Genomic DNA, 115,343 nt, shown 5'->3' on the forward strand with positions numbered 1-115,343 from the left:
TGAAATTATTCGTTAACACTTGGCAAATTAATACATTTATAGGTTTATTCAGATAAGCAAATTTACTTAATGCGGCACATTCACGAATAATTCCTTGTGCTTGTGACAAATCTTCATCTATACCAATATGAAATACGATAGCCACTTGCATATCTAATTCACCGTAGTTACCACAGCTAGTTAGTTGATTTAAAAATGTGTTGTTTGGAATGGTTACCACGTTATCATCAAGTGTATTCATTTTTACAGAGCGTAATCCAATAGCAACAATATCACCGTACTCACCGCCAAATAAAACCCTGTCACCTACTTGAAAGGGTCTATCGAACATAATGATTATGCCTGCAACTACAGATGCAGCTAGATCTTTCATTGCAAAACCAACGGCAACAGCTAACGTACCACCAAGAATAGCTAATAGTTCTTTACTAAATTCAAAGCTCATTAATACGGCTGTTGAAATGGCGAAAAAATAAATTAGGAATTGAAAAAACACCAACGCTTTTTGCAGTAGTAAACGACGCTCTGCAAACACTTCACTTAAATCATTTACTATGGTTTTTACTACTTTTAATATTGCCCAAACAACAATAAATAAAATAACCGACATAAACAGACCGCCAGGTTTAACTACCTCAGCTAATGTGGTGATCACCTGAAGCTCTTTTGAATCAGGAATTGCCATTTGTGCACTAGCAGTAAAACTGACTAAAGCCGTGAATACCATTAATCCGCTAGTTTTTAAAAGTTGTACTATTTTACCAAGCATATTTTGTCCTCTAGCGTGTTAATAAGTTTTGACGGGCTAAGTATTTAGATGCAGTTCTAAACCAAAACCAAGTGATTTGGTATCGGCCATTAACTTGTTCAACGATACCTTGAGCAACACAGGCAGCAAGGGCGCTATTAACAACTAAGCCGTGTAGACGTAAGTTTTTAACAATATCATTGACGCTACAACGACCAAATTGACACAGTACTCGCAACACTAGTAGTGAATTAATATCGAAGTTTTCAATTATTTTACCATTTGGCGATATAGGTAACTTAGCGACAAGTTTACCTTCATTGTAAATAATGGAGTCAGCAAAGGCTCGACAGGCAACTGCGGGGTTGCCATCGGCATATCCCCATATAATTCGGTAAATCCCTGATTTATTCCTGCTTTCAATTGAGTCATCTTCTATATCAGCGAGTTGCCGTGGAATGATGAGTTGGCCAAAATCAATTTTTATTTCCGCTTCTTTACAGCGTTGCTCAAATAACTCGCTGATTTGATCTTCAGACCAGTTTTTTAGTTGAATATTGCTTGAAAAGAAACCGGTTGCTATACCAAGGGCATTTAAAAGACTCCAAGAGCTACTATCGAAGGTAAGTACCCAAAGTGCTAAGCCTTTCAATTCATTTATCCAACCGTATAAGCGGCGAATTTCACGCTGTCCACTGGCTTCTGCAGTTAATAAACGATGGCAGTTATCGAGTAAAATCAAATCAATTTCTTGTTCTTTAATTGCTTTAACAATTTCAGATGTTTTAATGTTGTCGCCATCTAAACCAAGTTGATCTTTGGTGGACTTTAAAATATCACTAAAATCTTCTGTACAATTTAAAATGATCGCTTTGCCATGTTGTTTAGCTAAATCCTGTAAAAACTGTGTTTTTCCAATGCCTCTTTCACCGGTGATTGCGATATGACTGCGTTCTTTATTTTCTAGCATCTTCATCACTTTATCTACAGGGCCTTTAAATACCGAGGTAACATTGGAGTTATTACTATCGATAAGTATTTTGTAGATATCTGGGTACAAACTTGCTGCGGATTTAGTTTTTTCTAACAGTTCAGTATTATCGTTCAATAACTTTTTACGATAAATTTCAGCGGTGATCCTACGGCCAGATTCAACTTTGGAAATTAAGCTTAGAAAAACTTTTGATGCGACGAAATAAACAACAAACACTAGAGCAACATTAGCAAAAATAAAACCTTTAACCCCTTTGCGTTCAGTGATCAATTTTTTAATTAACTCTGGTGCATCTCGCTCTTCGTCGATGTAGTTGAAACAATCGCTACGCCACTGCAATATAAAGAATATATAAACAGGTAATAGTAATAATAAGAAAACCGTTTCTAACCAGGAGTAGATGGTACCGTTAGCAATAAAAATGTCAGTCAATTCGAATGACAATTTATACCAACCCACCCACCATACAGCGACCTTTAGTGATGCTGATTGTTTTTTAGTAATGTTTTTTAATACATTTTGCTTACCACGTTCTATCATTTTGCTGAGGAAACTAAATGCAAAATAAGTTAAGCAAATCCATAGGGTAAGAGTACTTATTACTTCAATAAGGATTGGTATTTGAACAATATCAATGCTTTTTAAAATGAAATTAATAAATATTAGCCATTCAATAGGAGTGCGTGTATTTTCGAAGTACCAAATTGCTCTCGCAGCTTTCATTCTTCCTGAGGTTCTAGGACGCACCGCTAATATCTTTTGACGCCATTGTGGCAATCCTACTTTTGCCCATACTCGCCATTTTTTTAGCACAACAATGGCAATAAAGATCATCACTAAATTAATAAAAATATCTACAGGTGCCAATTGGAACCTTTCAGGGATCTCAATAACACGTTGGAAGCTAGCTTTTAATATAACCAAAACCTGTAAACGAACATATTCAAATTCAAGTTTTGCTTCATTAATACCGTTAAGTTTTGTACTGGTTAGTAACTCTCTAAATTCATCAGTGGCTTCAGCGAAAATTTTATTGCGTAATAAATAAAAGTTTTTAATTTCCCGTGCCCTGCTAAACAATTCAATAAATTCTTCGTCATTTCTAACTTGGGTAAGTAATCTTAAATCGACATTTTTGTGCTTTACTTTTTCATATAATTGCGCTGTTTTATCGGCTATAACAGGCCTAATACGACTATATAATTCTTCGTAGTCATCAGCACTTCGGCTTAAACTGGCAACTTTATCTTGTAGTATGTAAAATTCTTGCTCAAACTTTTCTAAACTATCGTCGGTAAGATATTCTGAGTTTATCGGTTGAGGTTCATATTGAATATCTTCGTCATTTTGTTCAGCTATTTCTTGCTGTTCAATATCGCCTTCTCCAGTTTCATCGATACTTGAATCAAGTTCACTGTCATCGGTATTTGATTCACTTTCATCAACACTTGGCTCTGCTTTATCGTCTACGATCTCATCAGTATTCGCTTGTGAGGTGTTTTCGTCTTTCTTCTTTTCTGGCTGAGTTTTATCTTTGACTTCAGATTCAGTATTTTGCGGTTCTGGTTTAGCCGTTACTGTTTTAGGAGTCTCATCTGTTTTTGTTACTTCACTAGAAGCTAACGATTGGTTACTAAAACAAAGTAACAAAACGATAAATAAAGCCTGAAGGAGCTCGCCTAATTTACTAGACGATAAGCTGTATTTAGGGGGAAAACTCATAAACAATCTCAACTAAAATTTATTCTTATAAATATATATTAGTTATTAGTATGTATTAGATTGCTGATTTTGCTAGTAAATGGCTGTAATAAAAGGTTATTTTAAATCTGTTTTATAAAGGATATAAAAAATCCAGCTCTAGGCTGGATTCTTTAAATAAATTAACTCTTTTAAAACCAAGTAATTATTTATAGTAACTTAAACACTTTTCTACTTCGTTTTTAGCACCCAAGATAACTTCAACTCGCTGATGGATATCTGTTGGTTGAATTTCCATAATGCGGCCTTCACTCGTTACACTTAAACCACCAGCTTGTTCAACTAAAAAGCTCATTGGGTTTGCTTCATACATTAAGCGCAATTTGTTTGGTTTGTTCGGGTTTCTGTTGTCGGCAGGATAAGTAAAAATACCACCACGAACTAAAACACGGTGTACATCACCAACCATGGCTGCAATCCAACGCATATTAAAGTTACGTTCACGAGGGCCATCGCTGCCTGCAACTAAATCATTGATATAGTTTTGCATTGGTGCTTGCCAGAAGCGTTGGTTTGACATGTTAATAGCAAACTCAGACGTTTCAGGAGAAATTTGAACATTACGCTCAGTAAGCATGTAGCTACCATGAGTTTTATCTAATGTATAAAAGTGTGTGCCAGCACCGGTTGTTAGCGCAAGCATTGTTGAAGGACCGTACAATACATAACCTGCACAAACCTGGGCAGTACCTGGTTGTTTGAACAAATCTGGGTTATCAGCGCTCATGCCTTCAGGCGCTTCCATAATCGAAAAGATAGTACCAATTAGTGAGTTTATTTCAATGTTTGAACTACCATCAAGTGGGTCGAAAGAAACAATGTATTTGCCATTTTCGTTACCGGCAACAGAAGTATCTTCTTCTTCAGATGAGATCGCTTTTACAAAGCCTGATTCCAGCGTAATGTCTTTAAATAATTGGTTGGCAACAACATCTAATTGTTTTTGCACTTCACCTTGGATGTTTTCATCTAAAGTAGAGCCTAATACATCGCTTAATTGACCCTGGCCAACTCGAAACGAAATTTCTTTAGTGGCGGCAAGGATGGTTTTTATTAATGAAATCAGATCTAAAGGAACTTTATCTTCGCGCAATGCGGGAGCAATTCGTTGCATGGGATACCTAGGGTTATGTAATAATTAAATGAAGTTAACACAATAAATAATCCCTCTATTGTACTAAACAATACTGTAAATCTCTAAATAAAAGTCTATTTATTCGCAGGAATTCATTTATTTTATGAAAAATAAATGAATTTTGGCAATAAATTCGAAAGCATCTGAGTATTCAAACTCTTGCCTATAAGGTATATTGCTAGCAAATTAAAAAATAATAAGATCCAAAAGGCTTACCATGAAAACAGTTTTTGTCGCTTTATTCTGCATTCTCACCACCTTTAGCTTCAATAGTTTTGCATTTGCAGAAGAAAACTTCAGCAAAAATAAAGATTATCAACAAGGTTTTATTCCGTTTTATATTGATAAAGAAAGCGGAAAAGTGTTTGTTGAAATCAGTAGTTTTGAACAGCAGTTTTTGTTTCAAAGTAGCATGCCGCACGGCGTTGGCTCTAACGATATTGGTTTAGATCGTGGTCAGCTAGGTCAAACACGGTTAGTGCAATTTGAGAAAGTTGGCAATAAAGTTTTTCTACGTCAGCTAAATACCTATTATCGAGCCGACAGTGATAATAGCCTCGAACGACAAGCGATAGATGAAGCATTCGCTTCTTCTATCCTCTGGGGGTTTAAAGTAGAGAAAGTCATTAATGACAAAGTTATTATTGATTACACGCCTTTCTTATTATCAGATATTCACAATCTTGGAGCGTCTTTAAAATCTAGCAAACAGGGCAATTACGCAATTGATGCGACTCGTAGTGGTTTATATGAAAAACGCACAAAGGCATTTGTTGATAATACAGAGCTAGAAGCAATAATAACGTTTAAAGGCACAGGTGCTGGGAAACATTTACGTTCTGTCACGCCTGATTCTAATGTTGTTACTGTTAACTTTCATCATTCGTTAATTCGCTTGCCTGATGAGCAGTATCAACCACGAAAATTTCATACATACTCTGGCATGTGGTCTGTGGAATATGCAGATTATGCCAGCGACATTGATCAGCCGTTATTACAACGAGTGATCCCAAGACATCGGTTAGTTAAAAAAGATCCTAATGCAGCAGTAAGTGAAGCGGTAGAACCTATCGTTTACTATCTTGATCCTGGCGTACCAGAGCCAGTTCGTTCGGCATTAATTGATGGTGCTTTATGGTGGGATCAGGCTTTTGCAGCAATTGGTTATAAAAATGCCTTTCAGGTAAAAATGTTGCCAGAAGATGCTGACCCAATGGACGTTCGTTATAACGTTATTCAATGGGTTCATCGTGCTACTCGTGGTTGGTCTTATGGTGCATCAGTTGTAGACCCTCGCAGTGGTGAAATTTTAAAAGGTCATGTAACCTTAGGATCGTTACGAGTACGCCAAGATTATTTAATTGCTCTGGGTTTAACCTCTCCATTTAAAAGTAATGATGTTAATACAACTGAGCAAAAAGAAATGGCGTTAGCTCGAATTCGTCAATTATCTGCTCATGAAGTAGGGCATACCTTGGGTATCGCGCACAACTTTTCGGCCAGTGTGAACAATCGCGCATCGGTAATGGATTACCCACATCCGTTAATTTCTTTAGATGCTCAAGGTGATATCGATTTATCTAATGCATATGCAACCGATATTGGTGTGTGGGATAAACATGTAATTAATTATGCCTACGCTGATTTTGATAATGAGCAGCAAGGGTTAGCTCAGGTGATCAAAGCAGCTAAACAACAAGGTCTGCAATATATGTCTGACCCTGATGCTCGTCCAAAGTCGGGCGCAGAGGCAGCAGGTCATTTATGGGATAATGGTGCTGACCCGGTAACAGAGTTAACTCGTGTTATGGCTGTACGCGCTAAAGCATTAAGTAACTTTGGCATAAACAGTATTGCCCAAGGTACACCATTTTCTGAACTTGAAAACACATTGGTACCTGTTTATAACTTTCATCGTTACCAAGTTGAAGCAGCAGCAAAAATAATTGCTGGCGTTAACTATTCTTATGCAATAAAAGGCGAAGACGATATCGCTCAGTCAGTGGTTTCAGCCGAAAAACAACAAGCAGCAATCAAGGCGCTATTAACGACCATAGAACCTGAATTTTTAACCTTATCTAATGACATTATCAGTCTTATTCCGCCAAAGGCATATGGCTATTACCGCACGCGAGAAAGCTTTAGTTCAAATACCTCATTAGCATTTGATCCAGTAACGGCAGCTCAAGCGAGTGCTAAACATACTTTATCGTTAATGCTTAAACCAGAAAGGCTTGCGCGCTTAAATCAGCAGCATATGCTAGATGACAGTATTCCATCGGTTCATGATCTAATTACTGAAATTGTTACTGCAACAATTAAACAAGATAGCAAAACCGGATTACACAGTGCCGTGCAGCAACGTATTAATCAACAAGTACTCGATAGCATATTAGCCCTATTTCATAATGATAAATTAGTTGCCGAGGTTCGAACTCAGGTTTATGCAAACTTGCTCGATTTACAACAGTGGTTAAAAGGCAAAACCTCGTATCATTTCAAGGGTAATGTTTTGTATGCTCAGTACCATTTATTACAACAACAGATTGCTTTTAGCTTACAACAAGGTAAAACTATCATTAAAGAAGTACCGGTAAGTATGCCTCCTGGCTCTCCTATTGGGGCATCTTCGCACTAGGCAATAACATAAGTAGATTTTAATGAGCAAACACGTACATATCTTAGGAATTTGCGGCACATTTATGGGTGGCATAGCTGCTATTGCCAAACAACTTGGCTTTCGAGTATCAGGTTGCGATGTAAATGTTTATCCGCCAATGAGTACTCAGCTACAAGAGCTGGGCATCGAATTGATGCAAGGATATAAAACTGAGCATCTAACAGATGAGCCAGATATGGTTATCGTTGGCAACGCCATGTCGCGCGGCAACCCCATGGTTGAATATGTAATGGAACGCAATATTCCTTACACGTCTGGGCCGCAATGGTTATTAGAAAACGTATTAAAAGACCGTTGGGTTTTAGCTGTTGCGGGTACTCATGGAAAAACTACTACAAGCTCGATGCTTGCTTGGATCCTAGAGTATGCACATTTAACACCAGGTTATTTAATTGGTGGTGTTCCGCAAAATTTTGACACATCGGCTCGACTTGGTAATTCACCATTTTTTGTGATTGAAGCTGATGAATATGACACCGCTTTCTTTGATAAGCGCTCCAAGTTTGTTCATTATCGTCCACGTACTTTAGTTATGAATAATTTGGAGTTTGACCATGCTGACATCTTTAATTCAATTGAAGATATTCAACGTCAATTCCACCATGTTGTAAGAATGGTGCCTGGGAACGGTTTACTGCTTGCACCTAAAGATGATCAGGCATTAACTGAAACCTTGGCTATGGGAAGTTGGACCCCTGTTGAATTTTCGGGTGATGATTCAGGTTGGCGTGCTGAAAAAACGAATACTGACGGGAGTGAGTTTAAGGTTTATTTTAATCAACAATTGCAAGGCACTGTACAATGGAACCTAATTGGTGACTTTAATATAGACAATGCATTAATGGCAATAGCCGCCAGTCGTCATGCCGGAGTACCTAGTCATGTAGCAATTGATGCCCTTGCAGAATTTGTTAACACCAAGCGCAGGCAAGAGTTGGTTGGAGATGTAAACAGTATCAAAGTATATGATGACTTTGCCCATCACCCAACGGCAATAAGTAAGAATTTAGCTGGCTTTAGAGCTAAAGTTGGTGATGAGCGCATACTCGCTGTATTAGAGCCTAGATCAAATACGATGAAATCCGGTGTTCATAAAGACACGTTGGCAGCATCTTTAGATAATGCTGATATGGTTTATTTATATCAGGATGAAAATGTTAAATGGTCGGTCAGTGACCTCATTAACGATTGTAAAGCGCCAACTCAGTGTAACGATAATATTGACGATTTAGCCGCCTTGGTTGCTAAGGAAGCAAAAGCAGGCGATCATATTGTGGTGATGAGTAATGGCGGCTTTGGCGGTTTCCATACTAAACTGATAGAGAAACTAGAAACTAGAAACTAGAAACTAGAAGCTCATTTTTACCATCATCCTCGCGACGTTGGGGAACCATCAATCAAAAAACGAGAAATAACATTGGCAGACTTTAACGGAAAAATAACCTTAGCAATTACTGGTGCATCTGGCTCTTTATATGCATTGCGTTTATTAGAATGCTTAGTTGCGGCTAATTACCAAGTGTATGTACTTATATCAAGCGCTGCGCGAGTAGTTCTTGATACAGAAGTAAACGTTAAATTACCTGCTAATCCAGAAGCAGCGACAAAATTTTTATCCGAAAAATACCAAGCCAAAGCGGAACAAATTACCGTATTTGGCAAAGAACAATGGTTCTCTCCTGTAGCTTCCGGCTCTGCTGCGCCAAAACAAATGATAGTGTGCCCGTGTTCAACAGGTACTCTGGCAGCAATAAGCCAAGGCATGAGTGATAATTTAATTGAACGTGCAGCCGATGTGGTTATAAAAGAGCGTGGTCAATTAATTATGGTGCCAAGAGAAACCCCGTTTTCAACCATTCATTTAGCAAACATGCATAGTCTGTCTCAAATGGGCGTAACGATTATGCCGGCAGCTCCTGGTTTTTATCACAACCCAGAATCAATTAACGATTTAATTGATTTTATGGTGGGCCGAATGCTTGATCATATTGGCATTGAGCAAACAATTATGCCGCGCTGGGGCTATTCGAATTAATTGACTTATACTTTTGTTAAATTAATTTTGTTGATTTTTTAACCAAACTTTGTTGTATTAGACTAAGCTTTATTTATTAAATAAAATCTAAAATAACAAAGGGATACCGTGACCGTTTTTAAGGAATTAAAACGACGTAACGTATTTAAAGTTGCTACAGCATATCTAATTACTGCCTGGTTAATTATCCAGATAGTGACTGTACTCGAACCACACCTAAAACTACCTGAATGGGTAACCCCGGTTATTATTGTTTTTCTCGTTGTTGGCTTCCCAATAGCCTGTTTATTTGCCTGGGCATTTGAGCTCACTCCAGAGGGTATAAAACGCAGTAAAGATGTAATCGTTGATGATTCAATTAGTACTATTACTGGCCGAAAGCTCGATTTTGGCATAATTGCTGCGATGGCCATCGCGGTTGTATTTTTAACCTATGAAGCTTATTTTTCTGAAGATATCCAGGCTGATAAAGTAGCAGAAAGCAGTTCTACCCAAACAAACCCGAATACACAACAATCAACAACCGCTCTTTCTGAGCAAGTAACCTCTATTGCTGTTCTCCCTTTTGTAAACATGAGCAATGACCCTGAGCAAGAATATTTCTCCGATGGCTTATCAGAAGAGTTACTCAATGTTTTAGCACGTATTAAACAATTAAAAGTGGCTGCTCGCACATCCTCATTTTTCTTTAAAAACAAAAATATGGATATTAAAGAAATTGCCAGCAAACTTGATGTTGAACACGTACTTGAAGGCAGCGTTAGAAAGTCAGGTACAAAACTAAGAGTAACAGCGCAACTTATTCAGGCTGACAGCGGTTATCACTTATGGTCAGAAACATACGACTATGAAATTGATGATGTGTTTAAAATTCAAGATGAGATCTCTGCTGAAGTGGTAAAACAGTTAAAAGTAACACTTCTTAATGAGCAGCTTACTGTGTTAACTGAGCATGGTACTAAGAATCCTGATGCTCAAGATGCATACCTTCTCGGACGTTATCACATGCAAGCCAGAACGCCAGAATCTCTTGAAAAAGCAGCCAATGCATTTAAAAAATCTCTTGCTATAGATTCGAATAATCAATTATCAATATCAGGTCTAGTAGATACCTATGCATTACAAGTATCTTATTCTGAGTTATCTCTTAAGGATTTTGAAAGTAAAGCTGAGCTATTATTAACCCCTTACTTTGATAACAAAAGTAACAGTGCTGAAATGCTCACCTCTATAGGAGAGTATTATTACAGGTTAAATAAAATTGACCAAGCCCAAGTTATGTATAAACAAGCTATAGTAAAAAATACAAATTATGCGCAAGCATATCATTGGCTAGGAGTTAGCCAAACTTGGGATTTTATTCAAGGTATTGAGGATAAAGATAACCTAGCTTTATCAAATTTCGAAAAAGCGCTTTCGTTAGATCCCTATTCTAGTGTAATACTTTCTAATTTATACAAATTTGAATTAATGAGTGGCAGAATTTTAGATGCCGAAAATTATTTAAATAGGATGCTGGAAGTTGCCCCCAATTCAGCAAGGAGTAATTCCATTGCGGTTTATCACTTTTGGAATACCGGTAGAAATTGGAAAAAGGCCTGGGAAATTGCAAATAGTGATAATGTGGAAAAAGCACCATTTTTTCTTAGAGAAAGTTTTTATTTCTTTCTAGCGTTAGATCAATATGAAGAAGCTCTCAATATATACCAAAATTTGAAGAATACTTCCTTTAATCCTAGTGAGTTAGCAAATATGTATTATTCTCTTGGCTGCTATCAAATAAACAGTGGCAAAATAACTAAACAAGGATTCATCGATCAATTAAAAGACTTTATGCAAGGTCAAGAAAAAGAAGAGGTCCAATGGCTTTTAGCTGAAGCCTATATGTTGGATAAAAAATATGAACATGCAGTTAATGTTATATTAGATGTTTACCCACAGTTACTAGACGAATCAACAAAGTTAGATTTTTATTTAATTGATGCGACCTATTTATTGTTGGCTTTAAGAAAGCTTGAAGATCCTAGGAGTGAAGGCCTTAAAGTTAAAATAGCTAAGATAATTAAAAATCTTGATAATAATAATTTAAACGATCTACAAGTTAACTTTATGGTATCTGCCTTAAAGTCAGCTTTTGGCGATAATGATGGTGCTGTTGATAGGTTAGAAAGTCTTTATATAGAGCATAATAGTTTTGCAAATATCGAAATATTAAGGCACTTTGCTATTTTCGAAGAGCTTCAACATACAGAAAAATTCAATAACATTACACTTATCGCAGAACAAAAACTTGCAAGAAAAGTAGCTGAATTTAAACAACAACTTCTGTTAGCTGACGCGGATGAAAATCAAGCCATTTACAATACTCAGTAACTCACCGCTGAAACCCTGTTACTCATCTTAAAAATGATCAGCGCTTTGTAACCTTTCTTTACACCTTGTCTTCAATGTGTTCTATTTTGTACAACTAAAAAAACGAGCCAATGTAGGCGAGTTAATTAAGCACGAAATAGGGCAGATACATGTCATTTTTGAAAATGAAAACAAAACCTTCAATTATTGCTGCAACACTAAGTGTATTGCTGGCATCTACATCGTCTTTTGCTGCAGAAAAAGCAGAAGCTAGTAACAAAGAAGATAAAAAAGCTGAGTGGAAAGTAGACGAACCACAAGGTGAGTTTATTACTGCAAAAGTAAACGTTGACCAAGGTACTTGGATGAACGTTGATATTAGCCCTGATGGCAAAAATATTGTCTTTGATTTACTTGGTGATATTTACATTATGCCGGTAAGCGGTGGTGAAGCTAAAGTGCTTACCTCTGATATCGCTTGGCAAATGCAGCCGACGTTCTCTCCTGACGGTAAGCATATTGCCTTTACGTCTGACCAAGGCGGTGGTGACAATATTTGGGTAATGGAAGTTGATGGTTCTAATCAAACTGCCGTTACTAATGAAACGTTTCGTTTAATAAACTCTCCGGCATGGTCCCCTGACGGTAACTACATTGTTGCTCGTAAACACTTTACCGGTAGCCGTTCGTTAGGTGCTGGTGAAGTGTGGATGTACCACAAAACCGGTGGTGACGGCATGATGCTAACCAAACGTCCAAACCAACAAAAAGATTTAGGTGAACCTGCATTTTCACCGGATGGTCGTTATGTTTACTTTTCACAAGATGCTACCCCGGGTAAAACCTTTCATTATTCAAAGGATAGTGAAAAAGGCATATATAAAATTAAACGACTTGATCGCGAAACTGGCGAAATTGAAGTAATTCTTTCTGGTCGCGGTGGCGCCATTCGTCCAACACCATCTCCGGATGGTACAAAAATCGCTTACATCTCGCGTGTAGACTTTCAAAGTACATTATTTATTTATGATCTAAAAACTGGTGAGAAAAAACCTGTTTACAACAAACTAGATCGTGACATGCAAGAAACTTGGGCAATTCATGGTGTTTACCCAACTATGGCTTGGACACCAGACAATGAAGAAATTATCTTTTGGGCCGGTGGTAAAATTAACAAGCTAAACCTTGAAGATAAAGAAACTGAAGTTATTGAATTTAACGTTACGGCAGAAAAGCAGATGCAAAAAGCATTGCGCTTTAGCCAAAACATTGATGTTGATAACTTTGATGTGAAAATGCTTCGTGATGTTGAAATATCTCCAAACGGTAAAAAAGTATTATTTGAAGCGTTAGGTCACATTTATACCCGTTCTTTGCCTGACGGTAAGCCGAAGCGTTTAACCAAACAAACGGATCATTTTGAACTTAACCCAAGCTTTTCTCGTGACGGCAAGAAAATTGTATTTTCAACTTGGGATGATAATAAACAAGGTAACATCCGCGTAGTATCGGCTAAATCAGGTAAAGGTAAAAACCTATTATCAGAGCCAGGTAAGTATGTAGAAGCTACATTTTCTCCTGACGGTAAAACCGTGGTTTATTCGAAAGTTAAAGGTGGCTATATTACCAGTCCTAAGTGGGGCTTAAACCCTGGTATTTACCAGGTACCTGCTAAAGGTGGTGAAGCTAAGCTAATTACTGAAAATGGTAGTGCGCCACAATTTGCTGATAGAAACGATCGTATTTATGTACAACGTTATGGTGAAATGCCTGAGTTAGCCCGTATCGATTTAGACGGTCAAAACGAGAAAACACTTTACACTGGCAAGTACGCAACTGAATTTAAAGTTGCTCCTAATGGTAAATACTTAGCCTTTGCAGAACGATTTAAAGTATTTGTTACACCGTTAACCGAACGCGGTGATGTTATTAATATTGGTCCAAAAGCAAAGAATGTTCCTGTTCGTAAACTGTCAGTTCGCGCAGGCGAAAGCATAAGTTTTAATTCTAACAGTGATGAAATTTATTGGAGTTTAGGACCTGATTTATATCAAGCAAGCTTAAACGGTATGTTTGATATTGGGTATGAAGCTGATGAAGAGTTAGAACCGAAAATTACTTCTTTAGGCTTTAGTAAAAAAGCCGATGCACCGAAAGGCCTAGTTGCCTTAGTGGGTGGCCAAGTTATTACTATGGAAGGTGAGCAAGTTATTACCGACGGTGTGGTACTTATTGAAGGCAAGCACATTAAAGCGGTTGGTAAAAAAGGTGAAGTAAACATACCATCTGATGCAGAGGTTATCGATGTTACTGGTAAGACGGTAATGCCAGGTTTGGTTGATGCTCACGCGCATGGTCCGCAAGGTTCTAGTGAAATCATTCCACAGCAAAACTGGAAAAACTACGCATCACTTTCATTAGGTGTAACAACCATTCATGATCCGTCTAATGACACGACTGAAATTTTTGCAGCAAGTGAATTGCAAAAAGCCGGTGATATAGTTGGTCCTCGTATTTTCTCTACTGGTAGTATTTTATACGGTGCATCAGCTGCGGGTTATACCTCACATGTTGATAGCCTAGACGATGCTAAGTTCCAATTAGAGCGTTTACAAAAGGTTGGTGCTTTCTCAGTAAAATCATACAACCAACCTCGTCGTAACCAACGTCAGCAAATTATTCAAGCTGGTCGTGAAATGGGCATGATGGTTGTACCTGAAGGTGGTTCATTACTACAACATAATTTATCTATGGTTGCAGATGGACACACGTCTTTAGAGCACTCTATATCTACCGCTAAAATCTATGACGATATTCGTCAGTTTTGGCAACAATCTGAAACAGCATATGTACCGACATTAGTTGTATCTTATGGTGGTATTTCAGGTGAGCATTACTGGTATGATAAAACAGAAGTGTGGAAACATCCTCGTTTAAGCAAGTATGTTCCGGCAGATGTTTTAGCACCGCGTTCAATGCGCAGAACTACCGCGCCTCATCATCACTATAATCATTTCAGCGTGGCAAGTATTGCCAAAGAAATGCAAGATATGGGTGTGTTAGTAGGTATTGGTGCACATGGACAACGAGAGGGCTTAGCTGCTCATTGGGAAATGTGGATGATGGCACAAGGTGGTATGACACCACTGCAAGCATTACGAACAGCAACCATTGACCCTGCGAAGCACTTAGGTTTAGATGCAAGCATTGGTTCATTAAAAGCAGGCAAGCTTGCCGATATCATAGTTGTAGATGGTGATGTGGCAAAAGACATTCGTGTTAGTGATAAAGTCAGCCATGTAATGATCAATGGTCGTATTTATGATGCCGACTCAATGAATGAAATTGGTAACTACGACAACAAACGTGAAGCTTTCTACTTTCAGTAAACGCTAACTTTTGACTTGTATCAACGCCGCCTAATTATTTTAGGCGGCGTTTTAATTTTTACTTTTCAAGTCTTTCTTAGCCTGTTAACTTATTTTTAACAAACCCTTACTGCTTTGTTTAACAATAAGAAAACAGCCATGAAATCATTTAAAATATCTCAATCTGCGCTATTCGTTTTATCCTTATTTGCTTCAACTAGTTTTTCCTCTCTGGCAAACCCTCACCAACACCATAATATGTCCGATGCAAGCGGTAGCATGACAATGCCTGTTTCAAAAACTCCGATTGCCATTATGGGAAACCATTTGCACCATAAAGGTGGCTGGATGGCAACTTATCGTTATATGACGATGGAAATGGAAGGCTTACAAACAGGAACATCCAGCACAAATTCGACTGATGCACTGCAAAATTATTCTATGGTGCCAGATGAAATGACGATGAATATGCATATGCTCGGTTTAATGTATGCACCGAGTGATGATGTTACCTTGATGCTTATGGCAAACTTTGTTGTTCAAGAAATGACCTCATTAATGCCATCAATGCCGGCTCCAATGGAAGGTGGAATGAATAGTATGGGAATGAATTCAGGCATGGAAGAAATGTCTATGATGACCCATTCAATGGAGATGGAAAGCGACGGTTTGGCAGATATTTCGGTTAGTGCACTAATTAATGGCTTTAATGGTGACAATTATCGTAGCCACTTTACTTTAGGGATACGTTTACCTACTGGAGATATTGATCAAACTCGCACCAATATGATGGGTGAACAAACTCTTATGGGTTACCCGATGCAAGTAGGCACTGACACTACAAATATCCTTGCGGGCTATACCTACGTTTATGATTTAGATAAATGGCAATTAGGCACACAAATAAATTATGAAACAGCTATCGAAGAAAATGATGCTGATTACAAACCTGGTGATAAAACTCAATGGCACAACTGGGTAGGTTATGGGGTAAATGAATCATTTAGTTTATCCATGCGTTTAAGTTATTTGGATAAGGGAAATTATTCAGGCCATGATCAACGCTTAAACCCTATGATGATGCCAACGGCTGATCCTAAACAACGCGGCGTAAGCCAAATTGATTGGGCAATAGTGACAGTTTATGGATTTACTGATGGTATGCTTAAAAATCAGCAAATTTCATTGGAATATTCGCAACCGATAGAGCAAGACTTTGAAGGTACACAACTAAAAACTGATTGGCAAGCAACGTTAGGTTGGCAGTTGAGCTTTTAATTTTTTATAAAATTTCTGTATATCGATAAGCCTTAATTGTTGATTATATTAAGGCTTTTTTTTACTTCAAAGATAAGGGAGCCTAAATCAGTAAGGATGGCATTAGGTTTGTACTCAAATACCTTTTCATAAATACAAATTAACTCTATTTTATAGCTTTTTTAAATCAAATTTCAGTGATACACTGATCGACTAATTCGGAACATATTTAATAAATATTCCGAATAATAAAAAACAAAACTGCGTAGCTCGTACACACTCCTTATCGGCGAGTTATTATTATAAATTAAAAAGTAAAACAGGATTTTTCATGGCCAGTCGTGGTGTAAATAAAGTAATTATTGTAGGTAACTTAGGACAAGATCCTGAAGTTAAATTTTTCCCTAGTGGTGGTTCAATTTGTAACATAACAGTTGCAACATCTGAAAGCTGGAAAGACAAGCAAACAGGTGAGCCAAAAGAAATCACAGAATGGCATCGAGTTGTATTTAACAACCGTTTAGCTGAAATTGCTGGTGAGTACCTGAAAAAAGGTTCAAAAGTATATGTTGAAGGTCGTTTACAAACTCGTAAATGGCAAAATGCTCAAGGTGTTGATCAATACACAACTGAAATTCGTGCTAACGAAATGCAAATGTTAGATTCACGTGGTGCAGGTCAAGGTGCTCAAGCTGGCGGTTTCCAACAACAAGCTCCTCAAGGTGGTTTTAATAAACCAGCGGCACAACAAAACAACTACAGCAAGCCGGCAGCACAACAAGCTTCAGGTATGCAACAAGGTGGTTATCAGCAACAAGCGCCTCAACAGGGCGGTGGTTTCCAACAGCAAGCTCCTCAACAGGGCGGTTATCAGCAACAAGGGCAACAACAAGGTGGCTTCCAAAAGCAACAAGCACCTAAAGTAAACCCACAAGAACCTGTAATGGATTTTGATGACGATATTCCGTTCTAAATAGAACTAATATTTAAAAATAAAGGCCTGATCTATCAGGCCTTTTTTGTATCTGCTACATTATTCCAATATAGACCGTTCAAACTATTGGCGCTTTCTAAATTGTATTTTTTGTGTACACTAACTTCAGGTTAATAAAAAAAACAGATGGTGTTTATGGCAAATGCAAGAGGTGAATTCAGTTCTCGTATTGGTTTTATTCTAGCTGCAGCAGGTTCTGCCGTTGGCTTAGGCAATATTTGGGGCTTTCCCACACAAACCGCGAGTAATGGTGGCGCAGCATTTGTCTTTGTTTATCTGATTTTAGCGTTTACTTTAGCATACCCCGCATTCATGGCTGAGTTATTAATTGGTCGCTACGGTCAGGCAAATGCCGTGACTTCTCTACAAAAAATGTCCAAAACATTATTGCAAAAACGCTTTGCATTCATCGTTGGTTTTGGCGGCATTATATTTGCGTCTTTAATTTTAAGCTTTTACGGTATTCTTGCTGGGCAAATGATGTCTTTTGCCGTTGAACCTGTTATTAGAACAATTGGCTTTGAAAGTATTGCTGATTGGGTTGTTGTCGGGTCACTATCTCGAAACCTGTTGTTTACTGCGTTCTTTATGTGTTTAACACTGTACATAATCAAAAAAGGGGTGCAAGAAGGTATAGAGAAATGGTCAAAACGGTTAATGCCGTTATTAATAATGCTGCTCATTTGTTTGATCATTTATGTGTTTACTTTAGATGGGGCAAGCTTAGGTCTGAAAGCTTATTTAAATCCGGATTTTAGTCGAGTTTTAGAGCCGAACTTGCTAATTAGCGCATTGGGTCAGGCTTTTTTCTCGTTATCTATTGGCACCAGTACTATGGTTATTTATGGTTCCTATATTTCAAAGAAAGAGAATTTAATTAGCTTGGGTGCACAAGTTACACTCATTGACGTTTCAATCGCATTTCTAGCAGGTTTATTAATTATACCGGCAATGTATGTCGCGCAGCATCAAGGGGTTGCTATTTTCGCCGCTGATGGCTCCTTAATTGCAGGACCAAGTATGGTGCTCACCGTTTTACCTGCACTTTTTGATGGTATGGGAGTTGTTGGCTCTGTAGTCGCATTTACATTTTTTGTATTGATGACCGTTGCCGCTTTAACATCTTCAATTTCAATGCTTGAAACTCCAGTTTCATACGCAGTTGAACGCCATAATTTCGAGCGTAAAAAAGCAAGTATGATTATTGGCGCAGTAATTTTTATGATAAGCGTGATTATTATCAGTAATATTGAAGAGTTACTTGGGCTGGCTATCGTTATTGCAACCGAATATGGACAACCGATTGTTGCCATGCTTGCCTGTATTTTTGTTGGTTGGATTTGGCATAGAAGTGAAATATTAAAAGAATTACAACAAGGCAATGCAGGTGTTGAACATAGCTTGTTTTGGAAAATTTGGCCTTGGTACGTGAAATTTGTTTGCCCTACGGCGATAGCAATTGTATTTATTCACTTTCTGAATAGATCTATTTAACCATCGATATTATGACTTTATAAAGGTAGGAAATATGTTCAAATTAGTTATCTCTACTAGTGACATAGATGAAGTTGTTACTGTAGCTCGAAAAATTTGGACAGAACATTACACGCGAATTATAGGTATTGAGCAAGTAGAGTACATGCTTGAAAAGTTTAATTCGAAACAGGTTATAACCGCGCAAATTGCTAATGATAATTATCAATATTATTTGATTACAAATGACAGTGTTACCGTAGGCTATATAGGTTTTCAGTTACAGGCTAACGAATTGTTTTTAAGTAAAATTTACCTTCTTTCAACAGAGCGAGGTCTTGGGCTTGGTAAGCGTTCTATGGCATTTATTAAAAGAGTGGCAGCAGAAAACAACCTTAGCAAAATTACCTTAACGGTGAATAAAAATAACCTAGATACCATTACCGCATATTATAAATTGGGCTTTGTTAAAACGGGGGAGGTTTGTGCTGATATAGGGGAAGGGTTTGTTATGGACGACTTACTCATGGAGCTGCAATTGTCAGAATAAAAAATAACAGTTGTGCCCACTTAATAGGGCACAACCTAATGGTAATTTAATAGCCTATCGCCATACCATCTTTACGCATTTCACTCGCACCGTGATAAACACCGGTTTTTGGGTCTAACCATATTGCTTGATAGCCACCAAAAGGACCACTGGTAATGTTCACTTTATGGCCTCGCTTTTGCAACTCTCGTACTACATCAGCTTTAATACCACTTTCTAATTCTAGCACGCCACCATCTTTCATTCGCTCTTGCCAAGTAGGCTCTGTAGAGCCGTTATGGTGATAACGTGCCGCGTCACCTGCTTGTTGAACGCCCATACCAAAGTCGATGATATTCGCCACCATTTGTACATGACCTTGCGGCTGCATAGCGCCACCCATTAAGCCAAAGCTCATTAATGGTTTACCATCTTTGGTCATAAACGCTGGAATAATGGTATGAAATGGACGCTTGTTTGGTGCATAAACATTTGGATGATCTTCAGATAAAGAATATTGAGCACCGCGGTTTTGAAAAATAAACCCAAGACCATCGGCAACAAGACCTGTGCCCATGCCTCGATAGTTACTTTGGATAAGTGACACCATCATCCCGTCTTTATCGGCAACTGTCATGTATATGGTATCGCCTTTAAGGAGTTTAGGATCGCCATGATCAACTTCTTGAGCGGCTTTATCCATGTTTATTAATGCACGTCGGCTTTTACCATATTCTTTTGATAACAAGCCATCTAAGGGCACATTGTAATAATCAGGGTCGGCATAAAATCGAGCTCTATCTTCAAACGCCAGCTTTTTCGCTTCAGTCATAACGTGCAAGTAATCAGCACTGTTATGGCCCATCGCTTTTAAATCATAGCCTTCAAGAATATTTAACATTTGCAATGCTGCTATGCCTTGCCCATTCGGTGGCAATTCCCAAACATCAACACCACGATAATTTACCGATACCGGCTCAATCCAAGTACTTGTGTGTGAGGCAAAGTCTTCTTTACGAAGTGGGCCATCAATGCGTTTAAAGTACGCATCGATAGTATCGGCGATTTTGCCTTCATAGAATGCATCACGGCCGCCTTTGGCGATCATCGATAACGTATTGGCTAAGTCAGGGTTTTTAAATATTTGCCCTTCTTTAATGTATTCGCCATCGATAAGGTAAGTTGCTTGATAATTAGCGATTTCTTCTATTTCACCAGCTTCGAATAACTTCTCATAGCGCTCTTGATAGATGCCCATATAATAAGAAACCACTTCAGTAACTGGAAAACCGTCGTTTGCGTATTTTATTGCTGGCGCGAGGTTATCGGTCATTGAAATTGTGCCAAATTTGTCGTGTAGCTCATACCACGCATCAACCGTACCTGGAACAGTTACAGGTGCAGTACCCCAGTTAGGGATTTCAGTGACATCACCAATTTTAGCTTTTAAATCCGCCAGAGTTTGTCCCTTAGCCGATCGTCCAGAACCATTTAAACCATACAGCTTTTCAGTTTTAGGATCCCAAACAATGGCAAACAGATCGCCACCAATGCCATTACCTGTTGGCTCCATTAGACCTATTGCGGCATTGGCTGCAATGGCAGCATCTACAGCACTACCGCCTTTTTTAAGAATATCAATGGCGATTTGACTCGCTAAAGGGTGAGATGTTGCTGCCATGCCATTTGTCGCCAGTACGGCCGAACGAGTGGCCCAAGGTGCACTAACAACTCTGTCGCCTCTACCATCTTCTCTCATGGATACTGCTTCATTGTCTGTGCCAACATAAACAACTCTACTGTCAGTTAATTGATCTGTTGATTTGATATCATCGGCGTCATTACATGCCGTTAAGAAAAAAACTGTACATGCAGTTATCATCTGTACTTTAAATTTAATCATTAGTTATTCATCTTCATTTTGCTGTTGAATTGTCCATAGCTTAGCGTAAGCGCCGTTTTGTGCAAGCAGTTGATTATGATCGCCATATTCCACTACTTCGCCTTGCTCAATCACTATTATTTTATCGGCGTCACTAATTGTCGATAAACGATGGGCGATTACCATACTGGTAACACCTTCGGATAGTTCTTTAAGGGCGCTCATAATTGCTTGTTCGGATTTACTGTCCAGTGATGATGTTGCTTCATCAAATACTAAAATTGGTGGTTTTTTGAGGATCGTTCGGGCAATAGCCACCCGTTGTTTTTCTCCGCCAGATAGTTTTAAGCCGCGTTCACCTACCATAGTGTTAACACCATCAGGTAGCGATTTAATAAAACCATCTAAGTGAGCGAGTTTAATCGCATTAAGTACTTCGTCATCACTGGCGCCTTGCTTACCGTAACGTACATTTTCGATAATGTTATCGTTAAACAATACCGTATCTTGCGGCACTATGCCTATAGCGCTGCGCAGTGATTTAAATGTAAGGGAGCTAATATCTTGGCCATCGATTTGTATTGAGCCGCTTGATAAGTCATAAAAACGAAACAACAATTTCACCAATGTTGACTTACCGCCGCCACTGGCACCAACTATGGCAACTTTTTCACCAGGGTTTATGGTGAAGTTTACATCTTTTAGAATTGGTCTATTACTATGATAGTTAAACGATACCGAATTAAAATCAACACGGCCCTGGGTAATTTTTAGTTCTGTGGCGTTATTTTTTTCAACTACTTTCGGTTTAATGGCAAGTAGGTTAAACATTAGTTCGATATTGGCAAGCGAACCTTTCATTTCACGATACACAAAACCTAGAAAATTGAGCGGTAGAAATATTTGCATCATAAAGGCGTTTATTAGAACAAAGTCACCTAATGTCATTTCTCCGTTAGCAACTTGAGTTGCCGCTAATGCCATCATAGCCGTCATTGAGGCAGCAATAACAAATGCTTGGCCACCGTTTAATACAAAAAGCGAAAGACGATTTTTACGCTTGGCAATTTCCCAATCAGCAAGTTCGTCGTCATAGCGTTTTGCTTCATAGTCTTCACTGGTGAAATATTTCGTTGTTTCGTAATTAATTAAACTGTCTATGGCCTGAGAATTACTGGCAGAATCTGCTTTGTTTGCCTGACGGACAAAGCCGGTACGCCATTCGGTTGTTTTTATCGAATAACCAACATAAATAATGATTGAAGCTAGTGTAATTGCTGCAAAGTTGATCCCGTAATTGAAAAATAAAATGAAAACGACCAGGCCAATTTCTAATAAGGTAGGAATAATATTAAATACCATGAACCGCATCAAAAAGTTGATACCAGTGGTACCACGTTCTATGTCACGGGATAAACCGCCGGTGCGACGATTTAAATGGAACTCTAAATCTAAACTGTGCAGATGCTGAAAAACCTTTAAGCCTATGCGGCGAATAGCACGCTCGGTAACACGGCCAAATAGCGTATCTCTTATCTCTCCAAATAGCACATTTGAAAAGCGGACGACTCCATAGGCGATCACGAGTGCAATAGGCGCAATAACCAAGGCGCTGGCTTCACTTGTCGATGCATCTAGATCATCAACAATGTATTTTAAAATAAAGGGCAGGCCAACACTGGCAAGTTTGGCGAAAATCATAAACATCAATGCACTAAAGATTCGCCTTTTATATTCAAATAAATAGGGTATAACGTGTTGGATTATTTTCCAGTTGAAGCTGTCCGCTTCAGTCGATGCATGATGGCCGTGGCGCATAGTTACGATCACTAATAAGTTTTTGTATTGTAATCATAACTAAACAATTCTGAATGAGATATAAGAAATTGACCCCGGCTAAGGTTTTAGCCGGAGAGTAAACTTAATTTTTGGCAGGTTTAGTAATAAAAGTCATCATGATTATGAATTTGTGGGTCGTCAATTATTTCTTCAATACCAACTTCAATGTTGTGGTTATCGACTAAGTCAGTTAAATAAACCGTCTGTGTGGCTCCATCAACCCAAGTAACTGTGCCACTGCCCTTATGTGTGCCGCATACCATGCCAATGCGTACTTTATCTAAATCCATAAATCCCCCGTTTAAGCGAATGAACAAGGTTTAGACGGTAACTGAAAGGTTTAGTTCAAAAAATGTACAATTTTGTTGAGGTTTCACATCGCCTGGATTTTTAAGGCAAGTACTCACAACCTAATGTTGTTGCACGCGAAGCGCCGGTTACTTCAGGTAAGTTACCCGGAAGTTTATTGTCAAAGGCGAAAGCAAGCCAAGCGAAAACGAGTGCTTCTAAGCTATCGTTTTCAACGCCTTTATGTTCAGCTGTAGTGATATTATGCTGAGGGAGTAATTGCTTTAATTGCTTAACTAACGCTGGATTGTTAGCCCCACCTCCACATAATACTACCTCTGAGTTCAAACATAGCTTATCTAAATCATTAGCTATGGTTTCACACGTAAGAGCGAGCAATGTTGCCTGAATGTCTTCAGGGCTAACATCATCAAGATGGTTGATGGTTTTCAGCCAATCTAAATGAAAGTATTCTCTACCAGTACTTTTTGGTGTAGGCATGGCAAAGTAAGGGTCATCTAACATATTCGTTAATAACTGCGTGTTTACCTTGCCAGTTAAACCCCATTTACCATTCATATCAATGCCATGTGGGCAATCTTGATGATGCTTACGATACCAATCGTCAAGTAGCGCATTTCCCGGGCCAGTATCAAAACCACAAATGTTTTGTTTGTTATCTTTTGGTAAGAAAGTAATGTTACTGATACCACCAATGTTTACCGCGCAAACATTATGTTTATCAGTTGAAAAGATAGCTTTATGAAAAGCAGGAACCAATGGCGCGCCTTGACCGCCAAGTGCAATATCTTTATCTCTAAATTTACCAATAACTCTAATGCCGGTTAAACAGGCTAACGTTTGATTACAACCTATTTGTAGAGTGAATGGTGAGGTTGAAGTTGGTCGGTGCCGAATAGTTTGGCCATGGTTACCAATAGCTATAATGCTTTCGCGGGATAAGTTTTCTTCAATCAAAAACGCACTGATTGCTGAGGCAAATTCATGGGCTAAGAGTTTATCCAGTTCGCCCATGCGATCAATCTCATTGTCACTAGGCGTGTACAAAGAGGTGATTAAATTTTGTGTGGATTTGTTATACGCTTGAAAATGTGATGCGACTAAGTGATGACTATTTTCTTTAAATTGTACCAGTGCCAAATCAATTCCATCGGCACTGGTTCCTGACATAATGCCAATGTAATATTGGCCATTATCAGCGTTATTCACTAACACCTTGCTGCGCGTTATCAGTGGCTGCAATTAATGTTTGTTTAGAGTTTTCTAAATCTAGGAGCGCTTGTTTCGCTATAGAAGCAAACTCAGCTTTATACTTTTTATTAATCGGCTCGGCATCAGGTAACTTAACTGTACGAGGGTTACGATGAACACCGTTCAATAAAAATTCATAGTGTAAATGAGGCGCTTGCGATAAGCCGGTAGAACCTACATAGCCAATTACTTGCCCTTGTTTTACTCTCGCGCCTTTTTTAACTGCACGTTTTGAAAAGTGTAGGTATTTAGTAACAATATTATTGGCGTGTTGAATAAATACGTAATTACCATTGTATTTATTATATGTAGCGGCGATAACTCGACCATTACCCGCAGCTTTAACTGGTGTGCCTGTTGGAGCGCGATAATCAACCCCGTTATGAGCCTTTACGCGTTTAAGGATTGGATGATAGCGCTTAGGTTTAAAGCTTGAACTGATGTATTGAAAGCTTACTGGTGCACGCAAAAACGATTTACGCATACTGTCACCATTTTCAGCGTAATATTCACCATCTTTAAAACGCACCGCTTTAAACGATTCATCTTGGTTGATAAACTCAGCAGCTAAGATATTGCCATGACCAACAAAATCACCATCAATATATTGATCTTCATACATCACACTAAAGCTATCGCCTTCGCGAATGTCTAAAGCAAAATCGACATCCCAACCAAAGATATTTGCCAGATTCATTATTTGATTGTTACTCATGCCAGCGTTCAATGCTGAATTCCAAAAGTTACTGGTTATGGTTGCCTGTGCATAGCCTATACGAGTTTCAATTTGCTTTTCATCAACACTGCTTTCAAAACCGTTATCAGTTCGAGTCACTAATAAGGTTTCAGTAATCGACATTTTGTATTTAACTTTTAGCAATTCGCCATCGTCATTGCTGGCGATTTGTATTTTATCCCCAACTTTAAGTTTGCGTAATGACTTACCACCTTCAGTCTTATCTACCGCGTGAGTTGTTGCTGCACTAAAGCCAAAGCGTTTAAAAATTTTACCTAAAGAGTCACCACTTTTTACCGTAGCCGTTTGCCAAGAAATAGGGGCAGGTTTATTTTGCTCCGCTTTTTCAAGAGCAACCTGGGTTTCTTCTGGAATTTCTAACGAATATGTTTTACCAACTTTTATTGCTGGATTTTCACTGTTTCGGCTAGCCGAGGCTTTTTCTGAAGGAAAAACCAATAAAACTAATAAAAATAAGCTACAACAACTGATCAACAGTTGATGTTTTTTTGGTAGTTCTAAGAATATATTTTTTAATTTAATCAATGCTTTACTGCTATATAAGGTGATTATTCATAACTTTGCTAACAATACTATACCAAATAAATGAAAAAACTCGCAACCCTAGGGTTCCCACAAGCCGTATATTTGCAGTAGAATCCGAACATTAAGATTAAAAAAACACCTCGTTCTTGAACTAAACGATGAGTGTATGAATTACTAAAAGGCGAAATAAATGACCGATATTCAGCAAGCGTTTGCCGAAATCAAACGTGGCGCAGAAGAAATCTTACTTGAAGATGAATTGCTGGCAAAATTAAAAACAGGCAAGCCGTTAAAAATTAAAGCGGGTTTTGATCCTACAGCACCTGACTTACATTTAGGTCATACGGTGTTGATTAATAAAATGCGCCAATTCCAACAATTAGGTCATGAAGTTATTTTCCTTATCGGTGACTTTACTGGCATGATTGGTGATCCTACTGGTAAAAACGTAACCAGAAAGCCATTAACTGAAGCTGATGTTCTAGCAAATGCTGAAACATACAAAGAGCAAGTATTTAAAATTCTTGATCCTGCAAAAACCCGTGTAGAGTTTAATTCTACTTGGATGGAAAAGCTGGGTTCAGCGGGTATGCTAAAACTTGCTTCTCGCCAAACTGTTGCTCGAATGATGGAGCGCGATGATTTTAAAAAGCGTTTTAAAGAAGGTCAATCAATTGCTATTCATGAATTTATGTACCCGCTTGTTCAAGGCTGGGATTCCGTTGCCCTTGAATCTGACGTAGAGCTTGGCGGAACCGATCAGAAGTTTAACTTACTGATGGGGCGTGAATTGCAAAAAGGTGAAAATCAACGTCCACAAACCGTATTAATGATGCCGTTACTTGAAGGCTTGGATGGCGTTCAAAAAATGTCAAAATCATTAGGCAATTACATTGGTATTACTGATTCACCAACAGAAATGTTTGGTAAAATCATGTCAATTTCAGATGTGTTGATGTGGCGTTATTATGATTTACTCAGCTTTAAGCCACTCAGTGAAATTGAAGGCTATAAAGACAGCATCGCACAAGGTTCAAATCCGCGTGATGTAAAAATAGAATTAGCGAAAGAGCTTATCGCTCGTTTCCATGATGACGATGCTGCACAAGCTGCCCATCAAGAGTTTATCAATCGTTTTCAAAAAGGTGCCATGCCGGATGAAATTGATGAGAAGACCCTTGCAACGACCGACGGTGTAATTGGTATTGCTAATTTGCTTAAAGATGCAGGCTTAGCCGCCAGTACATCTGAAGCTATGCGTATGATCAAGCAAGGTGCTGTTAAAATTGATGGTGACAAAATCTCTGATAACAAATTGCAATGCCTAGCCGGAACAACGGCTGTTTATCAAATTGGTAAACGCAAATTTGCTAAAGTAACACTTAGCTAAGTCAGGAAAATTATAAAAATCTTCAGCCAGTGCTCATTTCGTTAATAGCACTGGCTTGTTTTTATTTGCTATTCACGTAAAGTAAACTTATTACCTACCTTTTAATGACTTGATTAATGCCAATAATAAAAAAAATCATCTTCATAATTGCTTTGTTTATCCCTGCGCTATTTATTACTGGCTGTTCGACGAGTCCCGACACCAGTTTTAATAATGAGTTTAATTTTGCCAATGTGAAAACCTATAGTTTGTTTCCCCGTGAATCCAAATTTACTGAACTGCAAGAGATGAGTGATTTTCAACGCAACCGCATTGAACTTGCTGTTGAACAACAGATGGAGCTTCAGCAGTTTAGTTATACTCACTTTGAACAGGCTGACGTAATCATTAGTTATTTTTTGGTTGGTAACAGTTTAAGAGAATTACAAAAGTACAATAAGGGTGTAAAAGCATGCCTAGGTTGTAGTCAAAATGAACAGGCTGCATTGAATAAAGACATACGTACATCAATGTTGGTATTAGATGTGCTTGATAGCGAGAAAAAACGATCGATATTTAGAGGCTATACAAAAGTAGACTTGGATCCTAAAAACACCAGTGAAGAGAATCAGCAAGAGACTATAGAAGCTGTTCAGTTAATTTTATCTCAATTTCCACCATCACCGAAAAAGTAATACAAACTTTTAATTTTTAATAAATAATATTGAGCGCTATAATAGCGCTAATATATCAGTTTAATGAGCAACTTAATGACATTTCCAAATGATGAAAACGGTTCGGTATTAGCCGAAATGCAAGAAGCAGGTATCGACCTGAGTAAATCTCTTACCGTTGAATTTTTCCAACTATTTGAGCAAGAAAAAGACGCACGAGCGTTGGCTGAATTTGTGCAAAATAGTGATATGAATGCAGTTGTTAACGTTCACCCTGACCAAACACCAAATGTTTGGGATGTCGATTGTCAAATTGAAATGGTTCCAAGTTACGAAAACATAGTCGCCATGGAAGAAAAGTTTGAAAAGTTAGCAAACAAATTTAACGGCTTTAATGATGGTTGGGGCGTGCAACAAGACGATTGATAGCCAGGTGTAATTGAAGGGGCTTAATCCTTCAACTCATCATCAAAATGAAACGCAGGAAGAGATACCTTCCAATAAATTCCCGCTAAACGTAATATTAATGCCCCTGCCATAGCCAATGAACCCGCTATTGGCTCCGATAGACCTATGTAAGTTAATCCTACGAATAAAAAGCTGCCTAGCATGGCAGCTAAAGCATAAATCTCTTGTCGTAAAATGAGTGGTATTCGGTTACAAATAATGTCACGGATCATACCGCCGGCAACGCCAGTAATAGTCCCCATAATCACTGAAGTCAGAATTGTTTGCTCGTAGCTTAATGCCTTATGGGTGCCAAGCACGGCAAACAATGCTAAACCGAAGGCATCGGCAACATGCATAAACCGTTTGGGTACCAATTTTGGTTGCCTAATCAGTAAAATTGTTAATAAGGCAGTCACAAAAATGACGGCAACATATTCATTTTGCACAGTCCAAAATACTGGCGCGCCCAAGATAATATCGCGAATTGTGCCGCCACCAACAGCAGTAACCGCTGCTAGTACCATAACCCCAAACGGATCAAGACGATATCTACCCGCCATAAGCGCGCCTGATAATGCAAACACAATGACGCCAAATATGTCAGCAAAATAGATAAAAGTACTGATTGGATTATCACCAGTAACCATAAGTTATTTACCCACGTTTTTTGTTATTTCTAAATTAGACTTTTTCCAACCTTGCATGTCACCAACTAAATGACTGGTATGCTGAAAGTTGTTTTCTTTTAAAATGTCTATTGCTATACCGGCGCGACGACCTGAGCGACAATACACAACAATGTTTTTATCTTTAAACTGAGAGACTTGGTCGAGTTTATCTGCTAATTCTTGATGCGAAATATTCACTGAACCAGGTATATGGCCTTCATCAAATTCCTCGCGACTTCGTACATCTAGAAGTAAAAAGTCTTCATTTGCAGTTTGCATTTTTAACAACTGCTGTTGATCAATTTCACTACTAATCTGTATAGGCTGCTCAGTATTCGTAACGGAAGAACAAGCGGTAATTAAAGTAGCTAAGATAATGGCAATGAATTTGTGCATGAAATGCTCTGATTTTGTTTATATAAAACAAATACTAGCAGAAATATCAGGGTAACTGATAATTCTGCATTGTTTAGCTTGGATGGTTAAAGCGTTTTACCTTTTAGCTCATTGAGCATATTAATCACTAATTCAGAAGAATTAACTGATGCGGTCTCTAAGTACTCTTCAAATGATGTTGGTGATTCTTTACCGGCAATATCACTCATTGAACGTATCACCACAAATGGTACGTTAAATTGGTGACATGTTTGTGCGATAGCAGCGCCTTCCATTTCAACTGCCGCCATCGTAGGAAAGTTAGCACGGGCTTTGGCAATATCATCATCTTTGGTCATGAAAGTATCACCAGTGGTAATAAGCCCGGTCAGAGTTTTAATGCCAACGAGTTTATCTATGCCTGCTTGGGCTGCGGTTACTAGAGTAGGGTGTGGAACAAACGCTGCCGGCATACCTGGTAGTTGACCTATTTCATAACCAAATGCTGTTACATCGGCATCGTGGTGTCTCACTTCAGAGCTGATCACAATGTCGCCAACTTTTAGTGTTTGTTCAAACCCACCTGCAGAGCCGGTATTTACAATGTAATCTGGTGAAAATTTTTCTATCATCAAAACAGTTGCTAACGCGGATGCAACTTTACCAATGCCAGATTGCACCAGTACCACTTCAGTACCGTCGATATCGCCGGTAAAAAAGTTATAGCCGGCGTGTTGATACTCGGCAAAGTTTTCTAATTTGGCTTTTAAAATTGCAACTTCTGGCTCCATTGCGCCAATAATGCCTGCTTTCATCATTATACTCTTTGTGTGGGAATGTTTATGGCGCAATTATAGTGCTAAGTCACCCTTTTAGTCATTAAATAATACGATAATCATCGATATTCATTTTATTAATGTACTACTCATTACTGTACTTATTATTGAAACTGGTACGGGACGAGATATAAAAAAACGGAGTCAAATTGACTCCGTTATATTACTAAAGAATGAACTCTGATTTATGCCGGGTAGGCAGCTTTTAGGCCATTGTATACGTTGCTTTGAAAATCATCTGACGATGTATCAAGTGCAGTAACTAAATCGGCTAATACTTCGTTATCTTCTTTGCCATTCCAGATCTTAATGTATGTACCATCTTTATAGCCATAATCTTGGCGGAAGAAATTAAGTGTATTCTTTCCAACGTACTGGCGGAATAATTCATTTAAGTCCATGTTCATCAGCGCCATGCAGGCTGTAAAACTTTTACCATCAAAATCTTTGTTGGCAACGGCGGCAGCAGCCAAATCTTCCAACGCCAGTTTAAAATCAGTGTGTTCAACAGATTGTTGTAATTCTGTTGCTAATTGCTCTGCGATTAGGTCGACATTGCTTTCTTTCATTAATCGTAAAGATAAGCCAAAGTGAAAAATATCAACAAGCTCTAACTGTACTTGTGGTACATCACACTCTTGATGTTTCCACCATTTCCAACCGTGATGATCAAGCATTTCTGCACATTCAACCCAAATGGCACGGTACCATTCAAAGTTATCAGCTCGCCATGTATCACTCACTCGAGTATTCATTGCATTTTGCATGGTTAGCATTTGTTTAATTTGCTTAATAGAAGTAGATAAATCAGACATCGTAGGTCCTAAAGTTGGATAAATTATAATTAATTTTAAGGTTAATATTTTGCCGTAAAACGAGCCGCATTGCTACAGATTTAACGCTATTTTATAAACCTGTCCAGCACGGTGGCTGCGGTCATATCACCTGTGACATTTACCACTGATCTGCCCATATCTAATAAACGGTCTACGCCTAAGATCAACGCAATACCTTCAACAGGCAAACCTTGACTGGCAAGAGTGCCGGCAAGTATAGGAATTGAAGATGAAGGAATGCCAGGGGCACCGATTGAAGCGACAATTGCGAGTAGCACAATAGACACAAGTTGCATTGTCGATAGGTCGATACCGAATGCTTGCGCGATAAATAGCACCACCGTCGCTTGATACATGGCTGTAGCATCCATATTAATAGTCGTACCTAATGGAATAATTAATCGACTAACTTGTGGCGATACTTTGTGAACATTTTCAGTCACTCTTAATGTGACTGGCATTGTTGCACTTGAGGACGATGTTGCTAGAGCAAGAGCCATAACCTCTCGGCAATTTTTCATAAACTCAAAAGGGTTTCTTTTAGTTAAAAAAGTAATCAGTAGCATGTATATAAGCAACAGTGCCAATAAACCAATAACTACATTCAAAAAAAACAGAGATACTGCAGTTATCGCGCCTAAACCTTTATTAATAACCGTGTTGGCGATCAAGCCAAAAACAACAATAGGCGTATATTTCATCAACCAAAGTACGATGTTCATACATACAGTTTGAATTGATTGCATCAGGTCTACTAAAGGCTTAGTTTCCTGTTTTGACATATTCAACAGCGCAAAACCAACAATAATTGCAGCTACTACAAGTTGTAGCATATCGGTATTGTTCATATGCCTAAACAGGTTGTCAGGGAATATACCCTTGATGATGCCAATTACACCATGTTCGATAACATTTAATTGTTTTACATTGTGTTCTTCAATAGCGCCAAGGAAACTATTATTGATTGCGTTGCCGGGTTCAATAATACCGGCTAAGAAGAAGGCTAAGCCTGTTGCTAATGCAGACGTACAAAGGATATATATTAGCCCGAAACCTAAGGTGTTTAACGCTTTATTGTTTTGTCCCTGGTAAATACCCAAAATGACCGAGCTTATAACTAACGGAATAACCACAAACTTAAGTAACGTCATGAAGATATAGCCGGGCAGTGCGATCCACTCACCAATTGTTAAGGCAACTTCTCGTTGCACAAATGCGAAGTTTTCACCTAGCAAGGCACCAACCATAAATCCTGCAAACAGGCCGATAATTACTTTAAACCAAAGCTGTTCACGAAGTTTGAGTCGTTCGGATAATTCTGGAGAGGTCATAGCGTTAACTTTTATTATTATTTTTTATTTAAGAGTATTTACCATAATCTTTTAATTAAGCATCAACAAGTTTTCGTTTAACTAATTGCACTGTGTGCCATGAGTGTTAACCTTGTTTAAATTTAGTAATTAACCGATCTAGATTATTCGCAAAGGCTTGCTTGTCAGCTTGATTTAATGGTGGAGGCCCACCACTTTGAACACCACTGGCACGCATAGTATCCATAAAGTCACGCATGTTTAAACGAGCGCGAATATTACTGGTGGTGTATAGCTCACCCCGAGGGTTTAGTGCGGTAGCCCCTTTTTCAATAACTTCAGCTGCCAGAGGGATATCTTGCGTAACAACCAAGTCACCGTGTTCTACTCGTTTTACAATTTCATCATCTGCTACATCAAACCCGGAAGATACTCTGACAAAAGAGATAAATTTTGAAGGGGGAATTCGCATAGCATGGTTAGCAAAAAGCGTGGTATGTAGTTGTGTTCTGTCTGCTGCTTTGAATAAAATTTCTTTAATTGCAACGGGACAAGCGTCGGCATCAACCCAAATTTTCATAAACTGTATATCTCTGTTTAAATATCGGTAGGCTTTTCGATTTCATAAATCGCATCAGAAATATCAGTAACTTTATCGTTTAATATCGCCTGTGCATCATACAAACCTTGGTTATAGTATACAGCGCCCATTTCTTTAGCAAAGAAGTCTAATAAAAACTCTGCATCAAATTGGCCTAATTCCTGATCAAGTTCAGCTTCAAAGTAACGTTGAAGTTTGACCACTAACCCATCTTTTTGTGCGTTTGAAAATTTAATTGAAGACAATATTAATCCTTATTTACCACGTTCTATCCAGTATGCGCTGCCGTTACACTGCATATGTTTAAAACAATCAGCGGTTGTTGCAATATTACAGCTATGGACGACAAGGCCATTACCGCCTTGTGATTGGGTATTAACTTGCAGTTCCCTGATCAAATGAGATTCTGAAAAACTATCATTTGAGCGAAAGCTATCAGATTGTTTTTCAGTCCTTTCTACCGGGTGTATGCATTGTGAAGATGTAACATTTGCAAGAAAATCACCTTCATAAAATTTTATTTCTTGTAAAGTATATTGTTCAACAACATGAGCACTAACCTCTGCACGTAAAAATGGGCCAGCATTAGTTTTATATTCCAAAGTACTACAGGAAGTTAACGTTAAACATAAAATAAGGCTAAAGATTTTCATCATAATATTTTCCTTGTAACTCTCAGCCGTTTAACAATAAAACTTTTGGATGATTTTCGCTTGAAAATTCATGATAAATATCATCTAAATAAATCGCTAACTTAGCTGATTCCATGTCAGCAGGAATAATCACATCATATACTCTAACGCGCATTCCTACATCTGACTCAGTAAATAGTAACCATTCATTATTTATTCGGTGCACAGACATTTTTTTACCAAATACATCAAATGTTAGTTTAGTGGGGTAAGCCATTTAAAACTCAGCGCTTTGTTCTTCAGTGGTTTCAAATTCAAAACCACCAATATATTTTTGTAAAAAATTATAGACCAAACACATAAGTGCTACAGAGATATAGCCAAAAATAAGATAAAAATTGGAAAAATGATCATCGCATATGAAGGGAATGAGACTGGGTTTCCTGTGGCATCCATGTTTGGTGATACGGCCATCATCATTAGAAACATCGGAATAAACATCGGTAATGTTGCAACGGCCATTAGCACGCCGAACACTTTGCCATTTTGATGTGGTGAGAGTCTTTTTATTTGTTTTTTCATTATTATCATCCCTTTAATTAATATCTTAGATTACTTTTTTAATATTTATATATCAATAATTTAAATGTAATTAGTATTATTAATAAGGCACAAAAAAGGCGGGTAAAAACCCGCCTTGATGATGACAAAAATTAAAATTTAAGCTTGTTGAATTTGAATCAATTCTTCAGCTAAAACAAAATCTAATATGCCTATTGCCGCTTTTCTACCTTCATCGATTGCAGTAACCACCAAGTCTGAGCCGCGAACCATATCACCACCGGCAAAGATATTTTGCTTACTGGTTTGCATGGCAAAGCTGGATTGTTCAGTTGCTAATACACGACCACGTGAATCTACTTCAACACCGGCATCTTTCATCCATTGTGGTGGACTAGGTAAGAAACCAAAGGCAATAACAACAGCGTCAGCTTCCATGATAAACTCACTGCCTTCAATTGGCTCTGGGCTTCTTCTGCCATTAGCATCTGGTTGCCCAAGCTCGGTTTTAACAAACTTTACGCCACAAGCATTGCCATTGTCATCAACGGCAACATCTAAAGGTTGGATGTTAAATTCAAAATTTACACTTTCCTCTTTAGCGTTTTGTACTTCACGAGGAGAACCGGGCATGTTTGCTTCATCACGACGATAAGCACATGTCACCTTAGTAGCACCTTGACGAACCGCTGTGCGAACACAATCCATTGCAGTATCACCACCACCTAAAACAATCACCTTTTTATCATTAAAGCTGGTATAAGGTTTTACGTTTTCGGTAATGCCCATGGTTTTTTGCGTATTCGCGATTAAGTAATCTAACGCACTGTATACGCCTGGTGCTGTTTCATTTTCGAAACCGCCAGTCATGTCCGTGTAGGTACCTAAACCTAAAAATACGGCATCATACTGCTCGCTAATGTCGCTAAAACTGATGTCGGTACCAACATTAGTATTAAGCTTAAACTCAATACCCATACCTTCAAAAATTTTACGACGGCGCACAACAACATCTTTCTCAAGCTTAAATGATGGGATACCAAAGGTTAGAAGACCACCAATTTCAGCTTGCTTGTCATAAACAACTGCTTTTACACCGTTACGTGTCAGTACATCAGCACAGGCTAAGCCCGCTGGGCCAGCGCCTATTACTGCGACTGTTTTGCCAGTAGATACTACGTGGCTTAAATCAGGAGACCAGCCTTGGGCAAACGCAGAATCAGTAATATATTTTTCAATATTACCGATAGTAACTGCGCCAAATTCATCGTTTAATGTACAGGCTGATTCACACAGCCTGTCTTGTGGGCATACTCGGCCACACATTTCAGGCAATGAGTTGGTCTCATGACAAAGCTCAGCAGCTTCTAAAATCTTACCTTCAGTAACAAGCTCTAACCATTGCGGAATATAGTTATGTACCGGGCATTTCCATTCACAATAAGGGTTACCACAGTCTAAGCAGCGGTCGGCTTGACCAGCACTTTGTCCATCACTAAGTGGTTGATAGATTTCCACGAAATTAGCTTTACGTAAATCGATAGCTTTTTTTGGTGGATCAATTCTTTTTACATCAATAAATTGATAAACATTTTTACTCATAAAACTTTCCTAGCTATTAACGTGCCTACTGGGCCTGTACTCTTAATTCAGCTGATGAACGGCTGCGATGACCCAATAATGTTTTCACATCAGTGGCTTTTGGCTTTATTAGTTTAAATTTCGGTGCAAATTCACTGAAATTCTCGAGAATAAACTCTGCTCTAAGGCTACCTGTTTCTTCAAAGTGGTGGTTAATTAGACCACGAAGGTGTTCTTGGTGAATCGCTAATTTGTCAAGTTCTAATATTTCTATAGATTCACCATTTAGGCGCGAGTCTAAATCATCAGCTTCATCTAATACGTAAGCAAAACCACCGGTCATGCCCGCACCAAAATTAAGCCCAACTTGACCAATAATTGTAACGATACCACCTGTCATATATTCACAAGCATGATCGCCTGCGCCTTCAACTATGGCATTACAACCTGAGTTACGAACTGCGAATCGCTCACCAGCAGTACCTGCAGCATATAAATGTCCACCAGTTGCACCGTACAAACAGGTATTACCCATAATTGGTGTTAAGTGAGTTTGATAAGTCACACCTTTTGGCGGCATGATAGTTACCTTGCCGCCAGCCATACCTTTACCAACGTAATCGTTTGCATCACCGGTTAAAGTAATATTAAGGCCGCCAGCATTCCAACAGGCAAAAGATTGCCCAACAGTCCCGGTTAGGTGAAGATGAATTGGGTTAGAACTCATGCCTTGGTTACCGTGATGGCGAGCAATCTCGCCAGAAACTAGTGCGCCAACAGAGCGGTCAGTGTTTTTACTATTGAAATAATAATCACCGCCCGACTTATCTAAAATCGCATCTTGTACTTGCGCTAAAATGCTGTTGTTCAATTTGGCTTTATCAAATGCAGGGTTAGATTCAGTTTGATAAATAGCAGTACCTTCTGGTGCTACAACTGGCGCCACTATGCCGGATAAATCTAAATTTTGCTGTTTTGCAGTTACGCCGTCCAGTAATTCTAGTAAATCGGTGCGACCAATTAATTCGTTCAATGATGGTACGCCAAGTTTTGCCAATAATTCCCGTACTTCTTCTGCAATAAAGCGGAAGTAATTCATAACTTGATCGGGTAAACCTTTAAAGTATTCATCGCGTAACAACTGGTCTTGCGTAGCAATTCCGGTTGCACAGTTATTTAAGTGACAAATACGTAGGAATTTACAACCTAGTGCTACCATAGGCGCGGTACCAAAACCGAAGCTTTCAGCACCTAAAATAGCGGCCTTAACAATATCAACACCGGTTTTTAAGCCACCGTCAACTTGTAATCGTACTTTATGACGCAACCCATTAGCGACTAGTGATTGATGCGCTTCTGCTAAACCTAATTCCCAAGGACAACCTGCATATTTAACCGAAGTAAGTGGGCTTGCACCGGTACCACCGTCATAACCTGAAATAGTTATAAAGTCAGCGTACGCTTTGGCAACGCCGGAAGCGATAGTGCCAACACCAGGACCAGATACTAATTTCACTGAAACGATACACTTAGGGTTTACTTGTTTTAAATCGAAAATTAATTGTGCTAAATCTTCAATTGAATAAATATCATGGTGTGGTGGTGGTGATATAAGCGTTACACCTGGTACCGAGAAACGTAGTTTTGCAATAAGTGGCGTTACTTTATCGCCTGGAAGTTGACCACCTTCACCCGGTTTTGCTCCTTGCGCGACTTTAATTTGCAACACATCAGCATTAACTAAATAATGCGGAGTTACACCGAAACGACCAGAAGCAATTTGTTTAATGCGTGAATTGCGTACCGTACCAAAACGGCTAGCGTCTTCACCACCTTCACCAGAGTTTGAATAACCGCCTAATCGATTCATCGCAATGGCTAATGCTTCATGTGCTTCAGGACTTAACGCACCAATACTCATTGCTGCGCTATCAAAGCGTTTGAACATTTCTGTATCGGCTTCAACACTGTCAATATCTATAGAATCAGTGTCTTCTTTAAAGCCGATTAAATCTCTTAATGTTGCAGGGGGTCTTGAGTTCACAGCATCAGCATACACTTTGTAATCTGCGTAGTTACCCGTTTGGACTGATCGCTGCAAGCTAGATACTACATCAGGGTTAAAACAGTGATACTCTTCACCATGCACGTATTTTAATAAGCCGCCATGGGTAATTTTTTGATGTGGTAACCAAGCTTTTCGAGCTAGGTTAATATTGTCTTGTTCAATGTCTTTAAACTTACTGCCTTGAATTCGGCTCTGAATGCCAGGGAAGCATAAATCCATGATCTCATCAGATAAACCAATTGTTTCAAATAAGCCAGCACAACGGTAGCTGGCAATGGTTGAAATCCCCATTTTAGATAAGATTTTCAACAAACCTTTATTAATGGCATTACGGTAATTCTCAACCGCTTGTCTAACAGGAACATCAATTTGACCTTGTTCGACTAAAACTTCGATTGTTTCATATGCCATAAATGGATAAACCGCAGTAGCCCCTAAGCCAAATAATACGGCAAAGTGGTGTGGGTCACGGGCAGAGGCAGTTTCAACTACAATGTTTGAATCACAACGTAGTTGTTGATCTACCAAACGTTTTTGAACTGCGCCTACAGCCATAGCCGCCGGAATTGGTAACTTATCTTTAGCAATTTCACGGTCAGATAAAATTAGAATAACGGTATTTTTGTCACGAACTAAGCTTTCTGACTCGTCACAAATGCGCTCAATCGCCTGTTGTAAGCCTTCGCTTGGACAGTAATTTAGGTCGATAGTTTCTGAGTGATAGTGTTCTGGATCGAACTCACGAAGCTGTTTAATACCTGTGTACATTAATACCGGAGTATCAAACTGTACTCTATCTGCATGCCCTGTAGTTTCGTTAAACACATTGTGCTCACGGCCAACAGAGGTAGCTAAAGACATTACAAACCGCTCACGTAATGGATCGATTGGCGGGTTAGTTACTTGTGCGAACTGCTGGCGGAAATAATCGTATAGGGTACGAGATTTACTTGATAACACAGCCATAGGTGTATCATCACCCATAGAGCCAGTAGCTTCTTGGCCGTTTTCAGCCATGGTTTTAATTACTTGCTGAATTTCTTCATAAGAGTAATTAAATAATTTATGAAACTCATTCATTTGCTGATCGGTAAATACTCGTTGACCAATTTGTTCAGCTTCTAACTTGTCAAAAGGAACTAACTGGCGAATATTATTATTTAACCAATCGCGATATGGGTGACGATTTTTTAAATCATTATCAATATCGGTAGATTTCAATAATTTACCTGTGTAGGTATCTACTGAAAGCATTTCACCTGGGCCAACACGACCTTTTTCTACAACTTCATCTTCACCGTAGTCCCAAATGCCAACTTCTGATGCAAGAGTTATAAAACCATCTCTTGTTCTAACATAACGAGCAGGGCGCAGACCATTTCGGTCAAGGTTACAGGCAACGTGACGACCATTCGTCATTACAATACCCGCAGGACCATCCCACGGCTCCATGTGCATGGAGTTAAATTCATAGAATGCTTTAAGATCATCATCCATTGCCGGATTATTTTGCCATGCTGGTGGCATTAATAAACGCATACCTCGGTATAAATCCATACCGCCAGACATAAATAACTCAAGCATGTTATCTAATGATGATGAATCTGAACCACTTTCATTTACAAACGGCGCTGCCGTTTGTAAGTCTGGAATAAGTGGTGTTTTAAATTTGTAAGTACGCGCTCGACTCCATTGACGGTTACCACTAATGGTATTAATTTCACCATTATGAGCTAAATATCTAAATGGTTGGGCAAGGTGCCATTGTGGTGACGTATTTGTTGAGAAGCGTTGATGGAATACACAAATAGCCGATTGCATTCGAATATCTGCTAGATCTAAATAAAAGTTTGGTAAATCTTTTGGCATTACCAAACCTTTATAAATCGTAACTAAGCAAGATAAGCTAGCAACATAAAAACGACTGTCTTCAATGCGTTTTTCTGCACGGCGTCTTGCCATGTAAAGGCGGCGTTCAAAATCTTGGCTGCGCCATCCTGAAGGGCCATTAACAAAGACTTGCTCAATACCAGGTAAATTACCTTTAGCAATTGAACCTAATACATTTAAGTCTGTAGGCACAACACGCCAACCGACTATTTCAAGCGTTTCTTGTTCAAGCTCTTCTTTAAGAATTTTCTTTGAAAGTTCTGCTTGTACAGGATCTGGATTCAAGAAAATAGTACCAACCGCATACTTAGCGCTCAAGTTCCAATCATTTTCTTCTGCAATTGCTCTAAAGAAGCTGTCTGGCTTTTGCATTAGCAAGCCACAACCATCGCCGGTTTTTCCATCAGCAGCAATACCGCCGCGATGTTGCATACGATCTAGCGCAGAAATCGCAGTTTTAATAAGCTTATGACTTGTTTCGCCCTCTTGATGGGCGATTAAACCAAAACCACAATTATCTTTTTGAAAATTGGGATCATAAAGTTGCATGCATCGTTCTCCTGAATACTTTCTCGTTGGCGATGTTGTATGCAATAAAGGGAATAATAATACCTGAAAACTGAATAATTATTGCAAATGCCAACGGGGGAACTTTCTAAGATATAAGGATGTTCAGCAAAGGTCAATAGAAATTAGAGTTATTACTCTTCATAGTTTGCAAGTAACAGGAAGCATTTATTCAAAGCTATTTTTTCAGTGTTTTACAAAAACCAGTAAAAATAAGGGCATGAAAGATTTGTTTCTAACTATGGAAACTTTTGCCTGTTATTCCATACAGAGCAAAAAAAAAGATAAAATAATTATTCAATTAGACTAAAGATGAATAATATTTGTTTGATTATTGTACGATTTGGTGTTCGTGAGGGGGGATTGGATCTCTAATTTGACAAAACGTTATTAAAGTTGGCTAACTTCGATTAGAAGAAACGCCAACTTTTAAATTCACTAATGTAAAAGATTAAGCTTTATAGCCGTCTTTAACGCCTTTAGTTGTGATGGCGATAGCATCATGAGCGTGTAAAGATTCAAGATGATTGATTTTTACCCAAAAGTCATCATAACCTTCAATTAAATTCATTGCATGTTGGACACGACGAGCCGCATCTTCACAGAACATTAAATTTTGGCCATTCAAGCGAGCAAACTCTTGCTCATCTTCACGTTTAACTGCGGCTTGTACCGGAGTTTGAAGTGACGCTTCTATTGTGTCAACAATATCGGTGATCGGGAAAGAGCTTACCATTGAGTTAAGTTTAACTTTAATTTCAGCAATAGAACGTTGGCTATGTGGGGTAGCAACAATACCTTCTGTACTACCAAGCCATTGTTGGATATCTTCTTTGGCAATGCTGTCTTGTTGTTCAAATTTGCTGGCAAAAGCCTGCTGAATTAACTGTCGAGCAAGAGCGGCTGAACATGGACAAGTAGATGAGTAAGCAATATCAATACAAAGTTCAATGTCTAATTTTCCCTGCTCAATTTTACCAATAATTGTTACTGGGTAAACACGCCAACCTTTTTTACCACTAATTAATGCTTCACGGCGCATTGGGTAATCAAAGTTAAATTTAACATAGGCAGTATCACTTAAGTCTTCATGAGAGCTAATAAACTCAGTAAGTAAATTGGTTAGTGATGAGTAGGTTAGTGTGTTGTTGCTAGCTAAATCGTCTAGTAACAAATATAAGCGCGACATATGAATGCCTTTCGCTTTTGGATCGTTCAAATTAACAAATGCATCTATATGTGCAGAAACAATACGTTCTGCTTCATCTTTAGCAGCAACCATTACTGGCATCTCGATATTACCCATACCTACTCTATCAAGAGTACCTTCGGTTTGTGCCGCGGTTTGGTTGGCTATATCTGGCATTGATGTAGGCATATCGATCGTATTTCCTGTATGAGTTCGTTAATTTACTAATTGCGATGTTTTTAAAGGCGCATATTTTAGCGGAATTTCGCTAATTGTTTTATCTTTTTTTAGGGATTAAAAGAAAAACTTATCTACTTTTATAAAGACCTAGTAAAAAGGTCGGTTATTTTGAATGAATTGTAAGCTAAAATCAATGTTTATAAGGGATTTAACTGGGTTAAAGGTTAATAAACTAAAGATGTTGTTAGTATTTAGTTGCAAGGATGTTCTTTGTTGGTAACTGTGGGCTTTAATTGTATTTTAATGCAGCACAAGCTTATTTTTCATGCTATGTTTTTCAGAATAAAACCCCGTCACCTTTAAATATGTAGGTTCAAAATACGATTTGAAGAGTAACGAATATAACTATAGATAATAATAATTAAGATTCACTTAGATATTTCCCGGAGAAAGAAGTAATGGATATTCTTGATAAAGAATTAATAAAACAATATATGGATGCGTTGGGAAACGAAGTGTTCAACCAAACTGTTGATTTATATATTGAACAATCGAAAATATACTTAAATCAATTAAGCAACGCAATCAGCACTAAAGACTATTCCCTTTGGCAAGAAAGTTGCCATATATTGAAATCTGCATCAGGCAATACAGGTTTAAAACAGGTATTTAACAAGGCTGGCGATGTCGAGTATTCACGTCAGAATTTTGAACAGTTAGCTAAAGATTTAGATGAGTTGCATGAACTCAATGACGTTAGCATTGTACAAATACAAAAATGGCTAGCACAGAGCTAGCCATTTCAATGATTAATAATCAATATTAAGCGTTTAGGTTACCAACAAAGCGGTAGCCTTCACCATGAATTGTGTTAATAAATTCAGGGCTAGACTCATCAGTCTCAAAGTGCTTACGTAAACGGCGTATTGTTACATCTACGGTACGGTCATTTTCACGTAAATCACGACCAGTCATTTCTTGGATAAGATCTTGACGAGTTACAATTTTGCCACGGTTAGCCATCAATAAGCGTAATGCTCTATATTCTCCACGAGGGATAGGGAAAGTATTACCTTGTGGCGACGTCATTTGACGAGAATTCGGATCTAATTGCCATTGATCAAATTCAATCATTGCAGTATCTGCTACAGGCGCTGATTTTTCTGATTGAGCCATACGTTTTAATAAATTACGTACGCGGATCGTTAATTCACGCGGATTAAATGGTTTAGTGATGTAGTCATCAGCACCAATTTCCAAGCCTAACACTTTATCAACATCGCTATCGCGACCAGTAATAAAGATTAATCCTGTTTTGTTCTTTTCAATCAACTCACGAGCTAGTAATAAACCGTTTTTACCAGGAAGATTGATGTCCATTAATACTAAATCAATGTCGTTATCTTGTAGTTGCTGAGTCATGCTTTCGCCATTTGCTGCAACTAAAGTATTATAACCTTCTGCATCAAATAAGTTCTTTAGGTTCAAGCGTGTTACTTCTTCATCTTCAACGATTAAAATTTTAGCTTGTGCTTGGTTGATCATATCTACCTCTGTTTAATAAACTATAACAAGTAATATTTGTTCACTTGTTGTTCAGAAATCGTTGTTATTTCAGACAATTGATTTTCTGTTCAAAAATATATGTTGCATATGATAGAGCAAGCGGCCAAGTATACAATGGTAAAATTGTTGTAAAAATGTAAGTTAAAAAATGTAAATGAGATTGCCTTTTATCCAGTTAAGTTTATGAAATTAAAGAATAAATAATTGTACTTAAATTGTGAGATCAAAATTTGAATTTGCAACAAATTGTAAACAGCAAGGGTTTTTTAGGTTAGTCAGAGATGAATTTGGAAAAAATACGATTGCATTTAGGTTAATGCACTGTTGCTATCAACCTTGAATTAACACTATTTTTAGCTGTTTGTTACTTTTGTTGAAAAAGCAACCCGCACTATTTAAGTTGGCAATGATGGATTGCAAAACCTTTTTCGTTAGCTAACAACTCTGGCTGGCTAATTTCGGCTTTTATAATTGGTGCATACTTTAGGAAGTTATTGGCAACAATGGTTAGCGTGCCATTTTTTAATAAGTGTTTCTTGATACTCTTTAAAAACTGCTCTGTTGCATGGTAGTTAGTTTTAATACCTTGATGAAATGGTGGGTTTGATAATACTGCATTGTATTTACCTACAACATTCGATAAACCATCAGACGCATAAACCTTTCCTGATAAGTTATTTAGCGCTAAAGTTTTATTCGTACTGGCAACAGCTAAAGCATTTACATCTAGCATTTCTATGTCAGCGTTAGGGCATGATTTTTTAACAAAACTGCCGATAATCCCTGCGCCACAACCAAAATCCAATACTTTACCGGAAATTTTCTTTGGTAATTTTTCTAGTAATAACCTAGTGCCATTATCTAACTCGCCACTGCTGAACACCCCTGGCAACGACGCTACTTGAATTGTAGTGTCACCGACAGTTAAGCTAAACTGCTCATACCAATTGTTTAAATTAAATACTGGAGCATGGTTGTTGAAGATTATTTCAAACAAAATACAATGTCTTGCTGAATCAACCTTAGTTGCATTGAGTGTGTAGTCACTACTTAATTTTAAGGCTGACTTAGCCCCACCTTTATTTTCACCTACAACTAGAATAACCGCGTTATCAGTAAGCGTTGGTGCAAGCATTGCCAGCAAAAACTGATATTCTTTTTTTGATTTTGGAAAATAGATAATCACCAAGTCGTGTAATTGTGTCGCTTGATAGTGCTCACTAAATTGACAGTTTAACTTGCTTGCATGTTTTGAGCTGATACTTTTATATTCTGCAAAGTTTACGTTGTAGCTGGAAATCGACGCTTGTGGTGAGGCGTTTTGAAGGTGAGTAAAAAATTCATTGTCGGGACAGCCAACTACCAGTGGGTTATTACTTTCTAGTAAATCTTCGTTTCGAAGCAATAGTTGTGATGGGTTTGATAATGACATTAAATTTACTCAATTAAATATTTAGGCGCTATTTTCTTAATTAAGCATAGATTAGTAAAGTAAATAATCATAAAACAGTGCACTTACTATAACTTATAGCTAAATTGATTCACTTTTTCGGTGCTAAACATTGAATTATATTTAACGAAATGGTTAAATAGCCACCATTGAACGGCCCTATTTTTAGGGTTCAGAAGAGGAGCGTTAACCAGGTAGTTATCTTTAGGGGGCCTTTACCCCATTGATAGATGATGAGGGGGATTAGCGCCGAGGCATAAGTGATTAAGGTAACGCTTTTGTCGGACGAACGGGTTGAATCCCTTCGGCTGTCACTTAACAGCACATAAACGAATACCCAAACAGGGTCGGTTTAGTTTTAAGTGGAGAGCTTCTGGTTTTTGTACTTCGTTGTGCAAGGACCTCTCCTCCTTTGTCTTATACCTAGCCAAACAATTATCTGCTTAACGATAAAATTAATAATATGCGTTGCGTATTATTAAGAAGTAATGAGATTTAACATGACAACTTTTCAACTTAATGATTTTGCCCTTTGGACAGCTTTAGTTACGCCTTTTGATTTAAATGGCGCTGTTGACTATGACAGCCTGGCAAAAATTGTAGACGACCAGCAGCAAGCTGGTAATGGTATTTTAATATGTGGTAGTACCGGTGAAGGCCTTGCCATTGAACAAAGTGAACAATTGAACATTATAAAGTTTATTTGTGACTTAAACCCATCGGTACCTTTAATGGTTTCGGTGGGTGGTTTTAACCTTCCAACTCAAGTTGATTGGATTAAAGCGTGTAATGATTTACCTGTCCACAGTTATTTATTAACCGCGCCTATTTATGCAAAACCAGGAGTAATTGGCCAAACACAATGGTTTAGTGCGTTACTTGATGCTGCAAAACATCCTTGTATGTTATACAACGTACCTTCACGTTCTGGTATCAGTATTCCGGTAAAAACAGTTGAAAATTTAGCTGAACACAGAAACTTATGGGCGATGAAAGAAGCCAGCGGTGATGTAAATGAGTTTCTCGCTTATGCTACAGCAGCACCAAAAATGAAAATGTTTTCTGGCGAAGACGCACTAATACCTTACCTAGCTCCGGTAGGTGCTGTAGGCTTAGTTTCTGTTTGTGCAAATGCATGGCCAGAAGCAACTAATTTATATGTGCAAAAATCATTGGCAGGCGAAGGTGCAAATCTGACCCCTGTTTGGTATAACGCTATTTCGTCATTGTTTGAAGAAGCCAACCCAGTTCCGGTAAAAGTGTTGATGCACAAACAAGCGGTGCTGAACACACCAACCTTACGTGCGCCTTTATCGCACCTTGAGCTAGAATCAGATAACGCAATATTAGCGGCTGATCTGGATATCACTGAATGGCTGTGTCAAAGCCGTACCAATGTACGCCTAGTAAAGTAGTTAATTTCAATGAGTAATTTTAGCAAGCAAGTATTGACTGTAGGTGAGATGGCAAGTGGTGTCTCACTCACTATTCCTGTTTATCGGTTAACCGGCTCTGGTGAAGGGCCTTCTGTATATATACAAGCCAATATCCATGGGGCAGAGGTGCAGGGCAACGCCGTAATTTATCAATTATTAGAATTACTACAGAAGAGTAATTTAAATGGTAATATTACTTTAGTGCCTTATGCGAATCCGGTTGGCTGTAATCATAAAAATGGTGAGTACACTCTAGGCCGATTTGACCCTATTACCGGGGTTAATTGGAATCGTATGTATCACTTTGATGAAACGTTAATTGAGCAGGTAATCAATAAACACAGTGACAGCGATATTGATACCATTAAAACTGAATTTAAGCAGTTGATGCTAAATGATATAGACAATAAATTAGATCATAATAATTATGGTTTAACAACCGGTCGTCGCATTGCTTACCGTTTACAACAAATGGCGTTACAACACGATATCGTACTCGATTTACATACCGGCCCTATATCTTCAAAGCACTTGTACTGCGCTGAATATGCACAACAAAGCGCAAGTTATTTTAATATTGAACATACCATATTAATACCAAATGACTTTGCCGGCGCTCTTGATGAGGCGACGTTTTGTCCCTGGTGGACGTTAACTGAAAAATTTGCAGAACTTGGTCGAGAACTGAATTTTGGTAAAGAGAGCTTTACTGTTGAGTTAGGGTCTCAAGAATTAATAAATTTGGATGAAGCGCTGATAGATGCTCAAAGTATTTTATCTTATTTACAACATAAAGATGTGATTAACGGTAGTGATTATCAACCTGCAGAAATGACACGTTATGCGTGCTATCTTAAAGACTATAAAGTTTATTATTCTCCTATGGGGGGCATGGTGGACTATTTAGGTGAATTTGGCCAAATACTGAAACAAGGTGAGCCTTTAGCCAGAATATTACGTATGGATAACTATGGTGACGGTGATGCATTGCATTACCTCACACTAGATGAAGACGTGATTCCTGTATTACATTTTGCTTCGGCAAGTGTAAATCAAGGAACAGAACTGTATAAAGTATTTACTAATTATTTTACTCTTTGATTTTTTAATTATGCATTAATTTATGACTTCCAAAACAAAAGCACCATCATCAGAAAGTATTAAGGCAGCTGAAACTATGGCTAAAAGCATACAAAAGCCAGGCCAAACCAAAGAGCAAACAAAGTTAATTGCACAAGGTATCCAAAAGGGCATTGAGCAATATAAAAAGCAGCAAAAAGCCAAAGCTAGAGATGCAGACAAAGCCAAGAAGAAGCAACAAAAAGCAAAGTCACAAAATAGCGAGACTAATGCCGTTGAGCTACAAGACGTGCAACAGTCCAAGTTAGCTTGGGTTTTGTTGGCTATATCTTGGTTAGGCTTTATTGCTTATCTTATATTAGTTTGATTTGTGCCCGTTTATTGGCATAAAATTATCGAAATTTTTTTGGAGTGTTTATGAAATTAATTATCGTGGCTTTGTGGTTAGCCTGTTTTTACAATTTAGTTTTGCCATTTGAACAGGGCTTAGAGCATGTTCTACACTGGGTACTTATTGTATTGCCTATTGCTCATCTAATTGAGTGTTTTCTTTTCAAGAAAAGAGTTGAAGAAGCAGAAGGTGACAATATGAAACATTATTTGCAAATATTAATATTTGGTGGCGTTCACCTACTACATCTTAAAAAGCCGAACAAAAAAGCTTAACTAATTTAGAGCCGACGACACTACCAGTTTTGTCGGTTGTCAAAATCTTTAGCATGCTCAGGGCTTAGTTGCTTTTTTACGGCCCGCTGCTGATTCTTTCCTAAGATTACTTTTATTTGATATAAACTTTCTTTGGCGAGCATATGCCAGGACTTTTTGTGCCAATTATTGTTATAAAGTTTTTTTACGGCAGCAACTGAATCTGGTGAACGTTCAATAACAGGTTCAATCAACCTTAATGCTGCCTGATAAGGATCGTTACTAACTTGCGTTATTAACCCGTACTTAAGTGCCTGCTGGGCATTAATTATTTCGCCTGTCATAGCCAAATGCTTGGCAATATCAATGTTAACCAACTCTCTTAGTGCAAGATTTGCCCCCATGTCAGGTATAAGCCCCCACTTAGCTTCCATAATCGATAAAGAAGCATCAGGCGTAGTTATTCTAAAGTCGGCGCCAAGGGCAATTTGTAATCCACCACCCCAACATCTTCCTTGAATAATTGCTACCACAGGAACTGGGATTTTACGCCAGTTTGTGCTGACACGTTGCGCGAGGTTGGAGTTGCCTGGAATAAATTTAAACAGTAATTGCAATATATTCGATTTAGCTTTCAGTACTGACTTTACATCCAAACCACTACAAAAATCTTCGCCATTGCCAGATAGAAACACTGCCCTTATTGCTTTGTTTTTGCTTAATTTTTTACTTACTTTATCTAATGCATGAAACATTGCCATGTCGATAGCATTATGTTTATCAGCTCTATTTAAGTTAACAATTGCTATATTGTTTTCGATCTTTAGGGTGATTCGTTGCTCAGTCACTTTCTTATTCCATTAAATTAAGATGATAAAAACATTTACTAATAAAGCCCATAGGCAAATTGCACCTAGCATATAAACTTTAAACCTTTGCATTACATTATTGTTGGTACATTGAATAAAACTGTGAATTATTCTTAAGCCAACAAACCCCCAGGCTAAATAAGTTACACTTGGTGTATTTATATTTGTAAGTAATCCTAATATGACAAGGCCATAGAAAATGACCGGTAGTTCAAATAAATTTTTTAAATTATTTGCCGGTCTATTTATTTCTTCAGGCAATAATTCAGGGATTTTTTCCGGAGAATGCAATTGTTGAGCAGCTATCTTATGAGCGATTACATAGCGCAATCTTAAAAAGTACATGTATACCCATACAAAAAAGGTAAGTACCATCAAAGACAGCATGGGCAAAATAAGGGGGGATGACGTCATATCTAGTTATCTTTTATTCTTATGAGATAACTCAGCCTATACTATTTTTCATTGCATACATAACAAAATTAGTTTGGCTTAATTGTTTTAGTGTTATATTATAACAAAATAGAAAACAGTCTTAATATTGAATTAATCAAATCTACTATACTTAACTACTATGATTTTTAAACGCTTCCAACAAAACAGTAATATGCTATCTGCAATTATCATTGCAGCTATTTTATTGTTTTCTCCGTTAGCTCAAAGTAGTCATTTAGCCGAGCACGACTTTTCAATTGAAGATGTTCACTGTCAGGTGTGTTTATCGTCTGTTATGGATGATGATTATATTATTGATGGCGATGAGCAAACTCTAGAGCCTTATCACACGGCTTCAATCCATGCGCAACATTACCGCTCTAAACCTAACGTACGCATAACGTTTTATTCTTCACGGGCACCGCCCAGCACCCTTTAAATTTTATTTTTAACGTTACTCATCAATTGCTGAGTAATTTAATACCAAATTTTTAGGATCAATTTAATGAAATTAAGTAAATTAACTACTGCGGTAGTTTTAGGTGTTGCTGCTGCTCAAACACATGCGGCTACAGACGATATTAACGTAAGTGCCATTATCAATGTTGGTTATACAGAACGAGAAGACTTCCAAGGAATTGCCGGCTACGGAGTTGATGACCATGCTGCAGGTCTAAAAAATGGCTTTTGGACTGACCATACTGAAATTGCTATCAGTGCACCTATCGATGATATGTTTTTCGGTAAAGTAACTATGGTGTTAGATGAGCACGATGGTGAAACCGAGGTTGAGCTTGAAGAAGCATTTATTCAAACCACAGCTATGCCATATGATTTATCTTTTCGCGCTGGACGATTTCTATCAAATGTAGGTTATTTAAATGGCAAACATGCGCACACCGACAGCTTTGCTGACAGACCATTAGTTTATCGAGCATTTATGAATGGCCATTATTATGATGATGGCGCTCGTTTATCTTGGTTAGCGCCAACGGAAACCTATATTGAGTTAGGGACCGAAGTGTTTAAAGGCGCAACAATGCCAGCTTATTCTGATGGCGAAGGAGTAGGGGCGCATTCACTGTTTGTAAAAACCGGCGGAGATTTCAATGAATCTCATAGCTGGCAGTTAGGGGCATCTTATATCGGTTTTAAAAACGATGAAGAGTATTGTAGTAGTCATGACCATGGAGAAGAGGATCACGAACCTCATGCTTTAGAAGATGAACATGGTGAAGCATTTGGCGCCTGTGACTTTAGTGGTGACAAAGATTATTACATCGTAGATGCTACGTGGAAGTGGGCTCCTAACGGTAATTACAAGTATCAAAATTTTGCACTTTCTGCCGAATACTTCATCGTTGAAGAAAAAGGCGAATTGCACCATGAAGAAGAGCACGAAGAACACATAAATGTGTTTGATGAAGAGCATCATGATGAAATTGACGTTGAGCACACCGGCTTTTATGTGAGCGGTGTTTATCAATTTAGTCCTAATTGGGCTGCGGGTTTACGTTACTCTGAGATAGATTTTGATGAACCTTATTCGGATGGCTTTAAGCCGAAAGTATCTACGGCTATGATGGAGTATCGCCATTCACACTTCTCAACGATTAGACTGCAATACAGTCAGGATAAGTCGGTAGAACACTTCACTGACGACCAAGTTACGCTACAATTTAATATGGCATTAGGAGCTCATGGTGCGCATCAATTTTAAACAAAAGTTTGCTTTAGTTTGCACTGCATTGCTGGTAACAATGTTACCAGCTCAGGCACAGCTGAATATATTTGCCTGTGAACCTGAATATGCAGCGCTGGCTAAAGAGCTGGCAGGGGACGATGCGAATATATTTAGTGCAACTACTGCTAAACAAGATCCTCACTTTGTACAAGCAAGACCTAGCTTGATTTCTAAAATGCGTCGTGCGGATGTAGTTATTTGTGCTGGCGCCGACTTAGAAATAGGTTGGTTGCCAATGTTGCAAATGAAGTCTAATAATCGTGATGTTCAATCTACAGAGAAAGGTTTATTTTTAGCATCTGATCATGTTGAAAACCTGGATATCCCGGTTAAGGTTGATCGCTCGATGGGGGATGTCCATGTATTGGGTAACCCGCATGTACATTTAGACCCATTTAGAGTGGCTAGCCTGGCCAAGTCTTTTACTGAAAAGTTAGTGCAACTCGATGGTCCAAACGCTGCTGTTTATCAGAAAAATCTAGCAGATTTTAGCCAACGCTGGAAAACTGCCACGGCTAAATGGCAGAAAAAAGCTGAACCTTTGCAGGGTATGAAGGTAGTTGCTTACCATTCATCATTTAAGTATTTATTTGAGTTTTTAGGCATGCAACAAGTTGGTGATTTAGAACCTAAACCCGGTTTGCCACCTACCAGCTCTCATTTACTCAGTGTACTTGATATTGTGAATCAACAGCAGGTGAAGTTGGTCGTATATACCAGTTATCAAGATGCAAAGGCTGCAGATTGGTTGCAAGATAAGACGGATATTGTAAGCCTGCAACTACCTTATACGGTCGGTGGCAATAAACAGAGCGTTGATTTGTTTACTATGATGGAACAGCATATTTCAATGCTATTGTTGTCGTTAGAACAGAAGTAATAAGGTTAAAGTTTAATGGTTGAATTAATTGATATTTTACTCCCGGCATTTGTTGCTGGCCTGTTGGTGCTTAGCACCCATGTGCCTTTGGGCTATCAGGTGTTAAAGCGAGGGATTATATTTATTGATTTAGCCATTGCTCAAATTGCCGGGCTTGGCGCTGTAGTGGTACAAACAACTGATATTGGTCATCACTTACCCGGTGCCAATTATATTGTTGCTGCTCTGTTTGCCTTAAGTGGCGCTGGAATTATTGCTTTATTTGAACGCTTTGCAAAGCAGCAGTTAGAAGCATTAATTGGTTGTTTATATGTGTTGTCAGCAACCGGAGCGTTTTTATTGCTTGCCAATGATCCCCATGGCGGTGATTTATTAAAACAAGTATTATCAGGGCAAATTCTTTGGGTGACGTTTTCAGACTTATATCTTCATATGGCTCTATATGCTGGCATTGTTGCACTTATGGTATTTAAACCAGTGCTATTATCTGGCAAATGGTTTTACTTTATTTTCGCTATTGCTATTACCAGCTCAGTGCAAATGGTCGGTGTATTTCTAGTGTTCAGTACGTTGATTATTCCAGCGTTGGCTACAGTAAAGCTGGCAAGGTTTAAAACGCGTTTTGCCTACCTTATTGGCGTGTTAGCTTATTTAATTGGTCTAATCGCCTCGGCAACATGGGATTTACCAAGTGGCTCTGCAATAGTTTGGTCATTAGCTATGGTCGCGATTATTGTTACTTTGCTGATGCATAAGTTTTCTATAATAAAAACTTAACCATTCCTCAAAAAAATAGGCGCCAAGGCGCCCATTTATCTCATTAACAAATCTTAAACTCTATTTAGAGCTATTTTTGTACGGATTCGCTTTATCGCTAGCTTGTTTCTTATAAGTTTTCGGTTTACTCGATTGTGGCTTTTTAGCAAAAGATTTGTTTGATTTTCCACGACTAGTTTTATCTGGGGTAGACTTACCCTTATTTGGGTTAACTTTTGCTGCTGGCTTTTTCGGTTGTGGGTTTTTAACAAAACGAATACCGTCGGCTTCAATGCTGACTCGGCCATGCTTAAATAAATTTCCAACAGTGCTTTTAAAGGTTTTCTTGCTTACACCAAAAGTTTGTTGAATAAGCTCAGGCGAGCTTTTATCGTTAATTGCACTAAACCCATCGTTATCTTGTAAATATGCGATAAAGGTTGGTGCAAAGTCATTTACTTTACCAATGCCGGGGCGTGTTAGGGTTAGATCTACTCGGCCATCACTGCGCATAGTTTTAACGTAACCTAATATTTTTTTACCAACTCTCAATGGTTGGAATATCTCATTATCGTATAACAAACCCCAATTTCTATCATTGATGATTGCTTTAAAACCTAGATCTGTTTTATCACCAATGGTTAGGTTTACGCGTTCGCCAATTTCATAATTCGCTGGCCATATATCTAGATATTTATCTAACTTGCTCGAAGCCGCAATACGGTCAGTTTGTATATCACGATAAATCTTTACTAAATAGTATTTACCAACAACCATTTTATGATGCTGCTGGTTATAAGGTACTAATAAGTCCTTAGGTAAGCCCCAATCTAAAAAAGCGCCAGTATTATTTACTTGTAATACCTTTAAGCTGACGAAGTCGTCAACTTGGCCTTTAGGTGTTTCAGTTGTAGCGATAAGGCGATCATTAGAGTCAAAATAAATAAACACGCTAACATCAAGGCCTTCAGCACAACCATCTGGCAAATAGCGAGTCGGTAAAAGTATTTCGCCTAAGTCCGCACCATCCAAGTAGGCGCCAAATTCGGTGAGTTTAACGACCTTTAGCGTATTGATTTTGCCTATTTCTGCCATTGGGTTTCCTAATGATTATAATTAACGGCGCAATTGTAGCATGATGCTTTAACTGTGCGGTATTTTTTAGCCCTCTGAATGTTGATTTTGCACCTTCAATTTACATTGAATAAATTCACCATGGCGTAAATGCAATAGATCAGCAATTCGTCTGATTATGTGTTCTTCAATGACATCTAAATGTCCATCTGAATAGGCAACTTTCCATAACAACTCAACAATTTTGATTCTATCGCTCAGTTCATATTGTTCGTTAATTAATGTGGTATAACGGTAAAAGTCATTAGCGTGATGTGACTCATCTTCAGCAAGGGCTAATACATCATTAACTTCACTTTTATCTAACTGAAAATGGTGTTGCAAAAGCTCTATCAGTTTTGCTTTTTCTTCTTCTTCATATTTATGATCAGCACGCATTACTTCAAACAGTAATACCGCAGTGGCTATTTCAAGGGAGAGGGTGTTATTTACAACGCTGTCTTGTTGCAGGTTTCGGATAAAAATTCGGATTCTTGTGAGCATAATAGGAGTTCTTTTAAGTGTTTTTTTGATTGTAGTCGTTTATTTATCAATAGCAATTTCGGCGCGGTTGCGTCCTTTGCTTTTGGCGAGGTAAAGTGCATTGTCGGCAATACTCATTGCGCGGATCAAATTAGGTTGTTCATCAATGTTTCTTGGGGGCGTCATTAATGTTGCACCTAAACTTAATGTGATGTGCTGTGCAACGTCTGAATCAGGGTGAGCGATATTAAGGGCGTTAATGCTCTCGATAATTTCATTGAGTTTCATTTGTAGTCCGGCAAAATCAATCCCACCGAATAATATTACAAATTCTTCCCCGCCGTAACGTGCAACAATATCATTAATTCTACGGCTCGACATAGCCAGTGCTTTTGCTACTTGTTTGAGGGCTTCGTCACCCTGTAAATGACCGAGAGAATCATTGTATTTTTTAAAGTAATCAATATCACACATTACGATAGCAAACGGAGTATTATTACGCTGTAAGTGTGCCCATTCTTTAGCGAAATGTTGTTCAAATGCCATGCGATTGGGGATTTGGGTGAGAGAGTCTGTTGTACTCAGTTTTTCTAATTGTTGTTGCTGATGTTTTACTGTGTTGACCAGATGATTAAACTCGGTAGAAAAAAATTGAAATTCAGTGATCTTTGTGTGGCTTTCTATTGGCGCTATGGATTTGGTATTCGCCATCGTGGTAATTTCACTGTTGATGTTTTTAATTGCTTTTAAAAACAGTTGTCGTATCAACAAGTACATAAACGCTAAAATGCTTACTTGCACTAATATAGAGATGATAATCTCGGTGGTTAAAATTTTCGGAGCGTATTTTTGTTGGTGCTTTACATTAAGCACAAATAAGGGCTGTTGGTTAATGTCCTCCACCAACCAATTGTCAGATGACTGAATGTCTTTATCTTGAAGCATCAAGTTTATTTTTTGTGTGTGCTTATATTTAGGGCTAAAGGGAATGATTGTTAGGCTTAGTTGCGTTTCTTTACTTAGAATATCCGCCGTATTTTGATCAAAGCGCTGGAGAAATACCATTTTACCGTTACTTTTCTTTATTGCATCAGTGTCGGTAATATTGGAAGCACTAAATATCATCGCGCCATGTTCTGTGCTGATCAAACCCACAGGATTGGCATCACTACCATTCTTATAGTTGAGTAAGTTAGCGGACGAAAATTTTCCGTTTTCATCCAATTTGCTAAACTCAAGAGGCTTTTCACGACTATGATCCCAACCTTTTTTGAATAGGATATTATCGTTAAGATCGACAATAAATACCGCATCAATTCCTAAGTTAATAAACGTTTGATCGGCAAAGTTGCTAATTAAATATTCGTTGTTTTGGTCGGTAATAAATGCATATGTATCGTCCCAAAGCGCATAGTCCTTGTTCATCATGTACAAATTATTAAATGTTTGTCTTAGAGAGTAATAAAGAGCGTTTAATTCTCGCTTATACAGTTTCTGGATAGCCCGTTCTTCAGTCGGTATTTCAACATGATAGCGATAATTTATAGTGATGATTATCATCAATAACGTCAAAAGAAACCATGACCATTTCATTAATGTATTTATTGATATTTTTTTAAGCATCACCGGGGTTATCCCATAAATATACATTCGCAAAGGAATATATAATCATAATTTATGCAATATAGATATTGTTTAATTGCTGTAAATATTTTCCTACTTAGTATAGATTATATTGTCCCATTGAAGTCAAAGATTGCTTAAATGTCTAATATTGAAACCGAAATAAAAACAAAAAAAACTAAACGCTTACTGTCAATAGATGCTCTTAGGGGCTTTGACATGTTCTGGATCCTGGGAGCGGAAGGACTATTTTCAGCATTATTTATAATTACCGGTCTATCATTTTTTAATTTAGCCGCTAATGAAATGCTGCATTCAGCTTGGCATGGATTTACATTTTACGATTTAATTTTCCCATTATTTATTTTACTTTCGGGCGTGAGCCTTGGTCTTGCAGCAAAACCAATAGCTGGATTATCTAAGCAGCAAAAAAATGAAAAATATCGCCATGCAATAAAACGCTTAGTGTTACTAATCGTATTAGGTGTGCTTTATAACCATGGTTGGGGCACTGGTATTCCTGCAGACTTTGGCGAGATAAGATACGTAAGTGTACTCGGACGCATTGGTTTGGCGTGGTTTGTTGCTGCTATGCTGGTTTGGCACTTTAAAACAAAAACTCAACTTTATATTACCGCCGCTATATTTGTTGGCTACTGGATAATTTTATCATTTGTTAGTATTGGTGATTTTGGTGGCAGTAATCTAGGCCCTGAACTTTCTATTAATGCCTGGGTTGATCAAACGATGTTACCGGGTATTCGTTATCAAAACTTAGCGGTTGACCCTGAAGGTTTATTGTCAAATTTAGGCTCGATATTAAATTGTTTAGTTGGTGTTTTTATCGGCCGATTAATGAGTAAACAGAAACAAGTTGCTAATGTCTTGCTACGTAATTTACTCATTATTGGTGTAGTTTCATTAAGCGCGGGTTGGTTATTAAACTCGTTTTTACCGGTAAACAAAACATTGTGGACACCAACGTTCGTATTAGTGACTTGTGGTTGGAGTACATTGTTTTTAGCGCTGTTTTATTGGTTGATTGATATGCAAAACTGGCAAACATGGGCCAAGCCTTTTGCTATTATTGGGATGAATTCAATCATAATTTACCTTGGTACATCGTTAATGAATTGGCAATATCTAGTGAACAGCTTTTTTGGCGGAATATTGTCTCCCCTTAGTGAAGGCTGGCAAGCATTGTGGACTATTGTGTTTTTATTGTTACTACAATGGCTATTACTGGCCTGGATGTATCGCCATAAGATATTTATTAAAGTCTGATCATTTGAGCTTTACCATCAAATAAAGAAGGCCCGTTAACATCGTTAATGGGCCTTTTAAATTCAAGGGGTTATCAACTTTAGAGTCGTGAAAAATGTCTTAAACTGTGTACCTGTTGAGATAAGTTACTTTGAAAAATATCGTTAGTTTTGTACAAATATATTATTTGTAATACCTCGTAACATTTTGCTTGATTACATTTTTTTACAATTTGCGTAAAATACGCGGCAAATAAGTAAAATTACTAAGGTGAGCAGTTGTGGCCACGAAAAAACAAATAATCATTCCAATCATAGTCTTAATCGCTGGTGTTGGTGCAATGATGTTTTTCTCTTCGATGAAGAAACCGCCTGAAGAGAAAAAGGACGTTGATTTAACACCAATTGTTTCAGTACAAGAAGTCGATGTTATGCCAATTAACTTGGATGTGACTTCTTACGGTGTAGTGCAACCAAAGTACGAAACAGAAATGGTTGCGCAAGTAAGTGGGCAAATATTGTCATTGTCAGACGATTTCGTCCGTGGTGGTTTTATTAAAAAAGGTCAAATACTCGCAACTATTGACCCTAGTGACTATGAAGCTGCGCTTATTGAAGCACAGGCAAATTACGCCTCTGCTATTGCATCGCTTGAGCTGGAGAAAGCTCAAGGTAAAGTTGCTGAACGAGAATGGCAACGAATTAAAGATACATCCCCAACAGAGCTTAGTTTACGTAAGCCTCAACTTGCTCAAGAAATGGCACGAGTCAAAGCCTCTCAAGCTGCGGTAAAACGCGCAAAAAGAAATTTAGAACGAACTAAAATTATCTCTCCATATGATGCAATGATAGCTAGCCGAGAAATTGGCTTAGGCTCATTTGTTGGTGTGGGTAGTAAATTAGGAAAACTTCTTAATGTTTCGGTTGCGAAGGTAAGATTGCCTGTTGCAGATAATCAATTGCAGTTTTTATTGGCAAGTGGTGAGCAAGCTAAAGTTATATTGAGCAGTGATTACTCCGGTAAAAAGCAGCAATGGCATGCAACAATAGCGCGCTCAGAAGGGGTTATCGATAATAGCTCAAGAATGAATTATCTGGTTGCAGAAATTCAAGACCCTTACGGTTTAAAAAATGGTACTACGCCAATTCGCTATGGTACTTATGTAAATGCTCATATTGCCGGTATTAATATGGAATCAGCAGTGCTAGTACCAAGACATTTAGTTATCGCCAATCAAGTTGCAGTGTTAGACGAAGAATTTAAGTTGCGCTATAAAACGGTTTCTATTGTACGCCAACAAGGTGACAAAGTAGTTGTTTCAGCAGGGCTTGAGCAAGGCGAACTGTTGATCACTTCAGCATTAGATTTTCCTGTATCAGGGATGAAACTTGCTTTGATTGATGCAGATGGTCAAGACGATGACGCAGAAAATGCCGAGACGCAATTAGCGCAAAAAGGTCAATAAACATGATTGATACAAATAAAGGAATTATTTCTTGGTTTGCGCGTAATCCAGTAGCTGCCAACTTACTGATGATCATCATTATTATTGGTGGCTTATTAACTATGGGGACTATTCGTAAGCAGTTCTTTCCCCAAGTTGAAATCAATTGGCTAGAGTATCGAGCCTTATACCCTGGTGCTGCTCCGCAAGAAGTAGAAGAGGGCATAACCATAAAAGTTGAAGAAGCGCTTGAATCTATACAAGGTTTAGAGCGAATGATCACTTATTCAAACCGTAATGTTTCTTACGGTTGGTTCCGAGTTAGTGAAACGTATGATCCACAAATTGTACTCGAAGAAGTAAAGTCACAAATTGATTCTATTTCGTCATTTCCTGCAGGTATGGAAAGGCCCACCGTTGAACGGATTAAACTGCGCCAAGAAGTGCAGTACATAAGTTTGTATGGAGATATGAGTCAAAAGCAATTGAAAGCGTTTGGTCGTAAAATACATGATGAAATCCAACAGTTGCCTTTAATTAATGTATCTGAATTTCACAGTGGTCTGAATTATGAAATCGGCATTGAAGTAAGTAAAGACAAACTTAGGGAATATAAGCTCTCATTTTCTCAAGTTGCAGAGGCCGTGCGCAACTGGTCACGTAATATGTCCGCAGGACAAATACGTGCTGAAAATGGCTATATAAATTTACGAGTAGAAAACCAGGCTTATATTGGGCATGAGTTTGAGAACCTACCTTTAATTACCCGTGCAGATGGCTCTACTATCTTGCTTGGCGAAGTGGCGAAAATTTCCGATGATTTTGAACAAGGTATTCAATATTCCAAGTTTAATGGCAAAAATTCAGTAACGTTTTTCATTGGTGCAGCCAACGATCAAAGTATTACTGATGTCGCTAAAGTTATTAATCGATACATTGATAACAAACAGGAACAATTACCAGATGGCGTTCACTTGGAAACTTGGGTCGATATGACAGAGTACCTTGAAGGCCGACTCGATTTAATGTTTAACAACCTTATTGGTGGCGGTATTTTAGTATTCTTAATGTTGGCAACTTTCTTAAGAGTTCGACTTGCGTTTTGGGTAATGATGGGGCTACCGGTGTGTTTCTTAGGTACGTTACTGTTTATGCCAACAGGCATGATTGATGTCACAGTTAACGTTATCAGTTTATTCGCTTTTATTCTTGTCCTCGGTATAGTCGTCGATGATGCCATAGTGATGGGAGAAAGTGCCCATAGTGAGGTCGAAGCTAAGGGGCACAGTTTAGATAATGTGATACGTGGAGTAAAACGGGTTGCCATGCCTGCCACGTTCGGTGTTTTAACAACGATTGCTGCTTTTTTACCATTCTTATTTGATGATGGTCCAACGTCAGCGTTTGGTAAAGCAATTGGTTTTGTGGTTGTACTGTGTCTTTTATTTTCGTTAGTTGAATCTAAATTAATTCTGCCTGCCCATTTAGCTCGTATGAAACCGAAAGTATTTAATCCCAAAAATCCGCTTGATAGATTAAGAGCGTTTATTGATCGTAATTTACGAGCATTTATCGAAAATAAATATCGACCATTTCTACGCAAAGCAGTGAAATATCGTTATGTAGTTGTGTGTACATTTATCGCGTTTATGTTGATTTGTGCAGGCTTATTCCAAGGCGGTTTAGTACGATTTATTGGTCAACCGAAAATACCTCATGATTTCCCAAGAATTCAATTAGAAATGAATTTAGATTCATCTGAGCAAGCAACATTATCGGCAATTCAAGCAATTAAAAAATCATTGTTTGAGGTTGATGCTCAAATTGAAGAAGAATTTGGCACCAAAATGATTTCTGATATGCAGGTTGATTTAAGACGAAGAACGTCTGCCCGCATCATGGTGAAATTAGTTGACCCTGAATTACGTCCTATGAATACGTTTGAGCTTGCTGATCGTTGGCGCGCCAATATGCCATTAATTGCTGGCGTTAAAAGTTTAAATACTCAAGATAATTTATTTGGTAATGACAGGGACGATGGTGACATTAGTTTCCGCCTCGAAGGGAATGATGAAGATCAGCTTATTCAAGCGTCAAGGGAGTTAACGGCTAAGCTTAATTCTTTGTTAGGGGTTAGCGATGTAAACAACTCTCGAATGAATTCAGCTCGAGAAGTACAGTTTAAACTTAAGCCACTAGCCTACTCTATGGGGCTTACATTAAGAGATGTAGCTTCACAAGTTAGCTATAGTTTTTATGGCCTTGAGGCACAGCGTATACTACGTGATGGTGAAGAAGTTAAAGTGATGGTGCGCTATCCAATAGAAGATCGCAGCTCGATTGGGCATGTGGAAGATGTTCTTATACAAGCTGCCAATGGTGCTGAAATTCCATTATCTGAAGTTGCTGACATTATGGTAACGGACGGCGTAACTCAGATTCGCCGAGAAAATGGTAACCGAACTATTAACGTATGGGCTAATGTGGACGCAGAACAAGCGCAACCATTTGAAATAGCCAAAGACATTCGTGAAAACTTTATGCCTAACTTACTTAAAAAGTACCCTATGGTGAAAAGTGAAGTGGCGGGAAGAATTCAGGAAGAGATTGATAGCCAGAATACCCAAATGCGTGACTTTATCATCTCGTTGTTGATTATTTATAGCTTACTTGCCGTGCCATTAAAGTCTTACAGTCAACCGGTAATTATTATGTCGGTGATCCCGTTTGGTGTTATTGGCTCTGTGCTTGGTCATATGATCATGGGTATAGACTTAAGCGCCTTATCGATATTGGGAATTATTGCAGCTGCTGGGGTAGTGGTAAATGACTCTCTGGTGATGATTGATTATATTAACAATGCGAAAAAAGCAGGTATTAAAGCTACGATTGCCGTAGTGGATGCAGGGTGTAGTCGTTTTAGAGCGATTTTACTTACCTCGTTAACCACGTTTATTGGCTTAGTACCAATTATGATGGAAACCAGCATGCAAGCGAAAATGGTGATTCCAATGGCTGTTTCGTTAGGCTACGGTGTATTATTTGCCACAGTGGTAACGCTATTGTTGATACCTTGTTTGTACATTGTGGTTACGGATATCAAAGGCTTGTTTAAAAGGAAGAAATCGAGCCAAGCTGTTGAGCCAGTGTTAACCCACGAGGTGGAAGCATAAAGTATTAAATTACTGTAATAAAAAAGGGGCGTAAGCCCCTTTTTTTTATGTACAAGAATTAAAAACTAAATTCGTTCATACACTTTAAAGTTGTAGTTATGCGGGTTTTTATCATCAGCATTGTGAGCATCTTCTTTAACGCATTGCCAGTCATTATTGACGTTATAATCTGGAAATAGGGTATCACCATCTACAGTTAGGTCAATTTCGGTAATATAAAGGCGCTGGGCTGCTTTTAAGCAGTGTTCGTAAATACTGCCACCACCTATCACCATTATCTCTTCTACGTCCGTCACAAGGGCTAAAGCAGCATCTACAGATGTTACTGTTTCAATACCATCTGCCTGATAACTTTCATCGCGGCTAATAACAATATTCCGTCGACCAGGTAATGGAAAACCTATTGATTCAAAGGTTTTTCGTCCCATAATCACCGGCTTTTTTAAGGTTGTTTGTTTGAAGTACTTTAAATCGGCAGGCATGTGCCAAGGCATTTGATTATCTTTACCAATAACACGGCCATTCGCGTGGGCAACAATCATAGATAATGTGGTCATGAAAAAACTCTTACTGAAGTATATTTTTTGATGGCGCTAGAATATCAAACATTTCAGCAAAAAACACTGAAAAGGCAGCTTGCTTGGCGTGGATAAACAGCCTGTGCATTTCAAAATCCTAATGCTGCACTATAATATTGAGTTTTACTCTCGCTGAAACGAAAAAGGCCAGACATAATATCTGGCCTTTGTATGCAAAAAGAGTGAACCGTTACTTACGATACTCTACTTCAACATCATAATCATCTTCATCCCAATCTTCGTCATCAAGATCATCAGATAAATCACCAAAGCCAGCAATGGTTTCTTCGTGGTATGTATCCCACTTGAACTCAACATCTTCAGCTGGTACTTCTTCTTCGACAACCTCTTCAGGAAGCTCTTCAATAAAGGTCATTACTTTGTTGGTTAATTCGCTAGTACCTTCACGATTGAATGCTGAAATGCTATGCACTTCACCTTGCCAATCCAGTGCATCGATTACGCGCTGCATAACTTCTTCAGCTTCATCTTCCAATAATAAATCAAGTTTATTAAACACTAACCAACGTGGCTTACCGGCTAATTTTTCAGAGTACTGGTCAAGCTCACGAACAATAGTTAATGCATTTTCAGCAGGATCAGATTGATCGCTAGGCAATACGTCAACTAAATGAATGAGAATACGACAACGTTCTAGATGCTTAAGGAATTGAATGCCCAGACCTGCGCCATCCGCTGCTCCAGAGATAAGACCAGGAATATCTGCAATAACAAAACTGCGCTGTGAATTTAAACGCACAACACCTAAGTTTGGTACTAAGGTTGTAAACGGGTAATCTGCAACTTTCGGTTTTGCCGCAGAAACACTACGTATAAGGGTAGACTTACCTGCATTTGGCAGGCCTAATAAACCAACATCTGCAAGAAGCAATAGCTCAAGTTTTAAATTGCGAATTTCACCAGCAGTACCTAAACTTTTTTGTCTTGGTGCACGGTTCGTACTACTTTTAAAACGAGTATTACCCAAACCATGCCAACCGCCTTTAGCAACCATAAGTTTTTGCTTATGCTTGGTTAAGTCGCCAATTTGTTCACCAGTATCTTCATCAATAACGCGGGTACCAACAGGAACCTTAAGTACGCAATCTACACCGCCTTTACCTGTACAGTTACGGCCTTTACCATTTTCGCCACGCTGGGCATTATGGAAACGTTCGAATCGGTAATCGATTAGAGTATTTAAGTTTTCATCGGCAACTAGGAATACGTCACCACCATCGCCGCCATCGCCGCCATCTGGTCCACCGTACTCAATGTATTTTTCACGACGGAAACTTACACATCCGCTACCACCGTCTCCAGCTTCTACGCGAATTTCAACTTCATCTACAAATTTCATTAGCTTTAATTAAGCTCCAAACATAAATGTATGTATTCATTATAACCAGTGATTAAAAAAACCACTAATTTGAAATGGTTGCCTTTCATAACCAAACTTACTTTCTAAAAATGAAATTATAGCGTTTGATTCTTTAAGCAAAAAAAAACTCGCTAAATAGCGAGTTTTTATATTCGTTATCGCTTACTGATTATTCAGCAATGATTGATACGAACTTGCGGTTTTGAGGACCTTTAACATCAAACTGAACTTTACCGTCAGTTAATGCAAATAAAGTGTGGTCTTTACCAATACCCATGTTTGTACCAGCGTGGAATCTAGTACCACGTTGACGAACGATTATGTTACCCGCTAAAACTGACTCGCCACCAAAGCGTTTAACACCTAAGCGTTTCGCTTCTGAATCACGACCGTTACGAGTACTACCTGCTGCCTTCTTATGTGCCATCGTTAATTACTCCTATTAACCGTTGATACCAGTAATCTTCACTTCAGTAAACCACTGACGGTGGCCTTGCTGCTTGCGTGAATGCTTACGACGTTTAAATTTAACGATTTTAACTTTATCGCCACGACCTTGGCTTACAACTTCCGCTGTAACTTTGCCACCAGCAACGTAAGGTGCGCCTACGTTGATGTCGTCGCCATTAGCAACCATTAAAACATTTTCGAATTCTACTGTTGAACCAATTTCTAGTTCTAGTTTCTCTAAGCGAACAGTTTGACCTTCGCTTACACGGTGTTGTTTACCACCGCTTTGGAATACAGCGTACATTTGCTACTCCGTACTGCGCCATTAATAGTGACGCACAAATTAAAATAATAGGTCGCGGATTCTACGCGAAGATTTAGGGCTTAGCAAGCCTAATTAGCAAATTTACTGTAATTTTTTATGAAAAATAAATTACAAAAAGTTACCTTTGCTTTTTCTTAAGCCAAAGCAGGGTGGGTAAGGGGTTTAATTGCAGTCTATTTAAGCTTATTTTGCTGTTATTTTGTATAGATAACTTTGTTATTAGGTAAAATAGTGTAAAATCATCGCCTATATAAAAATACCTAAACAATCATTATAAACCAGTAGACTATGAACATTAATCAAATCCAAGAACTTGCCAGCTCTGACATGAGTGCGGTAAATACCCTTATATATTCGCAACTAGAATCTGACGTTGTTCTGATTAATCAACTTGGTATGTATATAGTCAACTCTGGTGGTAAACGTATTCGTCCTCTATTAACTGTATTGGCAGCTCGTGCTATGGGTTATCAAGGCGATAAACATATTTGTTTAGCTGCCATAATTGAATTTATTCATACTGCCACATTGTTGCATGATGATGTGGTTGATGAATCATCAATGCGCCGTGGTAAAGAAACAGCTAATGAGCTATTTGGTAATAGTGCCAGTGTATTGGTAGGTGACTTTCTTTATACACGTTCGTTTCAAATGATGGTCACATTAGATGATATGAGTATTATGAAAGTGCTTTCTAATGCAACTAACGTTATCGCTGAAGGTGAAGTACTGCAATTAATGAACTGTAATGACCCTGACACTACGGTAGAAAGCTACAGACAGGTGATTTATTGCAAGACAGCCAAATTATTTGAAGCTGCTACTCGTCTGGCTGCTGTTGTAACGGAGCAAACAGATGACATGGTTAAAGCCATGACTGCTTATGGAATGCATTTAGGTACAGCGTTTCAACTCATTGATGATTTACTTGATTACACCGCCGATGCTCAAGAAATGGGTAAGAATGTTGGTGATGATTTATCTGAAGGAAAGCCAACCTTACCACTATTGCACGCTATGCATAACGGTAATGAAGCTCAGCGTGTAATGATTCGTGAAGCGATTGAGACGGGTAATGGCATGGAAAACCTTAATGAGATCTTAACTGCCATGCAAGAAACAGGTGCGTTAGAGTTAACCCAACAAATGGCCGAAGAAGAAGCTGAAAAGGCTATTGCGGCCCTTAATCTTCTTGATGACTCTGCATATAAACAAGCGCTTGTTTCACTCGCACATTTATCTGTGGATAGAAACGCCTAATAAACTTGCTCTTGGATGAGCTTAGCCGCTTGTTGGCCCCATATTTGATATAACCTTGCGCTAGGGTGGAAACCATCGATGGCAAGCATGTCGTCGACTTTTCCTACGTTAATTTGCAGATATTGGCATACCCCTTTACAGCTTTGTTTTAAAAGTTGGTCGAATTCTTCGGCGCGTGTGCCAACAAACCAACGTAGCGGTTGTGGTAATACCTGTATTTTTCCCATGGGTGGAAGTGAACTTAACAGTAACAGTCTGGGGTTAAACTTTCTTAGTAATTTCTGCCTTAGTTGCAACTGATTATTAAGCCATGTTTTGGCGCTAATTCCTGACGTGACGTCATTCACCCCCAATGAAGTAACAATCACATCAATTTTCTGTGACTTTAAATCATCAATGGCTTTAATTGTATCTGCTGTTGTTGCGCCAGTGCTAGCGTGTAGCTGCCAATTAACTCTATGGCGGTGTTGTAAGTTGTTAATTAAATTGCCAAGTAATGCATTACGTTGATGGTTAACACCTACTCCTGCAGCCGCAGAGTCGCCAATGATTAATAAGTTTAGCTGTGCTCCAGCGCCGTTTATGCCCTCTCTTAATCCCTGTGGCTCTGGAAGCTCAGGTACAGTTTTTCGGACTTTAATTCCTTGCAAGTAAATTAGAGGCATTAATGAAAAGCCTAATAGTTTATTAAGCATAAAAGAAAACTGGAAAGTGATAGATACTTTTAGTGTAGAACAAACTTTTTTAGTTTGTGTATTAAATTTGATGCTGAGACTTTTTATTGCAGGGATTTACAAACTTAATACCATCCTTGGCAATTCTAAGTTATTTCTTCCCTGAGATTTACAAACTTAATGCCATCCTTGGCAGTTTGCATTCCATCATCCGTGAAGTACAGAATTTAAGCCATCCTTGGCAATTCTAAGTTATTTCTTCCCTGAGATTTACAAACTTAATGCCATCCTTGGCAGTTTGCATTCCATCATCCGTGAAGTAAAAAAAACCGGTCAATTGACCGGTTTTTAAGATGCTTTATCAACTTAAATTTAAGCGATAAAATCAACACCTTCTTGAATGTCAGCGTTTAACGTTGCTAACATTTCATTTTTTGCATTTTCTTCGTATGCACTTAACGCGCCGTAAGGTAAGTATTCTTCAACACCATTTTTACCTAAACGTACAGGTTGAGCGAAATATGCAGCATCGCCAGTGTTACCTTCAACGTATGCGTAATCGATAACGTCTTCACCTTGTAAGCCTTTAACTAAAGACATACAAAAACGAGCAGCAGCAGCACCCATAGATAATGTAGCAGAACCGCCACCAGCTTTCGCATTTACTACTTCAGTACCCGCATTTTGGATACGTGGAGTTAATGCATCAATCTCTTCTTGAGAAAACTCAACACCTTCAACTTGTGAAAGAAGAGGTAAAATAGTTGTACCAGAGTGGCCACCAATTACTGGAACTTTAACGTCTGATGTTGATAAGCCTTTAAGCTCAGCAATAAATGTTTCACTACGGATAACATCAAGAGTAGTTACACCAAATACGCGGTTAGCTTCGTAAGTACCTGCTTTTTTGAATACTTCAGCAACAATTGGCACAGTACCATTAACTGGGTTAGTAATAACGCCAACTAGTGCTTTAGGACAGTTAGCAACAATGCCTTCTGCTAAAGTTTTGATGATACCAGCGTTAACAGCAAATAAATCTGCACGGTCCATACCTGGCTTACGAGGCATGCCAGCAGGAATGATAACAATGTCACAACCTGTTAATGCATCAGCCAATGAATCAGCGCCGTAACCTTTAACCGTCACATCGGTAGGGATGTGTGAAAGATCGACAGCAACACCTGGTACTACAGGTGCAACGTCATATAAAGATAACTCAGAACCTGCTGGTAATTGAGTTTTTAATAGTAATGATAATGCTTGACCGATACCACCGGCAGCACCTAAAACGGCAACTTTCATTGAATCTCTCCAAATAATATTTGTATAGTGAAGTAACTACCGTTCGTTTAGTTGAGTAATTACTTTATTTTTTAATGCCACAGAAGATACCCAATTGCGCCTTAAATTACAAACTATTTTGTCATATCTGTACAAAGGCTGATATGATACTTTAGTTTAGATATTCTCTATGTGTAAGATAATCTTAACAAAGACCATTTTTTCAGAGTAAAAGACAAGAATATGAGCTCACAACAAAAACAAGAAGCATTAGTTAATGCATTTAAAGAACTGTTAAAACAAGAACAATTTGGCTCTCAAGGTGACATCGTTGACGCATTAAAAAGCGAAGGCTTTGATAATATTAGCCAATCAAAAGTATCACGTATGCTTAGTAAGTTTGGTGCGGTAAGAACACGTAACGCCAGACAAGAAATGGTTTATTGTTTGCCCGCTGAATTAGGTGTGCCGACTGCCAAAAGTCCTCTGAAGCAGCTTGTATTGGATATTGAAAGTAATGATGTAATGATCATTGTTCGTACCAGTCCTGGAGCTGCACAATTGATTGCACGTTTACTTGATTCATTGAGTAAGGCTGATGGCGTATTAGGTACCATAGCTGGTGATGATACTATATTTATCGCACCAACTGCTGTAGGTGATATTGAAGAAACGAAAGAGAAGCTTAATCTGTTGTTTCAAAAAATGTATTAATGCATAGAAACGAGAAGTTTCAGGTTTCTATAAATAGAAAAAGGCGCATTGCGCCTTTTTTGTTATGTCGGATTCAGTGCACTAAACTTTTTAGTCTTCTTTAGCAATTTTCGTGATTAGATCTAACGATGGGGCAAAAAATGCAGCACCTGTTTCAGCCTGAGTGTATTTCAGCAAATGATCGAAGTTACCATGGCCGTCACCTTCAATCATACTTTTTAACTGTAGCTCAAAATTTACAGGTGTGTGGCAGTAAGCAACAAAAAACAACCCCTGAATTTTCATGTGACCATATGGCATACTTTGCCTAACAATTTCTAAAGAGTTACCTTCTTTATCTTTTAAGTTTGTACGCTTAATATGAGCAGTATGTGGCTTATCCTCAGAGGCATATTCGATGTCATCGCGTTTGGTTCTACCGATAATGTCTTCTTGTTGTTTTTCTTCAAGTGTTTGCCATAAGCTCATATTGTGGCGATAACGCTGTATGTGCAGATAACTACCTTTGCAAAATTCGCTTTGATCTTGTTCTTTAACTAAGGCAACTTCGCGTTTATGCATGCCTTTAGGGTTTTCACTACCATCGACAAAACCAGTCAAGTCTCTGCCGTCTAAATATCGAAAGCCTTTTACTTGCTCAACAAGCTCAACACCATCATTTAATAAATCACATACTTTGGTACTAACTACGTGATTTACATCTGCCCGGTCGCTGCGGATCTCTATAAATAAGTCATAATTTGTTGCCGGTGCAAACCTGTCTTCAACTTGCATATGAGCAAAGGGCTTTAAGCCATTCGGTCTTGCTTGTGGGTAATACTCATCCCAATAACTTGCACCAATAGCGATGACTGCATTTAAGTTTGATTCTGAAAATTGATCGGCGTAATCATCAAAAAGCTCAGGTAGGGCCGCGAGTGCTTTACGTATAAATTTGTTTTTATTATCTAATACATTAAACATTAAATAATAACTGTGTAAATTTGGCTCGGCACAAATGCCAAATTGTTCTCTAGCCATAAACATTCTCAAATCATAAATTTAATTTAAGTATATGAGTTTATTTATGTTTAACAAAGAAAAATATTGATAGTTTAGAAACTAGCAAGGATACACGAGAAGTGTCGTCGGTTTAACGTTGTGCAGGAACCGAAAATAATTTTTTATCATGCCAACGTAGCATAGTTAATTCTCCACCCCAAACACAGCCAGTATCAAGAGCGTATACATTAGAGTTACCTACTTCACCATTTAAACTTGCCCAATGACCGAATACCCATTGTGTTTTGTCTATAGATTTAGATAAATCAAACCAGGGAGAAAGGTTTGGATCTTGGTTCAATGATGGAGAGTCTTTATGAGTAAACTCTAATGAACCGTCAGAAAAGCAAAAACGCATGCGAGTTAAGGCATTTACACTGAATCTAAACTGTTCTTCTTCAGTGTTAGCATCCTTCCAACTGTTTGGCATACTGCCATACATCAAATTAAGCCAATGCTCACGTTGATTACCTGATATGCGCTGTTGAACAAAGTTTGATTGTGCTAACGCATCCTCAGGCTGCCATTGTGGCGATAAGCCAGCATGACTCATATAGGCGTTTTCATTGGGCAGTTGTTCTACAAGAGGGTACTGTGCAAGCCAGTTCATTAACTCATCTATATCAGGTGAACGAAGTAAGTCATCTAAACGGTCATTTTTTTTAACTTTTTTAATGCCTGCATGAACAGCAAGTAGGTGTAAGTCATGATTACCTAATACAATTTTTGCACTATTGCCTAACGACTTTATCAGTCTTAGTGTTGCTAGCGAGTCTGGACCTCGAGCGACGAGATCACCAGTAAACCAAATTTGATCGGTTTGACGATCAAAATTAATCAACTTCATAAGCTGGCATAATTCAGCATGACATCCTTGAATATCGCCTACCAGGTAGATATTCAAAGTTAGTTAACTATATTAGGAATGGCTAGGCCGAAAACAGGGATGTTGATTTTATGCTTGTTACCCTGCAAATCTTTCATAATATAAAATCCTTCCATAGTGCCTAAAGGAGTTTTTATAATTGAACCACTGGAGTAACGATAGCGTTGACCGCTTTGTAAAATTGGCTGTTGACCTACAACACCATCACCTTCAACAGAGACTTTATTACCATCAGCATCAGTAATAAGCCAGCTACGAGAAATTAGCTGTAGGGTTTTATCACTATTGTTTTCTATGGTGATGGTATAGCTAAAAACAAACCTATCTTGATATTGATCGGATTGCTCTTCAATAAAGTCGACATGTGTCGAAACTTTAACTAATTGTCCCGGTGTTGACTGTTCTGCTTCCATCGCAAATCTCCAGTTATTTTTATTACAACTCTGGTGGATTATCCGTTAAGTAATTCGCAACAGTAATATAGTCGTGCATACTCAAATTTTCAGGTCTTAAACTGGCTTTTATACCTAACGCTTCTAACTGCTCTGCACTGATCAGCTTCTTAAAACTGTTGCGAATGGTTTTACGTCGCATGCTAAATGCTTCTCTGGTTACACGCTCTAACCATTTTACATCTTTAGCTGGATACATAATTTCTTTATGCGGTATTAACCGTACAATTGCACTGTCTACTTTTGGCGGTGGCTGAAATGCTTCAGGGCCAATTTCCATTACCGGTATTACCTGGCAATAGTATTGACACATAATCGACAAGCGACCATAAGTTTTTGAATTGGGCTCTGCAGCCATTCTATTCACAACTTCTTTTTGCAGCATAAAATGCATATCTTTAACTTTATCTTTAAAAGTCAGAAGGTGAAATATTAATGGGGTAGAAATATTATAAGGTAAATTACCAAAGATTCTTAAGGCTTGCTCATCTGCAAGAGTAGCAAAATCGAACTTTAATGCATCTGTCTCATGAATGGTTAAATTCTTTGCGATAAAAGGGTGATGACGTAACCTATGCGCAAGATCTCTATCAAGTTCAACGACAGATATATCACCAGCTCTTTCAATCACCGGCTCAGTCAACGCGCCTAAACCTGGGCCTATTTCAACCAGGTTTTCGCCAGAACATGGATTAATTGCATCAACAATACGGCTAATTACTGCATCGTCATGTAAGAAGTTTTGGCCAAAGCGCTTTTTGGCTTGGTGACCTAAATGGCTTTTATTACTCATTGCTGATTTTGTACCAAGTTAATTGCATTATTCATTGCTGCTCTAAAACTTCCTGTATCGGCGTCCAATGAGCCAGCAAGTTCGATAGCAGTACCGTGATCTACAGAAGTCCTTATAAAGGGTAAACCTAAGGTAATATTTACAGAGGAGCCAAATCCTTTGTATTTAAGCACTGGCAAGCCTTGATCATGATACATAGCCAATACTGCATCAGCATCGTCTAGGTATTTTTGTTGAAAGATGGTATCTGCGGCTAACGGGCCAACTAAATTCATTCCTTCTTCACGTAACGATTCAAGGGCTGGGCTAATCACTTCAATTTCTTCTTTACCTAAGTGACCATCTTCGCCGGCATGTGGGTTTAAACCACAAACATAAATTTTTGGTTCTTTTATACCAAATTTTTCTTTTAGATCTTTATGAAGTATACGTGTGATTTTCTGAATTCGCTCGAAAGTTATCGCTTTTGAGACATACTCCAGAGGGATATGTGTTGTCATTAATGACACTCTTAATCCTTCCGTTGCAAGCATCATAACAACATCAATGCAATTTGCTTGTTGAGCAAAATATTCAGTATGACCACTAAAAGGAATACCAGCTTGGTTAATCAATCCTTTATGAACTGGGCCGGTAACTATCGCTTTAAACTCTCCTGACATATTGCCTTCACAGGCAAGCCTTAGAGTTTCAACCACGTAAGCACCATTATTGGCATCTAGCACGCCAGGTTGAGCCGGTTGAGCCAGCCTTACTGGTAGCACTTCTATGGTACCAGCCTTATGCGCCTTTGGTGAGGCGGCAGAGTCATAAATATTAATAGCTAATGGCAAGTTCAACAGTTTTGCTCGTTGCTCCAGTAGCTCTGGATCAGCAATCGCAACAAGCTGCACTGGCCAGTTTTCTTGGGCCAGTTGCACTAAAATGTCTGGACCAACGCCCGCTGGCTCTCCAGGAGTAATGGCAATTTTATTTACCATCACTATTCACCTTCTTCGTCAAAAATCTCAATGTAAGCTTCATCGCGAGTCTCTTTCATCCAGCGGATAACTTCAACACCAAACTTTCGATTGAATAGTAGGTTGTAGGCACGATTTTCGTTATTTTGATCTGTTGCATCTAACGTTCTTCGGCCAGTTAGTTGCACTAAATGCCAGCCAAAAGAGCTACGAAATGGTTTATGATATTCATCTATTTCTAACGTCGCTAATGCATTCTTGAAAGCTGGGTCGTAACTATTTGGATCTGTCCAACCTAAATCTCCACCACGAGAAGCTGATGGACCTTCTGAGTGTTCTTTAGCTAAGGTATCAAAATCTGCTTCACCAGCTTTTATCTGTGCTAAGAAATCTATTAGTATTTTCTCTGCTTTTTCTTCAGATAGAATGATTGATGGTTCAATTAAAATATGACGTGATTTAACTTCACTTACTTCAACAGTTTCTTTACCACGAATATCTAATATTTTAATAATGTTAAAGCCTAAACCGGTACGTATCGGCCCAAAGACTTCACCTTTATTTTGACCGTCAACCAATTCTGCAAATAAGGTTGGCATTTCATTAATACCGCGCCAGCCAATATCACCACCTTCTAATGCACTAGGGGCACCCGAAGAGGCAATCGCTATTTTCTTAAAATCTGAGCCGTTATTTAATAAATCAATAACTTTGTCTGCTCGAGATTTTGCGTCAACCAAATCATCTTGAGTTGGTTCATCTGGAAAGCTGATCAGTATATGGCCGATATTATATTCAACATCAGCGTTTTTTTGTTGTTTCATTAAATCTACAAGGTTTGATATTTCTTGTGGGCTAATGGCAACACGACGACGTACGTTGGCTCTTCTAACTTCGTTAGTGATCATTTCTGTGCGAATGCCTTCACGATAGCTTTCATAGTTGATGCCGTCAGCGACTAATTTTTGCCTAAACTGTTCGGTCGTCATACCGCCATTATCGTTGGCGATTGATGCAATAGCTGTGTCTAACTGTGCATCACCAATTTGTACGCCCATACGTTCGCCCATTTGAATTAATAAACTATCGTTTATTAATTTTTCCATCGCTTGGGTACGAAGAGCCGCATCAGAGGGTAAACTTTGTTTTTCGGCGAGAGCTTGTTTTTTTACATTGTTTACTAGATCGTTTATTTCAGATTCAAGTACGACACCTGAATTTACAACAGCTACTACTCTATCCAGTTCTAATTCTTTTGCATTAACAACAGATGTTGTAATAGCGCTGCTTACTATGCCTGAAATGATAAAGGCAATTTTGATTATTGTTTTCATGGAATAAAATCTACGGTTATTTACTTCGAATTTGTTAAAATTATTAGAATGTTAACTTCTTAAACTTTCTTGAATATTAATTATTAGCCAAACTATGGCTTAGTTACTTAGAAAATACGGGCGTTTATAGCCAAATATGCCTGATTCTAACATATCATCTATAGGAAGTGGTTTTTGATTTCCACCTAATCCTTTAAGAACAAACTGTAGCATAAAACCATTATCAAATTCATCGCGATTTTCATTATTAACATCTTGCTCATCTAAATTGGTATTTATATTACGATAAACGGCAAAACGAACAGCCCAACAACAGCTTTCATATTGAACGCCACCATAGGCTTCAAGTGAACGTTCTCTGAGTAAATCATGCGTAACCCGACCAACAAATTGCCAATCTTTATTGATTGGAAAACTAGACAGAGCTGATGCTTGCTCAATAGGTACACCTGAAACATTTTCAATGTAACGATGACTTAACTGAAAGACATTTCGACTATCTTTACGATAATCTATGCTTACATGGCTTTTATCTGTTCGTTTATTTTTGGTGTCGTATTGTATCTCTGTTTGTAATTGCCATCTTTTGGCAAGCTGAATAAACAAGTCTCCTGCCAAAGCCGATGCATCTTCACGTTCACCATCTTCATTAAAGGTAATATTACTATTATCTAAGTAAAATATACGACCTAAACTCAGGTGAAAAAGTTCCTTGTTTGTTTTATCTAATAACCTGGTTGTTGCGCCGACAGATACTTGATTTGCTTCTGCGATACGATCTAAACCACTAAATCTTCGGTCCCTGAATAACCCGTCAAAATCATCTTGCATGGGCGAAGTATCATAAATAAATATATCGCTCTGATCTTTTTCAGGGATATATAAGTACTGTATTTGTGGTTCAAATGTTTGAGTCATATTATCGACAAAAATAGAAGTGTCGCGATCAAAGTTTAAGCCGGTGTGTATCCTCGCCTTTGGTAACGTACGTTCAGTATCTTCAGCAATATTAAGCCCTGTTAAATTGATCGTATCAACATTATCTTGTTGATAGGCAGTATGCATGACTCTAAAATCAGAATTAATAAACCAACCAGGTTTAGAGTATGGAATTGAAATTCCGGTTTCTACATGTAGTCTGTCAGCCGTAGGCAAATCATCATTAGAAATATCAAAATGAGAATATTCGCTATAAACATTAAAGGTACTATTTAGAAAGCCTAATGGTTGATAAAGGTCAAATTCTATTTGCGGTAAGGTACGGTAACTGGGGTTGTTATCCCCTAATACTTTAAAATCTTGCACTTTAACGGTCGAATGCCAGTTATTACTGAAATATGATAGTTCGCCAATGCGCCATAAATACGCTTCTGATTTGCTGAAATGTTTACTACCAATATCAACTAAATAGTTATCATCACTGATATCACTGTAATCTACAAAAACACGATAATTGTCGGAAAACGTACCTGCATGTTGAAATCTTGCTAAATAACGAGAATCATCGTTATTAATTAATTCTTCATCTTTTTCTAAATACTCAACATCAATTTGACCAAATTGTTGGCCTGATAAATACCTGAATTCTGTGTTTAATTGGGTTCCGCGTTTTGACATGTAATATGGAGTGATTGTGGCATCCATATTTTCGGCAATATTCCAGTAGTAAGGAACGCCAATTTGAGCGCCCTTATTACTTGATGAAGAGATAACTGGATATAAAAAGCCGGTTTTACGTTCATCGGTAAGGGGGAAATTAAAGTAAGGCAGATAAAAAATAGGTACGTCTTTTACTTTAAAAATCGTATTCCAAGCTTCACCTTCATTATCTTCAGTAGATAAATTAATTTCACTTGCTGATATTTGCCAAGCGGGTACAGGCTCAATACACGTTGTAAAGCTTGAGTCTATTAAACTGGCACCTTGCTCGCTTATTTTTAATTCACCAGCTGCGCCTCTTCCGGTTGACTCGTGCAATTGATAACGGGAATTTGTTAATACCATTTTTTTATCTAGAGAACTTGCCTCTAGACCGTCGGCATCAATAGTCATTGAGCTATCTTGAAAACGGGTATTACCGATCGCCGATATTTTACCACTTACTCGATCAACCAGTATTGTGTCAGAGGCTATTTTCTTATCACCAGCGGCTAATTTCACTCCACCAGAGAAACGGGTTGACTGGTTTTTTTCAACATATGATTTTTTTGACTCTATTAATATCGATTGTTCTTCGAGTACCGTTGGATTTTCTAAAGTAATAGGATCTGGAACAGGAATAGGGCACTTAACTATCAATGGTTGAGTGCCATCTTCGGCAGCAATAGCGAAGCTATTTACGCCTAAAAAAATGACAAAAAATAAACTACGGTTGTGTGGCATGCATAGTCCGGTAAATAAATGCTGCTGAGTTCTGTAAATATATTAAGACTAATAGAATTTTTACAGATTTCTAATTATTATTGCAATACAGCGGTATTATACCAATCCGTATTAATCTTTAGTTTAACATAGCTTTAGATAATAATTTTAGTAATAATTCAACAATTTATATTTTAGTTTTTGGGTTAGGGCGTTTTAACCTTTCCCGTTCATTTTTGCAGCCGGGGTTTTGTTATTTTTACAAGACAATTATGGTGACGTGTAGTAGTCTACATAAACTGTAATTAACGCAGTAAAAATGACAAAAAAATGCTGCCCAAAGGGTTCGACTAAACACACCTTGAACTGCGTTGATTGTCATTTACATACGACTGCATGGACGCAGGAGATAGTGCGACTCAGGAGACAAAGCCGAGCACTACTATGCTACATTCCAATCGCCTTGTTCAAGATGAGTTTCGTTTGAACAAAACTTGAACTTGAAAGGTCAACACGCCCTAAAGTATATTGTAATTAATTCTAGTTTATTCACCTCAAATGTGGAGTGTTTTTGTTGTCAGCTCTAACTCGTAAGCAAAAATTTGAAACCTGGTTAGCTCATAGTTTCCCAAACGAACAGATCAACATTATCCCTTTGTCAGGAGATGCTGGTTTTAGAGTTTATTATCGTTTAATTTTGGCTGAAACAAGCTATATCGTTGTCGATGCGCCACCAGAAAAATTAAACAATTTAGCATTTGTAAGTTTAGCGCACTGTTTTCGAGCTTCTGGTTTAGTCGTTCCTGAAATTATTCATTATGATGAAATCAATGGCTTTATGTGTTTATCTGATTTTGGCGATACGTTATTAAGTGAGAAACTTAACAAGTCGACAATAACCGCACTATATGAAAAAGCGATAAAGCTGTTACCAAAAATTCAACAAACTTCAGCGCAAGAACAGTGGCCGCTGCCAATTTATGATGCACCATTTTTACAATTGGAAATGGAAATCTTTAGTGAGTGGTTAGTAATAAAACACTTAAATATCACCTTAACCAGTGATGAAGAAAAACAACTACGACAATGCTTTAATTTATTAACAGCAAGTGCGCTCGAACAACCGCAAGTAACAGTACATCGGGATTTTCACAGCCGTAATTTAATGTTAATTGATAATGATGATATTGCGGTAATAGATTTCCAAGATGCTGTTACAGGACCAACTACCTATGACTTGGTTTCATTACTTAGAGATTGCTATGTGCGTTGGGATGATGAATTAATTGAACCACACATTCGTACTTATTATTTGAATAATAAAATCGAAGTGAGCTATCAGCAATTTAAACGTTGGTTCGACCTTATGGGACTACAGCGACATATAAAAGCGAGTGGCATCTTTGCTCGTTTGTATCATCGTGATAATAAACCTGGATACTTGCAAGATATTCCGTTGACGTTGTCATATATAATAGACATTGCGGCAAGGTATCCGGAGTTAACCTTTTTAAGTGATTTAGTGCAAAGTAAAATAATGCCCAGTGTTACTAAACTTTCCTATCAGCCAGAGGTTAAAATATGAAGGCAATGATATTAGCTGCAGGGCGAGGGGAAAGGATGAAACCTCTCACCGATGATTGCCCAAAGCCGTTATTAAAAGTGGCAGGGATCCCATTAATAGAACATCATTTAAATAACTTAAAAGCTGCTGGAATAACAGATATTGTTATAAACCATGCCTGGCTTGGGGAAAAGATAGAAAAGTACTTTGGCAACGGTCAAGAATTTGGTGTTTCTATTCAATACAGCGCCGAACGTGAAGGTGCATTAGAAACTGCAGGCGGGATTGTGAAAGCATTGCCGCTGTTAGGAAGTAAACCTTTTTTAATCGTTAATGGTGATATTTATTGTCAGTATCCATTTGAAAAAATCCCTTCATTAAAAGAGGGGGAGCTTGCTCATTTAATTTTGGTCAAAAATCCTGAGCATAATCCCAAAGGGGATTTTGCCTTTAACAATGACAAGTTAAAGTGGGGCGAAGAATTTAACAATAAATACACATATTCCGGTATTGGACTTTATCAACCTAAATTATTTACTCATTTGAAGATTGAAAAAGCGCCATTAGCACCCATCTTAATTGCTGCGATGAAAAATGATAATATCAGCGGTAGTTTATATTCTGGTTTGTGGAGTGATATTGGTACTCCACAGCGGTTAGCGCAAATAAATAAATTAGTAATGGAAAAGTAATATGCGAATTTGGGGTAAAGTATTTGGTTTTGCGCTTGGGTTTATGGCTGGTCGAATAATTGGAGCAATTATTGGATTATGGCTGGGACATAAGTTTGACCAAGGCATGGGCATGGACTTTAATGCCTTCAATAAGCAAAATGATAGTGACCGTCAAAATGCCTTTTTTAAGGCTACTTTTTCAGTAATGGGGCATATTACTAAAGCAAGTGGCCGTGTCACCGAAGATGAAATCGCCTTCGCCAGTGGCGCGATGAAGCGTTGGGGACTAAATCAAGATACCACCACAATAGCCCAGCAAGCATTTAATGAAGGCAAACAGGAATTTTTTGACTTAGAAAAGCAACTAAGGCAATTGAAAAGCTCTTGTTTTGGTCGCCATGATTTATTGCAGATGTTTATTGAAATTCAAATTCAAGCGGCATTTGCTGACGGCGAATTACATCCTAAAGAGCGACAAATTCTTCATAAAATAGCGAGAAGTTTAGGCATTTCAGCGCGAGAGTTGGACTTTTTGTTAGATAGAATTGTTGCTGGTGAACAGTTCCATCAAGGCGGAAGTCAAACCCCTGCGCAAGCAAAAAATCAACTGCAAAATGCTTATAAGATACTTGGCGTAACGGCCAATACAGAGCATAAAGAAGTGAAGAAAGCCTATCGTAAATTAATGTCTCAACATCACCCAGATAAACTTGTTGCTAAAGGTTTACCGCCCGAGTTGATGGAAGATGCCAAGCAAAAAGCACAGGATATTCAAGCTGCATATGAGTTAATTACAGCACAAAAATAACTTGTAAGAAAAAGGGGGGAGCCCCCTTTTATTTGTTTAATCGTAAAACTTAGGATCAGCTTTATTGGGGCGTGTTTTAAATCTACGATGCAGCCACATGTACTGATCTGGCTCGCGCAAAATAGCCTGCTCAACCAGTTTGTTAATTCTGATAATGTCCTGTTCATCATCGCCGCTTGGAAAGTTTTCCAAAGCCGGTAAAAACTCAAGAATATAGCCACTATCATCGGGTAAGCGCCTTGGTATCAGCATCAATGTTTTAACATTCTTAACCTTAGCAAACAACATCGTACCAAACGTCGATGCGGTATGTTCTACATTGAAGAAAGGCACAAAAATAGAACGTTTACGGCCATAGTCTTGGTCTGGCAAATATACACATGTTTCTTTTGAACGAAGGGCTTTTATCATGCCTTTAACGTCGGTTTTATCAATCATGTATTTGTTTGAGCGTGAACGTCCACTATGTTGGAAGTACTCCATTAATGCATTATGGTTTGGTCGATAAAAAGCTACTGTTGGATGTACATGACCAGTTGCACGGCCAGAGAATTCTAAGCTCAGATAATGCAGCGTGAGCAATAAAATACCGCTGCCATCAGATTTTGCTTGTTCTAAGTGTTCTAAACCCGACACATTAATTTTGCGCTTAACTCGCCAGTCTGGCCACCACCAGCCCATGCCTGTTTCAAACAAACCGATGCCAGTATTTTCAAAGTTCTTTTTAAGCATTACTTGGCGTTCTTGTTCAGAAAGTTCGGGAAAGCAAACTTCAATATTCTTTTTGGCAACCTTTAAGCGGGAACCGCCAATTTTCATCATTAACCGACCAACGATACGACCCATTAATAGTTGGACTTTATAAGGCAACCATGAAATAGCGTATAAAATAATAACAGCAAGCCAAGTTAGCCAATATTTTGGCAATAGGAAGCTAAGCTTAAATTTTTCTTGTATAACTTTGTTTTTGCTCAAGGATTCATCAACTCATTGAAAAGCTTATGTTACACTATACTCAATAACACAAATAATTGCCTGTTAAGGTCCAAGTTGAAGTATTGAATTAGTGTTTAATGTATTCAGCTATTATATCCATTTTGGAAACCAGTATGAAAGTAGATATCCCAAATTTTAATAAAGCCAGAGTTCTCGTTGTTGGTGATGTTATGTTAGACCGTTATTGGTCTGGTCCTACGGGAAGAATTTCACCGGAAGCACCAGTACCTGTGGTTAAAATTAATAATCATGAAGATAGACCCGGCGGTGCAGCCAACGTAGCATTAAATATTGCCAGTTTGGGTGGGCAAGTGACGCTTTCAGGCCTTACTGGTGAAGATGATGTGGCCGATAATTTAGATACCAATTTGTCTGCGATGGATGTTATTTGTAAATTTTCACGCAGTGTTGATGTGCCAACTATTACAAAGTTGAGAGTCTTAAGTCGTAATCAACAGTTACTGCGTTTAGATTTTGAAGAATCACTGCATCATTTAGACAAAACTGAACTTAATAATTTAGTTGAACAAAACCTTCGTCAACACCACCTTTTATTATTGTCTGATTACGATAAAGGTACGTTATCTAACGTAAGTGAATTAATCGCCCTGGCCAAGAAAAACAATATTCCCGTACTAGTCGATCCAAAGGGCTCTGACTTTACAAAATACAGAGGTGCAACATTAATTACGCCAAACCTATCTGAATTTGAAGGGGTTGTAGGACCGTGTAAAGATGAGGCTGAATTAGTCGCAAAAGGGCAACAACTGTTAATTGACCTAGATTTACAAGCATTATTGGTAACCCGTTCTGAACATGGTATGACCTTAATTAGAGCAAATGAAGAAGAATTGCATTTACCTACCCAAGCTCAAGAAGTTTATGATGTTACTGGTGCAGGAGATACCGTTATCGCAACATTAGCCTTGGCTATTGCTGCGGGTTCATCTTTCTGTGAAGCTAGCGCGTTAGCCAATATTGCTGCAGGTGTGGTTGTCGGTAAAATTGGTACATCTACTGTCAGTGAAGTTGAGATCGCTCAAGCCATTTCATCTGGACAAGAAAGTGGCTCAGGTGTGGTAAGTGAAGAGCAATTAAAAATTATGATCGCTCAAGCCAAACAACGTGGTGAGAAGGTAGTTATGACCAATGGTTGTTTTGATATTTTACATGCCGGTCATGTTTCTTATTTAAGCCATGCAGGTAAATTAGGTGATCGATTAATTGTCGCTGTTAATGATGATGACTCGGTTAAACGCTTGAAAGGAAGTGGCCGACCGGTAAATCCTATGGATAGACGTATGGCGGTATTAGCCGGCCTAGGAGCTGTTGATTGGGTGGTAAGTTTTTCTGAAGATACACCACAACGTTTGATTGCCAACTTATTACCAAATACCTTAGTTAAAGGTGGAGATTATAAAGTTGAAGATATTGCTGGTGGCAAAGAAGTCATAGCAGCAGGCGGTGAAGTGCAAGTGCTTAACTTTGAAGAAGGTATTTCTACAACTGAAATTATCAACACTATTCGTTTAGAAGACTAGTCGAGACACGAGTCTGGCCCTGAATTAGGAACTTAGTGCCATCCATGGCAAGTAGGCATTCCTTCTTCCTTGAAGTGAGCCGACTTTGATGCCATCCATGGCAAGTAGGCATTCCTTCTTCCTTGAAGTGAGCCGACTTTGATGCCATCCATGGCAAGTAGGCATTCCTTCTTCCTTGAAGTAAAAAGGCGACCATTTGGTCGCCTTTATTATATCTACAGTATTTAAGATTAATTTACTTCAGATAAACCTTGGTTTATTGCAGCAATATCCTGTTCTGAAATAGTACCTGCAGCTTCTTTCAAACGTAGCATGTTGGTAATGTATTGGTAACGAGTCGTAGATAGATTACGTTTAGCGTTATACAAGTTACGTGTACTTTCTAACACATCAACAATAGTACGAGTACCAACTTCAAAACCTGCTTCTGTTGCTTTTAACGCACTTTCAGCTGAAATTACCGATTGCTCAAAGGCTTTAACACCTGAGATTGTGGCAACGATAGTATTGTATGAATTACGAGATTCACGCACGATACCACGGTAAGTAATTTGCATATCTTGGCTAGCAGCAACATAGTTATGTTGGGCAGCTCGAACTTTTGAGCTGGTGTTGCCACCAGAATAAATTGGTACGTTTAATTGAATACCAATTGATTGATCATCTTGCTCATAAGATGTTAATGCTGAGTAATCATCATCAACATCACTTTGGCCAATGCTACCAGTCAAGCTAAGAGTCGGTAAGTGACCGGCACTTTCAATATCAATGGCTTCTTTCGATATATCCATGCTGATTTTTTGTGAAATCAACTGTAAATTTTTCGCTTCTGCCATTTTTTGCCAATCATTAGCACTACTTGGAGAAGGCATTACGGCACTAAAACGTTCAGTGTTTAATACGTTTAAATCTCTTGGGTAAGCACCGGTTATTTCGCGAAGAATTTCCTCAGAGGTATAAACCGCGTTTTGTGCGCGAATTTCTTCGGCAATTGAGTTATCAAATTGAGCCTGAGCTTCATGAACGTCTGTAATTGCTGTTAAACCAACAGAGAAACGTTGTTTAGTTTGTTCTAATTGACGTTCAATTGCTTTTTTCTCTGCTTGGGCGAAATCTAATCCGTCATAGGCAGCTAGAACATTAAAGTAGGCTTCAGTAACGCGAGTGATCATTTGTTGTTTAACAAATTGATAATTAATATCACTTTGGTGCGCACGTTTTTTCGCTGTGTCTAAACCTAACCAGCTATTGTGATGGTATAACTGCATATTCAAATTTAATGCAATACGAGTTGTTTCACTGTCTTGTACTGTATTGCCTTCGATTTCAACTTCTTGAGTACCGAAAGATGCAATAGCATTTAATTGAGGCATTAATACTGAACGAGACTGTTCAATCGTTTCTTGAGCCGATTTAAACTGAGCTTCAGCTCTTAAAACTGTAGGATCATTTTGTAGTGCTAACTGGTATATTTCTTGTAAATCTTGTGCGGCTACTATTGAACTAGAGCTAGCTAACACAACACCAATAAATAAAGAGTTAAATTTGTTTGTCATGAGTTTCTTTTCCATTATTTACACAAACTGCCTTATATTTGCTAGTTAGTGTAGCGTTTTTTAATGCTATGCTGAACAATAATAAATCAATTCAACCTGAATAAAGTGTAACAGAATTTTTTTTGTAACACATTGTTATAGCTAAAAAGTATTACAACATATGACAAAGAGTAACACTATTAAACAATATTGTTCTGGCGATGTCACCGTAATGGCACGCGATATTAAGTACCATGGGTTTTTTCGTATTGATCAATATCAAATTAAACATAGATTATTTAATGGACAATGGAGCGGGTTAATTTCACGTGAAATATTTGAACGTGGTGATGCTGTGGTGTTAATTCCCTACGATCCTGTTAACAAAAATGTATTGTTAATTGAACAGTTTCGCCCTGGTGCTGTTCGAACAGAATCATGTCCTTGGTGTTTTGAGTTTATTGCCGGTATGTTTGGCGAGAATGAGCGCCCAATAGATGTGGCAATTAGAGAGGCAGAAGAAGAAGCCAATCTGATTGTTAATGAGCATCAAATACGACATGTAATGAATTATTTATCCAGCCCAGGTGGAACAAGTGAGAAGTTATATATGTACGTCGCGTTAATGGACCTCTCTAAAGTCGTTAATGGTTGCGTTTCAGGCCTTGATGAAGAGAATGAGGATATAAAGTCGCACTTAATGGAGTTAGATAGCGCCATTAATTTGTTAAATGATGGTAAGATCAATAATGCATCAACAATTATTGGCTTACAGTGGTTGGCATTGAATCATACAGAACTGGTCTAAATATTAATTAATATTGGAATATAAATTAAAATGGCAAAATATCGCCCAAGCTTGAAAGGGCTTGATCAATCATTTGAAAAAAACTATATGCTGATAACCCGTTTACTCGGGGATATGGATATTGAGGGTGATGAGCGATATTTTTTTATTACCGATGTACTGGAATATAAAATAGCGATAACCGAGAAAACTAAATACACTCATGTGGTTGAGTTTAAACAACTGGTCAGTCAAACAGAATCATTAGCGAGTAAAGTACATTTACCTAAGCCAAGTATGACAATTCGTATTTATCACGATGCGCGTTTAGCCGAAGTAATAGAAAGCCAATACATAAAGCAAATTAAACCTAGATATGATTACCCTAATCAGGAAATGCATTTACCTGATGAAAAACAGCAAACTCAGCATTTTCTTACTGAATGGCTGCACCTTTGTTTAACAGAAGGTAAAGCAAACATACACCTTGATATCAAATAGTATATAAAGCCTAACATAACGATGAATTCTATAACTATCGCTCAATTTTCAGATTGCCATTTGTTTTCGACTAAAGGTGGTATGCATTATGGTCATAATGTTTTCACCAACCTTACAAGCGTACTTTCTGAACTCGCTAGTATGAAAGACTTAGATGCCGCTGTATTCACTGGTGACTTAACTCAAGATCATAGTGATGAATCGTATCAACTGTTTAATCAAGTAATTATTGACAGCAACCTGAGTTGCCCGATTTATTGGTTAGCGGGAAATCATGATGACACTTTGTTGCTAAGCAAACACTTAACAGCAATGAATATTCAAGCGGACAAAGATATAACAATGAATGATTGGCGTTTGTTATTAATCGACTCTAAAAGTGACACGCCTGCAGGTTTGGTCAACGAAAAACAACAAGGGAGAATTCGAAGTAAAACTAAGGATATTGAAAACACCTTAATCTTTATGCATCATCACGCCATTGATGTTGGTTATTTTATTGATAAACATGGCCTGAAAAACCAACAAGAATTTTGGATGGCGGTCGATCATAATAAAACGATAAAAGCCATTTGTTGTGGACATATACATCAAGGGTTAAATATCGTAGCAAACGAGCAATATTCAGTGCCACTATATACATGCCCGGCTACTTCAATACAATTTGACCCACAAGCTGATACTGTTTCAGCATTGAACAGCGGCCCAGGGTATCGTTTGCTGGAGTTGTTTAGCGACGGCACTATAAAAACGTCGATTAATCATTTACCACAATAAACCGTTAGCAGAATAATTAATGAAACAAAAAATATTGGTGATTCATGGTTTTAACAGTTCACCACAATCACTAAAAGCTCAAATAACCAAGCAATATATCCAACAAAACTTCCCGAGTGTCGAAGTGATTTGTCCGCAGTTGTTATCAAATCCTAATGCCGCTATAGAGCAATTAAGCAATATTATTGACAGTGATAATCAATGTCGGTGGTTTTTAACCGGTTCATCACTTGGTGGCTACTTTGCCACCTATTTGGCTGATAAATATAATTTAAAAGCGGCATTGATAAACCCGGCAGTAAAGCCTTATGAATTATTAGACGATATTCTTGGTGAACAAACCAACCCATATACCAATGAAGTGTATCAAGTCACTCTTGAGCACATGCACCATTTAAAGACCTTTGAAATTGATAAAATAAACGCAAAAAATCTTTTAGTTATGGTACAAACAGGTGATGAAGTGTTAGATTATCAACAAGCAGTTAATAAATACCAACAAAGCCAGCTTTGTGTGCAGCAAGGTGGTGATCATAGCTTTATTAATTTTGACAAAATGCTGCCAGATATTGTTAATTTTTTTCAGTTAAATAAAACCATTAGCAATTGAAATTAATTCAATAATATAATTAATATCTAAACCGTTCAGTTAACTTGATTCAACGGGTTAACTGAAGTAAAAATATAAACAGTGTTATCGATAATAAAATAACTAGAAGAATCCATGACTGATCAATATAACTCCGAATCCATTGAAGTCTTAAGTGGCTTAGACCCAGTACGTCGCCGACCGGGCATGTACACTGATACCATTCGCCCTAACCATCTTGGCCAAGAGGTGATCGATAACTCAGTCGATGAAGCATTAGCCGGCCATGCACAAAATATTCAAGTGATATTACATGAAGATCAATCATTAGAAGTTATTGATGATGGTCGTGGTATGCCAACTGATATACATCCAGAAGAAGGTGTCCCAGGCGTTGAATTAATATTTTGCCGATTACACGCCGGTGGTAAATTTTCTGGTGATAACTATCAATTTTCTGGTGGTCTCCATGGTGTTGGTATTTCGGTTGTTAATGCATTATCCAATCGTGTTGAAGTAACAGTTAAGCGTAATCAACAAGTATTTGAGATGGCATTTGAGCATGGCGAAAAAGTTTCAGATCTAACGGTTGTAGGTGAGGTTGGCAAACGTAATACAGGAACTAGAGTCCGTTTTTGGCCGGATGCTAGCTATTTTGATTCGCATAAATTCTCAGTTTCTAAACTTATTCATATTTTAAAAGCAAAAGCGGTACTTTGTCCCGGCTTAAATATAAAGTTTAATGACAAGGTTTCTAATACTAAACACCAGTGGTGTTACCAAAACGGTTTACAAGATTACTTAGTTGAAGCGCTTAAGGGGTATGTGAGCTTACCGGAAGTACCATTCATTGGTTCGTTCACGTCACAACATGAAGCTGTAGACTGGGCTGTGTGTTGGTTGCCAGAAGGTGGTGAAAGCGTTGGTGAGAGTTATGTAAACTTAATACCGACAATCCAAGGCGGTACTCATGTAAATGGTTTACGTCAAGGTCTGCTCGATTCAATGCGCGAGTTTTGTGAGTTCAGAAATTTAATCCCGCGCGGCCTTAAATTAACACCGGATGATATCTGGGACAAATGTTCGTATATTCTTTCGGTTAAAATTCAAGACCCGCAATTTGCTGGACAAACTAAAGAACGTTTATCATCACGTCAATGTGCTGCCTTTGTATCAGGTGTGGTAAAAGACTCATTTAGTTTATGGCTAAATGAACATACTGAAATTGCTGAAGCGCTTGCCGAATTTTGTATCTCTAACGCGCAACGTCGATTGCGAGCGAGTAAAAAGGTCGTTCGTAAAAAGGTAACACAAGGCCCAGCATTGCCAGGGAAATTAACCGACTGTGGTTCTGGCGAACCGGAGCGAACAGAATTGTTTTTAGTAGAGGGTGACTCTGCGGGTGGTAGTGCTAAACAAGCTCGCGACAGAGACTTTCAAGCAATTATGCCTTTACGCGGTAAAATTCTTAACTCATGGGAAGTTGAATCAGGGCAAATTTTAGCCTCACAAGAAATTCACGATATTTCTGTTGCGTTAGGAATTGATCCTGACTCTGAAGATTTATCAACACTAAGATATGGCAAAATTTGTATATTAGCTGATGCCGATTCGGATGGGTTACATATTGCCACATTACTTTGTGCACTATTCACTCAACACTTTTTACCATTAGTACAAGCTGGCCATGTATTCGTTGCTATGCCGCCCTTATATCGGATTGATATTGGCAAGGAAGTTTACTATGCCTTAGATGAGCAAGAAAAAGATGGCGTGCTTGACCGAATAGAAGCTGAGAAAAAGCGCGGTAAAGTTAATGTGCAGCGCTTTAAAGGATTAGGTGAAATGAACCCTCTGCAACTTCGTGAAACCACAATGGATCCTAACACCCGTCGCCTAGTACAACTTACGGTTGACGATTTTGATGTGACTATGGAGATAATGGATATGTTGTTATCTAAAAAACGCTCTGGTGATCGCAAAGAATGGCTGCAAGATAAGGGGAATTTGGTCGATTTTGACTAATTAATCAAAACTTTAGCTTTTAACTATACCTAGGTAACCCCCGAATTACCTAGGTTCTATCCTCATACATTTCATTAATTACATTTTTCATACAAATAAATACTATTCACATACAGACAACATAAAATTAACAACTATACTTTATAACAAGTCTAGTTATTTCAGTGAGTTAGTTTTTTGTTTCACTGTAAACTTTTAGCAAATATTATAAAGTAACAATAAAAAAGGTAATGTTGATGAAAAAATTAATTGTACTACTCGCTACTGTCGTTTTATCCGCTTGTTCTGCTACAGGGGATACCCCAGGCGAACAAAAAGCCGCAATTGCTGCGATGAATAACCAAGTTATCGCTGATGTCGAAAAAGCCAGTCCCGGTGCTATGAACCATATTAAGTCGGCGCCCGGTTATGCAACGTTTAGTAATGCTCAAATCAATCTTATTTTTGTTGCTGCTGGTGGCGGCTACGGTGTTGTAAACAATAATCAAACTGGCGCTAAAACATACATGGATATGTATGAAGGCGGTATTGGTTTTGGTTTAGGTGCTAAAGATTTTAGGGCTGTTTTCGTATTTAATACAGCTAAATCAATGAACATGTTTGTTGAAGAAGGTTGGGCGTTTGGCGCTGAAGCCGATGCTGCGGCAAAAGCTGATGAAAAAGGTGGTGAAGTCGGTGGTGGTGTTACCATTGGTGACATTACAGTATATCAGTTAACCGAAACTGGCTTAGCAATACAAGCAACCGTTAAAGGCACTAAATACGTCAAGAATGAAGAATTAAATTAATTTCATCTGCTGTTTACTGTTGTAAGCTGCCAAAAAAATTGGCAGCTTTTTGGGCATTAAACTAAACAAAATTGATTAATAAAAAATATTAATGATGAAACATATTATATTAACTCTGTTATTCGCTTTATTTTCTTGCACAAGCTCAAGTCCTCCCGCTGGACATCAACGTGCAGAGATCCTAAAAATACGTGATTTAACAATTGATCAAATTGATAAGCATGAACCAGAGTTAACTTATCAATTAAAGTCTGCTTCAGGTTATGCCATATTTTCGAATCAAAAAAATAAAAAAATCAAATTGCCCGAAGGGATTGGGATTGGTGTTATCCATAATAATGTAAATGGATCGAATTATTATTTGCTTGCTGATACTGAATTAGTAAAGAGTCCGAACAGTCGATTTATTGTATTGTTTTTAAATGACACCGAAGTGCAAAGCTTTATCAGTTATGCCAAGGTCATTAATGATAAGACATTGATGTCTTCACACCCAAAAATAGATTTAAGTGCAAGAGCCATCAAAATCTATCAAGTTGATATTGATGGCAAAGCTGCGTTAATCACTGTTGACAGTGCTAGATTTTGGCAAAGTGACAGATTAAATTAGTCACCCTTCCTTTATTGGTTACATTTAAAAAACATAATGCTAACAAATCTATCGATCTTAACGTTTCAATAAAATTTATAATTGCCTTATACATTTAGGATAAAAACACTCAAAGAAACAAGGCGTTTATATGAAAACATTTTTTGCACTACTCGTTGCTTTTGTCGTTTCCGGCTGTTCATCTGTTGGTGATACAAGGTATGCAATGGCGAACAATCATATGAATCAAATTAGTAATATTGAAGAGATTAGTCCTGGAGCTCTAACTGAAATTAATGAAGCGCCTGGTTTTGCGGTATTTAGTACTGCAGAGGTAAATTTGCTGGTTGTCTCTACCGGAACAGGCCATGGCGCTGTTTATAATAATGAAACCGGTGAAAGAACATATATGGACGTATTTGAGAGTGGTGTAGGTGTAGGAATTGGTGGTAAAGATGTGAATACGATTTTGGTATTTAACACTATGGAGTCGCTAGAAAAATTTACTGAAGAGGGCTGGATTTTTGATAATGAGCTTGATGCAAGCGGTAATGGTTCTGTTGTAAATGGTGAACAAATTGGCGATATTACTTTGTATCAATCGACTAAAACCGGTGTAAATCTACACGCCATGTTAAAAGGTACTCGCTTCTCCAAAAGTGAAGATTTGAATTAACATTGACAGTTATAAAAGAAGCCGGAGATATTTAAAATGTCTCCGGCTTTTTTAATTCATGGATGAATTAACTTAGAATTACCATGGAGGGTATAAATTCTGTTACATCAGGGAGGATGGAATGTCGACTTGCCATGGATGGCAATAAAGTCGACTCAATTCATGGAAGAAGGAATGCAAATCGCCATGGACCGCTCTATCACATCCTCGGCAATTGCTCCCTGCATTGCTCTAATATACAACATCCATATTGAAAATGTGATCACGGCATATACAACCTCCATGTTGAAAACGGCAATAAAGTCGACTCTATTCATGGATGAATTAACTTAGAATTACCATGGAGGGTATAAATTCTGTTACTCATGGAAGAAGTAATGTAAATCGCCATGGCTGCAAATGGATTTATGTGTACAATATCATTAAGTACATACATTTATAGGCTGAAAATGAGCAATCAAGCTGACAAAACCCTCTGTCATATATCTATTGGTACAAATCAATTAGAACTAGCGGTAGCATTTTATGATGCATTACTACCTACATTAAATATCAATCGAGTAGTTGAACATGAACAAGCCGTTGCTTATGGTAAAAACGGCTACCCTACCTTCTGGGTTCAAATACCCTTTGATCAACAGAAGGCCTCTGTTGGAAATGGTTCACACATTGGCTTTATGGCTACCAGCAAAGCACAAGTGCAACAGTTTTATCAATTAGCCTTAGAGCTTGGCGCAACTTGTAATGGTAAACCCGGACCTAGGAGCGAATACGGTGAACCGTATTATGGGTGTTTTGTAATAGACCTTGACGGCCATAAAATAGAGGCGAGTTTCTGGGATGTTGAGCTTGCAGATAAAATATACGGTAAAAAATAGCTGAATCTAGAAATTTATCCATAATTTCTATTTTGTGAATGAGTAAATTGAGATAAAGTAGTTATATACCAAATTGACTGAATATTTGCTCATTTTGAAAGGTAAAAAATAACTACTTAGTAAAATTGATGCCTTGTATTTATCCCTTTTTCCTTATGAAAAAGTAGAACACATACATAATCAAATTTGTATAAATTAAAATAATAACAAACTTACTAGCAGTGCAATGAAAACATTGCCGACTATAGGGAACACTATTCGTTATGTCTGATGCAATCGAATTAAGTTTAGATGGGATCGAACAGCTCCCACTTAGACGATTTACTGAAGATGCCTACCTAAACTATTCTATGTACGTGATCATGGATCGCGCCTTGCCACATATTGGTGATGGCTTGAAACCTGTACAACGACGTATCATTTATGCAATGAGCGAACTTGGCTTACATGCCGGGGCTAAATATAAAAAATCTGCTCGTACCGTTGGTGATGTATTAGGTAAGTTTCATCCGCATGGCGATTCAGCCTGTTATGAAGCCATGGTATTAATGGCACAACCGTTTTCGTATCGTTATCCATTAGTTGATGGCCAAGGAAACTGGGGTGCGCCAGACGATCCTAAGTCGTTTGCTGCAATGCGTTATACCGAATCTAAACTATCTAAGTTTAGTGAGCTTCTCTTATCAGAATTAGGTCAAGGGACAGTTGACTGGGCGCCGAACTTTGATGGTACGATGAAAGAGCCAAAAACTCTGCCTGCTCGACTCCCTCATATTATGCTTAATGGTATTACCGGTATTGCTGTAGGTATGGCTACCGATATTCCACCACATAATGCTCGAGAAATGGCTAATGCTTGTGTACATTTAATTGAGCAACCCAAAGCCGAGTTAACTGACTTGCTTGAACATGTTCAGGGGCCTGATTATCCGACCGATGCTGAAATTATCACGCCGAGAAATGATATTGAAAAAATATATCAAACTGGTCGTGGCAGCATTAAGATGCGTGCAGTTTATGATATTGAACAAGGTGATGTTGTAATTACAGCATTGCCGCACCAAGCATCTGGTGGAAAAATATTAGAGCAAATAGCAGCACAAATGACTGCGAAAAAGCTGCCTATGGTAGTCGACTTACGCGATGAGTCAGATCATGAAAACCCAACACGTTTAGTCATAGTACCTCGTTCAAACCGTGTTGATATTGAACAATTGATGCAGCATCTGTTTGCCACAACGGATCTAGAGAAAAACTATCGTGTTAACTTAAACATGATTGGTTTGGATAACCGTCCGGCGGTTAAAAATTTAAAACAAATATTAGCTGAATGGATAGAGTATCGCCGAGAGACTATTCGTAGAAGATTGCAGTATCGCTTGGATAAAGTCTTGGCGCGTTTGCATATTTTAGATGGCTTATTGGTTGCCTATTTAAATATTGATGAAGTGATAGCGATTATCCGTGAGTATGATGATCCTAAAGCTGAATTAATGAGCCGTTTTTCGTTAAGTAAAACGCAAGCTGAAGCAATTTTAGAAATAAAGTTACGTCAATTAGCGAAACTTGAAGAAATAAAAATTCGTGCAGAGCAAGATGAACTCGCTGCAGAGCGTGATTCATTAGAGCTAACCTTAGGCTCAAAAGCGCGTATGAACACGTTAATGAAAAAAGAAATTTTAGCTGCCGCGAAAGATTATGGCGATGATCGTCGTTCTAAACTTATAGAACGAGGCGAAGCTAAAGCATTAAATGAAAAAGACTTAATGCCATCAGAGCCAGTCACGGTCGTAGTGTCTGAAAAAGGTTGGGCAAGGGCCGCTAAAGGTCATGATATTGATGCCGTAGGTTTAAGTTATAAAGCCGGTGATGAATATTTATGTTCAGCAAAAGGTCGCAGTAACAGCCCGGCGGTGTTTATCGATTCTAGTGGTAGGGCATTTGCAACTGACGCGCATACCTTACCTTCAGCGAGGAGCCAAGGAGAGCCATTGACCGGACGCTTTAACCTAGCTGCTGGTGAAACGTTCCAACAAGTTGTGATGGCGAGTGACGAGCAGAAATATCTATTAGCATCTGACAGTGGTTACGGCTTTATCGGTAAATTTGCTGATATGGTATCTCGTAATAAAAACGGGAAAGCGTTGTTGAGTTTACCACAAGGTGCTCAAGTTTTAGCTCCTCAAGAAGTCAACGATATTGACAACCAATTATGTCTGGCAATTACCACTGAAGGTAGGATGCTGTTATTCCCGTTAAAAGATTTACCTCAATTAAGTAAAGGTAAGGGCAATAAAATTATTGGTATTCCAACTGCACGAGCAAAAGCTAGAGAAGAGTATGTCACAATTTTAAGTATTATCGGTACTGATGAACCAATAACGCTCTTTGCAGGCAAGCGTAAATTAACGCTTAAACCGAGCGATCTTGAGCACTATAGAGGTGAACGAGGACGTAGAGGTAATAAACTTCCTCGAGGGCTGCAACGCGTTGAAAGAATTACAGTAGGCAATGAGCCCGATTCTTAATAACAATTTATAATTTACAACGACAATAACCCTGGAATTTATTCCGGGGTTATTTACTTCAGGGATGACCATTTTGATCACATCCTTGTGAAAATGGCATATGTTACTCCCTGTAAAAAAAGGAATGGCAGCTAAACATGGATGGCATGAAGTTGATTCACTTCAGGGATGACCATTTTGATCACATCCTTGTGAAAATGGCATATATTACTCCCTGTAAAAAAAGGAATACCAGCTAAACATGGACCGCTCATTCACATCCATGTGATCACGGCATTCATTACATCCTGTAAATCATGTTATGAAATTGATTCACTTAAATGAAAACCGCCGTGGACCGCGCTCTAATACATCGTTGTTTACTCGACCTATATCACATAGTGCGAATCATCGCTTTAACTTTGTGATTACTTTGAATATCGCAGTATTTAGTAATTGTGTGTATAATTGCGCCCTTATTCCTGATTTATCGTTTTTTATGAGGCACATCGTGTTAGCAGCTGTTCGTATTTTTTTAGTAACCATTGCACTATTAGTGATTTGTATTGTTTCAATTTTTATGTGTATGTTGGTACCTACTAACCGTAATAAGGCTCATTATACAGCTAAGTTTGTTGGCGCATTAGCCAAATTGTTTGGTATTGATGTAGAGATCAGAATGCCAAAAGAAATCGAAGAGTTAGGCCCAGTTGTTTATGTTGCCAATCATCAAAATAGTTATGATATTTTCACTGTAAGTGCAAGTTTACCTAAACGTACAGTCAGTGTTGGTAAAAAAAGCCTTAGGTTAATACCATTTTTTGGGCAAATGTATTGGTTTACCGGCAACATTTTACTTGATAGAAATAATCGTTCTAAGGCACATGGCACCATTACCGCTACCGCAGATAAAATAAAGCAACGAAAAATATCAGTTTGGCTTTTTCCTGAAGGCACGCGCAGCTATGGTAAAGGTTTATTACCATTTAAAACTGGAGCGTTTCATACTGCCAAACAAGCAGATGTGCCAGTAGTTCCTGTATGTGTTAGTAATACTCATGATATGGTTGATTTAAATCGTTGGGATAATGGCAAAATGATCATTGAATTTTTGGCACCTATCAATGTAAATGACGGCTCTCGTGAATCAATTCGTCACATTGCCAATAACACTCACGAAATAATGTTGGCTAAAATTACCGATATCAGTATTGAAGCAGGCAACGAATTAATTAATGCTGAAACAGCAAAAGCAGGATAGAGAAATGACAGAGCAAAGCGACGTAACATTAAATGAAGAAGAATTAAACGAACTACAAGAGTGGTACGCGCACACTGAAGCGTTGGTAAATGAATTACTCGAAGATGGCTCTAATGATGAAGCAATGCACACCATCGAACATCACTTTGCTAGTTCAAGTTTTGAAATACTTGAATCTGCTGCAATTGCTGCATTTAAACTGGGTTTAGAGGTTGAAGAACCTGAAGAGGCTGTCTTAGAAAATGGCGCTCGAGTATTTGCCTTTGATATTGTTACTGAACAATACCTTGATGAAGAAGATATCAAAATAGAAACGAAAGCGATGTTCGAGTTGGCAAAAAAATGTAATGTAGATTACGATGGTTGGGGAACCTATTTCGAAGAATAACTTGTAAAGGGTAAAGTGAGGTAAATATGCAATGGATATCTAATATTTTTCAACCACAGATATTAGCGTTATTAATCCCTGTTATTGCAATCATTGCAATCTTTGGTAATAAAGCGTTAAAAGCTCACCATGAACATTTAGAGCGTATGGAAAAAATACGCAATGGTATTGACCCTGATGCAGAATGATTAACCTTTACCCATAAAAAAAGCGCTATATAGCGCTTTTTTGATTCAGGGAATAATCAATGCAAATCACCATGGACGGTATTAGATTTGTAGATTCAGGGAATAATCAATGCAAATCACCATGGACCACTCCATCACATCCTCGGTAATTGCTCCCTGCATTACCCTAATATACAACGTCCATGTTGAAATGTGAGCGTGGCATATACAACTTCCACGTTGAAAACGGTATTAGATTTTTAAATTCAAGGATGAATTAACTTAGAATTACCATGGATGGATTAAATTCTGGTAGATTCTGTGTTAACCAACACTAAAAAGAATATTCTAAGCCGACAATTAGTAGTACATCGTTACTTTCTGGCAGCACGCCATTTTCATCTGGAATTGGATCTTCAACGCGATCAATTATCGCTTTTAATTCAATATCAAAATCTTTTACGACTTCAATATCTATTCCCGTTTCCAAATGATGAATAACAGAGCCTGACTCTTCACTAACGAACTTTGCATTGTAATCAAATACATATTCAATATCATCGGTGATATCTCGTTCATATTTGGTGCCGACAATTAACACTGGCGTGGTATCATCTTCTTTTTCGTTTTCTGCTACATGGTCAAAAGTTGTATATTGAACACTTGGACCTGCGTACACATCCCATTTTGAATCTGGTTCATCATAAATAATATAACCAGCAGCAACACCTAACGTTACTTGATGTTCTATATTAGTAAATTCATTGGTGTAATATTCAAAACTTGGTAAGCGGAAGAAAAACTTTCTTGAATAGTACCAATCATATGATGCATTTAAACGATGATTCTCTTCTGTTTTTACCGTATCACCGGTATCAGGATCTTCGACTTCGGCAAAAATCCCGGTATAACTGAGCATTGTTCTTGATGTTGAAGTTAAGCGTCTGGCATTAGCTTGTAAGGTATAATCGAAGCGTTCAGAGTTACCACTCTTAAAGTTCATACCTAAGCTTATATTACCATCCCATAGGCTTTCGTCACTGTGCTCTGATGCGGCAACTGTTAATAAAGTACTTCTAGGAATAGACACCGTTGGCTTGTCAATAAACGTTACTTTATCTTCAGTGATCAATAATTGTCCTTCATGGATTTCATCATTATCTAAACGAATGCTCATCACATCTTTTGATCTAAGTTGTGCGATGTCTTTCATTTTAATGGTGACAATACCAAATTCGTCACTATCAAATTCAACTTTATCTTGATACATAGAGATGATATCACCAGCAACTAATTCGCCATTCTTAAGTAATATCCAGTCAAATTTTTTCGGCACTGCCGGCACATTAATTGGCCACTCCGGCGTTGCTGATTTGACTTCTTCCTGTGCAAAAACTGGTGCGCTGGTACTTAGCATTGCTGCTGATAAAATAGCAAAGCTAATAATTGATTTAGTTGTCATATTTACTACGTATTAAAATTTTTAAATAAAGCATTAAAGCTACTATAACTTGAGTGAGAGTAAAAAAAAAGGTCAGTGAAAAACTGACCTTTATTTATTTGTTTAACTGTAAATTACAGGTAAATCACCAGTAAATTATAGGTTGGCAATCGTTTGTTTTTGCTCTGCTAACTTAGCTAACATAGATTCTGCTTCAGCGAGTTTCTCTTGCTCTTTCGCTATTACAGCTGCTGGCGCTTTGCTAACAAAATTATCATTACTTAATTTTCCACGAGTGCGAGCAACATCTTTTTCCAGTTTTTCAACCGCTTTACTTAAGCGTGCCAGTTCTGCTTCGACGTCGATTAAACCAGCCATTGGAATAAGTACACTCATATTGCCAATTACAGCTGTTGCTGAAACCGGGCCATTATCATCTTCAGCCAGTACTTCGATAGTATCAAGCTTGGCTAAGGCACTTAAAAATGGCTTGTTATCTTCTAAACGACGGGCATCCTCGCTATCAACACCTTTAAGAAAAACCGGTAAAGGCTTGCTTGGTGCGATATCCATTTCGCCGCGGATATTACGAATCGCGACAATGAAACTTTTAACCCATTCCAAATCGTTAATTGCTTGCTCATCCAACTGGTTAGCATCAAATTGTGGAAAGCTTTGTACCATGATGCTTTCTTCACTGAAGTTAGCATTAGTAAGAGGTACAACACGCTGCCAAATTGTTTCAGTGATGTATGGCATGATAGGGTGCATTAGACGCAATAACGCTTCTAATACAGTTACTAGTGTGTGACGAGTACCACGTTGTTCAGCTTCATTACCTTTGAATAATACCGGCTTGGTTAACTCCAAGTACCAGTCACAGAACTGATTCCAAGTGAACTCATATAATGCTTGTGATGCTAAATCAAAACGGAAAGAGTCGAACGCTTCATGTACCGTCTTTACTGTTTGTTGGAATTGTCCAATGATCCAACGATCAGCAAGAGATAGTTCCATCTCACCGCCAGATAATCCACAATCATGTTCTTCAGTATTCATTAATACATAACGACTGGCATTCCATAACTTGTTGGTAAAGTTACGGTAACCTTCAAGGCGTTTCATATCCCAACTGATGTCACGGCCTGTCGATGCACATGCTGCTAAAGTGAAGCGCAGCGCATCAGTTCCGTGAGCTTCTATACCTTCAGGGAATTCTTTTTTGGTTAACTTGGTAATTTTTTGCGCAAGCTTTGGCTGCATCATATTACCAGTACGTTTTTCCAGTAAATCTTCCAGGCTAATACCATCAATCATATCTAACGGATCGATTACATTACCTTTTGATTTACTCATCTTATCGCCATTTTCATCACGAATAAGACCGGTTACATAAACCTTTTTAAATGGTACTTGTGGTGTGCCATCTTCATCTTTAACAAAGTGCATGGTCATCATGATCATGCGAGCAACCCAGAAGAAAATAATGTCAAAACCAGTTACTAATACATCAGTAGAGTGGAATTTTTTCATTGCTTCTTCGTTATCAGGCCAACCTAATGTTGAGAATGTCCACAACGCAGAAGAGAACCAGGTATCTAATACATCGTTATCTTGAGATAGCGTAACACTCGCGTCTAAATTATTATTCGCGCGTACTTCATCTTCGCTACGACCTACATAAACACGCCCAGTGTTGTCGTACCATGCTGGAATTCTATGACCCCACCAAAGCTGACGAGAAACACACCAATCTTGAATGTCGCGCATCCAGGCAAAGTACATGTTTTCGTATTGTTTCGGTACAAATTCAATATCGCCATCTTCTACAGCTTTAATCGCAGGTTTAGCTAACGTTTCTGCACGCACATACCATTGATCTGTTAGTAGTGGTTCAATAACTACACCTGATCTGTCACCAAATGGTACGGTTAAATCATGGTCCTTAACTTCATCAAGTAAACCTAACTCTTCAAATTTGGCCACAATAGCTTTTCGGGCAACAAAGCGATCCATTCCAGCAAACTCTTGTGGTAGAGCAGGGCTGTAAGCGGTAGATACTTCACCATTGCTGGCGTAAATTTCTGCGGCAGATAAAATATTCGCATTGTTATCAAAAATATTGATTAGTGGTAATGAATGGCGTTTACCAACTTCATTATCGTTAAAATCATGGGCAGGGGTGATTTTTACACAACCTGTGCCTTTTTCAATATCGGCATGTTCATCGCCAACAATTGGAATTAAACGATTTACTAATGGCAATAAAATGTTTTTGCCAATTAAGTCTTTATAACGTTCGTCATCAGGATTAACCGCTACGCCAGTATCGCCAAGCATTGTTTCTGGACGAGTCGTTGCTACAACAATGTAATCTTTACCATCAGCGGTTTTAACACCATCAGCTAGTGGATAACGGAAATGCCACATGTGGCCTTTCTTATCTTTGTTTTCAACTTCTAGATCTGAAATTGCCGTGTGTAATTTAGGATCCCAGTTAACTAAACGCTTGCCACGATAAATTAAATCATCTTCATATAAACGTACAAATACTTCTTGCACGGCATTACTCATGCCTGCATCCATGGTAAAGCGTTCTCTGCCCCAATCGATCGAGTTACCTAAACGACGCATTTGTTTACCAATGGTGCCGCCAGATTCTTCTTTCCATTCCCAAATTTTATCGATAAAAGCATCACGACCATAGTCATGACGAGTTTTATCTTCTTCAGCGCCAATTTTACGCTCAACAACCATTTGCGTTGCTATGCCAGCGTGATCTGTACCGGTTTGCCAAAGGGTAGATTTACCTTGCATACGTTGGTAACGAATTAACGTATCCATGATGGTTTGTTGAAAGGCATGACCCATGTGCAGGCTACCAGTTACGTTTGGTGGTGGAATAGCAATACAGTAACCATCACCTTCGGTAGTTGGACTAAAATAACCTTTCTCTTCCCAAGAAGAGTAAAGTGTTTGTTCGATATCAGCGGGATTAAATGTTTTTTCCATGGTCTTCTATTTTTTTACGCAGCTTGTACGGCAGGAGTTGTGCTTACATTAAAGCCAAGTTGTTGATATGCACGATATCGCAATCTGGCTAATTTTTTGAGCGCTTCGTCTGTAGGTACAAAGTCGATGATTTGTGAAAATTGGCCAGCAAAGCTTGGTACTTGGCTAGACAAATTAATTAATATATTTCTGTTGTTTGTTGGCGCTTGCCAACTTATTTCAACGGGTGAACCACTATGTAACCCTTCTCCAGGTAAATTATGTGGTACAAAACTGTCGGCATCAAAGGCCCACAGTAATTCATCAATTTTGTGCGCCATTTGTTGGTCATCACAAAATATAAAAACCCGTTGATTTTGGCGGTAAAAGCCAGCGGCTTTTACACAGGCAAGCTGCAGGTGATCTTGTTCACTTAATTGTTCGCTATTCGCATCTAATAAATTGAAGAAAACCTGACTTGTCATGTTATTCGCCCTGTTCTTGACCACTACGGTTTAACAAGAACTGGGTAAGCATACTAACAGGGCGGCCCGTTGAGCCTTTGTTAGCGCCACCGCGCCATGCCGTACCGGCAATGTCTAAGTGAGCCCAATTATACTTTTTAGTAAACTTAGATAAGAATACTGCAGCGGTAATTGTTCCAGCTGCACGCCCACCCAAGTTAGTAAAGTCGGCAAACGGACTGTCTAATTGATCTGCGTAGTCGTCCCATAAAGGTAAACGCCATGCTCTGTCACCACTTTGGTCAGAAGCATTTAAAAGCTCATGGGCAAGTGGGTTATGTGAACTTAAAAGACCTGTTGCATGCGCACCTAGTGCAATAACACAAGCACCGGTTAAGGTTGCAACATCTACTACAAGTTCAGGGTCAAATCGTTCAACATAAGTTAATGCATCACAAAGAACCAAGCGTCCTTCAGCATCAGTATTTAACACTTCTACCGTTTGGCCTGACATTGTTGTTAATACATCACCTGGGCGGTAAGCATTGGCATCTGGCATGTTTTCACAGCCGGCCAATACACCAATAACGTTAATCGGTAAATCAAGTTGCACTAATGAATTCATTGCACCTAATACACCGGCGGCGCCGCCCATGTCATACTTCATTTCATCCATGGCTTCGCCTGGTTTTAATGAAATACCACCAGAGTCAAAAGTTAAGCCCTTACCAACAAGTACAATTGGTTTAGAATCATCACCAGCGCCATTATAAGTAATTACGCTCATTAAAGATTCGTTTACACTACCACGACCAACGGCAAGGTATGAGCCCATGCCCAAGCTTTCCATTTCAGCTTCGTTTACTACATGAGTCGATACTTTATCATTACCTGCGGCAAGCTCTTGAGCTTGCTCAGCAAGATATGCAGGGTTACAAATGTTTGGTGGTAAGTTGGCAACGTCTTTACACACTTTAATGCCTGCAGCAATGCCTAAACCGTGGCTAATTGCACGTTCACCCATAGGTAACTCACGACGTGTTGGCACGTTAAATACAATTTTACGCAGCGGACGACGAGCTTCTTCTTTACGAGTTTTTAAACTGTTAAAGCTGTATAAGCAATCTTGTGTTGCTTCTACTGCTTGGCGAACCTTCCAGTAGGTATCGCGACCCTTTACATGCAGTTCAGATAGGAAACACACAGCTTCCATTGAACCAGTTTCATTAAGAGTGCTGATTGTTTTACTAATAATTTGACGATATTGGCGTTCATCAAGTTCACGTTCTTTACCACAACCAACTAATAAAACACGTTCACTAAGAATATTAGGTACTTGATGTAATAATAACATCTGACCTGATTTCCCTTCTAAATCACCGCGGCGTAATAGGTTAGAAATATAACCGCCACTTATCTCATCAAGTTGCTCAGCTACAGCTGATAAACGACGTGGCTCGTACACACCAACTACGATGCAGGCACTGCGTTGCTTTTCTGGGCTGCCACTTTTTACACTGAACTCCATGAACACTCCTATTTAATACTTACTTTATGTTTAATTACTTGTTTTTGGCTTATTTTGTTACTTTCAACTTGCTAAAATCTGCCTTTAGCAGATAGACTAAATAAGGCCTTTCGTTTTTATTTTGGCTGTTTAAGCTATTATTATAGCTAGATTCAGCGCTGTTGCATTTTGATTACTCATTGTAGTCAAAATTTATTATATATAAAAACGGTAAGTTTACTTAAAAATTGGCCAGTTGTCAGAAAAAAACTAAGTTTTTTGGATTAAATCAGTGATTATTTTTCGATATTTGTTAAATGAAGTAGGCAGAACACAACTTGGTGTTTTCTTTGTGTTAATGACCATCTTCATTAGCCAGAAGTTTGTACGTATACTTGGCGATGCGTCCGATGGCGACTTTCCTGCTCAAATGGTTTTAACCTTCATGGGGCTAACTATTCCTCATCTTATGGGCATCCTGTTACCACTTAGCTTATTTCTCGGTATTTTACTGGCTTATGGTCGAATTTATGCTGAAAACGAAATGACCGTATTGCATGCCTGTGGCGTAAGTGAGTGGTATGTGGTTAGAGTGACGCTAGTCATTGCATTTATTACCTCAGTTATTACCGGAATATTCACCCTTTATCTGTCACCCCTGGCCGCTGAAACTGAGTATCAAGTCAAAGAACAATTATCGAAAGATGTTGGTATTGCAGCATTATCGGCAGGCAGATTTCAAAAAACAAACAACGATGAAGCCGTAGTGTTTATAGAAAACATTAACGATAACAACGAACTGGATAAAGTGTTCGTTGCTCAATTGCCCAAAGATGATGACGGTAAACAAGACCATGTAAATGTTATTTATGCAGCCAAGGGTAAGGTTATTGAAGATGAAAATGGCGCTCAACGGTTGATTTTAGATATGGGCAACCGATATCAAAAAGATAATATAAATAAAGAGTTTCAAACCTTGTCTTTTGCCAACTATGAAATGCAAATTAAAGATCAAAAAGTAGAAGAGCGTTTACGAAAATTAAGTGCTATTCCAACCTTAGAATTAATCAATAATCCGTCTCATGAAGCTGCCGCTGAAGTGCAATGGCGCTTTTCATTTGTGCTCTCAGTATTTATTTTAACGTTAATCGCCGTACCATTGAGCGTTGTTAATCCTAGGCAGGGTAAATTTGCCAAAATGTTCCCTGCATTAATGTTGTTTCTAGGTTATTTCATTTTATTAACCAGTGCGCGCTCGGCAATGGACGATGGTAAAATTGCACCTGAAGTAGGCTTGTGGCCCATTCATTTAACCGCACTGTTTTTAGGGTGGTCATTACTGATCAAAAGCCGAGGCAGCGGTAAACGGTTCAAAGCAAAAATGTCTAGGGGCAAAAACTAATGCGTATTTTAGACATTTATATTGGCAAGATAATCGCCACTACAACGTTCTTAACGCTCGCGGTATTAGTGAGTGTAAGTAGTATTATAAAATTTGTTGAGCAAATGAGGGCTGTGGGGCGTGGTAGTTACGACTTAATCGATGCCGCACTATACGCGTTTTATGCAATGCCCAGAGATGTTGAAATTTTCTTTCCTATGGCCGCACTTGTTGGTGGTTTGATTGGATTAGGAATGATGGCCAGTAATAGTGAATTGGTGGTTATGCAAGCGGCGGGTTTGTCTAAAATACAAATCATTAAATCGGTGATGAAAACCGCTGCCATACTTATTGTAATGAGTATGGCCGTTGGTGAGTGGCTAGCACCACAAGGTGAAGCTACTGCCAGAGAGTTAAGAGCACAAGCCATTTCAGAGGGCAGCTTAATATCATCCAAAAGCGGGGTGTGGGCAAAAGATGGCGAGCTTATTGTTCATATTACCGAGGTAGCAGATACGGGCACCTTAAAAAATATATCGCTTTATAAATTTGATCAAAATTTACAGATGAAACAGTGGCTCACTGCAAAGAGTGCCAGCTGGGTTGAAGACCGTTGGTTAATGCATGACATCGAAATTTCTGAATTTTCTGAGCAACGCATCAATAATTCACTTAAGGATAGCCAAGAGTGGCAATCTTCACTTACGCCTGAAAAGCTGGGTGTGGTAACAGTAAAACCTGAAGCATTATCGGTACAAGGTTTAATCAGCTATTTGGACTATTTAGAAGAGAACAACCAAGATACCAGCCGTTATGAGTTGGCCTTTTGGCGTAAGCTTATGCAACCGATCACCGTGGCGGTAATGCTGTTAGTTGCACTCTCTTATATATTCGGACCACTGCGTTCGGTATCTATGGGGGCAAGAATTATGATGGGGATAGGAACAGGTATCACTTACGATTTCGCCAACCGAATGTTTGGCTCTATTAGTCAAACCTTTCAACTGCCGCCTTTTATTGGTGCAGTATTGCCGAGTCTATTGTTTGTAATAGTTGCCGTATATTTGTTAAGGCGCAAAGCATAAAAAATAAAGGTCTGCTTAGCAGACCTTTTTTGTTAATCACAAGTTTAGTTACCAAACTTGCTATTAAATCTCACCAGTTCGGGCTTTATTGGCCTCTAAACTAAGTACCACAACTTCAGTGTCGGTAAACCTGTCTTGTAGCGATAACTTATTTTTACGATCAAAAATCACGGTTAAATTACCTAAACCAAACAGTGTAAACAGCAAGCGTTTAACGCCGGTTTTCTTTGAAATTTTACTACCATCAACATTTTGAACTCGTAACCGCCAAGCACGCATACCAATAGTTTGTCCGCTTTTGGCCCAAAAAAATACAAAGAAAAAGCCAACCCAAAATAACGCCCAACCAGTAATTAATGCTTCATATAAAAACGAGCTACTTTTTAAATCAATGGCATGCTCAAAGCCTTGGTTATCAATAGTACCTTGGGCGAATAAAAGCGCAAATATTACGAACGCAATAGCACCTGAAAACATGTAAACAGCGATTGATAATAAAAAGTCATAAACGTATGAGCCTAAACGGCGCCTAAAACCTGCGCGAGGATATGATTCCATAAGTACTTCTAAATTTTCCTAAACCTGTAATGGCGCAAGTGTAGCATTTGAGTAAAAAAAGACAAAGCAGTTCCAAAAATCTAACGAATTAGATACATTATGATTATTCGTCAATCTTCTAAAGGAACAAATGTTGCTTTCATTTTTAGAACTAAAAGTACCACCAGTTATAGTTGTATTTATTGCGGCGTTGGCTATGTACTTTTCACCAAACCCAATCGTTTATTTTTCGTTAGATCCTATGCTCGCCTATTACACCACTCGTGTTTTATTTGTAGTGTCGGCATTGGTGATTGTATTAGGGATATATTGTTTTAGAAAAGCGAACACTACTGTTGATCCGGTGAACCCAAAAAATGCGTCACAGTTGGTTAATTTTGGCATTTATAAATATACCCGTAATCCAATGTACTTGGGATTTGCCATAATGCTGTTAGCTATGGCGGTTAAAATGCAAAGCTTAGTTGCCTTTCTTTGGCTTGCTGTTTTTATTTGGTATATGAGTCGGTTTCAAATTAAACCGGAAGAACGTGCATTAACAAAAGTATTTGGCGAAGCCTACAGCGAATATTGCCAGCAAGTAAGGCGCTGGCTTTAAGCTTACGAGAAGGTAGAAGCTCTTACTCAGGTATTAGATACGACACTTTCTACTTTGCCATCATTTAGTTGTGTGGTGATGGTGTCACCTTCTTTTACGTCATCAACACTTTTCATAATTCTACCTTGTTCATCTCTGGTAATTGAATAGCCTCTGGCTATTGTTGCTAATGGGCTGACAATATTTAAATTATGGGCAAGTTTTGCAAGTTGCAACTGCTTGTTATCTTTAAGCTGTAACTGTGCTCTTGTTAAACGACTATCTAGATCGTTTAGCTTAACTTTAGCTAATTGAATTTGTTGAGTTGGATTTTTGCTTGCTAATCGTTGTTGTAATAACAGAGATTGATTTTTTCTTTGCGTTTGTTGTTCTATCATTTTTTGGTTTAAACGCATGGCTAAATCATCAGCGTGTTGTTGCTGGTTTTGCAATTGTTTAACCGGGCTGGCAAGTGCCAACTGATGATTAAAGTACTGATGATTAGCTTTGTGGTCTTGCACTGCTTGTTTAATTAAATGCGTTAAGCGCTGACGATAGTGGCTAATTTGGGTGAGCAATTGTTGATTGTCGCTTGATACTAACTCTGCCGCAGCAGATGGAGTTGGTGCACGCATATCTGCAACGTAATCAGACAAGCTGGTGTCAACTTCATGGCCAACCGCACTTATTACCGGGATGTCGCAATCAAATATTGCTCTCACCACTGGCTCTTCATTAAACGCCCATAAATCTTCAAGTGAGCCACCACCTCTGCCCACAATTAATACATCACATTCATCACGTTCGTTGGCATTATAAATAGCGTCGCTTATTTGCTCTGCGGCTAAATCACCTTGTACCAGAGTAGGGTAAATCACAACTTCTATGCTTGGGTTTCTACGTTTTAATACGGTAAGAATGTCTTTAACCGCGGCACCAGTGCTTGAGGTAACGATTCCAACGGTTTTTACAAAATCAGGAATAGGCTGCTTATACCTTTGGTCAAATAAGCCTTCACCTTGAAGTTGATTTTTTAATAATTCAAATTTTTGACGGAGTAAGCCTTCTCCTGCGTCTTCCATTTGTTCAATGATTAATTGAAAGTCGCCACGAGGTTCATAAAGCGAGACTTTTGCTTTTACTAATACTTGTTGACCGTTTTGTGGCTTAATACGGGTATAACGATTATTGCCTTTAAACATGGCGCAACGAACTTGCGCTTTGCTGTCTTTTAACGATAAATACCAATGACCAGAGCTTGCGGCGATGAAATTAGATATTTCACCACATAACCATAGGGTTCTTAGTTCACTTTCTAAGATATAACGTACTTTTTTGGTAAGCTCACTTACCTGTAATATATGCTGTTTGCTCTGATCTAAATGGTTCATAAGGTGCTTTTGTGATTATTTTTCAAATAAATACGGTTTTTTACAAAATTTAAGTTTACCTAAGCGGTCAAAGTGGTTAAAATCCATTCGCAATTATTACTCCACTCTATTGGAGTACGACTCCCACATAAGCGAGAATGTTGCAATGCTAAGAATAGCCCAAGAAGCCCTAACCTTTGATGATGTACTACTAGTACCTGCCCACTCAACGGTTCTACCACATACTGCAAGCCTTAAAACTAAACTTACCAGTAAAATTGAATTAAACGTGCCTATTTTATCTGCGTCTATGGACACAGTAACCGAAGCCCGTTTAGCCATTGCCTTAGCGCAAGAAGGTGGTTTAGGTTTTATCCATAAAAACATGACGATAGCGGAACAAGCTGCCAATGTCCGTCAAGTTAAAAAGTATGAAAGTGGTATTGTGACAGATCCTGTTACAGTTAGTCCAGATATTAGCATTCGCGAAGTATTTTACCTTGCCGATGAATTAAAGTTTTCAGGTTTCCCTGTAGTAGACGCTGAAAATAACTTAGTTGGTATCATTACCTCACGTGATTTACGTTTTGAAACTGACTTAGAGAAAAAAGTGTCAGACCTAATGACACCTAAAGATAAGTTAATCACTGTGAAAGCTAATGCAGAACGTGAAGAAATTCTTAACAAAATGCACGCCAACCGCATTGAAAAAATCTTAGTTGTTAACGATGATTTTGAAATCAGCGGTATGATCACTGCAAAAGATTACCAAAAAGCAGAAAGCAAACCGAATGCCTGTAAAGATGAATTAGGTCGTTTACGTGTTGGTGCTGCAGTTGGTGTTGGTGCTGGAACTGATGAACGTATCACAGCGTTAGTTGCTGCCGGTGTTGATATTTTACTTATCGATACTTCACACGGACATTCACAAGGCGTGTTAGATAGAGTTAAAGAAACTCGTCAAGCGTTCCCAGATTTACAAATTGTTGCCGGTAATGTTGCCACTGCTGAAGGTGCAAAAGCACTGGCAGATGCAGGTGTTAATGCGGTTAAAGTGGGTATTGGCCCAGGTTCAATTTGTACAACTCGTATTGTTACCGGTTGTGGTGTACCACAAATTACAGCTATCTCTGAAGCGGTTAAAGGCCTAGCGGGTACTGACATTCCAGTAATTGCCGATGGTGGTATTCGTTTCTCAGGTGATATCGCTAAAGCATTAGTTGCTGGCGCACACTGTGTAATGGTTGGTTCAATGCTAGCTGGTACTGAAGAAGCACCAGGTGAAGTTGAACTTTATCAAGGGCGTTATTACAAATCTTACCGCGGCATGGGCTCTCTAGGCGCAATGAACCAAAAAGAAGGTTCATCTGATCGTTACTTCCAAAAGTCTGACGAAGCCGACAAGTTGGTACCTGAAGGTATTGAAGGTCGTGTAGCGTATAAAGGACCGATGGCTGCAATCATTCATCAACAAATTGGTGGTATTCGCAGTGCAATGGGCTTAACCGGCTCTGCAGATATTGAAGAAATGCGTACTAAACCACAGTTTGTCAAAATTACCGCAGCTGGTATGGGCGAGTCGCACGTGCATGATGTAACCATCACAAAAGAAGCGCCTAATTATAGGTTGGGATGATTTTTCTATAGGAGTGGTTATTTGTCCCAATTTCGACTTTTAGTGTACTCATTTGCAAGAGCAAACTCCGTGCACTAAAAGCCGAACTAGAAACAAATCCCTCACTCCGGGCATATTGAATAGTTTAAAAATTAAAACGTTAATAAATATTTATAGAACTGCCAAGAGCGGTTCTTTACAAACAAAGAGAAGAGACTAATGAGTCAAGATATTCATGATCATCGAATTCTAATTTTAGATTTTGGTTCTCAGTACACGCAGCTTATTGCTCGTCGTGTTCGTGAAATTGGTGTTTACTGTGAGCTATGGGCTTGGGATGTTACAGAAGAGCAAATTAAAGGCTTCAACCCTACAGGTATTATCCTTGCAGGTGGTCCAGAGTCTGTAACAGAGGACGCCTCGCCGCGTGCACCTGAGTATGTATTTAATGCTGGCGTACCAGTACTTGGTATTTGTTACGGTATGCAAACTATGGCTGAGCAGCTTGGCGGTGGAGTAGAAAGCTCTGAGCATAAAGAATTTGGATACGCTGCTGTTGAAGTTATCGGTAAGTCTGCATTATTTAACGCTATTGAAGATTCAATAAGTTCTAATGGTAATGCTTTACTCGATGTTTGGATGAGCCATGGTGACAAAGTTTCAGAAATTCCTGCAGGCTTTACCACTATTGCACAAACACCAAGCTGTAAATACGCAGCTATGGCAAACGAAGACAAGCAATTTTACGGTGTTCAATTTCACCCAGAAGTAACTCATACAAAGCAAGGTATGCGTATTTTAGAGCACTTTGTTGTTGATATTTGTCGCTGTGAAAAACTTTGGACTTCAGCAACCATCATTGAAGATGCAATTGCTAAAATGAAAGCCCAAGTTGGTGACGATGAAGTCGTACTGGGTTTATCTGGTGGTGTTGATTCATCAGTAGTTGCAATGCTTTTACATCGAGCTATTGGCGACAAGCTTACCTGTGTATTTGTTGATAACGGCTTACTTCGTTTAAACGAAGGCCAACAAGTAATGGATATGTTTGGCGATCACTTCGGCCTGAATATAATTCATGTTGATGCTGAAAACCGTTTCTTAGATCGCATGTCGGGTGTTAGTGACCCAGAAGCAAAACGTAAAATCATTGGTAATGTGTTTGTTGAAATCTTTGACGAAGAAGCTGGTAAATTAAAGAACGCCAAATGGTTAGCTCAAGGTACTATTTACCCTGACGTAATCGAATCTGCGGCCTCAGCTACCGGTAAAGCCCACGTGATTAAGTCACACCATAACGTTGGTGGACTTCCTGAAGATATGGAGCTTGGCTTAGTTGAACCGTTACGTGAACTTTTTAAAGATGAAGTACGTAAAATAGGTTTAGAGTTAGGCTTACCTTACGACATGCTTTATCGTCACCCGTTCCCTGGACCAGGTTTAGGTGTTCGTATTTTAGGTGAAGTGAAAAAAGAATATGCTGACTTATTACGTCGTGCAGATGCTATTTTCATTGAAGAGTTACACAAGCATGACTTGTATAAAAAAGTAAGCCAGGCGTTTACGGTATTTTTACCGGTACGTTCAGTTGGCGTTATGGGTGATGCTCGTAAATATGATTGGGTTGTATCATTACGTTGTGTTGAAACAATTGATTTCATGACTGCTCGTTGGTCACACTTACCGTACGATTTCTTAGGTTTAGTGTCTAACCGTATCATTAACGAAATTGATGGTATTTCTCGTGTAGTTTACGATATTTCTGGTAAACCACCAGCAACTATCGAGTGGGAATAATAATCCACTAAGTTAATATCTACATATATAAAGGCCTAGTAATTTTTATTACTAGGCCTTTATTTTTAGAAGCGAGAAACTTTTTATTTTAAATGCTGTTCAGCATAGTGCTGCATTGCTTTACTAAAGTGCTCTGCAAAACCTTCGCAGAACTGTTCAAAGTTTGCTTTTTGGTCGGCATCATTGGCAATGCTATTGGCCATAGCATTAAACTTTTCTTTACTAATAAGTACTGATTTTTTCTGCAAGGTTGATAATGCAAACGTAGTGTAAGCAAGATAGTGCTGAACTACCTTTTGCATTTCATCAGAGTCAATAGCAAACGATGTGGCTTGGGCAAGTTCAGCATTAAAAGCTTCGGCTTTTTCTTTAAGCGCCATAGTGTCTTCTATGCTTAAATTAGCTAATTGCTCCAGGCGTTGATCAACTTTATCATCGCCAACACGTTCGCGCGCTATTTGCTCTTGGCGCTCAAATTCTGCACTTTCAAATTCGCCGTTATTTTCATCTTTGTTGATATCACTCATGGATATTTACCTCGGTATTAATTTTAATGGCGCAATGTTGCCATAAAGCCTTAACTATAGCTATAGTAGTCCTCTAAGCAATATATTGTTATTTTAATAGGACACACCATGATTTTATATGGTTCAACAACTTCTCCTTTCGTTCGTCGTATTCGTATGTTTACCCACAGTATTCCGGTTGATTTTGTGGTGATGGATATTTTCTCAGCTGAAGATCGTAAAGTTTTAATCGCTAAAAATCCAACCTTAAAAGTACCTTTTTTAGTTGATGATGATACTAATGTCTTTGATTCAAGAGTGATACATCGTTATATAACGGATAAATTTGAATTAACTCCAATTACCTGGCAACAAGAAAATACTTTAACGTTAATCGATTCTATTAGTGACTCACTTGTGTCTATGTTTTTACTTAGCCGTAGTGAAATAGATACCAGTGAAGATAAAATGTTTTTTAATTTACAACGCCAACGAAGTGATAAGGTGTTTGCTCAGCTTGAAAAGCAATGTAAAGCAGGGGACTTTAACGAATGGGATTACCCAAGTATTTGTTTATATAGTTTGATCGATTGGGCACACTTCAGACCACTCGTTGACTTTGCGCCTTATCCTGCTTTATTAGAGTATTATAAAAACAATAGTAATCGAGAAGAAGTGAAGGAAACTGATCCAAGGGAATAACTTAAAGCTGTTTTCAACATGGCAGTTTGCATTACTTCGTCCCTGAAGTTACAAACTTAAAGCCATCCATGGCAGTTTGCATTCCATCATCCCTGAAGTAAAAAGCGCCCTTAGGCGCTTTTTTTATTTGAAATATTTTAATAGGGTTAGCCAATAAATGCTAAATAACCCTGTAAGATGATTAAGTTAGCAATATCAATAAAGAAGGCGCCAACAATTGGAACAACCATAAAGGCTTGTGGTGATGGTCCATTACGAGACACTAATGTGCCCATGTTCATTACCGCTGTTGGCGTAGCTCCCATACCAAAGCCACAGTGGCCACCAGCCATAACTGCAGCATCATAGTTTTTGCCCATAAATTTAAAAGTAACGAAATAAGCAAAGAATGCCAGCATAATAGTTTGGCACACTAAAATAATAAGTAATGGAATAGCTAAATCAAAAATTTCCCAAAGCTTTAAGCTCATCAGTGCCATTGATAAAAATAGGGCTAGTGAAACCGTACCTAAAATATCGACAGTTTCGTTATTTATCTTATATGCTTTTGTTGTTTCTGTAATATTGGTAATAATTACCCCTATAAACAATGCGTAGACAAAATTAGGGATCATTAACGATTTGATCTCGAAGGAGTCGATAAACTCTTTGAAATACTTTGCTCCGCCAACGCATATAAGTAATATGAACAATGTTTCTGAAATTTTCTTTGCGGTAACTTTATCTTCTTCTAACTGATTGTAGGTAACTAGCTCAGGGTGAGTATCATGGTGATGACCACCTTTACCAAACTCAGATTCCAAGCCATTTTTGTCCATTATACGTTGTGCAACTGGGCCACCAATGATACCGCCCATCACTAAGCCGAAGGTTGCAGCGGCCATAGCTAACTCTAACGTTTTGATACCGTACATTTCTTGGAATGTTGCAGCCCACGCTGCACCGGTACCGTGTCCTCCTGATAAAGTAATAGAACCGGCAATTAGCCCCATTAATGGCTCAAGGCCTAGTAAAGTAGCAAGACTTACACCAACGCCGTTTTGAACAATAATATATAAAGAAGCGACACCTAAAAATATAAATACTTTTGCCCCGCCTTGGGCAAGAAGCTTGAAACTTGCCGACAAGCCAACGGTTGAAAAAAACAACAACATAAACGTATCTTGCAATGGCAAGTTAAAGTTTATTGTGGTGCCATTTGAATGTAAAACGGTGATAATAATTGCAATTACTAACCCGCCCAGTATTGGTTCGGGAAAATTGAATCGCTGTAAAGGTTTAATTGAATAGTTAATAAAGCGCCCAATAAAGAGCACCAATATTGCTATTATTAATGATTCTATCGCATCCACTTCAATGACATTGTTCATGAGTAATTATCAACCTTTTAAATTTTCATTTATGGTTTTGAGGAGGTTTGTATCAATCCTATTAACTATAGAACAAAGTTTTAGCGATAGAATATTTTTGGTTAACTTTTTCTTAAAAATATCTTTTTTTATATTTTATTTGTCATTTTTTATTGGTCACTAATTAAACAGTGGTTCAAAAAACACTCTAATGCTGATTACATAATCCGTCGCTTTTAGGGTTAAGTGTAACTTTTGTTTTCATTCTTGTTGAACGTTGTTTTTATGTTGTCAGCGTGGTGTTTTCAAGCTGTTTTGATTTGTTTTTACAGGCTTTTATTAGTAGAGATACTCTTTAATTTCATTATGATTGAGGCATTAAAATTATATCCACAAGAGTAGAGTTAAATAATGAATGCAATAAAAGATAATTTATCAGCTAAGGTTTTCCTTGGTTTGATTTTTGGTTTAATCATCGGTTCAATGATCCAATACGTAGTTCCACCGTCATGGGCAATGGCCTCTTTTACAACTGAAGCTGCTGGTGGCTTAGGTGGTATGTTTGTATCAATGATTAAATTGATCGTAGTGCCTTTAGTATTCATTTCTATCACTTGTGGAATTTGTGAATTAAAAGACTTATCAAGCTTTGGTCGTTTAGGCACTAAAACGTTTGGCTTTTACATTGTTAATACTATTGTAGCAATCGCTGGTACTATCGCCGTGGTTTCATGGTTACAACCTGGTGTTGGTGTTAACTTAGGTGCACACGCTGAAGCGGTAACTCTTGCTGCAACAGAAACGCCTAACATGTGGCAAATGGTTATTAATATTATCCCATCAAACCCTTTTGAAGCGTTTGCTAAAGGCGATATGTTACAAATTATCTTTATGGCAATCATGACTGGTATCGCTATTCAAGCGCTTGATAAGCGTGGTGGTCCAGCAATTCGTACCTTTAAAATGGCAAACGAAATCATGATGAAACTAATTACCTTAGTGATGTCATTAGCGCCATACGGTGTATTCTTTCTAATGATTTCATTAGGTGCAACACTAGACTCAAGCAAGATGTTCGCGGTTGCCGGTTACATTGCCCTTGTTGTTGCGTCATTCATATTTATGTTTATGGTTGTGTACCCTGTAGTTGTTTACCTAACAACCGGTATTAAGCCATTAACATTTATTAAGCACATTCGTGAGCAAATCATGTTCTCATTATCAAGTGCTTCTTCAAATGCAACAATTCCAGTTACGTTACGTACCGTTGTTGAAAAAATTGGTGTGTCTAAATCGGTTGCCGGTTTTGGTGTTCCACTAGGCGCTACTATGAACATGTCTGGTGCGGCTATTTATACAACTATCGCAACTATGTTCGTTGCTAACGCATACGGTATGCCAATGGCTGCTGATCAAATGTTACCATTAGCATTTACAGTATTGTTACTATCAATTGGTGCAGGTGGTGTTCCAGGTGGCGGTATCGTTTCTATCGGTATTTGTTTAAGCACTTTCGGTCTTCCAATTGAAGCACTAGCTATTGTTGCTGCTGTTGACCGTATTTGTGACATGTTCTGTACAACAGCTAACGTGGTTGGTGATACAGCGATTAACACTATTGTGGCTAAATCAGAAGGTGAAATTCAAACACCTGTTGAAGGTCAAATGGCGACAGCTCGAGTTGCTTAATAAACTCATAAAGTTTTAAATAAAAAATCCCGACATTGTTCGGGATTTTTTTTCTCAGGGAAGAGCTTATCCTCCAGAGCTGCTAGATCATTTCTCCTGCATTGAAACTACATAAATACCAGTTTGCTTTGTCATCCCAATAAACATTGCCTTTTTCAAGTTTCATTAAGCCCATAACCGGTTGCTGCTTTAAATAAGGCTGCCAATTAAATAAGTTTTTATCACGGCTGTACCAGCCACTTATCATCAATTTTATTTGTTTGTTATTAACCTTTATTACGGTTGCTTGTGCCTGAGCTTTAGCGGTATGTGTATTTATATACCCAGATTCATCGGCAACTTTGTAGGTAACGCTGCTATTACGACATATTTCTTGGTTAACGGTGAAACCTGAATGATTACTTTTGCTGTTCAGCGCATCACTATCTTTTGGGGGATTTGAGGAGGGCGGCAAAGTACTTTCGTCAGCTATTTCAACCTCTTTTATAGCGATTTTATCCATTTCCGGCTCAAAGTCAGCAGGTTTGATGTTAGGTAACACAACTTTTATGTTGGTTTCGGTTTTAGGTTGCTGTTGCTGTTGGACACAGGAACATAACATTAATGTTAAACCGGTAAATATTAGAGGTGCTCTTAACATGCTGATCTCTTTAAACATAATCTTTGGTTGATTTATTATTATTATTTTTAATTTGATAATGCCTAAGAAAATATGAATTTACTAATTTAATATTAGCTATGCTAAACCGTGCACTTTCATTTACGAAAAATTAAATGCGCACAGCATAACAATTCCACCACAAATTAATTAATGTAATTGTTCTCAATTTCATCTATAATCGCGCCAATTTTTACACACTTATTTAATTGAGGGCTTATCATGGCTATCGAACGTACTTTTTCTATCGTAAAACCAGACGCAGTTGCTAAAAACGTAATTGGTTCTATCTACAACCGTTTTGAATCTGCTGGTCTTAAGATCGTTGCAGCTAAAATGATTCACTTAAGCCGTGAAAAAGCTGAAGGTTTCTACGCAGAACACGCTGAGCGTCCTTTCTTTGGTGCTTTAGTTGACTTCATGACTTCTGGTCCTGTTATGGTTCAAGTTTTAGAAGGCGAAAACGCTGTTCTT

103 protein-coding genes and 1 riboswitch (2 of these 104 cut by a window edge) are annotated in these 115,343 nt (G+C 38.3%); of the genes, 51 read left to right on the forward strand and 52 right to left on the reverse strand.

What is annotated here, in order from left to right; all coding sequences use genetic code 11:
- The 3 genes from RI845_RS03660 to RI845_RS03670 form a co-directional block, all read right to left on the reverse strand.
- Positions 1 to 769, reverse strand: partial view of a mechanosensitive ion channel family protein gene (locus RI845_RS03660; protein WP_348388401.1) — the 5' portion only. 155 nt of this gene lie to the left of the window's left edge; 769 of the gene's 924 nt are visible here — the first part of the coding sequence; its start codon is at positions 767 to 769; its stop codon lies off the left edge, out of view.
- A gap of 10 nt (positions 770 to 779) precedes the next feature.
- Positions 780 to 3,464, reverse strand: a complete 2,685-nt coding sequence (locus RI845_RS03665) for a hypothetical protein (protein ID WP_348388402.1) — start codon at positions 3,462 to 3,464, stop codon at positions 780 to 782.
- Between the two features lie 184 nt (positions 3,465 to 3,648).
- The gene (locus RI845_RS03670) at positions 3,649 to 4,617 is read right to left on the reverse strand and encodes a class 1 fructose-bisphosphatase (RefSeq protein ID WP_348388403.1); all 969 of its coding nucleotides are present in this window, start codon (positions 4,615 to 4,617) and stop codon (positions 3,649 to 3,651) included.
- A 238-nt stretch (positions 4,618 to 4,855) separates the two neighbouring features.
- On the opposite strand from RI845_RS03670, the gene RI845_RS03675 reads away from it, so the two are divergent.
- The 9 genes from RI845_RS03675 to RI845_RS03715 all read left to right on the forward strand — a co-directional run bounded on the left by RI845_RS03675 (position 4,856) and on the right by RI845_RS03715 (position 19,347).
- Complete coding sequence (locus RI845_RS03675; protein WP_348388404.1) at positions 4,856 to 7,276, forward strand: zinc-dependent metalloprotease; 2,421 nt, start codon at positions 4,856 to 4,858, stop codon at positions 7,274 to 7,276.
- 22 nt (positions 7,277 to 7,298) lie between these two features.
- Positions 7,299 to 8,663, forward strand: a complete 1,365-nt coding sequence (gene mpl / locus RI845_RS03680) for a UDP-N-acetylmuramate:L-alanyl-gamma-D-glutamyl-meso-diaminopimelate ligase (RefSeq protein WP_348388405.1) — start codon at positions 7,299 to 7,301, stop codon at positions 8,661 to 8,663.
- Positions 8,664 to 8,729: 66 nt separating this feature from the next.
- The gene (locus tag RI845_RS03685) at positions 8,730 to 9,353 is read left to right on the forward strand and encodes a flavin prenyltransferase UbiX (protein WP_348389491.1); all 624 of its coding nucleotides are present in this window, start codon (positions 8,730 to 8,732) and stop codon (positions 9,351 to 9,353) included.
- Positions 9,354 to 9,461: 108 nt separating this feature from the next.
- Positions 9,462 to 11,726 carry a hypothetical protein gene (locus tag RI845_RS03690; protein ID WP_348388406.1) on the forward strand — a complete coding sequence of 755 codons (2,265 nt, stop codon included), beginning with the start codon at positions 9,462 to 9,464 and terminating at the stop codon, positions 11,724 to 11,726.
- A 185-nt stretch (positions 11,727 to 11,911) separates the two neighbouring features.
- Entirely contained in the window at positions 11,912 to 15,094 is a 3,183-nt protein-coding gene (locus RI845_RS03695; protein ID WP_405054115.1) for an amidohydrolase family protein, read from the forward strand.
- Positions 15,095 to 15,232: 138 nt separating this feature from the next.
- Complete coding sequence (locus RI845_RS03700) at positions 15,233 to 16,351, forward strand: transporter (protein ID WP_348388408.1); 1,119 nt, start codon at positions 15,233 to 15,235, stop codon at positions 16,349 to 16,351.
- A 310-nt stretch (positions 16,352 to 16,661) separates the two neighbouring features.
- Complete coding sequence (ssb, locus tag RI845_RS03705) at positions 16,662 to 17,303, forward strand: single-stranded DNA-binding protein (RefSeq protein WP_348388409.1); 642 nt, start codon at positions 16,662 to 16,664, stop codon at positions 17,301 to 17,303.
- 156 nt (positions 17,304 to 17,459) lie between these two features.
- Positions 17,460 to 18,818: a sodium-dependent transporter gene (locus tag RI845_RS03710; protein ID WP_348388410.1), complete on the forward strand. Its 1,359-nt coding sequence runs from the start codon at positions 17,460 to 17,462 to the stop codon at positions 18,816 to 18,818.
- 34 nt (positions 18,819 to 18,852) lie between these two features.
- Positions 18,853 to 19,347 (forward strand): GNAT family N-acetyltransferase, encoded by a 495-nt coding sequence (locus RI845_RS03715; protein WP_348388411.1) that lies wholly within the window; start codon positions 18,853 to 18,855, stop codon positions 19,345 to 19,347.
- A 46-nt stretch (positions 19,348 to 19,393) separates the two neighbouring features.
- On the opposite strand, the gene ggt is transcribed toward RI845_RS03715, so the two are convergent.
- The 5 genes from ggt to RI845_RS03740 all read right to left on the reverse strand — a co-directional run bounded on the left by ggt (position 19,394) and on the right by RI845_RS03740 (position 25,889).
- Positions 19,394 to 21,085: a gamma-glutamyltransferase gene (ggt, locus tag RI845_RS03720; RefSeq protein WP_348389492.1), complete on the reverse strand. Its 1,692-nt coding sequence runs from the start codon at positions 21,083 to 21,085 to the stop codon at positions 19,394 to 19,396.
- A gap of 147 nt (positions 21,086 to 21,232) precedes the next feature.
- Positions 21,233 to 23,026 carry an ABCB family ABC transporter ATP-binding protein/permease gene (locus RI845_RS03725; protein ID WP_348388412.1) on the reverse strand — a complete coding sequence of 598 codons (1,794 nt, stop codon included), beginning with the start codon at positions 23,024 to 23,026 and terminating at the stop codon, positions 21,233 to 21,235.
- Between the two features lie 119 nt (positions 23,027 to 23,145).
- Complete coding sequence (locus RI845_RS03730; protein ID WP_348388413.1) at positions 23,146 to 23,337, reverse strand: hypothetical protein; 192 nt, start codon at positions 23,335 to 23,337, stop codon at positions 23,146 to 23,148.
- Between the two features lie 100 nt (positions 23,338 to 23,437).
- Positions 23,438 to 24,565, reverse strand: a complete 1,128-nt coding sequence (locus RI845_RS03735; protein ID WP_348388414.1) for an anhydro-N-acetylmuramic acid kinase — start codon at positions 24,563 to 24,565, stop codon at positions 23,438 to 23,440.
- On the reverse strand, positions 24,558 to 25,889 hold the full coding sequence (locus tag RI845_RS03740) for a peptidoglycan DD-metalloendopeptidase family protein (protein WP_348388415.1): 1,332 nt from the start codon (positions 25,887 to 25,889) through the stop codon (positions 24,558 to 24,560). The genes RI845_RS03735 and RI845_RS03740 overlap by 8 nt, the downstream gene beginning before the upstream one ends.
- Before the next feature lie 190 nt (positions 25,890 to 26,079).
- On the opposite strand from RI845_RS03740, the gene tyrS reads away from it, so the two are divergent.
- The 3 genes from tyrS to RI845_RS03755 all read left to right on the forward strand — a co-directional run bounded on the left by tyrS (position 26,080) and on the right by RI845_RS03755 (position 28,358).
- The gene (tyrS, locus tag RI845_RS03745) at positions 26,080 to 27,279 is read left to right on the forward strand and encodes a tyrosine--tRNA ligase (protein WP_348388416.1); all 1,200 of its coding nucleotides are present in this window, start codon (positions 26,080 to 26,082) and stop codon (positions 27,277 to 27,279) included.
- Positions 27,280 to 27,395: 116 nt separating this feature from the next.
- Entirely contained in the window at positions 27,396 to 27,953 is a 558-nt protein-coding gene (locus RI845_RS03750) for a DUF4136 domain-containing protein (protein ID WP_348388417.1), read from the forward strand.
- Positions 27,954 to 28,028: 75 nt separating this feature from the next.
- The gene (locus RI845_RS03755) at positions 28,029 to 28,358 is read left to right on the forward strand and encodes a ribonuclease E inhibitor RraB (protein WP_348388418.1); all 330 of its coding nucleotides are present in this window, start codon (positions 28,029 to 28,031) and stop codon (positions 28,356 to 28,358) included.
- A gap of 23 nt (positions 28,359 to 28,381) precedes the next feature.
- Here RI845_RS03755 and RI845_RS03760 read toward each other — a convergent pair whose 3' ends face one another.
- The 13 genes from RI845_RS03760 to folE2 form a co-directional block, all read right to left on the reverse strand.
- Positions 28,382 to 29,008: a trimeric intracellular cation channel family protein gene (locus tag RI845_RS03760; RefSeq protein ID WP_348389493.1), complete on the reverse strand. Its 627-nt coding sequence runs from the start codon at positions 29,006 to 29,008 to the stop codon at positions 28,382 to 28,384.
- Positions 29,009 to 29,032: 24 nt separating this feature from the next.
- Positions 29,033 to 29,446 (reverse strand): rhodanese-like domain-containing protein, encoded by a 414-nt coding sequence (locus tag RI845_RS03765; RefSeq protein WP_348388419.1) that lies wholly within the window; start codon positions 29,444 to 29,446, stop codon positions 29,033 to 29,035.
- A gap of 86 nt (positions 29,447 to 29,532) precedes the next feature.
- Positions 29,533 to 30,240, reverse strand: a complete 708-nt coding sequence (mtnN, locus tag RI845_RS03770) for a 5'-methylthioadenosine/S-adenosylhomocysteine nucleosidase (protein WP_348389494.1) — start codon at positions 30,238 to 30,240, stop codon at positions 29,533 to 29,535.
- Between the two features lie 206 nt (positions 30,241 to 30,446).
- Complete coding sequence (locus RI845_RS03775) at positions 30,447 to 31,076, reverse strand: dUTP diphosphatase (RefSeq protein ID WP_348388420.1); 630 nt, start codon at positions 31,074 to 31,076, stop codon at positions 30,447 to 30,449.
- A gap of 86 nt (positions 31,077 to 31,162) precedes the next feature.
- Positions 31,163 to 32,428 (reverse strand): dicarboxylate/amino acid:cation symporter, encoded by a 1,266-nt coding sequence (locus RI845_RS03780; protein ID WP_348388421.1) that lies wholly within the window; start codon positions 32,426 to 32,428, stop codon positions 31,163 to 31,165.
- 106 nt (positions 32,429 to 32,534) lie between these two features.
- Positions 32,535 to 32,987 carry a YaiI/YqxD family protein gene (locus RI845_RS03785; protein WP_348388422.1) on the reverse strand — a complete coding sequence of 151 codons (453 nt, stop codon included), beginning with the start codon at positions 32,985 to 32,987 and terminating at the stop codon, positions 32,535 to 32,537.
- A gap of 17 nt (positions 32,988 to 33,004) precedes the next feature.
- Positions 33,005 to 33,253 (reverse strand): DUF2164 domain-containing protein, encoded by a 249-nt coding sequence (locus tag RI845_RS03790; RefSeq protein WP_348388423.1) that lies wholly within the window; start codon positions 33,251 to 33,253, stop codon positions 33,005 to 33,007.
- Positions 33,254 to 33,262: 9 nt separating this feature from the next.
- Positions 33,263 to 33,664: a hypothetical protein gene (locus RI845_RS03795; protein WP_348388424.1), complete on the reverse strand. Its 402-nt coding sequence runs from the start codon at positions 33,662 to 33,664 to the stop codon at positions 33,263 to 33,265.
- A gap of 19 nt (positions 33,665 to 33,683) precedes the next feature.
- A complete protein-coding gene (locus RI845_RS03800) occupies positions 33,684 to 33,917 on the reverse strand; it encodes a DUF7661 family protein (RefSeq protein ID WP_348388425.1) in 234 nt (77 codons plus the stop codon).
- Between the two features lie 89 nt (positions 33,918 to 34,006).
- Entirely contained in the window at positions 34,007 to 34,222 is a 216-nt protein-coding gene (locus tag RI845_RS03805) for a hypothetical protein (protein WP_348388426.1), read from the reverse strand.
- Positions 34,223 to 34,360: 138 nt separating this feature from the next.
- Positions 34,361 to 35,803 carry an FAD-dependent oxidoreductase gene (locus tag RI845_RS03810; RefSeq protein WP_348388427.1) on the reverse strand — a complete coding sequence of 481 codons (1,443 nt, stop codon included), beginning with the start codon at positions 35,801 to 35,803 and terminating at the stop codon, positions 34,361 to 34,363.
- Between the two features lie 25 nt (positions 35,804 to 35,828).
- Complete coding sequence (gltB, locus tag RI845_RS03815) at positions 35,829 to 40,289, reverse strand: glutamate synthase large subunit (RefSeq protein WP_348388428.1); 4,461 nt, start codon at positions 40,287 to 40,289, stop codon at positions 35,829 to 35,831.
- 469 nt (positions 40,290 to 40,758) lie between these two features.
- The gene (gene folE2 / locus RI845_RS03820) at positions 40,759 to 41,685 is read right to left on the reverse strand and encodes a GTP cyclohydrolase FolE2 (RefSeq protein ID WP_348388429.1); all 927 of its coding nucleotides are present in this window, start codon (positions 41,683 to 41,685) and stop codon (positions 40,759 to 40,761) included.
- A 449-nt stretch (positions 41,686 to 42,134) separates the two neighbouring features.
- Here folE2 and RI845_RS03825 point away from each other — a divergent pair, with 449 nt between their 5' ends.
- Entirely contained in the window at positions 42,135 to 42,473 is a 339-nt protein-coding gene (locus RI845_RS03825) for an Hpt domain-containing protein (protein ID WP_348388430.1), read from the forward strand.
- A gap of 25 nt (positions 42,474 to 42,498) precedes the next feature.
- On the opposite strand, the gene arcA is transcribed toward RI845_RS03825, so the two are convergent.
- Both arcA and RI845_RS03835 read right to left on the reverse strand, forming a co-directional pair.
- Positions 42,499 to 43,221, reverse strand: coding sequence for a two-component system response regulator ArcA (gene arcA, locus RI845_RS03830; RefSeq protein ID WP_348388431.1), 723 nt, complete (start codon positions 43,219 to 43,221; stop codon positions 42,499 to 42,501).
- 412 nt (positions 43,222 to 43,633) lie between these two features.
- Positions 43,634 to 44,674, reverse strand: a complete 1,041-nt coding sequence (locus RI845_RS03835) for a methyltransferase (protein ID WP_348388432.1) — start codon at positions 44,672 to 44,674, stop codon at positions 43,634 to 43,636.
- Positions 44,675 to 44,860: 186 nt separating this feature from the next.
- Positions 44,861 to 45,073: riboswitch (Lysine riboswitch) on the forward strand.
- Positions 45,074 to 45,192: 119 nt separating this feature from the next.
- Here RI845_RS03835 and dapA point away from each other — a divergent pair.
- The 4 genes from dapA to RI845_RS03855 are packed head-to-tail and all read left to right on the forward strand — an operon-like array spanning position 45,193 to position 47,874.
- Positions 45,193 to 46,107, forward strand: coding sequence for a 4-hydroxy-tetrahydrodipicolinate synthase (gene dapA, locus RI845_RS03840; RefSeq protein WP_348388433.1), 915 nt, complete (start codon positions 45,193 to 45,195; stop codon positions 46,105 to 46,107).
- A gap of 9 nt (positions 46,108 to 46,116) precedes the next feature.
- Positions 46,117 to 47,229, forward strand: coding sequence for a succinylglutamate desuccinylase/aspartoacylase family protein (locus RI845_RS03845; RefSeq protein ID WP_348388434.1), 1,113 nt, complete (start codon positions 46,117 to 46,119; stop codon positions 47,227 to 47,229).
- Positions 47,230 to 47,251: 22 nt separating this feature from the next.
- Positions 47,252 to 47,575, forward strand: a complete 324-nt coding sequence (locus RI845_RS03850) for a DUF2956 domain-containing protein (RefSeq protein WP_348388435.1) — start codon at positions 47,252 to 47,254, stop codon at positions 47,573 to 47,575.
- Positions 47,576 to 47,625: 50 nt separating this feature from the next.
- The gene (locus RI845_RS03855) at positions 47,626 to 47,874 is read left to right on the forward strand and encodes a DUF1145 domain-containing protein (RefSeq protein WP_348388436.1); all 249 of its coding nucleotides are present in this window, start codon (positions 47,626 to 47,628) and stop codon (positions 47,872 to 47,874) included.
- 20 nt (positions 47,875 to 47,894) lie between these two features.
- Here RI845_RS03855 and RI845_RS03860 read toward each other — a convergent pair whose 3' ends face one another.
- Positions 47,895 to 48,701, reverse strand: coding sequence for a crotonase/enoyl-CoA hydratase family protein (locus tag RI845_RS03860; RefSeq protein ID WP_348388437.1), 807 nt, complete (start codon positions 48,699 to 48,701; stop codon positions 47,895 to 47,897).
- Between the two features lie 12 nt (positions 48,702 to 48,713).
- On the reverse strand, positions 48,714 to 49,136 hold the full coding sequence (locus RI845_RS03865; RefSeq protein ID WP_348388438.1) for an MAPEG family protein: 423 nt from the start codon (positions 49,134 to 49,136) through the stop codon (positions 48,714 to 48,716).
- 193 nt (positions 49,137 to 49,329) lie between these two features.
- Between RI845_RS03865 and RI845_RS03870 the strand changes: the two genes are divergently transcribed.
- The 4 genes from RI845_RS03870 to RI845_RS03885 all read left to right on the forward strand — a co-directional run bounded on the left by RI845_RS03870 (position 49,330) and on the right by RI845_RS03885 (position 52,558).
- Positions 49,330 to 49,596: a hypothetical protein gene (locus RI845_RS03870; RefSeq protein WP_348388439.1), complete on the forward strand. Its 267-nt coding sequence runs from the start codon at positions 49,330 to 49,332 to the stop codon at positions 49,594 to 49,596.
- A gap of 66 nt (positions 49,597 to 49,662) precedes the next feature.
- The gene (locus tag RI845_RS03875) at positions 49,663 to 50,877 is read left to right on the forward strand and encodes a hypothetical protein (protein ID WP_348388440.1); all 1,215 of its coding nucleotides are present in this window, start codon (positions 49,663 to 49,665) and stop codon (positions 50,875 to 50,877) included.
- Entirely contained in the window at positions 50,861 to 51,781 is a 921-nt protein-coding gene (locus RI845_RS03880) for a metal ABC transporter solute-binding protein, Zn/Mn family (RefSeq protein WP_348388441.1), read from the forward strand. The genes RI845_RS03875 and RI845_RS03880 overlap by 17 nt, the downstream gene beginning before the upstream one ends.
- A gap of 15 nt (positions 51,782 to 51,796) precedes the next feature.
- Positions 51,797 to 52,558 (forward strand): metal ABC transporter permease, encoded by a 762-nt coding sequence (locus RI845_RS03885; RefSeq protein ID WP_348388442.1) that lies wholly within the window; start codon positions 51,797 to 51,799, stop codon positions 52,556 to 52,558.
- A gap of 60 nt (positions 52,559 to 52,618) precedes the next feature.
- Here the strand turns inward: RI845_RS03885 and RI845_RS03890 are convergent, their stop codons facing one another.
- The 3 genes from RI845_RS03890 to RI845_RS03900 form a co-directional block, all read right to left on the reverse strand.
- Positions 52,619 to 53,632 (reverse strand): CvfB family protein, encoded by a 1,014-nt coding sequence (locus tag RI845_RS03890; RefSeq protein WP_348388443.1) that lies wholly within the window; start codon positions 53,630 to 53,632, stop codon positions 52,619 to 52,621.
- A gap of 66 nt (positions 53,633 to 53,698) precedes the next feature.
- Complete coding sequence (locus tag RI845_RS03895) at positions 53,699 to 54,154, reverse strand: tellurite resistance TerB family protein (protein WP_348388444.1); 456 nt, start codon at positions 54,152 to 54,154, stop codon at positions 53,699 to 53,701.
- A 39-nt stretch (positions 54,155 to 54,193) separates the two neighbouring features.
- Positions 54,194 to 55,756, reverse strand: a complete 1,563-nt coding sequence (locus RI845_RS03900; protein WP_348388445.1) for a sensor domain-containing diguanylate cyclase — start codon at positions 55,754 to 55,756, stop codon at positions 54,194 to 54,196.
- 141 nt (positions 55,757 to 55,897) lie between these two features.
- Here RI845_RS03900 and nagX point away from each other — a divergent pair, with 141 nt between their 5' ends.
- The 3 genes from nagX to RI845_RS03915 all read left to right on the forward strand — a co-directional run bounded on the left by nagX (position 55,898) and on the right by RI845_RS03915 (position 61,636).
- Positions 55,898 to 57,040 (forward strand): transmembrane glucosamine N-acetyltransferase NagX, encoded by a 1,143-nt coding sequence (gene nagX, locus RI845_RS03905; protein WP_348388446.1) that lies wholly within the window; start codon positions 55,898 to 55,900, stop codon positions 57,038 to 57,040.
- Between the two features lie 259 nt (positions 57,041 to 57,299).
- Positions 57,300 to 58,484, forward strand: coding sequence for an efflux RND transporter periplasmic adaptor subunit (locus RI845_RS03910; protein ID WP_348388447.1), 1,185 nt, complete (start codon positions 57,300 to 57,302; stop codon positions 58,482 to 58,484).
- Positions 58,485 to 58,486: 2 nt separating this feature from the next.
- Positions 58,487 to 61,636, forward strand: coding sequence for an efflux RND transporter permease subunit (locus RI845_RS03915; protein ID WP_348388448.1), 3,150 nt, complete (start codon positions 58,487 to 58,489; stop codon positions 61,634 to 61,636).
- Positions 61,637 to 61,701: 65 nt separating this feature from the next.
- Here the strand turns inward: RI845_RS03915 and folA are convergent, their stop codons facing one another.
- From folA to rplU, 4 genes are all read right to left on the reverse strand, one after another.
- Positions 61,702 to 62,193, reverse strand: coding sequence for a type 3 dihydrofolate reductase (gene folA, locus RI845_RS03920; RefSeq protein WP_348388449.1), 492 nt, complete (start codon positions 62,191 to 62,193; stop codon positions 61,702 to 61,704).
- A gap of 211 nt (positions 62,194 to 62,404) precedes the next feature.
- Positions 62,405 to 63,574 (reverse strand): Obg family GTPase CgtA, encoded by a 1,170-nt coding sequence (cgtA, locus tag RI845_RS03925; RefSeq protein WP_348388450.1) that lies wholly within the window; start codon positions 63,572 to 63,574, stop codon positions 62,405 to 62,407.
- Positions 63,575 to 63,764: 190 nt separating this feature from the next.
- Positions 63,765 to 64,022: a 50S ribosomal protein L27 gene (gene rpmA, locus RI845_RS03930; protein WP_348388451.1), complete on the reverse strand. Its 258-nt coding sequence runs from the start codon at positions 64,020 to 64,022 to the stop codon at positions 63,765 to 63,767.
- Positions 64,023 to 64,037: 15 nt separating this feature from the next.
- Positions 64,038 to 64,349 (reverse strand): 50S ribosomal protein L21, encoded by a 312-nt coding sequence (rplU, locus tag RI845_RS03935; RefSeq protein ID WP_033076088.1) that lies wholly within the window; start codon positions 64,347 to 64,349, stop codon positions 64,038 to 64,040.
- 309 nt (positions 64,350 to 64,658) lie between these two features.
- On the opposite strand from rplU, the gene ispB reads away from it, so the two are divergent.
- Positions 64,659 to 65,630, forward strand: a complete 972-nt coding sequence (gene ispB / locus RI845_RS03940; RefSeq protein ID WP_348388452.1) for an octaprenyl diphosphate synthase — start codon at positions 64,659 to 64,661, stop codon at positions 65,628 to 65,630.
- Here ispB and RI845_RS03945 read toward each other — a convergent pair.
- Positions 65,627 to 66,325, reverse strand: coding sequence for an SGNH/GDSL hydrolase family protein (locus RI845_RS03945; protein ID WP_348388453.1), 699 nt, complete (start codon positions 66,323 to 66,325; stop codon positions 65,627 to 65,629). The genes ispB and RI845_RS03945 overlap by 4 nt on opposite strands.
- Positions 66,326 to 66,676: 351 nt before the next feature.
- A complete protein-coding gene (gene mdh, locus RI845_RS03950) occupies positions 66,677 to 67,609 on the reverse strand; it encodes a malate dehydrogenase (protein ID WP_348388454.1) in 933 nt (310 codons plus the stop codon).
- A 222-nt stretch (positions 67,610 to 67,831) separates the two neighbouring features.
- Here mdh and argR point away from each other — a divergent pair, with 222 nt between their 5' ends.
- Positions 67,832 to 68,302: a transcriptional regulator ArgR gene (gene argR, locus RI845_RS03955; protein WP_348388455.1), complete on the forward strand. Its 471-nt coding sequence runs from the start codon at positions 67,832 to 67,834 to the stop codon at positions 68,300 to 68,302.
- A gap of 90 nt (positions 68,303 to 68,392) precedes the next feature.
- On the opposite strand, the gene RI845_RS03960 is transcribed toward argR, so the two are convergent.
- The 7 genes from RI845_RS03960 to lptD all read right to left on the reverse strand — a co-directional run bounded on the left by RI845_RS03960 (position 68,393) and on the right by lptD (position 76,149).
- Positions 68,393 to 69,322, reverse strand: coding sequence for a Dyp-type peroxidase (locus RI845_RS03960; protein ID WP_348388456.1), 930 nt, complete (start codon positions 69,320 to 69,322; stop codon positions 68,393 to 68,395).
- A 112-nt stretch (positions 69,323 to 69,434) separates the two neighbouring features.
- Entirely contained in the window at positions 69,435 to 70,247 is an 813-nt protein-coding gene (locus RI845_RS03965; protein ID WP_348388457.1) for a symmetrical bis(5'-nucleosyl)-tetraphosphatase, read from the reverse strand.
- Positions 70,248 to 70,249: 2 nt separating this feature from the next.
- Positions 70,250 to 70,642, reverse strand: coding sequence for a Co2+/Mg2+ efflux protein ApaG (gene apaG / locus RI845_RS03970; protein WP_348388458.1), 393 nt, complete (start codon positions 70,640 to 70,642; stop codon positions 70,250 to 70,252).
- Between the two features lie 22 nt (positions 70,643 to 70,664).
- A complete protein-coding gene (rsmA, locus tag RI845_RS03975; protein WP_348388459.1) occupies positions 70,665 to 71,474 on the reverse strand; it encodes a 16S rRNA (adenine(1518)-N(6)/adenine(1519)-N(6))-dimethyltransferase RsmA in 810 nt (269 codons plus the stop codon).
- The gene (gene pdxA / locus RI845_RS03980; RefSeq protein WP_348388460.1) at positions 71,471 to 72,454 is read right to left on the reverse strand and encodes a 4-hydroxythreonine-4-phosphate dehydrogenase PdxA; all 984 of its coding nucleotides are present in this window, start codon (positions 72,452 to 72,454) and stop codon (positions 71,471 to 71,473) included. The genes rsmA and pdxA overlap by 4 nt, the downstream gene beginning before the upstream one ends.
- Before the next feature lie 2 nt (positions 72,455 to 72,456).
- On the reverse strand, positions 72,457 to 73,767 hold the full coding sequence (surA, locus tag RI845_RS03985) for a peptidylprolyl isomerase SurA (protein WP_348388461.1): 1,311 nt from the start codon (positions 73,765 to 73,767) through the stop codon (positions 72,457 to 72,459).
- A 99-nt stretch (positions 73,768 to 73,866) separates the two neighbouring features.
- The gene (lptD, locus tag RI845_RS03990; protein WP_348388462.1) at positions 73,867 to 76,149 is read right to left on the reverse strand and encodes an LPS assembly protein LptD; all 2,283 of its coding nucleotides are present in this window, start codon (positions 76,147 to 76,149) and stop codon (positions 73,867 to 73,869) included.
- Positions 76,150 to 76,702: 553 nt separating this feature from the next.
- Between lptD and RI845_RS03995 the strand changes: the two genes are divergently transcribed.
- Genes RI845_RS03995 through djlA form a run of 3 tightly spaced genes read left to right on the forward strand, consistent with a single transcriptional unit; the run spans position 76,703 to position 79,174 of the window.
- Positions 76,703 to 77,713 carry an aminoglycoside phosphotransferase family protein gene (locus tag RI845_RS03995; protein WP_348388463.1) on the forward strand — a complete coding sequence of 337 codons (1,011 nt, stop codon included), beginning with the start codon at positions 76,703 to 76,705 and terminating at the stop codon, positions 77,711 to 77,713.
- On the forward strand, positions 77,710 to 78,384 hold the full coding sequence (murU, locus tag RI845_RS04000) for an N-acetylmuramate alpha-1-phosphate uridylyltransferase MurU (protein WP_348388464.1): 675 nt from the start codon (positions 77,710 to 77,712) through the stop codon (positions 78,382 to 78,384). Before RI845_RS03995 ends, murU begins: the two co-directional genes overlap by 4 nt.
- 1 nt (position 78,385) lies before the next feature.
- The gene (gene djlA / locus RI845_RS04005; RefSeq protein ID WP_348388465.1) at positions 78,386 to 79,174 is read left to right on the forward strand and encodes a co-chaperone DjlA; all 789 of its coding nucleotides are present in this window, start codon (positions 78,386 to 78,388) and stop codon (positions 79,172 to 79,174) included.
- A gap of 36 nt (positions 79,175 to 79,210) precedes the next feature.
- Here djlA and lpxL read toward each other — a convergent pair whose 3' ends face one another.
- Positions 79,211 to 80,149: an LpxL/LpxP family Kdo(2)-lipid IV(A) lauroyl/palmitoleoyl acyltransferase gene (gene lpxL, locus RI845_RS04010; protein ID WP_348388466.1), complete on the reverse strand. Its 939-nt coding sequence runs from the start codon at positions 80,147 to 80,149 to the stop codon at positions 79,211 to 79,213.
- Positions 80,150 to 80,283: 134 nt separating this feature from the next.
- Here lpxL and hldE point away from each other — a divergent pair, with 134 nt between their 5' ends.
- A complete protein-coding gene (hldE, locus tag RI845_RS04015) occupies positions 80,284 to 81,711 on the forward strand; it encodes a bifunctional D-glycero-beta-D-manno-heptose-7-phosphate kinase/D-glycero-beta-D-manno-heptose 1-phosphate adenylyltransferase HldE (RefSeq protein WP_348388467.1) in 1,428 nt (475 codons plus the stop codon).
- A gap of 230 nt (positions 81,712 to 81,941) precedes the next feature.
- Here hldE and tolC read toward each other — a convergent pair whose 3' ends face one another.
- Positions 81,942 to 83,267, reverse strand: coding sequence for an outer membrane channel protein TolC (gene tolC, locus RI845_RS04020; protein WP_348388468.1), 1,326 nt, complete (start codon positions 83,265 to 83,267; stop codon positions 81,942 to 81,944).
- Between the two features lie 160 nt (positions 83,268 to 83,427).
- Here tolC and RI845_RS04025 point away from each other — a divergent pair, with 160 nt between their 5' ends.
- The 13 genes from RI845_RS04025 to RI845_RS04085 all read left to right on the forward strand — a co-directional run bounded on the left by RI845_RS04025 (position 83,428) and on the right by RI845_RS04085 (position 95,200).
- Complete coding sequence (locus tag RI845_RS04025) at positions 83,428 to 84,054, forward strand: NUDIX domain-containing protein (protein ID WP_348388469.1); 627 nt, start codon at positions 83,428 to 83,430, stop codon at positions 84,052 to 84,054.
- A gap of 30 nt (positions 84,055 to 84,084) precedes the next feature.
- Positions 84,085 to 84,534 carry a DUF1249 domain-containing protein gene (locus RI845_RS04030; protein WP_348388470.1) on the forward strand — a complete coding sequence of 150 codons (450 nt, stop codon included), beginning with the start codon at positions 84,085 to 84,087 and terminating at the stop codon, positions 84,532 to 84,534.
- Positions 84,535 to 84,555: 21 nt separating this feature from the next.
- Entirely contained in the window at positions 84,556 to 85,311 is a 756-nt protein-coding gene (locus RI845_RS04035; RefSeq protein WP_348388471.1) for a metallophosphoesterase, read from the forward strand.
- Positions 85,312 to 85,330: 19 nt separating this feature from the next.
- On the forward strand, positions 85,331 to 85,921 hold the full coding sequence (locus RI845_RS04040) for a YqiA/YcfP family alpha/beta fold hydrolase (RefSeq protein WP_348388472.1): 591 nt from the start codon (positions 85,331 to 85,333) through the stop codon (positions 85,919 to 85,921).
- A 114-nt stretch (positions 85,922 to 86,035) separates the two neighbouring features.
- A complete protein-coding gene (gene parE / locus RI845_RS04045) occupies positions 86,036 to 87,925 on the forward strand; it encodes a DNA topoisomerase IV subunit B (protein ID WP_348388473.1) in 1,890 nt (629 codons plus the stop codon).
- 230 nt (positions 87,926 to 88,155) lie between these two features.
- Positions 88,156 to 88,713: a lipid-binding SYLF domain-containing protein gene (locus RI845_RS04050; protein WP_348388474.1), complete on the forward strand. Its 558-nt coding sequence runs from the start codon at positions 88,156 to 88,158 to the stop codon at positions 88,711 to 88,713.
- 91 nt (positions 88,714 to 88,804) lie between these two features.
- A complete protein-coding gene (locus RI845_RS04055) occupies positions 88,805 to 89,323 on the forward strand; it encodes a hypothetical protein (RefSeq protein WP_348388475.1) in 519 nt (172 codons plus the stop codon).
- Positions 89,324 to 89,453: 130 nt separating this feature from the next.
- The gene (locus RI845_RS04060; protein ID WP_348388476.1) at positions 89,454 to 89,978 is read left to right on the forward strand and encodes a lipid-binding SYLF domain-containing protein; all 525 of its coding nucleotides are present in this window, start codon (positions 89,454 to 89,456) and stop codon (positions 89,976 to 89,978) included.
- Between the two features lie 449 nt (positions 89,979 to 90,427).
- Positions 90,428 to 90,856: a VOC family protein gene (locus RI845_RS04065; protein ID WP_348388477.1), complete on the forward strand. Its 429-nt coding sequence runs from the start codon at positions 90,428 to 90,430 to the stop codon at positions 90,854 to 90,856.
- Positions 90,857 to 91,119: 263 nt separating this feature from the next.
- Positions 91,120 to 93,384 carry a DNA topoisomerase IV subunit A gene (gene parC, locus RI845_RS04070; RefSeq protein WP_348388478.1) on the forward strand — a complete coding sequence of 755 codons (2,265 nt, stop codon included), beginning with the start codon at positions 91,120 to 91,122 and terminating at the stop codon, positions 93,382 to 93,384.
- A 301-nt stretch (positions 93,385 to 93,685) separates the two neighbouring features.
- Positions 93,686 to 94,624 carry a 1-acylglycerol-3-phosphate O-acyltransferase gene (locus RI845_RS04075; protein WP_348388479.1) on the forward strand — a complete coding sequence of 313 codons (939 nt, stop codon included), beginning with the start codon at positions 93,686 to 93,688 and terminating at the stop codon, positions 94,622 to 94,624.
- Between the two features lie 4 nt (positions 94,625 to 94,628).
- Positions 94,629 to 95,012, forward strand: coding sequence for a ribonuclease E inhibitor RraB (gene rraB, locus RI845_RS04080; protein WP_348388480.1), 384 nt, complete (start codon positions 94,629 to 94,631; stop codon positions 95,010 to 95,012).
- Positions 95,013 to 95,038: 26 nt separating this feature from the next.
- Complete coding sequence (locus RI845_RS04085; protein ID WP_348388481.1) at positions 95,039 to 95,200, forward strand: hypothetical protein; 162 nt, start codon at positions 95,039 to 95,041, stop codon at positions 95,198 to 95,200.
- Positions 95,201 to 95,513: 313 nt separating this feature from the next.
- Here the strand turns inward: RI845_RS04085 and RI845_RS04090 are convergent, their stop codons facing one another.
- From RI845_RS04090 to pepA, 4 genes are all read right to left on the reverse strand, one after another.
- Entirely contained in the window at positions 95,514 to 96,641 is a 1,128-nt protein-coding gene (locus RI845_RS04090) for a DUF481 domain-containing protein (protein ID WP_348388482.1), read from the reverse strand.
- A 135-nt stretch (positions 96,642 to 96,776) separates the two neighbouring features.
- Positions 96,777 to 99,632, reverse strand: a complete 2,856-nt coding sequence (locus tag RI845_RS04095) for a valine--tRNA ligase (protein ID WP_348388483.1) — start codon at positions 99,630 to 99,632, stop codon at positions 96,777 to 96,779.
- A 14-nt stretch (positions 99,633 to 99,646) separates the two neighbouring features.
- Positions 99,647 to 100,096 (reverse strand): DNA polymerase III subunit chi, encoded by a 450-nt coding sequence (locus RI845_RS04100; RefSeq protein WP_348388484.1) that lies wholly within the window; start codon positions 100,094 to 100,096, stop codon positions 99,647 to 99,649.
- A gap of 1 nt (position 100,097) precedes the next feature.
- Complete coding sequence (gene pepA / locus RI845_RS04105; protein WP_348388485.1) at positions 100,098 to 101,603, reverse strand: leucyl aminopeptidase; 1,506 nt, start codon at positions 101,601 to 101,603, stop codon at positions 100,098 to 100,100.
- Between the two features lie 271 nt (positions 101,604 to 101,874).
- Here pepA and lptF point away from each other — a divergent pair, with 271 nt between their 5' ends.
- Together lptF and lptG are read left to right on the forward strand one after the other, a co-directional pair.
- Complete coding sequence (gene lptF / locus RI845_RS04110; RefSeq protein WP_348388486.1) at positions 101,875 to 102,984, forward strand: LPS export ABC transporter permease LptF; 1,110 nt, start codon at positions 101,875 to 101,877, stop codon at positions 102,982 to 102,984.
- Complete coding sequence (gene lptG / locus RI845_RS04115; RefSeq protein ID WP_348388487.1) at positions 102,984 to 104,048, forward strand: LPS export ABC transporter permease LptG; 1,065 nt, start codon at positions 102,984 to 102,986, stop codon at positions 104,046 to 104,048. The genes lptF and lptG overlap by 1 nt, the downstream gene beginning before the upstream one ends.
- A gap of 63 nt (positions 104,049 to 104,111) precedes the next feature.
- Here lptG and RI845_RS04120 read toward each other — a convergent pair whose 3' ends face one another.
- Entirely contained in the window at positions 104,112 to 104,606 is a 495-nt protein-coding gene (locus RI845_RS04120; RefSeq protein ID WP_348388488.1) for an RDD family protein, read from the reverse strand.
- A gap of 130 nt (positions 104,607 to 104,736) precedes the next feature.
- Between RI845_RS04120 and RI845_RS04125 the strand changes: the two genes are divergently transcribed.
- Complete coding sequence (locus RI845_RS04125) at positions 104,737 to 105,204, forward strand: methyltransferase family protein (RefSeq protein WP_348388489.1); 468 nt, start codon at positions 104,737 to 104,739, stop codon at positions 105,202 to 105,204.
- A gap of 26 nt (positions 105,205 to 105,230) precedes the next feature.
- Here the strand turns inward: RI845_RS04125 and xseA are convergent, their stop codons facing one another.
- Positions 105,231 to 106,574 carry an exodeoxyribonuclease VII large subunit gene (gene xseA, locus RI845_RS04130; RefSeq protein WP_348388490.1) on the reverse strand — a complete coding sequence of 448 codons (1,344 nt, stop codon included), beginning with the start codon at positions 106,572 to 106,574 and terminating at the stop codon, positions 105,231 to 105,233.
- A 145-nt stretch (positions 106,575 to 106,719) separates the two neighbouring features.
- Here xseA and guaB point away from each other — a divergent pair, with 145 nt between their 5' ends.
- Together guaB and guaA are read left to right on the forward strand one after the other, a co-directional pair.
- A complete protein-coding gene (gene guaB / locus RI845_RS04135; protein ID WP_348388491.1) occupies positions 106,720 to 108,189 on the forward strand; it encodes an IMP dehydrogenase in 1,470 nt (489 codons plus the stop codon).
- 198 nt (positions 108,190 to 108,387) lie between these two features.
- A complete protein-coding gene (guaA, locus tag RI845_RS04140) occupies positions 108,388 to 109,965 on the forward strand; it encodes a glutamine-hydrolyzing GMP synthase (RefSeq protein WP_348388492.1) in 1,578 nt (525 codons plus the stop codon).
- Between the two features lie 83 nt (positions 109,966 to 110,048).
- On the opposite strand, the gene RI845_RS04145 is transcribed toward guaA, so the two are convergent.
- On the reverse strand, positions 110,049 to 110,492 hold the full coding sequence (locus RI845_RS04145) for a TipAS antibiotic-recognition domain-containing protein (RefSeq protein WP_348388493.1): 444 nt from the start codon (positions 110,490 to 110,492) through the stop codon (positions 110,049 to 110,051).
- A 108-nt stretch (positions 110,493 to 110,600) separates the two neighbouring features.
- Here RI845_RS04145 and RI845_RS04150 point away from each other — a divergent pair, with 108 nt between their 5' ends.
- Entirely contained in the window at positions 110,601 to 111,173 is a 573-nt protein-coding gene (locus RI845_RS04150) for a glutathione S-transferase family protein (protein WP_348388494.1), read from the forward strand.
- A gap of 146 nt (positions 111,174 to 111,319) precedes the next feature.
- Here RI845_RS04150 and gltS read toward each other — a convergent pair whose 3' ends face one another.
- Entirely contained in the window at positions 111,320 to 112,543 is a 1,224-nt protein-coding gene (gene gltS, locus RI845_RS04155; RefSeq protein ID WP_348388495.1) for a sodium/glutamate symporter, read from the reverse strand.
- Between the two features lie 399 nt (positions 112,544 to 112,942).
- Between gltS and RI845_RS04160 the strand changes: the two genes are divergently transcribed.
- Positions 112,943 to 114,211: a dicarboxylate/amino acid:cation symporter gene (locus RI845_RS04160; protein WP_348389495.1), complete on the forward strand. Its 1,269-nt coding sequence runs from the start codon at positions 112,943 to 112,945 to the stop codon at positions 114,209 to 114,211.
- 82 nt (positions 114,212 to 114,293) lie between these two features.
- Here the strand turns inward: RI845_RS04160 and RI845_RS04165 are convergent, their stop codons facing one another.
- Complete coding sequence (locus RI845_RS04165; RefSeq protein ID WP_348388496.1) at positions 114,294 to 114,851, reverse strand: hypothetical protein; 558 nt, start codon at positions 114,849 to 114,851, stop codon at positions 114,294 to 114,296.
- Positions 114,852 to 115,091: 240 nt separating this feature from the next.
- Between RI845_RS04165 and ndk the strand changes: the two genes are divergently transcribed.
- Positions 115,092 to 115,343, forward strand: the 5' portion of a protein-coding gene (gene ndk / locus RI845_RS04170; RefSeq protein WP_348388497.1) for a nucleoside-diphosphate kinase. It continues 180 nt past the right edge of the window; only the first 252 of its 432 coding nucleotides appear in the window; the start codon lies at positions 115,092 to 115,094; its stop codon lies beyond the right edge, outside the window.

It is taken from the genome of Thalassotalea nanhaiensis (assembly GCF_031583575.1).
Lineage (GTDB): Bacteria > Pseudomonadota > Gammaproteobacteria > Enterobacterales > Alteromonadaceae > Thalassotalea_A > Thalassotalea_A nanhaiensis.

Excerpts from the sequence above, each read along its gene's own strand:
- RI845_RS04120 (WP_348388488.1), bottom strand. The coding sequence starts at position 104,606 with ATGGAATCATATCCTCGCGCAGGTTTTAGGCGCCGTTTAGGCTCATAC.
- RI845_RS03945 (WP_348388453.1), bottom strand. The coding sequence starts at position 66,325 with ATGCTTAATAAACTATTAGGCTTTTCATTAATGCCTCTAATTTACTTG.
- RI845_RS03810 (WP_348388427.1), bottom strand. The coding sequence starts at position 35,803 with ATGAGTAAAAATGTTTATCAATTTATTGATGTAAAAAGAATTGATCCA.
- hldE (WP_348388467.1), top strand. The coding sequence starts at position 80,284 with ATGAAAGTAGATATCCCAAATTTTAATAAAGCCAGAGTTCTCGTTGTT.
- RI845_RS04100 (WP_348388484.1), bottom strand. The coding sequence starts at position 100,096 with ATGACAAGTCAGGTTTTCTTCAATTTATTAGATGCGAATAGCGAACAA.
- RI845_RS03865 (WP_348388438.1), bottom strand. The coding sequence starts at position 49,136 with ATGACGTCATCCCCCCTTATTTTGCCCATGCTGTCTTTGATGGTACTT.
- RI845_RS04145 (WP_348388493.1), bottom strand. The coding sequence starts at position 110,492 with ATGAGTGATATCAACAAAGATGAAAATAACGGCGAATTTGAAAGTGCA.
- rraB (WP_348388480.1), top strand. The coding sequence starts at position 94,629 with ATGACAGAGCAAAGCGACGTAACATTAAATGAAGAAGAATTAAACGAA.
- RI845_RS04075 (WP_348388479.1), top strand. The coding sequence starts at position 93,686 with ATGAAATTGATTCACTTAAATGAAAACCGCCGTGGACCGCGCTCTAAT.
- RI845_RS03700 (WP_348388408.1), top strand. The coding sequence starts at position 15,233 with ATGAAATCATTTAAAATATCTCAATCTGCGCTATTCGTTTTATCCTTA.
- RI845_RS04085 (WP_348388481.1), top strand. The coding sequence starts at position 95,039 with ATGCAATGGATATCTAATATTTTTCAACCACAGATATTAGCGTTATTA.
- ispB (WP_348388452.1), top strand. The coding sequence starts at position 64,659 with ATGAACATTAATCAAATCCAAGAACTTGCCAGCTCTGACATGAGTGCG.
- RI845_RS03850 (WP_348388435.1), top strand. The coding sequence starts at position 47,252 with ATGACTTCCAAAACAAAAGCACCATCATCAGAAAGTATTAAGGCAGCT.
- RI845_RS03785 (WP_348388422.1), bottom strand. The coding sequence starts at position 32,987 with ATGAAAATTTGGGTTGATGCCGACGCTTGTCCCGTTGCAATTAAAGAA.
- RI845_RS03875 (WP_348388440.1), top strand. The coding sequence starts at position 49,663 with ATGAAATTAAGTAAATTAACTACTGCGGTAGTTTTAGGTGTTGCTGCT.
- RI845_RS03670 (WP_348388403.1), bottom strand. The coding sequence starts at position 4,617 with ATGCAACGAATTGCTCCCGCATTGCGCGAAGATAAAGTTCCTTTAGAT.
- RI845_RS04065 (WP_348388477.1), top strand. The coding sequence starts at position 90,428 with ATGAGCAATCAAGCTGACAAAACCCTCTGTCATATATCTATTGGTACA.
- tyrS (WP_348388416.1), top strand. The coding sequence starts at position 26,080 with ATGACCGATATTCAGCAAGCGTTTGCCGAAATCAAACGTGGCGCAGAA.
- xseA (WP_348388490.1), bottom strand. The coding sequence starts at position 106,574 with ATGAACCATTTAGATCAGAGCAAACAGCATATATTACAGGTAAGTGAG.
- RI845_RS03870 (WP_348388439.1), top strand. The coding sequence starts at position 49,330 with ATGCTATCTGCAATTATCATTGCAGCTATTTTATTGTTTTCTCCGTTA.
- RI845_RS03665 (WP_348388402.1), bottom strand. The coding sequence starts at position 3,464 with ATGAGTTTTCCCCCTAAATACAGCTTATCGTCTAGTAAATTAGGCGAG.
- folE2 (WP_348388429.1), bottom strand. The coding sequence starts at position 41,685 with ATGCCTACATCAATGCCAGATATAGCCAACCAAACCGCGGCACAAACC.
- RI845_RS03750 (WP_348388417.1), top strand. The coding sequence starts at position 27,396 with ATGCCAATAATAAAAAAAATCATCTTCATAATTGCTTTGTTTATCCCT.
- RI845_RS03800 (WP_348388425.1), bottom strand. The coding sequence starts at position 33,917 with ATGGCTTACCCCACTAAACTAACATTTGATGTATTTGGTAAAAAAATG.
- lptD (WP_348388462.1), bottom strand. The coding sequence starts at position 76,149 with ATGCCACACAACCGTAGTTTATTTTTTGTCATTTTTTTAGGCGTAAAT.
- djlA (WP_348388465.1), top strand. The coding sequence starts at position 78,386 with ATGCGAATTTGGGGTAAAGTATTTGGTTTTGCGCTTGGGTTTATGGCT.
- surA (WP_348388461.1), bottom strand. The coding sequence starts at position 73,767 with ATGAAAACAATAATCAAAATTGCCTTTATCATTTCAGGCATAGTAAGC.
- RI845_RS04055 (WP_348388475.1), top strand. The coding sequence starts at position 88,805 with ATGATGAAACATATTATATTAACTCTGTTATTCGCTTTATTTTCTTGC.
- RI845_RS03755 (WP_348388418.1), top strand. The coding sequence starts at position 28,029 with ATGACATTTCCAAATGATGAAAACGGTTCGGTATTAGCCGAAATGCAA.
- ssb (WP_348388409.1), top strand. The coding sequence starts at position 16,662 with ATGGCCAGTCGTGGTGTAAATAAAGTAATTATTGTAGGTAACTTAGGA.
- RI845_RS03780 (WP_348388421.1), bottom strand. The coding sequence starts at position 32,428 with ATGACCTCTCCAGAATTATCCGAACGACTCAAACTTCGTGAACAGCTT.
- ggt (WP_348389492.1), bottom strand. The coding sequence starts at position 21,085 with ATGAGAGAAGATGGTAGAGGCGACAGAGTTGTTAGTGCACCTTGGGCC.
- RI845_RS03775 (WP_348388420.1), bottom strand. The coding sequence starts at position 31,076 with ATGTCTGATTTATCTACTTCTATTAAGCAAATTAAACAAATGCTAACC.
- rsmA (WP_348388459.1), bottom strand. The coding sequence starts at position 71,474 with ATGAGTAATAAAAGCCATTTAGGTCACCAAGCCAAAAAGCGCTTTGGC.
- apaG (WP_348388458.1), bottom strand. The coding sequence starts at position 70,642 with ATGGAAGCAGAACAGTCAACACCGGGACAATTAGTTAAAGTTTCGACA.
- RI845_RS04060 (WP_348388476.1), top strand. The coding sequence starts at position 89,454 with ATGAAAACATTTTTTGCACTACTCGTTGCTTTTGTCGTTTCCGGCTGT.
- RI845_RS03795 (WP_348388424.1), bottom strand. The coding sequence starts at position 33,664 with ATGATGAAAATCTTTAGCCTTATTTTATGTTTAACGTTAACTTCCTGT.
- guaA (WP_348388492.1), top strand. The coding sequence starts at position 108,388 with ATGAGTCAAGATATTCATGATCATCGAATTCTAATTTTAGATTTTGGT.
- RI845_RS03900 (WP_348388445.1), bottom strand. The coding sequence starts at position 55,756 with ATGCTTAAAAAAATATCAATAAATACATTAATGAAATGGTCATGGTTT.
- argR (WP_348388455.1), top strand. The coding sequence starts at position 67,832 with ATGAGCTCACAACAAAAACAAGAAGCATTAGTTAATGCATTTAAAGAA.
- RI845_RS03855 (WP_348388436.1), top strand. The coding sequence starts at position 47,626 with ATGAAATTAATTATCGTGGCTTTGTGGTTAGCCTGTTTTTACAATTTA.
- RI845_RS03730 (WP_348388413.1), bottom strand. The coding sequence starts at position 23,337 with ATGGATTTAGATAAAGTACGCATTGGCATGGTATGCGGCACACATAAG.
- RI845_RS04150 (WP_348388494.1), top strand. The coding sequence starts at position 110,601 with ATGATTTTATATGGTTCAACAACTTCTCCTTTCGTTCGTCGTATTCGT.
- RI845_RS03845 (WP_348388434.1), top strand. The coding sequence starts at position 46,117 with ATGAGTAATTTTAGCAAGCAAGTATTGACTGTAGGTGAGATGGCAAGT.
- RI845_RS03915 (WP_348388448.1), top strand. The coding sequence starts at position 58,487 with ATGATTGATACAAATAAAGGAATTATTTCTTGGTTTGCGCGTAATCCA.
- RI845_RS03805 (WP_348388426.1), bottom strand. The coding sequence starts at position 34,222 with ATGAAAAAACAAATAAAAAGACTCTCACCACATCAAAATGGCAAAGTG.
- gltS (WP_348388495.1), bottom strand. The coding sequence starts at position 112,543 with ATGAACAATGTCATTGAAGTGGATGCGATAGAATCATTAATAATAGCA.
- murU (WP_348388464.1), top strand. The coding sequence starts at position 77,710 with ATGAAGGCAATGATATTAGCTGCAGGGCGAGGGGAAAGGATGAAACCT.
- mdh (WP_348388454.1), bottom strand. The coding sequence starts at position 67,609 with ATGAAAGTTGCCGTTTTAGGTGCTGCCGGTGGTATCGGTCAAGCATTA.
- cgtA (WP_348388450.1), bottom strand. The coding sequence starts at position 63,574 with ATGAAATTTGTAGATGAAGTTGAAATTCGCGTAGAAGCTGGAGACGGT.
- pdxA (WP_348388460.1), bottom strand. The coding sequence starts at position 72,454 with ATGGTAAATAAAATTGCCATTACTCCTGGAGAGCCAGCGGGCGTTGGT.
- mtnN (WP_348389494.1), bottom strand. The coding sequence starts at position 30,240 with ATGAAAGCAGGCATTATTGGCGCAATGGAGCCAGAAGTTGCAATTTTA.
- mpl (WP_348388405.1), top strand. The coding sequence starts at position 7,299 with ATGAGCAAACACGTACATATCTTAGGAATTTGCGGCACATTTATGGGT.
- RI845_RS03765 (WP_348388419.1), bottom strand. The coding sequence starts at position 29,446 with ATGCACAAATTCATTGCCATTATCTTAGCTACTTTAATTACCGCTTGT.
- folA (WP_348388449.1), bottom strand. The coding sequence starts at position 62,193 with ATGACCACATTATCTATGATTGTTGCCCACGCGAATGGCCGTGTTATT.
- dapA (WP_348388433.1), top strand. The coding sequence starts at position 45,193 with ATGACAACTTTTCAACTTAATGATTTTGCCCTTTGGACAGCTTTAGTT.
- RI845_RS03715 (WP_348388411.1), top strand. The coding sequence starts at position 18,853 with ATGTTCAAATTAGTTATCTCTACTAGTGACATAGATGAAGTTGTTACT.
- nagX (WP_348388446.1), top strand. The coding sequence starts at position 55,898 with ATGTCTAATATTGAAACCGAAATAAAAACAAAAAAAACTAAACGCTTA.
- RI845_RS04040 (WP_348388472.1), top strand. The coding sequence starts at position 85,331 with ATGAAACAAAAAATATTGGTGATTCATGGTTTTAACAGTTCACCACAA.
- rpmA (WP_348388451.1), bottom strand. The coding sequence starts at position 64,022 with ATGGCACATAAGAAGGCAGCAGGTAGTACTCGTAACGGTCGTGATTCA.
- RI845_RS04030 (WP_348388470.1), top strand. The coding sequence starts at position 84,085 with ATGGCAAAATATCGCCCAAGCTTGAAAGGGCTTGATCAATCATTTGAA.
- RI845_RS03960 (WP_348388456.1), bottom strand. The coding sequence starts at position 69,322 with ATGGCTAGAGAACAATTTGGCATTTGTGCCGAGCCAAATTTACACAGT.
- parE (WP_348388473.1), top strand. The coding sequence starts at position 86,036 with ATGACTGATCAATATAACTCCGAATCCATTGAAGTCTTAAGTGGCTTA.
- RI845_RS04125 (WP_348388489.1), top strand. The coding sequence starts at position 104,737 with ATGTTGCTTTCATTTTTAGAACTAAAAGTACCACCAGTTATAGTTGTA.
- RI845_RS03890 (WP_348388443.1), bottom strand. The coding sequence starts at position 53,632 with ATGGCAGAAATAGGCAAAATCAATACGCTAAAGGTCGTTAAACTCACC.
- RI845_RS03885 (WP_348388442.1), top strand. The coding sequence starts at position 51,797 with ATGGTTGAATTAATTGATATTTTACTCCCGGCATTTGTTGCTGGCCTG.
- gltB (WP_348388428.1), bottom strand. The coding sequence starts at position 40,289 with ATGCAACTTTATGATCCCAATTTTCAAAAAGATAATTGTGGTTTTGGT.
- pepA (WP_348388485.1), bottom strand. The coding sequence starts at position 101,603 with ATGGAGTTCAGTGTAAAAAGTGGCAGCCCAGAAAAGCAACGCAGTGCC.
- RI845_RS03675 (WP_348388404.1), top strand. The coding sequence starts at position 4,856 with ATGAAAACAGTTTTTGTCGCTTTATTCTGCATTCTCACCACCTTTAGC.
- RI845_RS04090 (WP_348388482.1), bottom strand. The coding sequence starts at position 96,641 with ATGACAACTAAATCAATTATTAGCTTTGCTATTTTATCAGCAGCAATG.
- arcA (WP_348388431.1), bottom strand. The coding sequence starts at position 43,221 with ATGATCAACCAAGCACAAGCTAAAATTTTAATCGTTGAAGATGAAGAA.
- RI845_RS03835 (WP_348388432.1), bottom strand. The coding sequence starts at position 44,674 with ATGTCATTATCAAACCCATCACAACTATTGCTTCGAAACGAAGATTTA.
- RI845_RS04050 (WP_348388474.1), top strand. The coding sequence starts at position 88,156 with ATGTTGATGAAAAAATTAATTGTACTACTCGCTACTGTCGTTTTATCC.
- tolC (WP_348388468.1), bottom strand. The coding sequence starts at position 83,267 with ATGACAAACAAATTTAACTCTTTATTTATTGGTGTTGTGTTAGCTAGC.
- RI845_RS04095 (WP_348388483.1), bottom strand. The coding sequence starts at position 99,632 with ATGGAAAAAACATTTAATCCCGCTGATATCGAACAAACACTTTACTCT.
- RI845_RS04035 (WP_348388471.1), top strand. The coding sequence starts at position 84,556 with ATGAATTCTATAACTATCGCTCAATTTTCAGATTGCCATTTGTTTTCG.
- guaB (WP_348388491.1), top strand. The coding sequence starts at position 106,720 with ATGCTAAGAATAGCCCAAGAAGCCCTAACCTTTGATGATGTACTACTA.
- rplU (WP_033076088.1), bottom strand. The coding sequence starts at position 64,349 with ATGTACGCTGTATTCCAAAGCGGTGGTAAACAACACCGTGTAAGCGAA.
- RI845_RS04025 (WP_348388469.1), top strand. The coding sequence starts at position 83,428 with ATGACAAAGAGTAACACTATTAAACAATATTGTTCTGGCGATGTCACC.
- parC (WP_348388478.1), top strand. The coding sequence starts at position 91,120 with ATGTCTGATGCAATCGAATTAAGTTTAGATGGGATCGAACAGCTCCCA.
- RI845_RS03725 (WP_348388412.1), bottom strand. The coding sequence starts at position 23,026 with ATGCGCCACGGCCATCATGCATCGACTGAAGCGGACAGCTTCAACTGG.
- RI845_RS03895 (WP_348388444.1), bottom strand. The coding sequence starts at position 54,154 with ATGCTCACAAGAATCCGAATTTTTATCCGAAACCTGCAACAAGACAGC.
- RI845_RS03825 (WP_348388430.1), top strand. The coding sequence starts at position 42,135 with ATGGATATTCTTGATAAAGAATTAATAAAACAATATATGGATGCGTTG.
- RI845_RS03710 (WP_348388410.1), top strand. The coding sequence starts at position 17,460 with ATGGCAAATGCAAGAGGTGAATTCAGTTCTCGTATTGGTTTTATTCTA.
- lptG (WP_348388487.1), top strand. The coding sequence starts at position 102,984 with ATGCGTATTTTAGACATTTATATTGGCAAGATAATCGCCACTACAACG.
- RI845_RS04165 (WP_348388496.1), bottom strand. The coding sequence starts at position 114,851 with ATGTTAAGAGCACCTCTAATATTTACCGGTTTAACATTAATGTTATGT.